Origin of the sequence: Sphingomonas sp. LM7 (assembly GCF_002002925.1) — a bacterium.
Taxonomy (GTDB): Bacteria; Pseudomonadota; Alphaproteobacteria; order Sphingomonadales; family Sphingomonadaceae; genus Sphingomonas.
This window is the reverse complement of record NZ_CP019511.1, coordinates 2,225,223-2,334,132: the sequence shown is the minus strand read 5'-3', so window position 1 is coordinate 2,334,132 and position 108,910 is coordinate 2,225,223. Positions and strand designations below refer to the sequence as shown.

Here is a 108,910-nt window from a genome sequence, read left to right as displayed (position 1 = left end):
GGCGACGCACGAGCTGGCGCTCACCGATTCCACGCTGCGAGTGGCGCGCTATCGCGGCTTCCTCGCGCAGTCGCTCGATCGCTTCGCCGAGGCGGCGGACATCTACGACTATATTCTCGCGCGTGCGCCGCAGGATTTCGAGAGCTGGAACAACCTCGGCAACGCCAGGTCGGGGCTGGGGGAATATGACGCCAGCATCGCCGCGCTGGAGCGTGCGGTGGCGCTCGATCCCGGCGCGGCGCCGACGCGAGTCAATCTTGCCGCCGCGCTTGGCGAAGCCGGCCGGCGTCCCGAAGCCGAAGCCGTGCTGCGTGCCGCAGCGACGGACTTTCCGGGCGACGCCCATGCCCTGCACGAACTCTATGTGCAGCTGAAGGGCGATGGCCGCCACGAGGAGGCGCTATCGGCGCTGCAGCAGGCGGCGGAGCGGGATCCCGCGCACGCGGGCGTCCAGCTCAAGCGCGCAGTCGAGCACGGGCTGGCGATGGAAACCGATGCGGCGGAGGCGGCCTATCGCCGCGTCCTCGCGCTCGATCCCACGACGAGCGACGCCTATCTCGGCCTCGCCATCCAATATGAGCACACCAATCGCGAAGAGGAGTTCGCGCCGCTGATCGCGCTGGGCGAAGCGAGCGGCGTCGATATCGGCACGCTCAGCTTCCTGCGCGCGTTCGAGCATCGCCGCGCCAAGCGCTTCGACGAAGGGCTGGAAGCCCTCGCGCTGGTGCCGCCCGGGATCGAGCCGGAGCGCACTGCGCATCTGCGAGCGACGCTGCTCGATCGGCTCGGCCGCTCGGATGAAGCATTCCACTGGTATGAAGAAACCGCGCGACTGCACGCCGCAGGCCCGCTGGACCCAATCGCGCGCGCTGCCGAACTGCGTACTGAACTCCGCGGCGAGCTTTCGCTGATGACGCACGAATGGGTAGCCGGCTGGAGCCGCGAGACGCCGCCGCCCGAGCATCCCGCGCCGGTGTTCCTGGTCGGCTTCCCGCGTTCGGGCACCACGTTGCTCGACACGATCCTGATGGGCCATCCCGGCACGATCGTGATGGAGGAGAAGCCGCCGCTTAACATGGTTGACGAAGCGATCGGCGGACTGGCCAGGCTCGCGACGATGAGCGCGGACGAGATCGCCGCGGCGCGCGCGCGCTATTTCGAGGCAGTCGCCAAGCTAGTGCCGCTCGAGCCCGGGCGCCTTCTCGTCGACAAGTCGCCGCTGTTCCTCAGCAAGGTGCCGCTGATCAAGCGGCTGTTCCCCGAAGCGCGCTTCATCCTCGCGCTGCGCCATCCGTGCGACGTGCTGCTCAGCTGCTTCATGAGCAACTTCAAGCTCAACCGCGCGATGTCGAACTTCTTGCGGATCGAGGACGCAGCCGAACTCTACGACCTCAGCTTCAGCCATTGGGAACGTGCCAACTCGTTGCTCTCGGTCGACAGCCACACGATCGTCTACGAACGCCTGATCGAGAATGTCGAGGCGGAGGTCCGGCCGCTATTCGATTGGCTGGGGCTGGAATGGCACGCCGAGGCGCTCGACCATACCCGCACGGCAAAGTCGCGCGGGCTGATCACCACCGCCAGCTATTCGCAGGTGGTCGAGCCGATCTACAAGCGCGCCGCCGGCCGCTGGCATCGCTATCGCGCACATCTGGAGCCGGTGCTGCCGGTGCTCGCCCCCTGGGCCAGGAAATTCGACTACGATCTCTAGGCACTGGACTCGCAACACGGTTCGGGTCCAAAATCACGCTTTATCACCGCCCCTGGGCGGGCCTCGTTTTCGGGAAGCATGTCATGGCCAGAACCGCCGCCGCCGCGATCGTCGGGGCATCGTTGCTTTCGCTCGTAGTCCCTGCGGCATTTGCCCAGGAGGGCACCAAGAAGGCGCGCGATCCCAATGAAGTCATTTGCAAGAAGGAGGACGTGCTCGGCAGCCGCCTCCAGACGCGCAAGGTCTGCATGACGCGCGCCGAATGGGCCGAACAGCGCCTGCTGGATCGCCACAATGTCGAGAAGTCGCAGACCAACACCTGCCAGCGCCAGGCCGGTTGCTGAAGCCGACGTGCCGGCGGCAACCCGCCGGCACGCCTATACGCGTCAGGCGATGCTCAGGCTGAGCGCGCCGTCGCCTTCATCGATGTGCACCGTCGATCCGTCCTTCACGTCGCCGCGCAGGATCATGTCGGCGAGGGGATCCTGCAGATAACGCTGCACCGCGCGCTTGAGCGGACGTGCACCATAGACCGGATCATAGCCCACCCGTCCAAGCCAGGCGCGCGCCGCGTCGGTAAGGTCGAGCTTGACCTTGCGATCGGCAAGCAGCTTGCCGACGCGGCTGACCTGGATGTCGACGATCGGCGCCATATGCTCGGCGGCGAGCCGGTGGAACAGGATGATCTCGTCGAGCCGGTTGAGGAATTCAGGCCGGAAATGCGCGCGCACGATTTCCATCACCTGCGGCTCGACATCCTCGACCTTCTGCCCATCGGCGAGGTTGGTGAGGAACTGCGAACCGAGGTTCGACGTCAGGATTACGATCGTGTTGGAAAAATCGACCGTGCGGCCTTGGCCGTCGGTCAGCCGCCCATCGTCAAGCACCTGGAGCAGCACGTTGAACACATCGGCATGCGCCTTCTCGACTTCGTCGAACAGTACCACCTGATAGGGCCGCCGGCGAACCGCCTCGGTTAGTACGCCGCCCTCCTCGTAACCAACATAGCCCGGAGGCGCACCGAGCAGCCGCGCGACCGAATGCTTCTCCATGAACTCGCTCATATCGATGCGGACCATTGCATTGCCGTCGTCGAACAGGAATTCGGCAAGCGCCTTGGTCAGCTCGGTCTTGCCGACGCCCGTCGGTCCCAGGAACAGGAACGAGCCGAGCGGCCGATTCGGATCCTGTAGCCCGGCGCGCGAACGCCGCACCGCAGTCGCCACGGCCTTGACCGCCTCGGCCTGGCCGATCACGCGCTTGCCCAGCTGCTCTTCCATGTGGAGCAGCTTCTCGCGCTCGCCTTCCAGCATCCGCTCCATCGGGATACCCGTCCAGCGTGCGACGACCGCGGCGATGTCGTCGGCAGTGACTTCCTTGCGGACCATCGCGTCCTTGGTCGCGATTTCGGAGTCGGCGATCTGCCGGGTGAGCTGGGGAATCACGCCATAGGAAAGCTCGCCGGCGCGCGCGAGATTACCGCTGCGCTGCGCTTGGTCGAGTTCGATCTTGGCCGCTTCCAGCTGCTCTCGCAGCTTGGCCTCGGACAGGTTCTTGTCCTTCTCGGCGAGCCAGCGCTGCGTCAGTTCGCCCGATTGCTGCTCGAGATTGGCGAGTTCGGCTTCCAGATTGGCAAGCCGGTCCTGCGATGCCGCGTCGGTTTCTTTCTTGAGCGATTCGCGCTCGATCTTGAGCTGGATGATCCGCCGGTCGAGATTCTCGATCTCCTCGGGCTTGCTCTCCACTTCCATGCGGATGCGCGACGCAGCCTCGTCCATCAGGTCGATTGCCTTGTCGGGCAGGAAGCGGTCTGTGATGTAGCGATTGGAAAGCGTCGCGGCACTGACCAGTGCGCCGTCGGTGATCCGCACGCCATGGTGCAGCTCGTATTTCTCCTTCAGCCCGCGCAGGATCGAAATCGTATCCTCGACTGTGGGCTCGCCGACGAACACCGGCTGGAAGCGCCGCTGCAGCGCGGCGTCCTTCTCGACATATTTGCGATACTCGTCGAGCGTCGTGGCACCGATGCAATGCAGCTCGCCGCGGGCGAGCGCGGGCTTGAGCAGATTGCCTGCGTCCATCGCGCCTTCGCTTTTCCCGGCGCCGATCAACTGGTGCATCTCGTCGATGAACAGGATGATGTCGCCTTCGCCAGCCTTCACTTCGTCGAGCACGCCCTTCAGCCGCTCCTCGAACTCGCCGCGATACTTCGCGCCAGCGATCAGCGACCCCATGTCCAGCGACATCAAGGTTCGGTCCTTCAGCCCGTCGGGCACGTCGCCATTGACGATGCGCAGCGCCAGCCCCTCGGCGATCGCAGTCTTGCCGACGCCGGGCTCGCCGATCAGCACCGGATTGTTCTTGGTGCGGCGCGCAAGGATCTGGATCGTACGGCGGATCTCCTCGTCGCGGCCGATCACCGGATCGAGCTTGCCGTCGCGCGCGGCCTGGGTCAGGTCGCGCGCGAACTTCTTGAGCGCGTCATACCGGTCCTCGGCGCCCGCCGTGTCGGCGGTCTTGCCCTTGCGCAGCGCGTTGATCGCGCCGTTCAGCCCCTCGGGCGTAACCCCGGCGGCGGCTAGCGCCTTGCCCGCGGCGGTGGTCGTCGCCAGCGTCAGCGCGAGCAGCATCCGCTCGACCGTAACGAAGCTGTCGCTCGCCTTTTGCGCGACCTGCTCGGCAGAATCGAGCACCCGCACCAGATCATTGTCGAGGCCGGGCGTCTGCTGCGCCCCGCCGCCCGACACCGCGGGAATCTTGGCGAGCGCCGCATCGGTCACGGTCAGCGCCTGCTTGGCATCGCCGCCGGCCGCGGCAATCAGCCCACTCGCCATCCCCTGCTCGTCTTCGAGCAGTGCCTTGAGCAGATGCTCGGGCGCGATCCGCTGATGGCTCATGCGGATCGCTACGGTCTGCGCCGACTGGAGAAAGCCCTTGGCGCGATCGGTGAATTTCTCGAGGTTCATGCTGGCCCCTGTTGGTTACGCAGGCGATGTAGTGTTGCCAATGTGCAACACAAGGGCCATCCTATCCGTATCGATCTTCAGGTGCATCTCCTCGTAAGGCCGAGCTTCGATGCGCCGTTATGCGTATGCACCCAGATCTAACGGCCTATTTGGAGATCATGTCCTCTCCTTCATCGGAATCGCTGTACACCTCGCCGTTGAGCAAGAAGAAGGTTGCGCTATCGAGCGCCTCTTCGGCTTTTTTGTCGAGGCCGTGCATCCTGGCAAAGAGCTGAACCGCAATCGTGCCGATATGCTCGTAATGCTGTTCACCATCCTCCAGCAAATTCACTGTAAGATCGACGGCAGTCTTCAGGTGCTCCGCCGCTTCCTTGATATTCTTCGGAGCCTTGAAGTCGATAAACTTGGTCAGTGCCCGGGCGGCTGTGAGTTTCCAGCCCGTTCCTTCGTCATCGACGTCCTCATGCAGATCCTTGCGCTTGGAAAGCTCGGAGAGCTCTTTCTTGGCCTTTTTCTCTTCGCTGCCTCCCGAGCCGCCGGTAGTCATGCCCTCCGACCGCAAATAGGCCGAACCGGCACGCTTGTTCCATACGCGCAGGTACATTTCGAGGATGTAGCTCAGCATTTCGTTGAGATCTTCGCCATCGGCACCGTTCGCCGCCGCTTCGGCATAGTTGCCGATCAGCGGGAAAATGCCTCCCAAGTCGATCTTGTGATATTTATTGTCCTCGCCGAGATATTTGGCACTGGTCTGGGAATCGAGATGCAGCAGCATTTCCGGAAGAGTTTTGGCGATTTCGAGATGAGTCTTGTTGACGCAGTGCGTCTCCAGAGCCAGTTCGACCAGCGCTTCGGCAACGGTATGATCGCCTTGGCCGCCTGACGCCACGGTCGGCACGCGTTCCGCGAACTGCACCTTGTCGACAACGCGTGACGCCATCTGCTTGCGGGTCGTCACCTTTATGAGAATGCACTGGGCGACATCGCCCGCCGCGACGCGTTGCGCCGGCGCTGACGCCACGGTTGGCGGCCGGGCGGCACGGCTGGCCATCATATCCGCCTCCCGCTCCAATGCCGGGTCGTCGTTGATCGCCGTGCCGTTAGTGGTCAGCGTCGGCCGCACCCGGCCTTGTTTCTGCTGAACCACATGCCACGCTTCGTGGGGCAGATGCCGGTCCTGACCCGGCGCGAGGTGAATGTCGGTGCCCTGCGCAAAGGCATGCGCCTGCATTTGCGCGGGCTTTGCCGAATTGCGATGCACGCGCACGTCGTCGAGCGCGATACCTGATATTGCCTCCATCCCGGTCTTCAGATCGGCGGGAAGCCCGTTGCCGGAAACGCGTTTGGCCTGCGCCGTCGCGGGCGTCGGCCGTGTGTTCAGCCGCGCCGCCATTGCACGAAGCTGGGCCACTGCGTCGCGCGCGTCGAGCGCATTCGGCGACCGGCCGGGCAAGGCCTCCGCCTTGGTGGCGTTCGATTGTCTCGGCGGCCGGTGCGTGCGCTCCGCCATTGCCTGCTCCTCGTTACGGGGCCCCGCACATCATGCCCGCTTTCGGCGCCGGTGCGGGATCAACCGCATCCGTTTCGGCACGGTCAGCCGATCGGCTTTGCCGGCCGCGGCGCCTTGGGCGCTTCCTTGGCGAAACGCTCGCCGAACATGTTGCCTTCATACCAGCGTGGAGGCCCGTCGGCATCCGCTACTTCGCGCGCGATCCAATAGTTCAGCCGCGCGAACTTGGCGCCGGCCTCCCAGTTGAATGGCAAGTCGATCTGGTCCGAAGGCTGGTGATAATGGTTCGCCAGGAAATCGCGGAACGCCGTCTCGCCGCCATTCTTGAAGCCGGTCATCAGGAAGATCGACGGCACGCCCGCCTTGACGAAGTTGAAATGGTCCGAACGGACGAAGAACTGCTCCTCGGGCATCGGATCGGGCGAGACGGTGACACCCATCCGTGCCCCGGCACGGGCGACGATCTCGCCCATCGTCGAATGCTCGCCGCCGAATGCGATGACGTCCTGGAAGTCGTAGAGCAGGATCGGCATGTCGAGATTGACGTCGGCGACTACGCGGCCGGTGCCCGTCACCGGATGCTGGGCGAGGTAACTCGATCCGAGCAGCCCGTCCTCTTCGGCGGTCAGCGCGACGAACAGGATCGAACGCCTGGGGCGGTTCAGCGATTTCGCAAAGGCGCGCGCCGCCTCGATCATCGTCGCCACGCCTGCGGCATTGTCCATCGCGCCGTTGTGGATCTTGTCGCCGGGCAGATGCGGGTCGCGGCCGACATGGTCGAGATGCGCACTCAGCACCACATATTGGTCGGTCAGCTTGGGGTCCGAGCCCGGCAGGATTCCAATGACGTTGGGGCTGCGATAGGCGTGTACCTTGCTGGTCCGAGCCAGCGTGACGCGGTGCTTGAGCGCGAAGCCCTTCGGCGCGCCGGCAGCCGCGAAAACCTGCGCCGAACTCGTGCGCGCGCCTTCGAACAATGCCGCGGCTGCGGCGGCGTTGAGATATGCCCCGATCTGAACGCCGGGATCCTGCCCGTCGGGATACCCCTCCTTGCTGAGCCACTTGTGCGCGTCCTGCAGCAGCGTGTCGGACGCATAACGCCACCGCCGCGCGTCGTCGGGTGGAACGACGTACAATATGCCGATGGCACCATGTTTCGCCGCGACCGTCCCCCGGCTCCGGTTAAGCGTTGCGGCCGCTTCTCCAGAGAGCCCCTTAGGCAGACCAACAAGCATCACCGCAAACTTGCCGCGCACATCGAGCCCGGCATAGTCGTCAAGCCCAAGCTCGGGCGCCTCGAGGCCGTAGCTGACGAACACCGCCTCGCCAGTCATCGTCTGCGTGGTGCTGCCGAAGCGCGGCGACGGGGCGATCAACACGTCGCCGCCATTGGTGAATTTGCGCGCGTCGATGCGAAGCGAAGCGGGGCGGCGGTCGTCCAGGCCATATTCGGCCAGCGATACTTGCTGATACCAGCCGCCCTCGTCGCCGCCGGGCTTGAGCCCCAGTGCTGCGAATTGCTCGGCGACATAGCGCGCCGCGGTCTCGTGGCCCGGCGTGCCGGCATCGCGGCCTTCGAGCTTGTCGTCGGCGAGGAAGGTCACATGCTTGCGGATCTCGGCGGCGCTGAACGCGGGCGCGTCGGGTGCAGTCTGCGCGGCGGCGGGCGCAAGAACGAGCAACAGCCCGGCGAGGAGCATCGGAACGCGCATGTGCGGGAGGTCTTTCGAGGAGCGTCGTCGACGCAGGCTAATCCAAAAGCGCACCGCTGAAAACGCCCACGGATTCGGTTGCAGCGGATACTTCCGTCGCTATGGTCGCGCCAGCATCGATCCTCTCCGGGGAAAATCACAACATGAAGTCGTTTCTGATGTCCTGCAGCGCAGCCACTATCGCACTCGCCGCTTCCATGCCCGCCGCCGCGCAGCAGGCCGCCAAGCCCGTGCCGGTCGCCGAATTGGTGAAGCGCGTCGATATTCCGTACGAGGAATTCACGCTCAAGAACGGCCTGCGCGTCATCGTCCATACCGATCGCAAGGCGCCGATCGTCGCGGTCTCGACCTGGTACGATGTCGGATCGAAGCACGAGCCCAAGGGCAAGACCGGCTTCGCGCATCTGTTCGAGCATCTGATGTTCAACGGATCGGAAAACGCCCCGGGCGATTTCTTCGAACCGCTCAAGCAGGTCGGCGCCACCGACTTCAACGGCACCACGAGCTTCGATCGCACCAATTATTTCGAGACCGTGCCGCGCCCGGCGCTCGATCGCGCACTGTTCCTCGAAAGCGACCGCATGGGCTATCTGCTCGGCGCGATCGACCAGGCGGTGCTCGACGAGCAGCGCGGCGTTGTCCAGAACGAGAAGCGCCAGGGCGACAACCAGCCTTATGGGCTGGTCTATTACAAGCTGCTCGAAGAGCTGCTCGCCGGAACCGCCTATGGTCATAACGTGATCGGTTCGATGGCCGACCTCGACGCTGCCAGCCTTGATGACGTAAAGAACTGGTTCCGCTCGCATTACGGCCCGAACAACGCGATCCTCGTCCTCGCCGGCGATGTCGACGCCAAGGAAGCGCGTCCGCTGGTTGAGAAGTATTTCGGCGCGATCGCCGCGGGTCCCAAGAGCGTGCTGCCGACGGTGACGGTGCCGACGCTGCCCCAGTCCAAGACCGTGGTGATGAAGGACCGCGTCGCCGCGACGATGATCATGCGCACCTGGGCGGTGCCCGGCCTCAACGATCCCGAATCGGTGGCGCTCGACGTGTTCGGCGACGTGCTCGGCGGCCTCGCCAGCTCGCGGCTCGACAATGCGCTGGTTCGTAAGGACAAGAGCGCGGTGCAGGTTTCGGCCGGCATCCAGTCGATGTCGCAGCTCGGCATCTTCCAGGTCCAGGCGATCGTGAAGCCCGGCGTCGATGCCAATCTGGTGGCGAAGCGCCTCGACGAGATCGTCGCCGACCTGATCAACAACGGCCCGACTGCGGACGAAGTCCAGCGCGTCGCCACCACGGCCGTGTCGGGCCGCATCTCGGGGCTCGAGTCCGTTGGCGGCTTCGGCGGCAAGGCCGTCGCGCTTGCCTCGGGCGCGCTCTATTCGAACGATCCCGGCTTCTACAAGAAGCAGCTCGAAGAGACCGCGAAGGTCACCCCGGCGCAGGTCCAGGCCGCCGGCAAGAAGTGGCTGACCCGTCCCTCGCTGACGATCATGGTCGAGCCGGGCCAGCGCGAAGCGTATCAGGAAGCGGCAACGGTTCCTGCCGCGACCAAGCCCGCCGAGGGCGCGGCCAAGGCCGAGCCGTCCAAGGGCACCCGCGGCGCACTCCCCGACGTCTCTCAGATCGGCGATCTCGATTTCCCGAACATCGAGCGCAGCAAGCTCTCGAACGGTGTCGAGATCGTCTATGCCAACCGCACCGCAGTTCCGGTCACGCAGGTAGTGATGAGCTTCGATGCGGGCGTCGTTGCCGATCCGGCGAACAAGCTGGGCACCCAGAACCTCGTCCTCTCGCTGCTCGATGAAGGCACCACGACCAAGGACTCGATCGCGATCGCCGAGGCGCGCGAGCGGCTGGGCGCTAGCATCAGCACGGGCAGCTCATCGGATCGTACCTATCTCGGCGTCACCGCGCCGAGCCCCAACCTCGGCGGTGCGCTCGATCTGTTCGCCGATGTTGTCCGCAACCCGGCCTTCGCACCCGACGAGATCGAGCGGCTGCGCTCGACTCAGCTCACCGGCATCGCCGCCGAGCTGACCAGCCCGCAGGGCCTCGCCAATCGCGCGCTGCCGCCGCTGATCTATGGCGCCGGCAACCCGTATGCCAAACTTGCCGCGGGCGGCGGCGATCCGGCTGCGGTAAAGTCGCTGACCCGCGAAGATCTGCTCGCTTTCTACCACGCGTGGATCCGTCCGGATAAGGCCAAGATCTTCGTGGTCAGCGATCGTCCGCTCGCCGAGGTCAAGGCCGCGCTCGAGGCGCGCTTCGCCAATTGGAAGGGCGTCGGCGCCGCAGGCACGAAGGCGTTTACCGTCGCGCCCGAACAGGTCGCGCCGAAGATCGTGCTGATCGACCGGCCCGACTCGCCCCAGTCGCTGATCCTCGCCGCGCAGATGACTTCGCTCGATCCGTCGAGTGAGTTGCTCACCACGGTGACCGCCAACCAGGTCCTCGGCGCGGGCTTCCTGTCGCGGATCAATATGGAGCTGCGGGAGAACAAGCATTGGTCGTACGGCGTGCGCGGCGGCTATGACTGGCTCGAAAAGGCGGTGCCATATGTGATCAGCGCTCCAGTCCAGGCCGATCGCACCGGCGATTCGATCAAGGCGCTCCAGCAGCAGGTCGGCGACTTCCTCACCACCAAGGGCGTCACCGACGCCGAATTGACCCGCGAGATCAACGGCACCACCCGCGAACTTGCCGGCCGATTCGAGACTTCGGGCGCAGTGCTCTCGGCGATGCAGCAGAACGATCTGCGCAAGCGTCCTGACAATTTCTACGACACCGTCACGCAAAAATATCGGACGATGACCGTCGCCCAGCTTGACGCTGCGGCACGCGTGGCTTTGGACCCGAAGAAGTTCGTGTGGGTGGTCGTGGGCGACGCCAAGACCGTCAAGCCACAGCTTGACAGCCTCGGCCTGCCTGTCGAGGTGGTCCCGGCAGCGGCGATAGCGGGTTCGCCCGCGCTCGCCGCATCGAAATAATCACGTCAGGAGAGAAGCAAATGGCGAATGTCGATGGCAGCTGGAACACGGTGACCAAGTCCCCGATGGGCGATCAGCAGGCAGTGCTGACCGTGCAGAGCGCGGGCGACAGCTTTACCGGCAATTTCTCGGGCGGGCTCGGCACCACCGACATCACCGACGGCAAGGTCGATGGCGACACGCTGAACTTCTCGCTCAACATCACCGTGCCGATGCCGATGACGCTGACCGTCGAGGCGACCGTGGACGGCGACAACCTCAATGGCACCGTCACCGCAGGCGCTTTCGGCAGCTTCCCGATCACGGGCACGCGCGGCTGAGATTTTGCTTCGGGTGAGAAAATGGGCTCGCTTCCCAAAGGAGCGGGCCTTTTTCTATTCTTCCCTCGCGAAGCGGGAGAGGGGGGATAGCAAAGCTGGTGGAGGGGGCCTCACCGCGAGCGACGTCCTTGGGGAGATGCTCCCTCCGTTGCCTCGGCGCCACCTCCCCCGCTTCGCGAGGGAGGAATTGGATCAGCGCTTAACCCGCGTCAAATGCCCCATCTTGCGTCCCGGGCGGGCAGCGCCCTTGCCGTAGAGGTGTAGATGTGTCCCTGGCTCGGCGAGTAATTCCGCCCAATTATCGGCGTCGCTGCCGATCAGATTGATCATTTCGACATGGCTACCGGTGAGCGCCGTGCTGCCCAGCGGCAGTCCGCAGATCGCGCGGATATGGTTCTCGAACTGCGAGGTCTCGGCGCCCTCAATCGTCCAATGCCCCGAATTATGCACCCGCGGCGCCATTTCGTTGAACACCGGGCCGTCCTCGGTCGCGAAGAATTCGAGCGTCAGCACCCCGACATGGCCCAGCGCCTCGGCGACCCGGCCGGCGAGCGTCGCCGCTTCGGCCCAATGCCGCGCGATCTCGGCCGGGGCGGGGAGCGTGGAGCGTGCGAGGATACCGTCCTTGTGCTCGTTCCACGGAGGCGGATAGCTGGTCAGCGCGCCGTCAACGCCGCGCACGGTGATGATCGAGAATTCGTGGCTGAAGGTCACGAAGCCTTCGAGGATCGCCGGCCGCTCGCCGATATCGGCCCATGCCGCCTCGGCTTCGGCGGCGTCGTGGATGCGGACCTGGCCCTTGCCGTCATAGCCCAGCCGCAGCGTCTTGAGGATCGCCGGCGCGCCGATCGTGTCGATCGCAGCCTTGAGTTCCTCGATCGTCGACACCGGCGCCCACGGCGCGGTCCGCCCGCCCAGCGCACCGACGAACGCCTTTTCGCGCGCACGGTCCTGTGCGATCGACAGGCTCTGCGGGCCGGGCCGCACCGGCACCTTGCCCGAGAGATATTCGACCGGGCCGATTGCGATATTCTCGAATTCGTAAGTCACCACGTCCGTCTGTCCGGCGACTTCGTCGAGGACGATGCGGCTGTGATAGTCGGCGCGAGTATAGCTCGACGCAGTCTGCGCGGCGACGCTTTCGGCATCGGGGGCGAGGACGTGGGTGCGGTAACCGAGCTGCGCTGCGGCGACTGCGAGCATCCGCCCGAGCTGGCCGCCGCCGAGGATGCCGATCACCGATCCGGGGGGCAAAGCGGTCATTCTGGGTCAGTCGCCACGCCGTCGGTCTGCGCCGCGCGCCACGCCTTGAGCCGCTCGGCGAGCGCCTCGTCCGAGGTCGCGAGGATTGCCGCGGCGAGCAGGCCGGCATTGATCGCGCCGGGCTTGCCGATCGCCAGCGTCCCGACCGGGATTCCGCCGGGCATCTGGACGATCGAATAGAGGCTGTCGATGCCCTTGAGCGCCTTGGATTCGACCGGCACGCCGAGCACCGGCAAATGCGTCATCGCCGCTGCCATGCCGGGAAGGTGCGCCGCGCCGCCCGCGCCGGCGATGAGGGTCTTGAGCCCGCGGTCGGCGGCGCCGGTGGCATAGTCGTAGAGCCGCTGCGGGGTGCGATGCGCCGAGACGACCTTAGTCTCGTGCGGCACGCCGAGTTCGTCGAGCACGCGCGCAGCATGGCGCATCGTCTCCCAATCGGAAGTGCTGCCCATGATGATGCCGACCAGAGGTGCCACGTCCTGCCCCGTCACGTGTGGAAGCGGGGTTCCTAGAGGGGAGGGGCGGGCAGGGCAACACACTTAAGCCCTCCCCTGAAGGGGAGGGCTTGGAAGCTCAGCGCTCGCTCAGGTAATACCGGTCCGTCGCCACCAGGTTGTCGTCGAGCTCATAGACGATCGGCTGGCCGGTCGGGATCTCCAGGCTGACGATCTCGTTGTCGGGGATCCCCGACAGATGCTTGACCAGCGCGCGCAGCGAATTGCCGTGCGCCGAGACGAGCACGCGCTTGCCGGCCTTGAGATCGGGCGCGATCTTCTTTTCCCAATAGGGCTGGACGCGCGCGATCGTGTCCTTGAGGCTTTCGGTCTGCGGGATCTTGATCCCGGCATAGCGGCGGTCCTTCGACAGGTCGAACTCGCTGTCCGCTTCGCCCAGCGGCGGCGAGATGTCGAAGGCGCGGCGCCAGATCTGGACCTGCTCGTCGCCGTGGATCTTGGCGGTCTCGGCCTTGTTGAGCCCGGTCAGTCCGCCATAATGGCGCTCGTTCAAGGCCCAGTCCTTCTCGACCGGGAGCCACAGCCGGCCCATTTCCTCGAGCGCGAGGTTGAGCGTCTTGATCGCGCGGGTCTGCAGGCTGGTATAGCATTGGTCAAAATCATGGCCCTTCTCGGCGAGCAGCCTGCCTGCGGCCTTGGCTTCCTCGATGCCCTGATCGGTCAGGTTGACGTCCCACCAGCCGGTGAAACGGTTCTCCAAATTCCAGGCGGACTGGCCGTGGCGGATGAGGACGAGCGTGGGCATGGGGCCTCCTTCGACTTGAACGTTCGCCGCGGCTGATAGAGAGATGCCGCAGCTTCGCAAAGGGAGATGCGCCATGGCGATCGTTCGGCAGGCTCTGGTCTATGACGGCCCCGGCGGTCCGTTCGAAGGCGTTGCGGCGTGGGACGACGCGATCCAGGGCAAGCGCCCGTGCGTGCTTGTGCTGCCCAATGTGCTTGGCCAGAAGGAAGCCGACAATCTGAAGGCCGAGGCGCTCGCCGAGCTCGGCTATGTCGCGCTTGCCGCCGATGTATTCGGGCAGGGCAGGCGAACGACGCTGCACGAGGACAATCGCAGCCGCTACATGGACGCACTCAACGCCGATCGCGCCTTGCTCCGCGATCGGCTCGCGGCATCGCTCGCCGCGCTGACCAACCTGCCGCAGGCCGATCCCGCCAGCGCCGCCGCCATCGGCTTCTGCTTCGGCGGCAAATGCGTGCTCGACATGGCCCGCGCCGGGCTCGGCATCCTAGGCGGCGTCAGCTTCCACGGCGTCTATGACCGGCCCGACTATCCGAGCGTAACGCCGATCGCGGCGAAATTGCTGGTCTGCCACGGCTGGGACGATCCGCTCTCGCCGCCCGACGCCACCGTCGCGCTGGCGAACGAACTGACGGCAGGCGGTGCCGACTGGCAGCTCCTCGCTTTTGGCCATGCCGGTCACGCCTTCACCGACACCGGCAGGGCCGGACCCGGCGACATCGCCTATGAACCCCGCGCCGATCGGCGCAGTCGGCGGGCAATGACCGACTTCCTCGAACGGCTGTTCGCCTGAATCCGTTTCTGGTGCGTTAGCGCACCGTAATGACTTTCTTCGAAAGCCTCGTCGCGCTTCTGCTGCTTGCGGTAATATTGCTGCAAGTCGCACGGCGAACTTCGATTCCCTATCCGGCGATGCTCGCCGCCGCGGGAGTGATCGTCGCGCTGGTGCCCGGAACGCCGGCGATCGGGCTCGACGGCCGCACCGCGCTCGCCTTGTTCATCGCCCCCGTGCTGCTCGATGCGGCATTCGATTTCCCGCTCGCCGCGGTGCGCAAATTGTGGCGGCCGCTGGTCGCGCTTGCGGTCGTCGCGGTGCTGCTGACCACCGCCGTCGTGGCGTGGATCGGCTGGGCGTTTGCCGGGCTGCCGATCGCCGCCGCGATCACCCTCGGCGCGATCGTCGCACCGCCCGATGCCGCTGCGGCGACCACGGTGCTGCGCTCGGCATCGCTGCCGCGCCGGACGGTCCAGGAACTCACCGGCGAAAGCCTGCTCAACGACGCCACCGCGCTGCTGCTGTTCGCCGCCGCAGTGGAGATCCAGAGCCATGGCGGGATCGACGGCGTCGTCGGGCTCGGGCTCGGCCTGGCCGTGCCCGGCGGCATCGCGCTCGGGCTTGCGCTTGGCTGGGCATTCCGTTTCATCCTCCCGTACACGCGCAACTCGTTCGGCGGCAATCTGCTCGAATTCGTCAACACTTTCCTCGCTTGGCTGCTCGCCGAGCGGCTGGGGCTCTCGGCAGTGCTCTGCGTCGTCGCGATGGCGATGTTCATCGCCAACAGCCCGCGCACGAAGATCGACGCGCGCAACCGGATCCAGTCGTTCGCGGTGTGGGGCGTCGCCGTGTTCGTGCTCAACGTCCTCGCCTTCCTGCTGATGGGCATGCAGGTGCGCGCGATCGTCGGCGCGATGAGCCCCGATCGGCTGCGGGAGGCGGCGGGCGTCGCCGCGATGGTCGTCGCAGGCGTGATCGTCACGCGGCTCGCCTGGGTGCTGGTCTATAACCGGCTGGCGGCGCGATTCCCCTGGCTGCGCGGCGATGCCGAGCCGGCGAGCTTCGCGCAGGGCGTGGTGGTCGGCTGGTGCGGCATGCGCGGTCTGGTCACGCTCGCCGCGTCGTTCGCGCTCCCATCCGATTTCCCCCAGCGCGACCTGATCGTGCTGTCCGCCTTCGCGGTGGTGCTGGCGACCGTGGTGGTACAGGGGCTCACGCTCACGCCGCTGATCCGCCTGCTCGGGCTGGGCGAGGACGACGGCCGGGACGAGCGCCGCCAGGCACAGCGCGCGCTGGCAGATGCGGCGCTATCCTCAGTTTCCGGGACGCCTGGAGCCGCCGCCGACGCAGTGCGCCTCCAGTTCGAGGGCGACCGCGCCGCGATCGATAGCGGCGAGGCCTATGCCGATTTCAAGGCGCGGCGGGAGCTGAAACTCTCGGCAATCGCGGCGCAGCGCGATCGGCTGCATGCGCTGCGCGACTCCGACGCGATCGGCGCCGAAGAATTCGAGCGGCTGCAGGAAGAGCTCGATTGGCGCGAGCTGGCCATTGGGCCCGCCGAGCAGCGGACGATGGAGGAGGGTTGAGACTGGAGCCTTAATAACCCGTCTCCCATCAAGGGGGAGGGCTTTATCAAATCACTGGCTAATCGGGTTCTGACCCCAGTCTACAGCACCCGCGACAGGAAACGGCAGAACGGGTCTTCCTTGTACGCCGCGAACGGCCCGCACTCGGTGAAGCCGAACTGGCGGTACAGCGCATGCGCCGCGTCGAACGACGGGCCGGAGCCGGTCTCCAGGCTGAGCCGCTTGTAGCCCCGTTCGCGCGCCACCCCGAGGATGTGCGAGACCAGTGCCGCGCCGGTGCCGCGGCGCAGATGCTCGGCGGCGGTGCGCATCGATTTGATCTCGCCATTGGCCGGATCGAGCTGCTTGAGCGCGCCGCAGCCGAGCAAATCCTCGCCGTCCCACGCGGTCCAGAAGGTCACCTCGGGCGCGCGCAGCCCCGACAGGTCGAGAAAGTGGCAGCTGTCCTTGGGCGAATTCGCGAGCATCCCCGCGAAATGCACGTTGAGCAGCGCAACGACCTGCGGTTCGTCGAGCCCGCCCTCGCGTATCGCCATCAGATTTCGTCGATCATGCCGGCAAGCGTATCGAGGCAGGCATGCGCAAGCACCTTGCAGCGCGCCGGCGACCAGGCGAATTCCGGATCGGCGTTCGCGTCATGGTCCTTGAACGGCATCTCCAGCGTCATCGAGACCGCGCCGAAGCGTTCGGCGACCTGATTGGTCGACATCGAGAGATTGGCCTTGCCGGGGGGCGACTTCTCATAGCCGAGGTCGAGCTGGAACTCGGGCGTCGTATCGGCGAGCCGGCGCGCGAAATCGTAGAATTTCTCGCCGAGTTCGTCGGTCCAGCCCGGGATGCCTTCGAAGCCCGCCAGGAAATTGGCGGGGATCGCCTCGTCGCCATGGACGTCCATCGCGAAATCGACGCCGGTCTCGTCCATCCGGTTGCGCACCGCGAGAACCTCGGGGCTCTTCTCGGGCGTCGGCGAATGCCATTCGCGATTGAGGTTGATGCCCGCGGCGTTGGTGCGCAGATGCCCGCGGCGCGAGCCGTCCGGGTTCATGTTCGGCACGATATGGAAGGTCGCCTTCTGCCGCAGCGCCTGCGCAGTGGCATCGCCGGGGTCGGTCAGCTTCTCCAGCGCGCCCTCGGCCCACCATTCGGCCATCGTCTCGCCGGGATGCTGGCGGGCATAGAGCCAGACCTGCTTGGGGCCCTCGCCGATGCTGAGGCAGTCGATCGGCTGGCCATCGAGGGTCACGCCGAGCGCGCGGTGGGTGACGCCCGGCTGCGCGGCGATCCGTGTCACGAGATCGTGGTGACGCTCCATCGAATAGGGAGCGAAATAGGCGAACCAGACAATGTCCGAATCGATCGCGCGAGTGAAGCGCAGCACGCCGTCGGCATAGTCCGCATCGGTCGTCCGCCAATTTTCGCGGTCGGTGCTCCAGCGCGCCTGGTAGCCCGGCCAGCCGAACGGATAGGCCGCGCCGCCCGCATTGAGGATGCGGAAGGTCAGCGTGCGGCCCTTCGCTCCGGCAAGCCGGAAATGGAACCATTGGTAGAAGTCGGACAAGTGATCGGTGACGATCTCGAGATCGATTCGATCGCCGTCGATCGCCACCACGCGGATATTGCCGCCGTCGAATGCGGCGTTGATCTGAATGCTCATTTGACCGTGGTAGTGATGCCTGACTCGCCTGGGAAGTCCTTGAACAACGCGCGGGCCAGCCGGGCGGCCTGATCGCGGGGATCGCTGCCGGGCTTGCCGCTTACCGATTCGGTGATCGCGCGGCCTTCCCAGACGGTGGTGTTGTCGCTGCGCCGGCGCAGCTGGACCCAGAGTTCGGTGCCCATCACTTCGCGCGTCTTGCCGCCGATCCCGAACGAAAGTCCGCCGCCCAGGCCAACGCCACTCCTGCGTCCACCGCTGACGCTGCCGCCGCCGAGACCGATCGAGACTGGGGGCGGCTCGCGATAGGCGCCGCGCGATGTGCGGGTAAACGAGACCGCGGCGATATAACCCGACGCCATGTCGCTGGTGGAGCGGACGAAGCCCAGCCGTGCGACCTCGGTGGCGACCGCATCGGCATAAAGCTGGAATTCGGGGCTGATCTGGGCTGCGCCGGTCATCGGTTCGATCGCAATGGTAGTGCGTTCGGACAGCGCGCCGATATGATAGCGCGTGACGTCGATCGGGGCATTGCGACTCGTAGTGGTGCACCCGCCCGCAAGCAGCGCCGCGCCGACCACTGCGATGCCGAGGAATTTGTTCACGGGCATTGGACCTCCTGTCCGTCGGGGAGAACGCCCCGCCGCACTTCAACCCTGCCCACCGGGAGTCGGTTCCGCAAGGTCGCTGGCAGCTTGACTTGGGCGTGCTCCCCCTCTAGGCGGGCGCCTCTTTTCCAGCATCAATATTCGAGAAGCGAATCGGTCATGAAGATCGTGAATTCATTGAAGTCGCTCAAGGGGCGTCACCGCGACAACCGCGTGATCCGTCGCCGTGGCCGCACCTATGTGATCAACAAGACGAATCGTCGGTTCAAGGCCCGCCAGGGCTAATTCCGGACGTGGGGACGCCGTCGGCCGTCATCTTCGATGTCGGCAGGGTCCTCTTCGAATGGGATCCGCGGTATCTTTACGAGCGCTTGATCGAAGACGATCAGGCGCTCGAAGCGTTTCTGGCGACCGTCGTCACCAAGGAATGGCATTTCCAGCATGACGCGGGGCGTCCGTTCGCGGAGACCTCGGCAGAGCTGAGTGCGCAGTTCCCCGAACATGCCGCGCTGATCGCCGCCTGGGGGCCGCGCTTCAACGAAACGGTGCCGCATGCCGTGCCCGGCATGCCGGAGATCGTCCGCGAGCTCGATGCCGCGGGCGTGCCCTTGTTCGCGATCACCAATTTCTCCGGCGAGTTCTGGCCCGCCTGGGTCCGGCAGCACCGCGAACTGTTCAGCCGCTTCCGCGACATCGTCGTTTCGGGCGACGAGAAGCTGGTGAAGCCCGATCCCGCAATCTACGCGCTGGCGCTCAAGCGCTTCGGCCTGCAGGGTCCCGACGCGGTGTTCGTCGATGACAGCCCCGCCAATGTCGCAGGCGCCAATGCTGCGGGCATCCACGGCGTGCTGTTCACCTCTGCCGAGGATTTCCGCGCCGAGCTGGTGCGGCTGGGATTGCTTGGCTGAGTCCTTCGATTGGTGTACACCGTGTACACGATCGGAGTCGAAGCTATGGAAATGTCGGTCCGCGAAGCCCGTGCCAATTTCGCCGCCGCGCTCGAAGCGGCGGAAAAAGGCGAGCGCGTCATCATCACCAAGAACGGCAAGCCTGTTGCCGAGCTTGGGCCACCTCAGCCGCCGAAAAAGGGTTTCGACTTCGAGCGCGCGGCGCGCGTGCGCAAGGAAATGGGGCTCGATAAAATGGACCTCGACGAGCTCTGGCCGCCCGAATTCGACGATCCGGCATTCAGCCGGAAGGTACTCGGGCTCGATGAAAACCCGGACATCGAACCGCGATGAGGCTGCTGCTCGACACGCACTTCTTCATCTGGATCACGAGCGCGCCGGAAATATTGAAACCGCGAGAGGCGGCAGTATTGGCGCAAGGGCGCGAACTGCTGGTGTCGAGCGTCTCGCTGCTTGAAATCCGCCTGAAATGGCGTTCGCTCGAGCTGCGGGGCAAGCCGCACAAGGCGCTAAGTCCATCGGCAGCGTTGACGATTCTCGAAGTCAACGGGCTGACGCTGGCGGAGCTGCGCGCGGCAGACATCGTCGCCGAATTGACGCCCGCATTGACGCACACCGATCCGTTCGATGAGCTTCTCCTGCTTCACGCCCAGCAACTGGGTGCCAAACTGCTGACACGCGTCGGCGCGCTACGCGACCATCCCTCTGCCTACAGTTTCGCCGAACCTCAGCCGCCCTCGGGTCCCTGATAATTCTTCAGCTCGTCGCCCAGGATAGTGACGACGTGGAGCACGTTGGTCGATCCCGGGGTTCCGAACGGCACGCCGGCGCAGACCACGATGCGGTCGCCTGCGCTAGCCAGCTCCTGGCGCATCGCCATGCGCTTGGCCTTGCCGACCATTTCCTCGAACGATTCGACGTCGCGAGTGTGGACTGCGTGGCTGCCCCACAACAGGCCGATCCGGCGTGCAGTCTCGATCTTGGGGGTCAGCACCATGATCGGCACGGTCGGCCGCTCGCGCGCGATGCGCCGGGCCGTCGAGCCCGAGCTGGTGAAGCACACGATCGCGGAGGCCGAGACCGTCCGCGCGATGTTTTTCGCGGCTTCGGCGAGCGCGTCGGCGGTGGTCGGATCGGGGCGGGTGACGGTGAAGTGGACGCGGTCGCCATGCGCGGGGTCGCGCTCGACGGCGTCGGCGATCGAATTCATCATCGCCACCGATTCGATCGGCCATTTGCCCGCGGCGCTCTCGGCCGAGAGCATGATCGCGTCAGCACCGTCATAGACCGCAGTCGCGACGTCGGAGACTTCGGCGCGCGTCGGCGACGGCGATTCGATCATCGATTCGAGCATCTGCGTCGCGACGATCACCGGGCGGCCCATCCGGCGGGCCGTTTCGACGATGCGCTTCTGCAGCGGCGGCACGCTCTGCGGCGGCAGCTCGACGCCCAGATCGCCGCGCGCGACCATCACGCCGTCGCACTGCTCGACGATCTCGTCGAGCCGGGCGATAGCGCTCGGCTTCTCGATCTTGGCGAGCAATGCCGCCTTGCCGCCGATCAGCCGGCGCGCCTCCATCAGATCCTCGGGCCGCTGGACGAACGACAGCGCGATCCAGTCGACATGCTGCTCGACCGCGAAGGCGAGGTCGCTGCGGTCCTTCTCGGTCAGCGCCGCCATCGGCAGCACCATGTCGGGAACGTTTAGGCCCTTCGAATTGGACAGCGTCCCGCCCACCTCGACGCGCGTCACCAGCCGGGTCGGCTCGACTGCGGTCACCCGCAGCACCATCTTGCCGTCGTCGAGCAGCAGCCGCGCATCGGGATGCGCCGCTTCGAATATCTCGCGGTGGGGCAGTTCGACGCGGGTCGCGTCGCCCGGCGTCGGATCGCGATCGAGGGTGAATTCGTCGCCCTTGGCGAGCACCACCTTGCCCTCGGCGAACTTGCCGACGCGCAGCTTGGGGCCCTGAAGATCGGCGAGGATCGTCGTCGGCCGGCCGAATTTCTTCTCGAGGCTGCGGATCGCCTGGATCACCGGCACCTTCGATGCCTGGTCGCCGTGGCTCATGTTTACGCGGAAGGCGTCGGCGCCCGCCTCGAACAATTGCTCGATCATCTCGACGGTATTGCTCGCAGGGCCCAGCGTCGCGAGGACGCGGACTTTACGGCTTCGGGGTCTTATGGCCTTTGTCATCGCTGTCTTCCTTGTGCGCGCCTGCCTCTAACCCTTAATCTGTATCGATCAACCATGGAGGTGAACGTGCCGACTCTCGAGACTCTGGATGACGCAACAGCGGCCAAGGCGTTCCGGCGGCTCGTCCGGCATCTGCGTCATCGCAGCGATGCGCAGAATATCGACCTGATGGGCCTTGCCGGCTTCTGCCGCAATTGCCTGGGCGACTGGATCGCCGGGGAGGGGCTCAGCAAGGACGAAGCGCGCGAGATCGTCTATGGCATGCCCTATGACGAGTGGAAGGCGCGCTACAATATCGAAGCGACGCCCGAGCAGATCGAGCGGATGCAGGAGAGCATGCAGCGCAACCAGGTTGAGGCGGCGCTGGACGATGCGCTCGACGACAGCTTTCCCGCGAGCGATCCGCCTGCCATGACGGACCCGTCTCGGTAAAAGGCAAAACAGGAGGGGGCTCCCATGATCGGCAAACTGATGCTCGGCGCGCTGGCGCTGACTGCAAGCATTCCCGCCCTGGCGCAGACCGCGCCCAGCATCCGCTACATCCAGGCCGGGCATCTGCTTGATCGCCCCGGCCAGGCGCCGCGCGGCGCCAGCACGATCATCGTTCGCGACGGCAAGGTCGCCGAAGTCCGCGACGGCTTTATCGCGCCCGAAGGCGGCGCCGAGCTGGTCGATCTGCGCGAGGCGTGGGTGCTGCCCGGGCTGATCGATATGCACGTCCACCTCTGGGGGATCGGCGGCGATCCGGTACGCGCGCGGATCGAGGCGGCCGATCGCGACGATGCCGACAACATGGTCACTGCGATCGGGAACATGCGCGCGACCCTCGACGCCGGCTTCACCACGGTGCGCGATCTCGGCGGCGACGCGCGGGGCATGCGCGCGCTGCGCCAGGCTGTCGCCGGCGGCACGATCCCGGGCCCGACGATCGTCAATGCCGGCAAGATGCTCACGGTGAGCGGCGGCCATGGCGACGCCACCAACGGCCGGCGCGAAGAGATCGCCGGAGTGCTTCGCGAGCATCAGCTCAATGTCTGCGACGGTCCAGTCGAATGCGCGCGCGGCGTCCGCCAGCAAGTCGCGCTCGGCGCCGAAGTGATCAAGTTCGCCGCGACCGGCGGGGTGCTTTCCAATGTCTCGGGCGGTCTCGGCCGCGCGATGACGCCCGAGGAGATGCGCGCGATCATCGATACCGCGCACGGGCTCGGCCGCAAGGTGGCGGCACACAGCCACGCTGCCGAGGGCACCAAGGCTGCGCTGGCCGCCGGCGTCGACACGATCGACCACGGCACCTTCCTCGATGACGAGGCGATCGCGCTGTTCAAGGCGAAGGGCGCCTGGCTGGTGCCGACGATGCTGGCGCCGCGCGCCGCGCTGGCCCAGGCGCGCGGAGGCATGTTGCCCGCCGCGACGATCCCCAAGGCCGAAGCCGCCGGCGCCGCCGCGCTGGAAAGCCATCGCCGTGCGATCAAGGCAGGCGTCAAGATCGCCTTCGGCACCGACACCGGCGTCTCGCGCCACGGCGACAATGCGCAGGAATTCGCGCTGCTCGTCGAAGCGGGGATGACCCCGGCCGGGGCGATTCGCGCCGCGACGCTCGACGCCGCCGACGCGCTGGGGCTGAAGGACCAGCTGGGCTCGCTCGAACCCGGCAAATGGGCGGACGTGATCGCAGTGACCGCCGATCCGCTCGCCGACGTCCGCCGGCTCGAGAAGGTCGATTTCGTGATGCGACGTGGGGTTGTCCACAAGCTTGGCGGCAAGCGCGCGGGATTCCCGGCGAACTGAGGTTGAGCGCGTCGCGGCGATCGCCTAGACGCCCGCCTTTCATCGAAATCCGGAGTGGGGAACCCCAATGAGCGATTCAGTTTCCGCCGAACAGCTGCGCCTCTTCATCGAGCGTATCGAGCGCCTCGAAGAGGAAAAGAAGGGCATCGCGGACGACATCAAGGACGTCTATGCCGAGTCCAAGTCGACCGGTTTCGACACTAAGACCATGCGCCATATCGTCCGCCTGCGGAAGATGGAGAAGCATCACCGCGACGAGGCCGATGCGCTGCTCGAAACCTATCGCCAGGCGCTCGGCCTGCACTGAGATCGCACGACGGCAACGCGGTTGAGAAGAGGGTGATAGGATGATCCTGACCGCTACCCACGGCATCGAGGGCCATCAGGTCACCCGCTATCACGGCATCGTCAGCGCCGAGGTGATCCTCGGCGCGAACGTCTTCCGCGATCTATTTGCCGGCATCCGCGATTTCGTCGGCGGTCGCTCGGGCGCCTATGAGAAGCCGCTCCGCCGCGCCCGCGAAATGGCGATGGAGGAGCTGGAGGCGGAGGCGCGCGACAAGGGCGCCAACGCCGTGATCGGCATCGACATCGATTACGAAGTGATCGGCGATTCGGGATCGATGCTGATGGTTTCGGTATCGGGCACCGCCGTCACCGTCAGCTAGGCCGGACCCCAGGATTGCGCGCGCCGCACAGGCTGGCCTAGAGACGCGCATCCGTTTTCAACGAGAGCGCAATGGCAGGCCATTCCAAATTCAAGAACATCATGCACCGCAAGGGCGCGCAGGATAAGAAGCGCTCGGGCATGTTCTCCAAGCTCAGCCGCGAAATCACCGTCGCGGCCAAGATGGGCTTGCCCGATCCCGACATGAACCCGCGACTGCGCGCCGCGGTCAACGCGGCCAAGGCGCAGTCGATGCCCAAGGACAATATCGCCCGGGCGATCGACAAGGCGAGCAAGGGCGAAGGCGAGAATTACGAGGAAATCCGCTACGAGGCGTTCGGCCCCGGCGGCGTCAGCCTCATCGTGGAGACGCTCACCGACAACCGCAACCGCACCGTCACCAACGTGCGCACTGCGATCAGCAAGAACGGCGGCAATCTCGGCGCGCCCGGATCGGTCAGCCACGCCTTCGACCGCATGGGCCTGATCAACTATCCGGTGAGCGCAGGCGACGCCGAGAAGGTGTTCGAAGCCGCGCTCGAAGCCGGTGCCGAGGACGTGACCAGCACCGAGGACGGCCACGAGATCTGGACCGCGCAGGGCGATCTCCACGAAGTCGCCAAGGCGCTCGAGCCGGTGCTCGGCGAGCCGGAAGGCGCCAAGCTCGCCTGGCGCCCGCAGACCATGGTCGCGGTGGAAGAAGGCGATGCGGGAACGCTGTTCAAGCTGATCGACGCGCTCGACGACGACGACGACGTCCAGACGGTGTGGGGGAACTACGAAGTCTCGGACGACGTGATGGAGAAACTGGGCTGAGCTATCACGCCTGCAAGGGGGATGCGGCTATGCATAGTATATGGGGATCGGTGTTCTTGCTAAGAGGGCGCTATGACGCGATGGGGCTGAAAGAGCAGGCCTCCGCTCTATTTCATCTTTCAATTGATGCGGCAATATTTCTACTGTTCGTTGCAATGATTTATGTCGGATTGACCGAGATCAGCGCATTCTATTTTTGGGTGCCGTTGCTCGGGTTTTTAACTTGGGTGCGCTTCAAGCAGGCCCGGAAACGTTGGTCCTTATAAGACGCTCAATGGCGCGGTTGCATAGATCATGATCATCCTCGGCCTCGATCCCGGCCTCGGCACCACCGGCTGGGGGATCATTCGTGCGGAAGGCAACCGGCTCAGCCATCTCGCCAACGGCAAGCTCAAGACCGACACCGCGGCGCCGCTCGCCCGCCGCCTCGCGCATCTCGATGCGATGCTCGCCGCGATCATCGCCGATCACGCCCCCCAAGCAGCGGCGTGCGAGGAAGTGTTCGTCAATTCCAACGCGCAGTCGACACTCAAGCTTGGCCAGGCTCGGGGCGTGGTGATCTGCGCGGTTGCGCGCGCGGGGCTAGACGTCGGCGAATACACGCCCAGCGTGGTCAAGAAATCGGTGGTCGGCACGGGTGCTGCCGAGAAGGCGCAGGTCCATGCAATGGTCGCGCGGCTGCTCCCCGGCGTGAAGATCGACGGCCCCGATGCCGGCGACGCGCTCGCCGTAGCGATCTGCCATGCGCACCATCTGGCCAGCGCGCGCCGCCTCCACGCCTGATTTCACTTTCCTACAGCAGCGCGTTCCGCTTATGTACCGGGCGATGAACTCGCGTGCACCTTCGCCCCGGACGGCCGCTCGTCGCTCGCTCTATCACGCGAAGAATGAGTCAATTTCGTCAACTTCGCTCGGTCAACAGAGGGTGGCGACATGATCGCGCATCTCAACGGCCGGCTCGCCGCGACCGGCGCGGATCACGCCGTGATCGATGTGAACGGCGTCGGCTATCTCGTCGGCGCCTCGGCCAAGACGCTCGAGAAGCTCGGCCTCGTCGGCGATGCGGTGACGGTCCACACCGAGATGCTCGTCGCCGAGGATTTCATCCGCCTGATGGGCTTCGCCACTGCCGACGAGCGCGACTGGTTCAAGCTGCTGACGCACGTTCAGGGCGTCGGCGCCAAGGTCGCGCTGGCGATCCTGTCGATCCTCACCCCCGACGAAGTGCGCACCGCAGTTGCAAGGGCCGACTCCGCGATGATCGCGCGCGCCAACGGAGTCGGGCCCAAGCTCGCCCAGCGCATCGTCAACGAGCTCAAGGACAAGGCCGGCGGCATCGCGCTTGGCGGCGCAATCGGCGCGCCGGTGCCGGCGGGAAGCGCTGCGTCGGATGCGGTGTCGGCGCTGCTCAACCTGGGCTTCAGGCCCGCCGAGGCGAGTAATGCAGTAAGTGCCGCCAATGACGAGCTCGGCGCCGGCGCGACGCTCGACGCGCTGGTGCGGCTGGCGCTGCGAAAGGCGGCGAAGTGAGATTTTTCTGGGTTCTCGTGCTGGCGCTGATCGGGACGACCACTAGCGTCCGCGCTTGCGCCGACGGTGCCGCGACGCGGTACTATTTCTTCGACGATCGACCCCCTGCGCGGGCAGGGCGGGACGTACTGCTCGTTCGAATTATCGCGATCGAAGGCAATGTCGTCCGGGCACGGCTGGATGAGCGTTTCGCGCATGCGCTGGGCGTAGCTGCCGTGATGATCGACCTGCCCGAATATCCGTGGGGCACGAATTGCATCGATTATGGCAGGCGGAGCGGCACTGCGTTCGTCATCGCCGATCGGGTGGTCCGGGCAGAGTCCGGCGAAGTGCGCGTCGTGGCAGCGGCGGTGCAAGGGCCCTTCAACACGCGTCCCCGGAGGAGCCGGGCGGAGCTTGACGACTTTATCGTGGACCCGGCCGTGAAAGAGGCGGCTGCTGCGGATAGCGGGCCCCGATGACTGACGCCGACCGCATCGTGGCGCCCATCCGCAAGCCCGAGGACATCGACGCCGCGCTGCGTCCCAAGCATCTCGACGAGTTCGTCGGGCAGAAGGGTGCGCGCGAGAACCTGCGCATCTTCATCCAGGCCGCCAAGCAGCGCGGCGAGGCGCTGGACCATGTCCTGTTCTTCGGCCCGCCCGGGCTCGGCAAGACCACGCTCGCGCAGATCGTCGCGCGCGAGATGGGTGTCGGCTTCCGCGCCACGTCGGGGCCGGTGATCGCCAAGTCGGGCGACCTCGCGGCGTTGCTCACCAATCTCGAGGACGGCGACGTGCTGTTCATCGACGAAATCCACCGGCTGAATCCCGCGGTCGAGGAAGTCCTCTACCCCGCGATGGAAGATCGCGCGCTCGATCTGATGATCGGCGAGGGGCCGTCGGCGCGTTCGGTGCGGATCGATTTGCCGCGCTTCACTTTGGTCGGCGCGACCACCCGGCAGGGCTTGCTCACTACGCCGCTGCGCGATCGCTTCGGCATACCGATCCGGCTGCAATTCTACACCGTCGAGGAGCTCGAACGCGTCGTCACTCGCGCCGCGACCCTGCTCGACCTCCACGTCGCCCCCGATGGTGCCCATGAGATCGCCAGGCGCGCGCGCGGCACGCCGCGCATCGCCGGGCGGCTGCTGCGACGGGTGCGCGATTTCGCCAATGTCGCCGGCGAGGAGACCGTGCACGCCAGGGTTGCCGATGCCGCGCTGACTCGGCTCGAAGTCGATTCGCTTGGGCTCGACAGCATGGACCGGCGCTATCTGATGATGATCGCCGACATCTACCGGGGCGGCCCGGTCGGCGTGGAGACGCTCGCCGCCGGGCTCAGCGAGCCGCGCGACACGATCGAGGAAGTGATCGAGCCCTATCTCATCCAGATCGGCATGATCGCGCGGACGGCGCGCGGTCGCTGCCTCAACGCGGCGGGCTGGAAGCATCTCGGGCTCAATCCGCCGCCCACCGCGCAGGAGGGGCTGTTCGACTGAGGCCAGGGGTTCCCCCGAGTCTTCGCCTTGGTTAAGGCGCGTTCATGCACGCGCTCTCCGCCATCGGCCGCTTCGAGGGTCTCGAGCACCATTTCGCGCTGCGGGTGTATTTCGAGGATACCGACCTCACCGGCGTGGTCTATCACGCCAATTACCTGCGCTACATGGAGCGCGCCCGTTCGGACATGCTGCTCGCCGCCGGCGTCGATCAGCGCACGACATTCGAAAGCGGCGAGGGCGCCTATGCCCTGCGCAGCATACGCCTCGATTACCGGTCGCCGGCGCGGCTCGGCGAGGAACTGATCGTGGCGAGCCGGCTTGTATCGATGCGGGCCGCCGCCGTTGTCATTCAGCAACGAGTCATGCGCGGCGAAACAATCGTGGCCGCAGGTGAAGTCGAGGCGGCGTTCGTCTCCCCGACCGGTCGGCCCCGGCGCCAGCCTGCAGCGTGGATTGCCGCGTTCGAACCGTTGTTGTGGAAGGGAAACTGAGCTCGACATGTTGTTTCTGAATACCGCCGCCGCGACCATGTCGCCCATCGCCCTGTTCCTCCAGGCGGACTGGGTGGTCCGTGGCGTGATGATCGGCCTGTTGCTCGCGAGTCTGTGGACCTGGGCGATCATCCTCAGTTTCGGCTTCCGGGTCAGCGCGGTGAACAAGGGCATCACCAGCTTCGAAACCGAATATCGCGAAGCCGACGATATCGACGAATTCCACCGCCGCTCGTCCAGCCGCGACCAGCCGATCGCGCGGATTTTCTCCGCCGCCGTCACCGAATGGCGCCGCTCGACCACCGGCAAGTCGATCGATCGCGAAGGCACGCGTGAGCGCCTTGCGACGGCGATGGGCGCGACCGTAGCGCAGGAAATCGATCGCCTCGCCGATCGGCTCAACTTCCTCGCCACCGTCGGTTCGGTCGCGCCGTTCGTCGGGCTGTTCGGCACGGTGTGGGGCATCATGCGCAGCTTCACCAGCATCGCCGCCGAGCAGAATTCGTCGCTCGCCGTGGTTGCCCCGGGCATCGCCGAGGCGCTGTTCGCCACTGCGATCGGCCTGTTCGCCGCGATCCCCGCGGTGATCGCCTACAATCGCTACAGCCACGCCATCAACCGCGTCGAACAGCGGCTCAACCGCTTCGCCGACGGCTTCCATGCGACGCTCAGCCGCCGCCTGGAGATGGAGGCCTAAGTGGCAATGCACCTTCCCTCCGGCAAAAGCCGCGGCCGCCGCGCGCCGATGGCCGAGATCAACGTGACGCCGCTGGTCGACGTCATGCTCGTGCTGCTGATCATCTTCATGGTCACTGCGCCGCTGCTGACCGCGGGCGTGCCGGTGAACCTGCCCGAGAGCCGCGCCAAGGCACTCGATCAGGAGCAGAAGCCCGTCCAGATCGCGATCGACGACAAGGGTCAGGTGTTCGTCGACGACGAGCCCGTGGACGACGCCGGCCTGCCGGGAATGCTCGAGCAAGTCGCGTCGCGGAAGGGCGCCGACGGCAAGCCACCGCAAATCTATCTGCGCGCCGATCAGGGGCTCGGTTACGGCAAGGTCATGCGCGTGATGGGCGAACTCAACCGCGTCGGGCTCAACAGCGTCTCGCTGCTGACCAACGCCACGAGCAAGTGATCCGATGGCGTTGACTCGCGGAGAAGCGGGAGGACTGGCGGTAGCCGCGGTGGGCCATGTGGCGTTGTTCGTGCTGCTGGCGGGCCGTTTTCTGCCTGCGCCGAATGCCGACACGCTCAAGCCGCAGCCGATCGCCGTGTCCTTCGCCGAGGACGTCGGACTGGAGAGCACTGCGCCGGTGCTCAGCAGCGAGGAGGAGGCGGCCAAGAAGTCGCCGGTCGAGGCGCCCGTCGAGCCCGACAGCGCACCGCCCGAGCCGGTGTCCGAACCCGAACCGGTCGCCAAGCCGCAGCCGGCGCCGCCTAAGCCTGCACCGGCCCCGGCAGCCAAGCCCAAGCCTGCGCCGCCCGCCAAGCCCGCACCCCCGAGCAAGCCTGCGCCGCCGGCAAAGGCAGCGGCTGCGCCAAGTTCGGCCAATCCGCGTCAACAGCCGCGCCGCGACGTGCGCCCTACCGGCAATCTCGATGGACTCGATCTCGGCCGGACCAACAACCGCAACAACGGCACTGCGACGACGCCGCCCGCTGCGGTTATGTCGACCCAGGCTGCGGCCAATATCGGTTCGGCGATCCAGCGCCAGGTCCAGCCTTGTGCCAATCGCCAGGTCAATCCGGGCCCCGGCGCCGACCAGATCCGTGTCACGGTCAATCTGCGCATCAACCGCGATGGTTCGCTCGCCGGTCCACCACGTATCGTTGGCCATACCGGGGTCGATGACGAGAACCGGCGCTATGTCGAGCGGGTCGATGACGCGGTGCGCGCGATCTTTGCCGCCTGTTCGCCACTGCGCGGGCTGCCGGCCGAGCTCTACGAAGTGCCTAATGGCTGGAAGAGCTTCACCCTTCGATATCGACTGACGAGCTGAGGAACGAGATGATGCGAACAATCACGATCGCGATGGCCGCACTGGCGGCCACCTCCGCCGGTGTTGCGCACGCGCAGGTGACGCCGCCGCCGATCAGCGCAAACCCGGTGCAGGACGACCAGTCGGGCGGCCTCGTCGTCGATGTCGAGGGCGGCATGTCTGCGCCGCTGCCGATCCTGATCCCGGCGATGCCGACCTCGGCGGTGACTTCGACTCCGGCCGGTCCGACCGACGAACTCGGGCGCAAGCTCGCCCAGATCGTCGATGACGATCTCCGCAACACCGGACTGTTCAAGACCGTCGGCCCCAATGCGGCGCGCGGCATCGCCTATTCGGAAGTCACCCAGCCGAATTACGCAGGCTGGAGCGGCGGGCAGGCGCTGGTCCAGGGCTATGTCCGCGCCAATGGCAATGGCACGCTGACGATCGGCTGCTATCTGTACGATCTCGCCGCGCAGACCGAACTGGTCCGCCAGGGCTTTGTCGTCTCGCCGGGCGATTGGCGCCGCGCCGCGCACAAATGCGCCGATTCGATCTACACTCGCCTCACCGGCGAAGGTCCGTATTTCGACAGCCAGGTCGTCTACGTCGCCGAGCAGGGCCCCAAGGGCAAGCGCCGCAAGCAGCTGGCGATCATGGACCAGGACGGCGCCAATCACCGCTTCCTGACCAACGGCCAGAACATCGTGCTCACTCCGCGCATGTCGCCGAAGCAGAACGCGATCGTCTATATGAGCTACGAGAACCGGCGGCCGTCGATCTGGATCTACGACATGTCGGCGCGTTCGAACCGGCGGCTGGTGGACAATGTCAGCCAGAATTTCGCGCCGCGCTTCTCGCCGGACGGGCGCTCGGTGCTCTTCTCGATGTCGGTTGCCGGCAATACCGACATTTATCGGATCGCCGCAAGCGGCGGCGCGCCGCAGCGGCTGACCAACGCGCCGGGCATCGACACCGGCGGCAGCTATTCGCCCGACGGCTCGAAGATCGTGTTCGAAAGCGATCGCGGCGGCACCCAGCAGCTGTACGTGATGAACGCCGACGGATCGAACCAGCGGCGCATCAGCTTCGGCGGCGGGCGCTATGCCACGCCGGTGTGGAGCCCGCGCGGCGACCTGATCGCATTTACGCGTCAGGGCGGCGGCGCCTTCCGGATCGGCGTGATGAATTCGAGCGGCGGCGGCGAGAAGCTGCTCAGCAATGCCTGGGGTGACGAAGGCCCGAGCTGGTCGCCCAACGGCCGCGTGCTGATGTTCTTCCGCGCCGCGCAGGGATCCGGGCGGCCCGATTTGTGGTCGGTTGATCTCACCGGCGTCAACGCGCGGAAAATCCCGACGCCGCTCGACGGCTCGGATCCGAGCTGGGGACCCATCCGGCCCTGAAACGTTACGGATGCGGAGAGTCCGCATCGGGTTGCACAAGATCATGACTAGAGGAGAATGACGATGGCCAAGATGACGACCAGCCTGGTCCTGGGCCTGGCGCTTGTCGCCACCGCGGGTTGCGCCAAGAAGCGCCCGCCCGAACTGCCGCCGACGCCGGCCGAGGCTCCGGTGGTCACGGACGGCGGTGAGAGCAGCGACACGCTCGCCGGCCGCCTGAACGAGCAGTTCAAGCGCGAGGTCACCAGCGACACCGTGAACTTCGCCCTCGACCAGTACGACATCGATTCGCAGGCGCGTTCGATCCTCGACAGTCAGGCAGCCTGGCTGTCGTCGCATCCCGAGGCGCGCGTCACGCTGGAAGGCCATGCCGACGAACGCGGCACCCGCGAATATAATCTCGGCCTGGGCGATCGCCGCGCCAATGCCGCGAAGAACTATCTCGCAGCGCGCGGCGTCTCGCCAACGCGGATCACCACGATCAGCTATGGCAAGGAACGCCCGCTGGCCCTGGGCTCCGACGAAGGCAGCTGGGCGCAGAACCGCCGCGCGGTTACCATCGTCATCAACTGACGCCTCCCTCCCTCGTTCGTGTTGCTCTTCGGAGGACTTCTTCGACACGTTCCGGGCTAACGGATGGGAGATCTTAATAACGAGACGCCGTCGGTCCCCAGTGGATCGGCGGCGTTTGCATGTTCGCCGATTGCGCTTGCGTCTCTGTTTTTTTCGATATAAATAAGATATCATAATTAAGGGAGGCAGAGATGACGGACATTCGGGGCGCGGCGCCCGCATTGCGGCAAAGCAGCGAGCGCGGCGCGCACACCATGAGCGGCTATGCGATGCTGCTCGTGCTGCTGCTGGCAATTGCCGGCGTCGGCGCGACGGTCAGCCAGATCGATCGCATCGCCGACGCGTACATCGTCGCGGGGCTTTTCGTGTCGAGCACGGTGTTCCTGTTCGGCATCTGCGGCTTCTATCTGCTCCAGCCCAACCAGGCGACGGTGATCACGCTGTTCGGCGACTATCGTGGCACCGATCGCACCACCGGCCTGCGCTGGACGTGGCCGTGGATGACCAAGAAGCGCGTCTCGGTGCGCTCGAACAACATCATTTCCGAGCGGATCAAAGTGAACGATCTGCGCGGCAACCCGATCGAGATGGCGGCGCAGGTGGTGTGGCGCGTGACCGACAGTGCGCAGGCGCTGTTCGACGTCGACGACTACAAGGCGTTCGTGAACGTCCAGATTGAGGCGGCAGTCCGCACGATCGGCTCGCGCTATCCCTATGACGATTTCGAGCACCAGGAAGTCACCCTGCGCGGCAATCACGAGCAAGTCGCCAGCGAATTGCGTGCCGAGCTGATCGCCCGGCTGATGGTCGCCGGGATTACCGTCGATGAATGCGGCTTCACCCATCTTGCCTATGCGCAGGAGATCGCCGGCGCGATGCTTCGGCGCCAGCAGGCACAGGCGGTGGTCGCGGCACGTACTACGCTGGTCGAAGGCGCGGTCGGCATGGTCGAGATGGCGCTGGCGCTGCTTTCGGAGAAGAACGTCGTCGAGCTCGACGACGAGCGCCGCGCGGCGATGGTCTCGAACCTGATGGTGGTGCTGTGCGGCGAGCGCGACACCCAGCCGATCGTCAATGCGGGCTCGCTGTACCAATAGGATAGGGGCGTGTCAGTCCCTCCCCAGAAGAAGGCGTTCCCGCTGCGCCTCGATCCCGCGCTGTACGCGGCGATCGAGCGCGCTGCGGCGAGCGACCTGAGAAGCGTCAATGCCGAAGTCGAGTGCCTGCTGCGTGAGGCGCTGGCGCGGCGCGGCGTGAAGCTTGCCGATCCGGTCCGTGCCAAGCGCGGCCGGCCACCCAAGGACAAGGGAGACGATTCATGATGTTTCTGGTGGGACGTGGCCGCTGCGGCGGCCGACGCAATCCGCGGCTTGCCGCGGCGCTGGGCATCTCATCGGCAACGATGATGGTCGCCGCGGCGCTGCTCGAACGCAATGACGGTGCGCACTGGCCGATTTCGGTCGCGGTGATCGTCTGTCTCGGCCTTACCGGGTTGGCGGTATTCCGCCTGTTTGCGATGAACCGCGACGACGGCAGGCGATGAAGCCGTCGCTGCACGGCGACCTACGGCAGCTTCGCGACAGATATCGCGTACGGCCCGGCTATTGGTTCGCCCAGAAACGCTATGGTTGGGGCGTAGTGCCGGCGACGTGGCAAGGCTGGGCGCTGACGAGCGCGACGCTGCTGCTGGCCGGCGGCATAGCGAAGCTCACCGATCGCAGCGCGTTGTACCAGTTGTTCTTCATCCCGCTTTTCGGCGGCGCGCTCTGGCTGTGCTGGCACAAGACAGAGGGCGATTGGCGCTGGCGGTGGGGCGACAAGGATTAGGCATCCGTCCGGGCCTTCTCTGTCACTCTTCGACGGGCTCAGGGCGAACGGATCGATTTACCCCAGCGCTTCGTCCAACAGCCGAGCAAGCCGGAGGCCGCCCTTCATCACCTGCTGCCGCGCCGGCTCGACCAGCTTCTCGATCGTCGCCTCGTCCAGCTTGGCGCGTTCGGGCACTGGCCCGCACGGATCGCCATAAGCGCTTCCATATGCGACATCGCGCGCGACTTGCCAGCTGTCGCGGCTCCAGTCCTCGACGCTGCCGCCGTTCACCGCCGCGCGTTCCTCGGCCGAATAAACTCGGATCAGCGAGGGCGGGGTGGAGATCGCCCGCTCGGCGAGCAGACCGTCCCAGATGCTGTGCAGGTTGAGCCGCTCGGTCGAATAGATGCCATAGGTCGATTTCGCTCGGTTGCCGCCCAGATCGGCGCGGTCGCCGGCATGGAGCGGCTGGTGCAGATCGCCGACGAAGTGGACGAGGAACGCCAGCGCCATCACGCGCTCGCGCACCGGCACCTTGCGGTCGTTGAGTAGCTTCGTTGCGCGCTCGATCTGCGCCGACACGCAATTGCCGTCGGGGCAATTGCCCTTCAGCGTGAAGTCCTTGCACACGTTCACGTTCTGGTAGTGCCAGTTATAGGCATAGCTGAAGCGTGGCCCGAGTTCCTTGATGCAATCGGGCCAGACGCTCGCTTCCTCGATCGTCCGCGCCGGGCAGGTCGGGGTCTCGAGCAGCGCCTGATGCTTGAGCAGCTTGCCGATTTCGGCGCGCACCGCGGGCGTGACGTTGCGATAGGCGATCGAGGCCACCGCCTCATGGCCATATTCCCAATAGGCCGCGGCAGGCGTGGCGGCGGCGCCGAAACCAAGGATTGCGGCGAGCAGGATCAGGAGTCGCTTCACTTGTCGTCACCATAAAATGCGACCAGCCGGTCGCCGTTGGAAGATGCCTTGCCGCGATACATGCCCGGCGTGTTGAAGCTCCAGTCCATTTCGCCGCTCGGGCCAGTCACGATCACGCCGCCGGTGCCGCCGAGCGCCTTGACCTCGGCCATTACAGTGTCGGCCGCTTGCTTCAGGCTTTCGCCCTTGAAGCGGACCCGCGCGCAGATCTCGTGCGTCACGCCTTCGCGAATGAAGAACTCGCCCGCCCCGGTCGCCGAGACTGCGCAGGCGCGATCGTCGGCATAAGTGCCCGCGCCGATGAGCGGCGTATCGCCGATCCGGCCCCAGCGCTTGCCGGTGAGCCCGCCGGTGGAGGTGGCGGCCGCGACATGGCCCTGCGCATCCATCGCGACTGCGCCGACGGTGCCGTATTTTAGATCGACGTCGAACCAGCCGAGTTTGTCATTGGCCTTCATCTTGTCGAGCTGTTTCCGCCGTTCGGGAGTCGCGAACCAGCTGTTCTCGACTTGCTCGAGACCCTGTTCGCGCGCGAACTGATCGGCCCCGGCGCCCGACAGCATTACGTGCGGGCTCTTTTCCATCACTGCGCGCGCCGCGGCGACGGGGTGGCGCGTGGTGGTCAGGCTGGCGACGGCGCCGGCGGCACGATTGCGTCCGTCCATGATTGCCGCGTCGAGCTCGTTCCTGGCGTCCCAGGTGAATACCGCGCCGCGCCCGGCATTGAAGTGCGGGTCGTCCTCCAGCACCTGCACTGCCGCCTGTACTGCGTCGAGCGAGGAGCCGCCGTCTGCGAGCACCTTCGATCCCGCGTCGAGGGCAGCGTTCAACCCTGCGGTCACCCCTGCTTCCTGCTCGGGAGTGACCTTGCCCTTTTCGATGATCCCGGCGCCGCCATGGATGACGAGCGTCCATTTGGGCTTGGGTTTAGATTGCGCCTGGGCAGCGAGCGGCATGAGAAGGGCTCCGAGCAAGAGAGGCAAGAGGCGCATCGCGGCACTCCCTAGAGGGTCGCGGCCTCCCTAGCAGAACGCCGCACCGGCGCCAGCGGGCGCAAACCGATCAGCGGGCGGATCGAATCGATTCGGCTCCCGATCGCATAGACAGCGAAGCACGCTGCCAGCGTGCCGCTAAGCAGCAAGGCGAATTCGGCAAATGGGTTTAGGCCGAGCGGCAGCGTGTACCAGGCGATCAGCACGATCGCGGGATGGTGGACGATGTAGAAGGGGAACACCGCCTCGGCGAGCGGCTTGCGCCACCTGTGGTCGCGGTTCCACCAGGTCTCGGCGACATGGAACAGCGCGACGATCATCGCCCAGGCCATCGCCGCGCGCGCGGCGCGATCGAGCGCCATCACGTCGTGCGGGGGGATCGCAGTGCCGGGATAGGCACGCTCGATCATCACGATCGTCACGCCCGCGATTGCTGCGACTGCCAGTGCCGGCTTCCAGGTTCGCGCAATCGCTCCCCATAGCCGCGGCGCTCCGGCGAGGGCGAAACCGAACAGGAAGATCGGGAGATACTGGCTATGCCCGCCCCAGTCGCTGACCAGTCCCTGACGCTCGGGCACGACGAACAGCAGTGCCAGCCGCAGCGTCACCAGCGCGGCGATCGGCGCCCAGAGTGGCCGCCCGCCATGCGTCAGCCACTCGGCAGCGCGATCCAGCCATGCGAACACCATTGCCCCGCGCCAGCCTATCGCTGCCGCGAGCAGCAGCGTGTAGGCGGCAAGATAGGCGACGAACCACAGATGCTCCCAACTAGGGAATTCGCGGCCGTAGAACGTGCCGGTGCGCCAGTAATCCACTGCCCAGAAATGAAGATAGCCGTGCGGATAGCCCGTCTCCATCACCCGCACCCACATCTCGAGCGGCACGATCGCCGCCATGCCGAAGGCGAGCGGAACCAGCAGCCGTGCGGCGCGCGAGCGGGCGAAGGGCAGGGCGCCGCCCGATCGATCGAACAATTTGCGCGAGGCATAGCCCGAGACCGCGAATAGCAGCGGTAGCCGCCACGGTGTCAGCAACGCCATCGGGGCGATCAGCGCCGGATAGACGCGCGGCGTGTGGATCACCCAGGCCCAGGGCGCGAACACCATCGCGACGTGATAGACGATCAGCAGCGCGAACGCGGCGATGCGCAGCCAGTCCATGCCGTAATGGCGCTGGCTCTGTGGGATGCCGGTGGTCGCGCGCGGCGCTGTCAAAGCCTTGTCCTTGGGCACTCGCGCCTTTCGCGGCGCGGCGCAGAGGTCTATATGCGGCTCACGTAAGCAAAGCGTTAGCAAGGAAGTCCATGTCCCTCCGCCCGTGGCGCGATATCGTGCGTCGACAGAGTCGCCAGATCATGGTGGGCAACGTCCCCGTCGGCGGCGACGCGCCGGTGACGGTGCAGACGATGACCAACACGCCGACCAGCGATCCGCGCGCGACGATCGACCAGATCCGCCGCTGCGAGGATGCCGGCGTCGACATCATTCGCGTGTCGTGCCCCGATGTGGAGAGCACCGCGGCATTGAAGCAGATCGTCCGCGCCAGCCGCGTGCCGATCGTCGCCGACATCCATTTCCACTATAAGCGCGCGCTAGAGGCCGCCGATGCCGGCGCCGCATGCCTGCGGATCAATCCGGGCAACATCGGCAGCGCCGATCGCGTCAACGAAGTGGTCAACGCTGCCAAGGCCAATGGCTGCGCGATCCGCATCGGCGTCAATGCCGGCAGCCTCGAAAAGGACCTGCTCGAAAAATATGGTGAGCCGTGCCCCGAGGCGCTGGTCGAATCCGCGCTTGACCATATCAAGCTGCTCCAGGACCGCGACTTCCACGAGTTCAAGGTGGCGGTGAAGGCCAGCGACCTGTTCCTTGCGGTCGCCGCCTATCAGCAACTCGCCGACCAGGTCGATTGCCCGCTGCACCTTGGCATCACCGAGGCGGGCGGGTTCGTCGGCGGCACGGTCAAGTCGGCGATCGGGATGGGCTCGCTGCTCTGGTACGGAATCGGCGACACGATCCGCGTCTCCTTGTCCGCCGAGCCGGAAGAAGAAGTCCGCGTCGGCTTCGAAATCCTCAAGGCGCTCGGCATTCGCAACCGCGGCGTCCGCGTGGTGAGTTGCCCCAGTTGCGCGCGGCAGGGCTTTGACGTGATCCGCACTGTCCAGGCGCTGGAAGAACGGCTCCAGCACATCCGCACGCCAATGTCGCTCTCGGTACTCGGCTGCGTGGTCAACGGCCCCGGCGAGGCCCGTGAGACCGATATCGGCATCACCGGCGGCGGTAACGGCAAGCACATGGTCTATCTGTCGGGCGTCACCGACCACCATGTCCAGGACGCCGACATGGTCTCGCACATCGTCAAGCTCGTCGAAGCCAAGGCCGCCGAGATCGAAGCCGCGGAGAGCGCGGCCGCGCAGGCTGCGGAGTGATCTGCGCGTTAGCCGGTCGGTAACCGCGCAGGCGTACACCGTTTGCCTATGCGGTTGGCATTTCTCTCGGTGGTGGCGGTGGGAATCGTCATCGGCCTGATGGCGCCGTCGAAGCGTGCATCCGCGCCGGTCGCCACTGCGGCCGAAGCGCAGCCCGCCGATGCCCCCAAGGAAACCGTGATCCAACCCGATCGCAACGGCCATTTCTTCGCCTTTGCCGAAGTGGATGGCGAGATGATCAAGTTCGTTGTCGATACCGGCGCGGACATGGTCGCGCTCACCGAGGAAGATGCCAGGCGCGCCCGGATCAAGTTCGATCCGGACGGGTTCGAAGTGATCGGCCGCGGCGCATCGGGCGACGTCTATGGCCAGCGCGTGGTCATCGACGATGTGGTCCTCGACGGGAAGCGCGTCCGCGACGTCCATGGCGCGGTGATCGAGGACCTCGACGTGTCGCTGCTCGGCCAGTCCTTCCTGCGCCATATGCGCTCGGTCCACATGACCGGCGGCGAGATGCGCCTCAAATAATCCGCGCGGCGTGACGGCTGCGCATGCCGCCGCTATGCGCGGGCGATGCGTACCGCCCAGACCTCCGCCTTTGCCGCCGCCTGCCTTGGCATCGCGCTCTATGCGGTGATGGACGCCGTGATGAAGGCGGTGTCGATCGAGATCGGCGCGTACAACACGCTGGTCTGGCGGCTCGGTGTCGCCGTGCTGCTGACCGGCGCGATCTATGCCTTCACCCGGCCCAGGCTGCCGGCGCGCAGCACGATGCAGGTGCATTTCGGCCGCTCGATCCTCGTCGCGGCGATGGCGATCTCGTTCTTCTGGGGGATCGTCCGGGTGCCGCTGGCCGAGGCGATCGCCCTGTCGTTCATTGCCCCGCTGATCGCGCTGGGGCTGGCCGCGCTGTTCCTCAAGGAGCAGATCGGCGCGCATTCGGTGTGGGGATCGATGCTCGGACTCGCCGGCGTCGCGGTGGTTGTCGCCGGGCGAGTCGGCGGCACGCACAGCCACGACACGCTGGTGGGGATGGGCGCGGTGCTGTTCTCCGCCGTGGTCTATGCGATGAACCTCGTCGTCGCGCGCCACCAGGCACAGCTCGCCAAGCCGCTGGAAATCGCCTTCTTCCAGAATTTGTTCGTGCTCGGGCTGCTCTCGCTGGCGGCGCCGTGGCTGCTGGCGCTGCCGGCGGCGCAGCATTGGCCGGGGATCGGCGCAGCGGCCTTGCTGGCGATCTGCTCGCTGCTGCTGCTGTCCTGGGCCTATGCCCGCGCAGAAGCGCAGGTGCTGGTCACCGTCGAATATACCGCGTTCATCTGGGCTTCGCTGATGGGCTGGTGGATGTTCGGCGAAAAGCTCACGCTCGCGACCATCGCGGGCACCGTCCTGATCGTCGCGGGATGCCTGCTCGCCGTGCGCAGGCAGGCCGGCCGCGGTGCCGCTCCCGAAGCAGAGGCTGCCCTGACATGACCGATATACGCCCAGCCACGCCCGCCGACGTGCCGCTGATCCTGCGGCTGGTCCGCGAGCTTGCCGAATTCGAGCGCGAGCCCGATGCCGTCGAGGCGACCGAAGAAATGCTGACCGCGGCCTTGTTCGGCGAACGTCGGGCGGCCGAGGCAGTGATCGCCGAAGTGGTCGGCGCGCCTGCGGGTTTCGCATTGTTCTTCCAGAATTTTTCGACCTGGACCGGCCGGCCGGGGATCTATCTAGAGGACCTGTACGTCACGCCATCCGCGCGCGGCGCGGGCGTCGGCACGGCGCTGCTGCGGCACCTGGCCGGGATCGCGCTGGATCGCGGCTGCGGCCGCTTCGAATGGGCGGTGCTCGACTGGAACGAGCCGGCGATCCAATTCTATCGCGCGATGGGCGCAGTCGGCATGGACGAATGGCGCGTCCAGCGGGTCGCGGGCGATGCACTTGTCGCGCTGGCGGGGAGATAAGCGAATGGCATGGGCGTATCTGATCCTGGGCGGCCTGTTCGAAGTCGGCTTCACGACCTGCCTTCGCTATGCCGATGGCTTTCGCAACGTGCCCTGGTCGCTGGGTTTCCTCGTCTCGGTGACGCTGTCGATGCTCCTGCTCGAAATCGCATCGCGCAGTATCCCGATGGGCACGGCCTATGCGGTGTGGACCGGCATCGGCGCACTCGGCACGGTGATCATCGGCATGCTCTGGTTCGGCGAGCCGTTCACGCTGCTGCGCTCGCTGCTGGTCCTCGGTGTGGTCGCCTGCATCGCCGGCCTCAAGCTGACGGCGCATTGATGGCGGTCGATGCGGGTCTCGTCGCCTGGGTTACCGAGGCACTGGAGACCGTCGGCAGCGTGACGATGCGCCGGATGATGGGCGGTGCGACGCTCTACATGGACGGCGCGGCGTTCGCGATCGTCACGTCGGACGGCGTGCTTCGGTTCAAGGCCGATGCCGAGAATGATGCGCTGTGGGATGCCGCGGGCTGCGAGCGCTTCAGCTACGAATTCGCCAATGGCCGGATCGGCACGATGAACTATCGCCGCGCGCCCGAGGATCTCTATGACGACGCCGACGCACTCCGCGAATGGGCGGCGCCCGCGATCGCGGCGGGCCAGCGCGCGCCGAAGAAAAAGCCGAAGAAGCGGTAGCTCCCCGGCTAGCCGCCCAGCACGTTGATTGTGAACGCGACGATGCCGAGGTTGAACACGAACGCGGCAAGGCAATGCAGCGTTACCACCTTGCGGATGCCGCGGTCGGTGACGGTGACATCGCTGGTCTGGAAGGTCATGCCCAGGCAGAAGGCGAAATAGACGAAGTCCCAATAATCCGGCTCGGGCGTTTCGGGGAATTCGAGCCCGCCCGCGTCGCTCCCATTGTCATCGCGATAGAAGAGATGAGCATAATGCAGCGCGTAGATCGTGTTGCTGAACACCCAGCAGAGCGCCAGCGTGCCTACGATCAGCCCGATCGAACCTGCGTCGGGCGACTGGCCCTGCATCAACTCGCTCGCCACCGCTACCAGGACGACAAGGCTCACCGCCAGGGTGATCAGTAGCAGCAGCAGCCGGTTGGCGTCGTTCCGCCTGGCCGAGCGGCGCATATCGTCCGAACGATGCCGCAGCAGTGGCAGGGCCGAGAGAAGGAACAGCGCGGCGCCGGTATCAAACCCGATCATCACGCCGGTGCGCAGGCCGGACATCGAGATTGCGGCCAGTGAAGCCGCGGCAGTGGCAGCGACGAACAACAGGAAGCGCGGTGGCGCGATCCGGTTGCCGATGCCGGGTTGGGTGGGGGTAGCCATCGGGCGAGCCTAGAGGCTGATCCGAGCGTGTGGAAGCAACCTGTACCCCGGCGAAGGCCGGGACCCAGTTGCAACGTTATTCGAGAGGGTGGTCTCCCCTCGCCGGGTTGGCTAAATCTGGCCCCGGCCTTCGCCGGGGTACAGATTCTGAGAAGAGAGGTTAGGCCGGTCAGCCCTGCGGCGTATCGACCCCGGTTGCGTCGACCGAAGCCTTCGCCGCCGCCTTGTCCGCGTCGTAGCGCTCGATCGCCTCCAGGGTGATCCGGCGCGCATCCTCGGCGCCGCCCCAGGTGCCGACGCGCACCCACTTCTTCTTCTCCAGGTCCTTATAGTGCGTGAAGAAGTGCTCGATCTGCTCCATCACGATGCTGGGCAGGTCGTCCTTTTCCTCGATGTCCGAGTAATAGGGAAAGGTCTTGTCGTCGGGAACGCATACCAGCTTCTCGTCGCCGCCGGCCTCGTCCTCGAGGTTGAGCACCGCGATCGGACGCGCGCGCACGACGCAGCCCGGGATGAACGGCGAGCGGGCGATGACCAGCGCGTCGAGCGGATCGCCGTCGGGCGAGAGCGTGTGCGGCACGAAGCCGTAATTCGCGGGATAGCGCATAGGCGTGTGCAGGATGCGATCGACGAACAGTGCGCCGCTGGCCTTGTCGAACTCATATTTGACCGGCTCGCCACCGGTCGGGACTTCGATGATCACATTGAGAGTGTGCGGCGGATTTTCGCCCACCGGAATCAAGTCGATACGCATTTCGGACCTTGCTTGGTTTGGCGCCCCGCCCCGTCTCAGCGGGGCTGGAGCAACTTGTCGAGGCCAGCCTCTCCCGTGGCTGTCTTTACGAGGTGCGGATAGCGAAGCCCGCCATGATAGTCGATGGCAACATCGCGGAAACGATCGCCGCTCTTCACCAGCAATTTGATCGGGTCCTTGCCGCCCTTTGCCTGCTTCACCGCGTCCTTCAATCGGTCGCCGGTATAGGCGCGGCCGTTCACGGCGACGATCTCGTCGCCCAAGTCGATGCCGGCGTCGAACGCCGGGCTGTCCCAGGCGACGGTAGTGATGCCCTTGGCGCCGAGAGTCAGGCCGAGCGAGTAAGCGAGATCGATGGTAGCCTTGGGCGTCGCCTTGTTGGGCTCCTCGGTGTAGACCAGCTTGTAGCCGTTGCGCTCGAACCCGCCGAGCGGCGCGCGCTCCGAGACCTTGTTGACGCGTTGGTCGAGCAAGCTGCGCCAGTCATAGGGCTGGATCGTATTGAGCGTGCGGACGACGTCGTCGAACGTATAGGTGACCTGGCCATAGTCGCCGTCGCGGCCGCCGAAGAACGCCTTGGCGAAATCGTCGATCGACTTGGTGCCTTTCGATTGCTCGCGCAGGATCGAGTCGACTTCCATCCAGATCAGCAGGCCTTCGTTATAATAATCTTCCGAGCGCTGCCAGCTCACCCAGCCCTTGGGCGCGCGCGCCGAAATCACCGGATCGTTGGTGGTGTCGCCCATCGGCCGCCAATCGCGCGCCTTGCGATTGTCGAGGCTCGCCATGATCGAGGCATAGGATTCGAGCGTGTTGTCCTTGGTCACCAGCCCCGAGCGCGCCTGGAAGACATAGCCCCAGAATTGCGTCTGGCCTTCGTAGACCCAGAGCAACGAACCGCGGGTGGGGGTGCGGTAGTCGGGTGCCCATTGATCGGCGCCCCGGCGGTACTTGCCGTCCCAGCTATGGGTGAACTCGTGCGGCAGCAAATTGCGGCCGGTGGGATTGTCGTCCCATTTGATGAAATAGCCCGGCTTCACGCCGTTCTCGGAGCTTCGGTGATGTTCGAGCCCGATTCCGCCCAACTCGTCGGTGATCGAGAGCAGGAAGCGATAGTGATCATATTGCTGCGACCCCATCGCCTTGACCGCCTGGTCGACGAGCCGCTTGTGCGCCTCGATCTGCTCGGGCTTGGCCTCGAGCTCCTCGGGGCTGTCGGCAAAGGCGTCGAGCGTCACCCGCGGGCTGAGCGGGAAGGCGCGGTAATAGCGGCCCGCCAGCACCGGCGAATCGACCAGCACTTCGTAATTGGTCTTCTCATAGCTGTAGGTCGAGCCGACTGCCTTGGACGGCAGACCCGACGCCGCCGACCAGCCCTCGGGATACTTGACCTTGGCCTGGACCGGAATGCGGCGGACATAATAGCCGGCCGGATAGAGGCTCATCGAATTGAACTGCAGGCTCATCAGGTTCGGCGTCATGACGATGCGGCCCTGATCGGACACCGTGGCCGAGGCGAACTGGAATTCGAGGTCGAGCTTCCTGGCGCCGGCAGGCACGTCGATGTGGAAGGCGAAGACGTCGATCACGTCGCGCTTCCACGGCAGGACCTTGCCGTTTGCGCGGATCTGCAGCCCGGTCAGCTTCTCGATTTCGCCGCGGGGGCCATGCTTGCCGGGCAGCCATTTCGGATAGAGCAGCACCATATGGCCACTCTTCGCGACGGGGATCGTCTGCTTGACGCGGAAGATGCCGCGCTGGGTGTCGGTCGCGTCGATATCGAGCAGCAAGGTGCCGGGATAGGCAATGTCGCGCGCCTCGGGGATGCTGTTCTCGATCGGCACCGGCTGCGGCGCGGAATTCTGCGCGGCGGCAGGCACGGTGGTGGCGAGAAGCAGAGCGGCAAACGACAGCGCACGAAACATGGGCGGCGACCTCTTGGGAGGAAGGGATGGCGGCTCTTAGGCCGTTGGAATGCGGGCGGTAAAGGGGGCGGGCGCCTATCCTTCACCGCTCCCTAACCATTGCGGGCTAGATGTTTCGGCCATGTATCACGACCCCGCATTGGCCCGGCGCGTCGAGGCCGACCCGCGACCCCGCTCGGCGGTAAGCGGCGGCGTTGGCCTTGCCGGGCTGGCCGGCATGACCGCCTGGGTGATCGTCGCGCATGTCTTCCGGATGGACGGGCCCTATTCGGCGCTGGTCAATGTCGCCGCCTGCGCGCTGCCGATGGTGATCTGGTCGCTCGTCATCGACAAGGTGCACCGCAATCCCTCGACCGGGATCGACTGGAGCCTCGAGCGCCCGTGGCGCGAGACGTTCGACGTCTCGGTGACCAAGCTCACCGGGCTTTGGCTGACCTGGGGCGGGATCGCCGCGATCTATGCGCTCAGCCGCGTGTGGGGCGAGACGCGCTATGCCAATTATCCGTTCGCGATGAACTGCTTCATCGCCGTGGCGCCGGCCTTGTTCGTGCTGTCGATCCCCTATGTGCTGTGGATCGACCGCAAGCTGATCGAACCGCGCGACGGCGCCTGGTCGCTCGGCGCCTGGGCAATGGGCGCGGAGGGCTGGGACCGCGAGGCGATCTTCAACCATCTGCGCAGCTGGGTGGTGAAGGCGTTCTTCCTCGCCTTCATGGTCGCGATCGTCCCGCCGGGCTTCGCCGAATTCGTCTCAATCGATCCGATGACGGTATTCCGCAATCCGGTGGCGCTGGCGATGTACTGCGTCACCTTCATGTTCGTGATCGACGTGGCGTTCGCCACCGCGGGCTATATCCTCACCTTCCGCCCGCTCGACGCGCATATCCGCAGCGCCAATCCCTATACTGCTGGCTGGACCGCGGCGCTGATCTGCTATCCGCCGTTCCTGCTGATGGGCGAGGGCGGGCCTCTCGACTACCATCAGGGGACCGCCGACTGGTCATACTGGCTGGGCAATTTCCCCTGGGTCCTGCCGGTGCTTGGCGCCGTGCTGGTCGGGCTGACTGCGATCTACGCATGGGCGACGATCGCGTTCGGGCTGCGCTTCTCGAACCTCACCCATCGCGGGGTGCTGACGCACGGGCCCTACGCGTGGTCGCGGCATCCGGCGTACCTCTCGAAGAACCTGTTCTGGTGGCTCTCGACCATGCCGTTCCTCGCCACCACCGGCTGGCACGACGCAATCCGCAACGCTGCGGTGATGGCGTGCGTCAGCGGCGTTTATTACTGGCGCGCGCGGACCGAAGAGCGGCACCTCGGCAGCGATCCGGCCTATCAGGAATATTCGGCCTGGATGGCGCGCAATGGGTTGATGCCGCGGCTATTCGCGCGACTACGCGGTCAGAATTTCGCTTCCTCGTAGACCCGCGAAATATCGCCGGCCCAATCGCCGTTGAAGCGGTCGAGCAGAACCTGCGCCGGAACCTTGCCGGTGCGGACGATCTCGCGCAGCGGATCGAGGAAGCCGCTCTCGTTGTCGCCCGAGGCATTGAAGCGCGCGCGCGCGTTGAGCCCCGACGCAGCGATATCGAGCACCTGGCCGGCGATGTCGCGGAGCTTGCCGCCGCCCGGGATCGGCGCGTCGAGTGCAAGCTTGGGCACCGCGCTGCGCAGCGCCTCGCGCTGCTCCATCGACCAGCCTTTGACCAGCTCCCACGCCGCATCGAGCGCGGCATCGTCGTAGAGCAATCCGACCCACAAGGCCGGCAGCGCGCAAATCCGCCCCCAGCGCCCGCCATCGGCGCCGCGCATTTCGAGGAACTGCTTCATCCGCACTTCGGGGAAGGCCGTCGACAGGTGATCGGCCCAGTCGTCGATCGTCGGCTTGTGGCCGGGATAGGCGGGCAGCTCACCCCTCAGGAAATCGCGGAAGCTCTGCCCGGCGGCGTCGATATACTTCCCGTCGCGGTAGACGAAGTACATCGGCACATCGAGCGCATAGTCGGTGTAGCGCTCATAGCCAAAGCCCTCCTCGAACACGAAGGGCAGCATGCCGGTGCGCGCCGGATCGGTGTCCGACCAGATATGGCTGCGGAAGCTGAGGAAGCCGTTGGGTTTGCCCTCGGTGAACGGCGAGTTGGCGAACAGCGCGGTCGCCAACGGCTGGAGCGCGAGCCCGACGCGAAACTTCTTCGCCATGTCGGCTTCGGACCCGTAGTCGAGATTGACCTGGATCGTGCAGGTGCGCAGCATCATGTCGAGGCCCAGGCTACCGACGCGCGGCATGTGGCGCAGCATGATATCGTAGCGGCCCTTGGGCATGATCGGCAGCTCGGCGCGTGTCTTGTCGTGCCACATGCCGAGACCCAGGAAGCCGATACCGAGCCGGTCGCCGACTTCCTTGACTTGGCTGAGATGGCGGCCGGTCTCGGCGCAGGTCTCGTGCAGATTCTCCAGCGGCGCGCCGGACAGCTCAAACTGGCCGGCGGGCTCGAGGCTGATAGCGCCGTCGGGGCCCGAAAGCGCGATGATGTTCTCACCCTCATAGACCGGCTTCCAGCCATAATGGGTGAGGCCGATCAGCAGCGCATGGATGCCGCCGGGCTCCTCATAGCTCGGCGCGCGATGATCGGGCGTCTTCCAGTAGACGAACTTCTCGTGCTCCGTGCCGATCCGCCAGCGATCGCGCGGCTTCTCGCCGCGCGCGAAATATTCCACCAGCTGGGCACGGTCCTCGATAACCGCTGCGTTGCTGTTCGAAACGGTCTTCGTGCTCATCCGCGCGCCTTTACGCGCGCCCGATGACGCGCGCCAGTGGCAATATCATACCGTTCGGTCACCAATCCCCGACCGCGCCCATCCAAAGACTTACCGCCGCCGCCGCCGCGGTTTCGGCGCGCAGGATGCGCGGGCCGAGCGCGATTCCGACGGCCCTGGGATGCGCACGGATCGCGTCACGTTCTTCGGAATCGAAGCCGCCTTCGGGGCCGATCAGGATCGCGCCTGGGCCGGGATGGGCGCGCATCACGTCGAGCGCGGGCAGGCCACCGGTCTCGTCGGCGAAGAACAGGGTTCGCTCGTTCGGCCAGTCGCGAAGCATCGCCGGGAGCTTGACCGGTTCGACCAGTTCGGGGAGCGCGGTGCGGCCGCATTGCTCGGCAGCTTCGATCATATGGCTGCGCAGCCGATCGAGGTTGAGCTTATCGACCACCGCCCGTCGGGTGAGCACCGGCGCCACCCGCGCGACGCCGAGCTCGCAGGCTTTCTCGACGACCCAGTCGATCCGGCCCTTCTTGATCGGTGCGGCGCAGAGCCAGAGGTCGGGCACCGGCTCGCGTTCGCGCAGCTTTTCGGTCACGTCGAGCACGAGGTCCCGCTTGCCAACCGCCTGCGCAACGCCGAGCCATTCGCCGGTCCTGTCGTCGAACAGCTTCACCGGATCGCCGGCCTTCATCCGCATCACCTGGACCAGATAATGCGCCGGCGGGCCATCGATGCGCAGCGGGCCGGGCGCGAGCTCGGTCTCGACGAACAGGCGCGGGGTGGATTGCGGCGGCCAGGCGGGGGTTGCGGGCATGGGCGTTCCCTAACCTGCCACCATCTCTTCGTCACCCCGCGTCCCTATAAGCTCCCTTTCCTGCAAGCAGGGAAGGGAGCTTTATGGCGCCTCCGGAATGTCCTGCCGTGCACCCTTGCTGCCGTCGCGCGGAGGACGCCCGCCCAAGCCGCGCAGCTTCGGCAGTTCGCTTCTCTCGATCCTGCCGTCATGGTTGGCATCCAGCATCGCGAAGCGCGCCGAGGCCGCCTTGGCGAACTCGTCCGGATCGACGCCGCGATTGAGGTTGCGGTCGGCCACCGTCACCGGCTCGGGATAGTCGAGATAGCCGAAACGTGCCGCGCCTTGCTTGCTGCCCGCACCGCGATCGCCGCCGCCGCGCGGCCCGTCCATGCCGCCTGGGCCTTCGCCGCCGCCCGGCCCGCCGGGGCCACCACGCCGTCCGCCACCAGGACCGCCAGGGCCACGACCTGAACCGCGTCCGCCCGGACCCGCGCCGCCGCCCATGCCGCCGGTGCGGATCTCGGGCGCGAGCACGGTCTCGTAGCGCTCGATATCGTCGGGATCGATCTCGCCGTCCTTGCGCATGTCGAGGACCGCGAAAAAGCGCGTAGCGTCGGCGAGCATCTCATCCTCGCTGAGCGCGCCGTCCTTGTCGGTATCGGCGCCGTCGAACCAGACGTCGTGCGGGGCGAGACCGTCGGATGCGCCGCGATACGGCTCACCCATCGGGCTGATGAACAATGGGCCGCGCCGCGGCGGAGAATCCGGACGCCAATCGCCGGGAGGCGGACTTTCGGGCGGCGCATCCTGCGCCAAGGCGCCGCCGGTGCTCGCCAGCAAGATCAGACTTCCCAACATCAATGCACGCATGCGCCGCCTCCCGCGATTGAACCTGCGGGGAGCACTGCACGTGCTTTGTCGCGGCAATATGCCGGATTGTTGCAATCGCCGGCTTGATCTTTGCGCGTCCGGCGCGAAGGACAGCGCATGGCCGCCGCACCGGAAATCGTCCCCGACACCGAGCATCGCGGTCTGGTCGGGCTGTTGCCCGCCGCCGTGCGTCCGTTCGCGCTGCTTGCGCGGTTCGATCGGCCGATCGGCTGGTGGTTGCTGTTCTGGCCCGGCGCCTGGGCGATCGCATTGTCGGGCAACGCATTGGCGCGCTGGGATCTGATACTGTGGTTCCTGCTCGGCAGCATCGCGATGCGCGGGGCGGGGTGTGTCTACAACGATATCGTGGATCGCGATCTCGACCGGCAGGTCGCACGTACCGCCAGCCGCCCGCTGGCTAGCGGCGCGGTGTCGCTCAAGGCGGCCTGGGCGTGGTTGCTTGCTCTATGTGCGATCGGGCTGATCGTGCTGGTTCAGCTGACTCCGCTTGCCGCGGGCGTCGCAGTCGGCAGCCTCGCGCTGGTCGCCGCCTATCCCTTCATGAAACGTATCACCTGGTGGCCACAGGCGTGGCTGGGGTTCGTCTTCTCTTGGGCGGCGTTGGTCGGCTGGGCCGAGTCGCCCGATTGGGGCTGGCTGCCGGGGCTGCTGCTTTATGCCGGCTGCATTGTCTGGGTGATCGGCTACGACACGATCTATGCGCTGCAGGATGTCGAGGACGACGCGCTGGTCGGAGTGCGGTCCTCGGCGCGGCGGCTGGGAAGCCATGTCCGCGGCGGTGTCGCGGGCTTTTACGCGGTCGCGCTGGCATTGTGGGGCACGGCGTTCTGGCAGCTCCGGCCCGATCCGCTTGCGCTCCTCGCGCTATTGCCGATGGCGCTGCATCTCGGCTGGCAGGTGGCGACTCTGATCGCGGCCGATGGCGCTAATGCGCTTCACCGCTTTCGTTCGAACCGCAATGCCGGGCTGTTGATGTTCGCCGCCTGCTTCGTGGTGGGGCAGACACTTTGACGTGGGGCAGGCGGCTCCCTAAGTCGCTGCGATGCTGACTGAGTCCCAAGCCTGCGAACGCGTCCATGACATCGTCGATCGCGCGCGCGCGACCGGTGCCGATGCGTCGGACGCGGTGTTCGCCGCGGATCGCTCGCTGTCGGTCTCGGTGCGGATGGGCGCGCTGGAGGATGTCGAGCGGTCCGAAAGCGAGGAACTGGGCCTGCGCGTCTTTGTCGGGCGCCGTTCGGCAAGCGTATCGACTTCGGACTTGAGCAGCGACTCGCTAGATGCGCTGGTCGAACGCGCGATCGCGATGGCCCGCGAGGCGCCTGAGGACAAATGGGCCGGGCTCGCCCCGCAGGAGCGATTGATGCACGGCCACCCGCCATTGCTCGACCTGGACGACGGCGCGAACGACGATCCGCAGATGCTCAAGGCGCGGGCGCTCGCCGCCGAGGATGCCGCGCGCGCAGTGGAAGGCGTGACCAACAGCGAAGGCGGCAGCGCGGGGGCCAGCCGATCGGTGATGGCGATCGCCACCAGCCATGGCTTCACCGGTGCCTATGCCCAGACCAGCCACGGCGTGTCGGCCAGCGTGCTTGCTGGCAGCGGCGGCGCGATGGAACGCGACCATGCCCATCACAGCGCCCGTCACGCTTCCACGCTCGAATCACCTCAGGCGATCGGGCGGCTGGCGGGCGAACGCGCGGTGGCACGGCTCAATCCTGGCAAGGTACCTAGTGGCGCAATGCCGGTGGTGTTCGATCGCCGCGTCTCCGCCGGGCTGGTCGGGCATCTGCTCGGCGCGATCGGCGGGGCTTCGATCACGCGCAAGACCAGCTTTCTGCTCGATTGTCTGGGCAAGCAGGTGTTTGCGAAGGGCGTGACGATCTGCGACGATCCGCATCGTCCGCGCGGCCTGCGCTCGCGGCCGTTCGACGGGGAAGGGCTGCCGGTGCTGCCGCTGAAGTTGGTCGATGAAGGTATGCTGGAGACCTGGCTGCTCGACAGCGCCTCGGCGCGCCAGCTCGGGCTTGAGCCCACCGGCCATGCCGCGCGTGGCATCGCCGGGGCTCCGGGTGTTGCACCGAGCAATCTCTATATGCAGCCGGGCAACATTCCGCCCGAGACGTTGGTCGGCGAGATCGACCGCGGCATATTGGTGACCGAACTGATCGGGCAGGGCGTCAACGGCGTCACCGGCGACTACAGCCGCGGCGCCGCGGGTTTCCTGATCGAGAAGGGCGAGATTACCCGTGCCGTCTCCGAAATCACCATTGCGAGCAATCTCAAGGACATGTTCCTCGCGCTGACCCCGGCAAACGACCTCGAGTTCCGCTACGGGATCAACGCGCCGACCTTGCGCATCGACGGGATGACCATCGCCGGTGCGTGACCTGGCCGCCGAAGTTGCGAACATCGCCGCCGATGCCGGGCGGTTCGCGATACGGCTGTGGGACACCGATTTCCGGCGCTGGGAGAAATCGCCGGGCAACCCGGTCTGTGCAGTCGATCTCGAAGTCGACGGCATGCTGCGCTACCGGCTTGGCGAATTGCTTCCCGATGCCGGCTGGCTCTCCGAAGAGACGATCGACAATGCCGCGCGGCTCGATGCCGAGCGGATCTGGGTGGTCGATCCGATCGACGGCACCCGCGATTATCTCCGCGGACGGCCCGGCTGGGCCGTATCGGTGGCTTTGGTCGAGCGCGGTAGGCCGGTGATCGGAGTGCTCGATGCCCCGGCGCGCAGCGAGGTGTGGACGGCAGAGGCCGGCAAGGGCGCCTTCCGCAACGGCGAACGCCTGCGCGTCGCGGAGCGTGGTGAACTCGCCGGCGCACGCGTCCCCGCCGATCAATTGTCCAGGGTCGATCGCGACTTGGCGATGGTCGCCAAGCCCAATTCGATCGCGCTGCGCATCGCGATGGTCGCGGCGGGCGAGGCGGACCTGCTCGCGACGATCCGCTGGGGCAATGAATGGGACATCGCCGCCGCGGTGCTGCTCGCGCAGGAAGCCGGGGCGAGTGTGAGCGACGCCTTTGGCCGCCCGCTCGACTTCAATACCCCCGACGCGCAGGCATTCGGCGTGCTCGCCACGGCGCCGGGCATCCACGCCGCCGCCGTCGAGCGGCTTGCCGAGCGCGCCAGGGAAGCGATCGGCAAACCCTAGATCCGTCTCTGGTTGGCCTTCAGTTGACGAGGCAATCGGCTCGGAGCATCCTGCTAGAGCGACAGGCGGGGACTTGCGGGATGAAGGACGCAATCGAGATCATCAAGGCGATCCCGCCGCTCATTTGGCCGATTATACTTTGCATCGTTCTTTGGCGGTTGTTTCCGACGATCAAGTTGATTGCGTCGTCGCGTGCTTTTTCGGTGAAGATCGCCGGGATGGAAGTAAGCGTTCAGGATGCGACCGAACAATTGCGGCTGCAGATCGAGGATTTGCAGAAGCAAGTGATTTCCCTCCGCTCGGGCGCAGCGCTAGATACGGTGACGTCGGTCGAGACTCCGTCGAGCGCACCGGCGGCGCAATCGGCAAAGGGCCCTGCAATCCTGTGGGTCGATGACAAGCCTTCAGGCAATGCGTTCGAGATCGCCCAGCTCAAGAATCGTGGCGTGGAAGTGGCGCTGGCCCTGTCCACCGCCGACGCATTGGCCTGTCTCGCCAAACGGGACTTCGCCGCCGTCGTTTCCGACATGGGCCGGCGCGAGGAGGGGGCGTATAGGGGGAATGCCGGGATCGAGTTGCTGCACGCATTGAAGGAGCGCGACCCCGACATCGCCTTTCTCGTCTATACCGGCGCCCGGAGACTCGATCAGGCCAAGGCCGTGGTCATCGGAGCCGGGGGCGATGGCGCCACGGCTTCGCCTGTCGAGCTGCTCGAATGGGTTGCGCGCAAGACAGGCGTCAATTGACCGGCCTGACCCTCGCTCAGCGCGTTGCCACGGCGATGAGCGCGGTCGATGGCACCGGCAGCACGTCCCTGCCGTCGGCGCGCCGATAGACTTCGTCGATCACCGCTTTCTGGTCGTCGGGACCGAGCGTCGCCCAATCCTCGCTCAGCCCGAACTGGGTTTCGGGATCGAGATTGGTCATCCGCAGCAGATAGTCGCTTGTCATCGTCTCGATCACCGGCGCGTCGAAGCCCGCGGCGATCATCTCTGCGGACAGCTTCTCGGGATCGCCGAGAACGGTCACGCCCTCGGGCAGGCCGGTGCGCCACTCGCGTTTCGGGAACAGCGCGCGGACGACCTGGCCGAGCAGCAGGTGCGTCGCGGCGCCCTCGCTCTGCCATGTCGCGACAACGCCGTGCCCGCCGGATTTCGTCACCCGCGCCATCTCGGCGAGGCCCTTGCGCCAGTCGGGGAACATCATCACCCCGAACACCGAGAACACGGCGTCGAACGCTGCATCCGGCAAGTCGAGTGCCTGCCCGTCCATCGTGCGCCCTTCGAGATTGGGCAGGCCGTGCGCCGTCACCCGCGCCACCATTCCGCAAGAGAAGTCCGTCGCCAGTACCTGTGCGCCCGCCCGTGCCGCCGCCAACGCGAGCGCGCCGGTGCCCGTCGCCACGTCGAGCAGCCGGGTCTGCGGAGTCACCGGCACGCGCGCCAGCGCCGCCTCGGCAAAGGGCGCTGTGAACGGATGCGCGGTTTCCTCATAATGCTTCGCCATCTCGTTCCAGCGATCGGGGTCGTTCATTCGGCGCATTCCAACACTCCTGCGAATCATGTAACATCAAATGTATCATGAAGTGTCTCGCTTGCCAAATGCAGTGCGGGGATCGAGGGTTAAACGATGCGACGCGACAGCCGCCTTTCCCGGATGCTCCATGTGCTTTTGCATATGGCGCGGCATGACGGACCGATGACGTCGGACGCGATCGCGACGATGCTGCGGACCAATCCGGTGGTGGTGCGCCGGACGATGGCGGGCCTGCGCGACGCGGGCTATGTCCGCTCGGAAAAAGGACATGGCGGCGGCTGGGCACTCGCCTGCGACCTCGACGCGATCTCTCTGCTCGACGTGCACCGCGCGGTCGGCGGGCCGCAAATCTTCGCGATCGGCAACGAGGCCGGGCCGACGCATTGCCTGGTCGAGAAGCTGGTCAACGAATCGCTCGCCGACGCGCTGAGCGAGGCCGAGAACCTGCTGATCGCGCGGTTCGGTTCGGTCAGCCTCGGCCAGCTCGCGCGCGATTTTGACGCGCGTTACTGCGGCCCGCTGACTTCGTCGCCCTGATATTTGATCTGCAGGTAGCGCCCGCGCGTCGCCAGCAAGTCGAGGTCGCCCTGCGCGAGCTGGGCCGACATCTCGGCGATTTCGTCGTCGATCACCTGCAGGCCCTGCGCCAGCTGCTGGTCGGGGGTCAGCCCATTGCGCTCGACTCGGCGCAGCGGCTCGGGGACGCGGGCATAGCCCTTGATCAGCTCGGGCAGTTGCTCGCCCACCAGCTTGCGCACTTCGCCTGCTGCCGGCGATTTTTCATCAAGCAACGCCAGCTGCGGCGCGAGGAACTCCAGCTTCACCCCGATCGAATCGACCAGCCCGTGCACAGGCGCGGGCAAGGCGGGCCGCTGGGTGTCGAGCCAATGCTCGGTGGTGCGCGGCAAGGCCTTGAGCGGGATCTGGCTCAGTTGTTCTACTTCGGGCGCGCCGCCGCCCGCGGGCAACGCGGCGAACACGATCGTCGCCACGACCAGCAGCAGCGCGACCAGCATCGCGCCCATGATCCCCAGGGGTGCCACGGCGATCGCGAACACGATCGCGCCGACGATGATCGCAGCGTCGGCGATGGCGATCCGCGTGACGCGGCGGACGATCTCTGCCTCGCGGCGCCGGCGCAGGCGCTTGTCGGCGGCATTCGCGGGCGCACGGGCCCGCGAGCGCTCGATCAGCTCGTCGGCACGTGCGCGCAGGCGATCGACATCGGTCACGGGCTTACATCGCCTCCAGCTTGAAGGTGTCGGCCGATCCGCCGCCCTGGTTCTGCGCAGCGCCCTCGGCCCGGGCGATATAGCCCTTCGACTTCTCGACTTCGTTCGACAGCGTGTTGACCGTGGTCTTCATGCTGTCGAGCGCCTTGAGCTTGAACGTATCGATAGCGTCCATCGTGTCATAGATGTTCTGGAAGGCGCGCTGGAGCGTCTCGACCGGGATCGTCGCATTGGCGGCCTGTTCGTGGATCGACGCGGTGTTGCTCTTGAGCAGCGCGCCGGTCGAATCGATCAGCCCTGCGGTCGTCGTATTGATCGCAGTGATCTGGTCGAGCACCAGCTTCTGGTTGGTCAGCGCCTGCGCGACGGTGACCGCGGTGCGCAGTGCCGAGACGGTGGTGGTGCTGGCGCGATCGACGCCCTTCACCAGCTCGACATTGTTCTTCTTGACCAGATCGAGCGCCAGATAGCCCTGCACCGTCACCGCCATCTGGGTGAGCAAATCCTGCGTGCGCTGGCGGACGTAGAAGAGCGCGGTCTCGCGCAGCGCCTTCGCCTTGGCGGGGTCGCTGTGATCTAGCTCGTTGGCCTTGTCCTCGATCTTGGCGTCCATCGCCTTGGACAGATAGATCATCTGCTCGAGCCGGCCCATCGCGTTCCACAGGTTTGCACGCTCGGTGTCGATCGCTGCATTGTCCATCAGCAGCTCGTCCTTGCCGCTGGACAGGCTCTTGAGGATGCCCTGGATGTGGCTCTGCGAGGACTGGTACTTGCGGAAATACTGCTTGAGCGGCGATCCGCCGAACAGCTTCGACAGGAAGCCGTCATTGCCTCCGATCAGCTTGCCGTTGCGGCCCGGATCTAGCTCTTCGACGGTCTTGCGCAGCTGGAGCAGGTCGGCGCCGACGCCGGTGTCATTGCCCATCGCGCGCACCGGGCGATCGAGGAAGCGATTGGACTGGCCCGCCGCATCGCGGATTTCCTTCTGCCCCATCGCCGCAATCGCATCGACGCGCTTGCCGAATTCCGGCGAGTTGACGTCCTGCGCGACGAGATCGTCGATAAAGCCCTCGACGCGCTTCTCGAGCTCGTTCTTCTTGGTGTCTTCCACCGGCACGAGGCCCGCTGCCTTTTCGGGTGCGATCACCGCCACCGGATCGGGCGGCGTGAGAACCAGTTCCTTCTCGGCCACTGCAGTCTCGGTCGCCATGCGCATATCTCCAAAGCTGTGGCGACTACCCATACGGGCATCGCCGCAGCGATCCAAGTGTGTCAGTTAAATAGTACACGCCCCGGCCTTCGCCAAGGTCAGCCGCGCGCCGCCTTAAGCGCATTTCCCCACCAGGCGATCTCGTCGAATCCGTGGCCGAGCCACTTCAGGTCCTTGTCGTCGCCGGTGAACACCCCGTCCTTCACCTTCCCCCACACGCCCATGATGTGGACCGAACCTTCGAGCGCGGCCATCTGCAGCTCGCGCGAAATGCAGGTTAGCAGCTCGATCGAGCGCGCGGCGCCGTTGCCGCCATAGCCGACATACGTCACCGGCTTGCGGTTCCACTCGCCATAGACGAAGTCGAGTGCGTTCTTGAGCACGGCGGGCGGGCCGTGATTATATTCGGGGCAGATCAGGATATAGCCGTCGGCGCTCCCGATCTTCTCGGCCCAGCGACGCTGGAGCGGATCGGTGTAGTTCCCCTTAGCGGGCGGATCGCGGAAGGAATAAAAGGGCAGGTCCCAATCCTTGAGGTCGATCAGCTCGCAGGCGAGTTCTTCGCGCCCCGCTGCCTGCTCGATCACCCATTTGCCGACCGGCAATGCCATGCGTCCTTCGCGAACGCTTCCCAGGATGACGAGGATGTTGAGTGGTTCGGCCATGTGTTTATCCCTAGCGGTGCTTGCCCTTCCCGCAACGCACAAATTGCGCTAAGGGCCCCGGCGCACCGCACTTCAGCGGCATCCAGGACATACGCATGAACCTCCGCAACGTGGCGATCATCGCCCACGTCGATCATGGCAAGACCACGCTCGTCGATCAGCTCTTCCGCCAGTCCGGCACGTTCCGCGACAACCAGCGCATCGAAGAGCGCGCGATGGACTCGAACGACCTCGAAAAGGAGCGCGGGATCACGATTCTCGCCAAGGCCACTTCGGTCGAGTGGGAAGGCACGCGGATCAACATCGTCGATACGCCCGGCCACGCCGATTTCGGCGGCGAGGTGGAGCGCATCCTGTCGATGGTCGATGGCGTGATCCTGCTGGTCGATGCGTCGGAAGGTGCGATGCCGCAGACCAAGTTCGTGACCGGCAAGGCATTGAAGCTCGGCCTGCGTCCGATCGTCGTCGTCAACAAGATCGATCGCCCGGACGAGCGCATCCAGGAAGTGCTCGACGAAGTGTTCGACCTGTTCGTCAGCTTGGAAGCTACCGACGAGCAGCTCGATTTCCCCGTGCTCTACGCGTCGGGCCGCAACGGCTATGCCAATGCGTCGCCGGATCTGCGCGAAGGCACGTTGAAGCCGCTGTTCCAGAAGATCGTCGATCACGTTCCGGCCCCCTCGGCCGATCCGGACGGTCCGTTCAAGTTCCTGGTCACGCTGCTCGATCGTGACAACTTCCTCGGCCGCATCCTCACCGGCCTGGTCTTTTCGGGCTCGGTCAAGACCAACCAGGCGATCCATGCGCTCGATAACGACGGCAAGATCGTCGAGACCGGCCGCGCATCGAAGATCATGACCTTCCGCGGGCTCGAGCGCGTGCCCACCGACGAAGCCAATGCCGGCGACATCATCAGCCTCGCCGGCCTGACCGTCGCGACGGTGTCGAACACGATCTGCGACCCGACCGTTACCGAGCCGCTGCATGCCCAGGCAATCGATCCGCCGACGCTATCGATGCGCTTCGCCGTCAACGATTCGCCGATGGCGGGCCGCGAGGGTACCAAGGTGACGTCGCGCATGATCCGCGACCGCCTGTTCCGCGAAGCCGAATCGAACGTCGCGATCAAGGTGACCGAAGCCGCCGACCGCGATTCGTACGAAGTCGCCGGCCGCGGCGAGCTCCAGCTCGGCGTGCTGATCGAGACGATGCGCCGCGAGGGCTTCGAGCTCGGCATCAGCCGCCCGCGCGTGCTGTTCGGTGAGGATGAGAGCGGCCAGAAGACCGAGCCGTACGAAACCGTCATCATCGACGTGGACGACGAATATTCGGGCACGGTCGTCGAGAAGATGGCGATCCGCAAGGCCGAGCTTACCGACATGCGCCCCTCGGGCGGCGGCAAGACCCGCATCACCTTCTCGGCGCCTTCGCGCGGGATGATCGGCTATCATGGCGAGTTCCTGTCGGACACGCGCGGCACGGGCATCATGAACCGGTTGTTCGAGAAGTACGGCCCTCACAAGGGCAAGATCGAAGGCCGCAAGAACGGCGTGCTTATCTCGAACGGCTCGGGCGAAGCCAACAGCTACGCGCTGGGTCCGCTCGAAGAGCGCGGCATCCTGTTCGTCGGCCATGGCGAGGCGCTCTATGAGGGCATGATCGTCGGCGAGAACGCCAAGCCGGACGACCTTGAAGTCAATCCGATGAAGGCCAAGCAGCTGACCAACTTCCGCGCTTCGGGCGGCAAGGACGATGCGATCCGCCTCACTCCGCCGAAGAAAGCGACGCTCGAGCAGGCCATCGCGTATATCGACGATGACGAGATGGTCGAAGTCACGCCCAAGTCGATCCGCCTGCGCAAGCGCTATCTCGATCCGCACGAGCGGAAGAAGGCTTCGCGCGCCAAGATGGTCGCGTAACAGCTGAAAATATAAAAGGCGCCGGGGGAAACTCCGGCGCCTTTTATATTGGTTCCAGTGCTGCGCTATTCTTTGCGCGCGCCTGCCTCAGGTTAATTGCGGAGGCGTTAACCCCATTTCAACGCGCGCCGCGCCACAAACGGGCTTCCTCGCCGCAACGAGCAGGCTTTCCCATGCTGCATGCACCGGTTATCCCATCCTATGATTTCATGCCGCCGCTGTTCATCAAGGAGCAGTCGGAAATCGAAGTGAAGGTCGGCGAGACGCCGTTCTTCTACAATGACAACGGCACGCCCACCTATCGCGCCAGCTTGCCCGACGGGGTAACGCCGCTCACGCCCGCGCGCACCGGTCCGGAAGTCGCAATCGGCGCCGAGCACCGCGTCACCGGCACGATCGGCGTCAAGCAGACTCCGCCATATGGCAACGAGACCCAATTGGGCTTCGAGGGCGATGCGATCCGCTACGAACCGATGTGGGCGACGCGCGACACCGCCGCCGCGTTCGGCATCACGCTGGTCGAGCCGGGGCAGGGCATCGAAGTCAGCAGCCCGGGCGGCCTGCTCCATCAGGTCGAGTATGAATATGGCGTGTTCGCCGGGCATTGGTCGCCCTATCAGGACACCAACGCGAACGGCCCGACGCTGCTGAGCGTGGTGTGCACCGACCTCGAGCATCATGATTTCCCGCACGTCTTTGCCTCGACTGATCCCAATTTCCCGCTGGTGATCTCGGTTGCGCGCTATTGGCATGGCGAGGGGCGGATCCGCCTCGCCGATCTGTGGGTGCCGCGGGGCTCGGCGCTCTATATTCCGCCCAAGCCGCTTCTGCTCGGCAGCCAGTGCATCGACTTGCACAACAACCGCAATTCGGCGCGCGCCTGCTGGGGCGACATCCACCAGAGTTCGGTGCTGACTCACACGCTGCTGCAAACCTCGGGTACGTTCACCTATTGGTATTGGAATGCAGTGGATACCGTGCACACCCATCTGCCCGAGGTGCACCTCCCATGACCATGCCGCTGCACGACAAGTATTTCGATCAGTTCCGGGCGCTCCCGGCAGGCGGCGACGATCCCACGCTCTACAAGACGCTGCTCGAATCGACGATGGCGATCCCGTGGAAGATCGACTGGGCGACGATGCGCTTCGCCTATATCGGCCCGCAGATCGAGCCGCTGCTCGGATGGAGCGCCGAAAGCTGGGTTTCGGTCGAGGACTGGTCCTCGCGGATCCATCCCGACGATCGCGACAATGTCGTCAAATTCTGCGTGTCGCAGTCGGTCGCGGGGGTCGATCACGAGGCCGATTATCGCGCGCTGACCAAGGACAAGGGCTATGTCTGGATCCGCGACGTCGTCCATGTCGTGCGCAACGAAGCGGGCGAAGTCGAAAGCCTGATCGGCTTCATGTTCGACATCAGCGAGCGCAAGCGGATCGAGCATGAGCTGTTCAAGATGCAGAAGAAGCTGGAGGCGCTGTCGTTCGAGGACGGCCTGACCGGCAGCGCGAACCGGCGCCTGTTCGACGAGCGCCTCGGCGCCGAGTGGCGGAGCGCCTGTTCGGTGCAGCAGCCGCTTTCGCTGGTGCTGCTCGATATCGACCATTTCAAGCTGTACAACGACCTCTACGGCCATGTTCAGGGTGACGAATGCCTCGTCAAGGTCGCCGCTGCGCTGAAGGCCGGTGGACGCCAGCGCGACATCGTCGCGCGCTATGGCGGCGAGGAATTCGCACTGCTGTTGCCCGAAACCGACGAGGCCGAGGCCCTGCAGATCGCCGAGAAATGCCGGCAGGCGGTCGAGGCGCTCCAGGTCCGGCACGGCAATTCGGACTGCAGCGCGGTGGTTACCGTTAGCGTGGGCGTGGGCACCGTCATTCCCCCCACCGACGGCGAGGCGCGGCACTTCTGCGACGCAGTCGACAAGCTGCTCTACACCGCCAAGCAGACCGGCCGTAACCGCGTGGTATCGACCTTCTCCGCCTGACCGCGCCGGGCCTCAGCTGGCTGCGCTGGAAGAGCGCTCGATCCCGAGCAGCAATTCCTTCGCTGCCAGCCCGCCGGCGAAGCCGGTCAGCGCGCCGGTGGTGCCGATCACCCGGTGGCAGGGCGCGATGATCGAAATCGGATTGCGTCCGTTCGCCGCGCCCACCGCGCGCGCGGCGCTAGGCCGGCCGATCTGCCGTGCGATCGCGCCATAGCTGCGCGTCTCGCCGAACGGGATCGTCAGCAGCGCCGCCCACACGCTCTTCTGGAAATCGGTGCCGTGGAAATCGAGCGGCACGTCGAAGCGTGTCCGCTCGCCGGCGAAATAATCGCCCAGCTGGCGCTCCGCCTCGGTGAGCACCGGATGGTCCGGCGCTTCTTCCAGATCGCCAATCCGCACGCGGCCGGGGCGGTCCTTCTCCCACAGGACTGCCCGCAGCCCCGCATCGCTCGCCACCAGCGTCAGCGTGCCCACCGGCGAGGGCATCGTCTTGAACTTGTCGGTCATGGAATGTCCTTTCGTCGAAGGACCGTGCCGCGGGCGCGGCGCGAACGCTTCCCGCGGCTTGCGCTCAACCTGCCGCCATCTCCAGCAGCACCGCCCATTCCCCGGCGCGCACCGGCGTCACCGACAGGCGCGACTGGCGCAACACCTCGATCTGGGCGAGCCGCGGCTCCGCCTTGATGTCGGCGAGCGTCACCGGCCTGGCGAGCTTCTCGACCGGCTTCACTGCGACGCTGGCCCATTTGCCGTCGTCGCCGTCGGGTTGCCAGGCACGAGTGATTTCCATGATCCCCACCGCGGCCTTTTCGGTGTTCGAGTGGTAGAAGATCGCCTGATCGCCGGGCTGCATCTCCTTGAGGAAATTGCGCGCGGTATAGTTGCGCACGCCATTCCATTCGATGCCGCCGTCGCGGATCAGATCGTCCCACGAATAGGCGTCGGGTTCGGAGCGGAGGAGCCAGTAAGCCATCGCCGCCGATTACCCGCCTAAACCGCGGCTGAACACCCGATTCCGAACCCATTCAGCCGCCGCGCGTTAATTCTCCAGGTTCAGCGCCGCGACTCCACCCGGACTGCCGGCGCGCGTGAAGAGAGGAGCATATCATGGCCAATTTCGTCACCAGGGTCGTGCTCGGCACGGTTCTCGGCGCGAGCCTGCTGACCGCGGTCGCCCCGACTGCCGAGGCGCAGCGCTACGGCTATCGCGACCGCCATCATTATCGCGACCGGGATAACACCGGCACTGCCATCGTCGCAGGCATTGCCGGCCTGGCGATCGGCGCGGCGCTCGCGAGCGGCAACGACCGGCGCTACGATTACGACCGCCGCTATTACCGCGAGCGCGGCTATTATCCGACCGACGGCTATTATTATCGCGACTATCAGCGGCGCTATCGGGGCGACTGGAACCGGTGCAGCGTACGCCGGGTCTATGATCCCTATCTCGATCGCCCGGTGCGCGTGCGCTACTGCCGCTAGCCGATGAGACGAACGCGCGGCGCGGGCCCGGGCCCGCGCCGCTCTTCGCATGTGCGGTATAAGCGCTACACTGCGCGCCATGGGACATGATTCGCCAGCGCAACGACCCGATCCTTCGGACCCCTATCTGCGCGAGGCGCAAACCTTTCCATTGCTGTCGGCCGAGATGCTCGCCCGAGTCGCGGCGTTCGGCGGCGAGGAAATGTTCGCCCATGGCGCGCTGCTGTTCCGGCGGGGTGACCGAAGTGTAGATTTCTTCGTCTGCCTGGAAGGGGGAATCGAGATCCTCGATGCCGATGTACGCGGGCGGGAAACCGCCGTGCACGTCCATGTCCCGCGCCAGTTCAGCGGCGAGCTCGACTTGTTCAACGATCGTACCATCCTGGTCACTGCCCGCGCGCGCGGCGAGACGCGAGTGCTGCGCGTCGGCCGCGCCGAGTTCCGGCGGATGATGGCGGCCGAGCCCGATATCGGCGAGATCATCATGCGCGCCTTCATCCTGCGCCGGGTGGGCATGCTGCTCCACGGCACTGCGGGCGTCGCGCTGGTCGGGCCCGGCCACGCATCGGACACGGCGCGGATCGAGACCTTCCTGTCGCGCAATGCCCTGCCGCACCGGCGGATCGATACCGAGACCGACGCCGATGCCGCGGGCTTCCTCGAATGTTTCGCGCTTACCGATGCCGATCTGCCGGTGGTGGTCGCCGAGGGGCGGGCGTTGCGCAACCCGAGCAACGCCCAACTCGCCGATGCGCTCGGCCTCGCCTCGGCAGTCGATCCCGACCATGTCCATGACGTCGCCGTGGTCGGTGCCGGGCCCGCCGGGCTGGCCTCGGCGGTGTACGCGGCGTCCGAGGGGCTCGACACCATCGTGATCGAATCGATCGCACCGGGCGGCCAGGCGGGGACCAGCTCGAAGATCGAGAACTATCTCGGCTTCCCGACCGGCATCTCGGGCCAGGCGCTCGCCGGCCGCGCACAGGTCCAGGCGCAGAAGTTCGGCGCGCGACTGCTCGTCTCGCGCAGTGCCAGCGGCATCGATTGTGATAACCGGCCCTATACGATCCAGCTCGACGACGGCGCGACGCTCAAGGCGCATTCGGTCGTCGTCGCCACCGGCGCGCGCTACCGCAAGCTCGATCTGCCGCGCTATGCCGAGCTCGAGGGGAACGGCATCTATTATGCCGCCACCGCGATGGAGGCGGGCCTGTGCGCAAATCAGACCGCGGTGGTGATCGGCGGCGGCAATTCGGCGGGGCAGGCGGCGATCTACCTGTCGCGCACCGCCGGGCACGTCCATATGCTGGTGCGCGGGCCCGGGCTCGCCGCGACGATGTCGCGCTACCTGATCGAGCGGATCGAGGCTGCGGACAAGATCACGCTCCATCCGTTCAGCGAAGTGACCGGACTGGAGGGCGACAAGCATCTCAATGCGCTGAGCTGGGCCGATCGGCGCAGCGGCGAAAGCCAGCGGCACGCGGTGGGCGCGCTGTTCGTGATGATCGGCGCACAGCCCAATACCGATTGGCTCGACGGATGCATCGATCTCGACGCGGCGGGTTTCGTCACCACCGGATCGGGCGAAACCTTTTTCTGCTCCTCGACGCCCGGCATCTTCGCGGTGGGCGATGTGCGCTCGGGATCGGTCAAGCGGGTGGCGTCCGGAGTGGGGGAGGGATCGGTCGTCGTCTCGGCGATCCACCGTTATCTTGAAAGCCGCGAGCAATAGCGGCAAAGGCGGATCATGAGTGATACGCCTCCCGATCGCCTGTCGGTCAATCCGAAGAGCCCCTTTTTCCAGCGCGAGCTGCTCGAGCGGGGCATCGGCATCCGCTTCAAGGGCGTCGAACGCCGCGACGTCGAGGAATATTGCATTTCCGAAGGCTGGATTCGCGCCGCGCTCGGCAAGAAGATGGACCGCAAGGGCCAGCCGCTGACGATCAAGCTTACCGGCCCGGTCGAGGCCTGGTTCGAGCGCTCGGCCGAAGAGGAAGCGCCGGCGGACGACGCCGAGGGCTGAGGCTTCTCTTCTCCCCTTCCTGAAAGGAAGGGGATCAAGGGGTGGTTGCGACGGCGAGGCTCGATGCCTCGGCCGTCGCTTTTTGTTGCGCGTTTCAGAGTCATTTGGCGCGCTGGCACGCGCATCCACCCGCAGCTCCTCCCTGCAAGCGGGGAGAGGTGCTTACAGCTTATCCCAGTGCCGCGACGATCGCCTGGCCGACCCGCGCGTGGAGGGGGCGGCGCTGTTCGAACGCCAGCGTACCGCCGGTGATATAGCTCGCCACGACCAGCGGCGCGCGGCCGGCTGGCCAGACCACGCCGACCAGATTGTCTGTGCCATATCCGCCCGATCCGGTCTTGTCGGCCACGACCCAGCCGGCCGGCAGCCCCGCGCGCAGGCTTTTGCCGCTGGTACGGGTATCCTTCATCCACGCCGTCAGCTGCGCGCGGCTTGCCGGCGCGAGCGCCTTGCCCAGCACCAGCCGACGCGCAAGATCGGCCATCGCCTGCGGCTGGGTGGTATCGCGAACGTCGCCCCGCTTGGCCTCGCTCATCTCGGTTTCCCAGCGGTCGAGCCGGGTCGCCGGATCACCAAAAGCGCGCAGCCGGCGCGTGAAGCCCGCAGGGCCGCCGATCGTGCGGAGCAGCAGATTCGCGGCGCTGTTGTCGCTCACGATGATCGTCTCGCGGCATAGCTCACCGACGCTGGCGCTGCCGCCGACCCGCGATTGGCAAAAGGGCGAGTTGGCGACAATGTCGCCCGCCAGCACCGGGATGCGGCGGTCGAGCCGTTCGCGCCCGGCTTCGACTTGCTTGAGGATCGCCGCGGCCAGCGCGAACTTGAACGTGCTGCACATCGGGAAACGCTCGTCGGCGCGCCAGCCAAAGCGTTCGCCGCTTGCGGTGTCGATCACCGCCAGCCCGAGCCGGCCGCCGCTCGCTTGTTCGACGGCCTGGACTGCTTCACGGAAAGCCGGTCCGAAGCGCCCTGGCGCCGCCCTGCCCGGGGTCGCTGCCATCGAGGTGGCCGCAACCGCGCAACCGCTGGCCCAAAGAAATTTGCGTCTGTCCATATGTCATCTCCCTTGGGCAACTTGATGCCGCCGGGGCGGGGCGGGGCGCAAAGGATCAAATCTCGGCGGAGCCATGAATTGGATTCATGCCCGGGCCGGTCTCGGTGACGAAGCTTTCAGCAATATGCCGGGGCTGCTAGCCATCTGCAGGCATGATCCTGTTGCTCGCCCTCACGCTGGCTGCGCAAGACACGCCGGCCGAAGGCGCCGGCGAGGAAATCGTGGTCGTGGGCGAGCGCCAGACCTGCCGGACGTTCCTGCGCGGCAAGGCTTTGTCCGACCGCGAACTGGATCGCCATGCAAAGGATTGGCGCGCCGGAATCCCCGTCCGCATCCGGGCACCCTCGCAGTCGGACTATCCCTGCCTCGCCAAGATCGCGTTCAAGCTGAACGACAAGGGTGTGCGCCTGATCGAGTTCGTCGATCCCTAGGTCGAGGACTCCTCTGTTCCAGCTTAGGTTTTCAACCCGGGCTGATCGGTAAGCTTCCGCAGATCACCCTTCGAAAGCAGCCCGCGCGGCATCCTCGAATGCCCTGAGCGCCAGCATATGCGGGAACGGGCCGTGGCTGATCCGGGCGATGCCGGCTCGGGCGACCGCGCTCGCGTCGGGCGCGCCGGGGAAGGCCATGAAGTTCACCGGCAGCGGCGACGCGGCACAGACTTTGGCAAGCAGGTCTAGGTCGGCGAGGCCCGGGACGAAGAAGCCGCTGGCGCCCGCTTCGGCGTAGGCGTGCGCGCGTTCGATCGCGGCATCGGCCTTGGCCTGATCGTGCGTGTCCGGCCTGGCCTGCAGGAAGATGTCGGTGCGGGCGTTGAGGAAGAAGTCCGCGCCTGCGCCGCGGCGCGCGGCGGCGACTCGCTTCGCCTGCACGGCAATCGCGTGCGTGCCTTCGCCGCCGATGACCTGATCCTCGAAATTGCAGCCGATCGCGCCGGTTGCGGCGAGCGCGGCCATGTTGGCGGCGAGTGCCTCTTCTTCAACGGCATAGCCGCCCTCAAAGTCGATCGACACGGGCAGATCGACCGCGGCGGCGATCCGCTCCGCATTGGCCAGTGCAAGTTCGATGGGAAGGGCTTCGGCGTCGCTCAGGCCGTGCGCGGTGGCGACCGAGGCGCTGCCGGTCGCGATCGCCTTCGCTCCGGAGCGCTCGGCCACCTTGGCCGAGCCGGCATCCCAGACGTTGAACAGGATGAGCGGCTTGCCGGGGACGTGCAGCGCCGCGAACGTCTCGAACTTCGACATTCCGGAAACTCCCATTGCGTTCCCGTAATGTTCTAACGCACTTGGCTGCGCGGCGCAATCCGTTGCTTGCGGTCAACCAGTCGAACCCGTCACCCCGACACAAGGCCGGGGTGATGGAGGCCGGACTGCGGCTGCCCTAGTGGACGAAGCGCGCCACCACGTCGCGGTACGAGCGGCTGACCTTCACCGAGGCGCCCGAATCGAGCACCAGGAAGCATTCGCCGTTGGTGTGCGGCTTGACCTGGCGGACGAGGTCGAGATTGACGATCGTCGAGCGGTGGACGCGCTGGAAGCGGCGCGGATCGAGGCGCTTTTCGAGGTCCTTCATCGTCTCGCGCAGGATCAGCGTGTTGTCGCCGGTATAGATGCACATATAGTCGCCGGCCGCGTCGATCCGCTCGATCGTGTCGACATCGACGCGGAAGATCTGGCCGCGATCCTTGATGTTGATGAGCTTCTCGAAGCGGTTCGACGCCATCTCGCCGCTGTCCGATGCGGCCATTTCGTCCACTGCATCGGGCGCGACTTCGGCGAGCACTTCCTTGAGCCGGTCGACTTCCTCGACGCCGCGCTTCTCGGCGAGGCGCTGGCGCACGCGGTCCAGCGTGTCGGCGAGCCGCGACGGCTCCACCGGCTTCATAAGATAATCCATCGCCTGCGCTTCGAAGGCGCGGATGGCGTGGTCGGAATAGGCGGTCACGAACACGAACAGCGGCGGTTCGACTTCCATCAGCCCCTGGACGACCGAGAAGCCGTCGAAACCGGGCATCTGGATGTCGAGGAAGACGAGGTCGGGTTTGTGGGTCTTGATCGCGCGGATGGCCTCGCGGCCGTTGGAGCATTTGTCGATGATTTCGACATCCTCGTGCTCCTCCAGCCGGAGCTCGAGCCCTTGGATCGCCAGGGGTTCGTCGTCAACGAGGATGGTACGGATGGTCATGCGGCCTCTCGGTTGGGTTCCTCGAGCTGGAACGGGATTTCAATCTCAACGCTGAAACCTTCCCCGGGTTTCGTTCTAGTTTCGAAACGATGGTCCGGCCCAAAGGCCTGTGCCAGCCGCTCCTTGATGTTGGCGAGCCCCACGCCGGTTGAGAGAGTCGGACGGGGCTTGCTTTCGATCAATCCTGGGCCGGTGTCGGATACGGCGATCTGCACTCGTTCTCCGGTGAGCCGAGCCGTGACGGTGATATCGGCGCCCTCTTCCTGCGGCGTGACGGCATATTTGATCGCATTCTCGACCAGGGGCTGGAGGAGCAGCGACGGCAGCCGCGCATTGGCGACGCGCGGATCGATGTCGAAATGCGGGCGCATCCGCTCGTCGAAGCGCATCTTCTCGATTTCGAGATAGAGTTTCAGCGTCTCGACTTCCTGGGCGAGGGTGACGTGCGCCGTGGGTTCGTTGGCCAGCGTGTAGCGCAGGAAGGACGACAGGCGGCTGAGCATCACATTGGCGCGCTCGGTCTGCTTGAGCAGCACCAGCGTCGAGATCGAATTGAGCGTGTTGAACAGGAAATGCGGGTTCAGCTGGTAGCGCAGCATCGCCAGCTGCGCGCTCGACGCCTGGTTCTCGAGCAGCTGCATCTGGTCGATCTGTTCCTCGACAATCAGATAAAAGTTGATTCCGAAGTACAGCGCCGACCACCCAGCGAGGACGGTAAAGTTGATAAACACCGTACCAACAATCAACGCAAACGTAACGCCGGTGTCGCCCTCGCGGATGAACGAGAAGGTGAAGGCGTCGATGACGGCATAGATCACGGTAGCCAGCGCGAGTGTGGTGAGCGTCAGCAAGATGCCGGTAATCCGCGGCAGCCGGCGATAGACGCCGTACAGCGTCGAGAGCAGCAGGGTGAGGCAATAGCCCACGATCGCCTCGATGATCGCGGCGATGATCCGCTCCACCGCGAAACCGTTGGAGATCGAGACGACGCTGCGCAGGAGCAGATAGCCGCTCCATCCCGCCGCCTGGAGCATCCAGAAGGCGCGACCCTTGTCCTCGAAAAAGGGACGCGAGACGATGCCGGGCGGGCGCGCCGGGCGATTGATCAGCCGCTGTGCGGTTTCCACTGTCTTGGCCACGGGGGCCTTTAACACCGCGGAGGAGCGGGGGCAAAGAGGGGTACGCCGCCGACAGACTTCCCCGATGAAGCCAGGGAGGATTTAATCGCTAGCAGCCTGCGCCGGCCGCCTTCTTCAACATCCCGCCCAGCCCCCTGGGCTTGCACTTCTTGGGCTGTTCCTGTGGCGTTTCGCCGGCTTCGTCCTCGCCGCTGCGGCCGCTCAGCATGTCGGCCATGCTCGGCATGCCGGGCATGAAGGGCGCCATCGAACGATAACGGACCTTGGCGGTCCATTTGGGCTTCCAGGCGATCCTGGGATCCTTGGGCCGCTCCGGGAAGGCGAAGTTCGCCTCGGGGCCATAGGCATAGAGGAAGCCCATCATCATGTCGCCGGCCGCCTTCCTGACTTCGGCCGGGACGGTGCAGCTCGTCTGCGCGGGCGGCATGACGATGTTCTGGCCGATCAGCCTGGCGACGGTTGCGGGCGCGAGCCAGCTCCACAATCCGCCGCCGAATTCCCTCGTGGCGGACGAGCTCCACCATACCATGTCGCTGCCGTCCTCGCCCATGTTCTTCCCGCCCATCACCCAGGCGTGATAGCCCGTGGCGTTGCCGAGGCCTTGCCAGCTGAGCCCGGTCGATCCGTCGGCGTTGTCGTTCGAACGGACGCGCAGCGCGGCCATGAAACCCTGGTCGAGGGCGAAGGCGATTTCGGGGCTGTAGGTGCCGACGATGCGATGCGGGCCGATCAGCGAGGACTTTGCGCTGATGTTCTTGCTCTTCAGGCTGTTGGGCCATTGGCCGTAGCTGCGGCCGTTGGCGAGCGTCGGGCCAGGATCGGCGGGGACCTTCGATGAGAACAAGCCCGGCGGGATCTGGCCCTTGGCGACCTTGGCGAAGTCGATCACCACCGGCTGGCCTGGGCCCGCCTTGGCGCCGCAGCCCCAATAGAGCAGCAGCCGGCCCTTGGGGCGCTTGAAGTCGGCGGGGAGATCGTCGGTGCCGCGCGGCGGCGTCTCGAGCGGGACCGAGGGCCCGAGCTTCGCGCCCGCGGGCATGAAGTGATCGGCCTTGGGCGCACCGGTCGGCGCCAGCCACGAGCCGAGCCGCAGCGTGAGCTCGCGGCTCTCGCCCTGGCCCATCATCCCGGCGATCGTGCCGGCATCCATTACATAGCGCGCCTCGGGCGTGGTGTCGCCGCTCTGCGCGGTCACTGCGCTGGCTATCACCAGCGGGCCGAGCATCGCCCCCGCGGCGAGCAGCCGCGCCTTCACCTTGTCCATTGCAACTCTCCCCTGGACGGCCCGTCCGAAGCGCTGGCTACTGGGTTCGCATTCGCGCTATTTACGCAAAACACCGATCCGTGCGCGTTGGCATGTCCGCTTATGGGACATTGGCGCGTTTCGGTCCGGTGCGACCCGGGGGCTTCTGGAGCGTTATGGCACCGTTATGATCCAGCTCCGCTTGAGGATCAAGCTATGAGAATCCTGCCCTGCCTTGCTGTACTTTCAACCCTGGCCCTTCCGGCCGCTGCCGAGGCGCGCGACCGCGAGTGGCGGTCGATCCGTGTCGATGCCGCCGCGCTCGATCTCTCGACGCCAGCGGGGATGGACGAGCTCTCCCGGAGGATCGGCCGCGCAGTCAATCGCATCTGCGATAACGATCGTCCGTGCCGCGACGAAGCCTGGGCGAGCACCGAGGATCAGGTCGCCTGGGCGATTGATCGCGATGTGTGGATTCGGCGCATGGCCGAGGAGCGAGTGGCGCAGCTGGAGGCGTGTCGCTGGCAGGACTGCGACGCGCCGCAACCAGCCTATTATCCGGCGCCGCCACCTCCGCCGCCCGCGAGCGGAGTAACGGTAGTGATTGTCCACAGCACCGCGCCTCCGTTGGTATACCAGTACTGACTCACCCCCCGGGTTCCTTCGTCGAAGGGCCTTCTTTCGGGAGCCCGAAGAGGGGGGCTTCGACAAGCTCGGCCCGAACCGAAAGGGGAACCGTCTCGCAAACGAAAACGGGCCAGGAGTCACCTCCCGGCCCGCTTACATTCGCAATACAGCGCTTACTTCGCCGCGATCTTCTCGGCCTTCTTGCCGCCCTTTTTGGGCTTGGGCGCGGCTGGGATGGTCTCGAAGACCAGCGCATTGTCCTTGAGCTTTACATTGACCTCGCCGCCATGGACGAGCTTGCCGAACAGCAATTCCTCGGCGAGCGGCTGCTTGATCTTCTCTTGGATCAGGCGGCCCATCGGCCGCGCGCCATAGAGCTTGTCGTAGCCGCGCGCCGTGAGCCAAATCTTCGATTCCTCGTCGAGCTGGATGTGGACGCCGCGATCGGCCAGCTGCAGTTCGAGCTGGAGGATGAACTTGTCCACCACCCGCGCGACCACTTCGGTCGGCAGATAATCGAACGGCACGATCGCATCGAGGCGGTTGCGGAATTCCGGCGTGAAGAGCTTCTTCACTGCCTCTTCCTGAATGTCCTCGCGGCCGCCCATGTCGCCGAACCCGACGCTTTCCTTGGCCATGTCCGATGCGCCGGCATTGGTGGTCATGATCAGGATCGTGTTCCTGAAATCGACCGTCTTGCCGTGGTGATCGGTGAGCTTGCCGTTGTCCATCACCTGCAAAAGGATGTTGAACAGGTCCGGATGCGCCTTTTCGATCTCGTCGAGCAGCAGCACCGAATGCGGCTGCTGGTCGACTGCGTCGGTCAGCAGCCCGCCCTGGTCATAGCCGACATAGCCTGGAGGTGCGCCGATCAGACGGCTGACCGAATGGCGTTCCATGTACTCCGACATGTCGAAGCGCTGGAGCGGGATGCCGAGGATCTCGGCAAGCTGGCGCGCGACTTCGGTCTTGCCGACGCCGGTGGGGCCGGAGAACAGATAGTTGCCGATCGGCTTGTCGGGATCGCGCAGACCGGCGCGCGACAGCTTGATCGCGGAGCTGAGCACTTCGATCGCCTTGTCCTGACCGAACACGACGCGCTTCAAGTCGAGCTCGAGATTGGCAAGCACGCGGGTGTCGTCGGACGAAACGGACTTGGCCGGGATGCGCGCCATCGTCGCGATGACCTGCTCGATCTCGCGGGTGGTGATCACCTTCTTGCGCTTGCTCGGCGGCACCAGCATCTGCATCGCGCCGACTTCGTCGATCACGTCGATCGCCTTGTCGGGCAGCTTGCGGTCGTTGATGTAGCGCGCGCTGAGCTCGACCGCCGACTTGATCGCGTCGGGGGTGTACTTGACGTGGTGGTGCCCTTCGAAGGCGCTGCGCAGGCCCGCGATGATCTTGATCGTATCCTCGATCGTCGGCTCGTTGACGTCGATCTTCTGGAAGCGCCGGAGCAGCGCCCGGTCCTTCTCGAAGTGGTTGCGGAATTCCTTGTAGGTGGTCGAGCCGATGCAGCGGATCGAGCCGCCGGACAAAGCCGGCTTGAGCAGGTTCGACGCGTCCATCGCGCCGCCGCTGGTCGCGCCTGCGCCGATCACGGTGTGGATCTCGTCGATGAACAGCACGGCGTGGGGCAACTTCTCGAGCTCGTTGACGACTTGCTTGAGCCGCTCCTCGAAATCGCCGCGATAGCGGGTGCCGGCGAGCAGCGCGCCCATGTCGAGCGAATAGATCACCGCTTCCTTGAGCACCTCGGGGACCTGGCCCTCGACGATCTTGCGGGCCAGCCCCTCGGCAATCGCGGTCTTGCCGACGCCGGGATCGCCCACATAGAGTGGATTGTTCTTGCTGCGGCGGCACAGGATCTGGATCGTGCGATCGACCTCGGGGCCGCGGCCGATCAGCGGATCGACCTTGCCGGCCTTGGCCTTCTCATTGAGATCGACGGTGAACTGCTTGAGCGCGCTCTCGCCCTTGCCGGACTTGGCTTCGGACGATTTGGTCGACTTTTCTTCCTCGGCGCCCTTGGGCGTGGTGGTCTCGCCCGGAGTCGAGCCCTTGCCGACGCCGTGGCTGATGAAGCTCACGGCATCGAGGCGGCTCATGTCCTGCTGCTGCAGGAAATAGACAGCATAGCTCTCGCGCTCGCTGAACAAGGCGACGAGCACGTTGGCGCCGGTTACTTCGTCGCGGCCTGAGGACTGGACGTGTAGAATTGCGCGCTGGACGACGCGCTGGAAACCGCTGGTCGGCGAGGGATCGGTCGAGTTTTCGACCTTCAACGCTTCGAGTTCGGTGTCGAGATAGTGCGCGACGGTGCTGCGCAGGTCGCCGATCTCGACGCCGCACGCACTCATCACCTTGGAGGCGTGTTCGTCATCGACGAGCGCGAGCAGCAGATGCTCGAGCGTCGCATATTCGTGGCGGCGGGAGGACGCGGCCTCCAGAGCCTTGTGAAGGGTCGATTCGAGGGCGGAGGCGAAACTAGGCATTCGGATACAACTCCAGTGGGCCCGAAAGGATACACGGCCCGTTTCCGACAATGTCGGTATCGGCAGGCCCCGCATCAAGCGCAGCGACCCGGCACCGGAGTTGTGGGGCGTCTCGGCCCACTCCGGTGCACGTAACGCTCATCTCTTAAATAGAGCGTCCGCGCTTGCGCGGTGGTTGATGGCGTATTGAATTTTACTTTTGCACCGCGCGATTTCGCTTTCCAGCAGCGCGATGCGTTCGTTCAGCTCGTCCACCGAAAGCGGATCGAGGTCCTGCCTGGCCAGCTGGCCGGCGAGGTCGTCCTTGCGACGCGGCAGGTTTTCATCTGCGTCCATGCCTAGAACGTTGACCCTGGCAGGGGCGATGTCAATAAGACGCCGGGTTTCTACCAAGGGCAGCGACAAAACCGATGACCGTCCCCGAAACGATGCTGGCAATCGATCCAGAACAGCCGGGCGGTCCCGAGGTTCTCGTGCCTGTCACGCGGCCCGTGCCGGTGCCCGGAGAAGGCGAGGTGCTGATCCGCGTCGCCGCCGCCGGGGTGAACCGGCCCGAGATCATGCAGCGCATGGGGCTGTACCCCGCACCGCCCGGCGCGCCTTCGATCCTAGGCCTCGAAGCCGCGGGCGAGATCGTCGCGGTCGGCGCCGATGTCGGGCCCGAGATGATTGGCCAGAACGTATGCGCGCTGGTCGCGGGCGGCGGTTATGCCGAATATGTCGTCGCGCCGCTCGGTCAGTGCCTGCCGGTGCCACCGGCGCTGTCGATGATCGAGGCGGCGGCGATGCCCGAGACGCTGTTCACCGTGTGGACCAATGTGTTCGAGCGCGCCTATGCCGCCGACGGCGACTGGATCCTGGTCCATGGCGGCACCAGCGGCATCGGCACGATGACGATCGCGCTGGCGCGGCTGTTTCACCTGACTGTGCTGGTCACCGCAGGATCGGACGCCAAATGCGAGGCGGCGCGCAAGCTCGGCGCGGCCGACGCGATCAACTACAAGACCGAGGATTTCGTCGCGCGGGTAAAGGACATCACCGGCGGCCGCGGCGTCGATGTCGTGCTCGACATGATCGGCGGCGATTATGTGCCGCGCAACCTCCAGTGCCTGGCGGACGATGGCCGCCACGTCTCGATCGCGGTCCAGCGCGGCGCGGACGCGACGATTCCGCTGTGGCAGGTGATGCGCAAGCGGCTGGTGCTTACCGGATCGACGCTGCGTCCGCGCTCGACCGAATTCAAGACGCTGGTCGCCGACGAGATCGCGCGCACGGTCTGGCCGCATGTCGAGCAGGGCAGGCTCAAGCCGGTGATCGATTCGACCTTCCCGCTCGCCCAGGCCGCCGAGGCGCACCGCCGGATGGAATCGGGCGATCACATCGGCAAGATCGTGCTGACGCTGGAATGAAGGCCCTTCTCCTCTCCCTGTGGGAGAGGTGGCGCAGCTTGCTGCCTAGCGAAGCTAGGTGAGGGTTTCCCGCTGTCGAGATGGCGATCCCCTCATCCATCTCCGACTAGGCCCCGAGGAAACGGGACCAAGTCTGCGCAACCAGTGCGAGGTCGATCATGCCCCGCATGATAGAGGACCGCGCGGGGCGCGATCCTACCTCGCGCTCCCGACGAGAGGGAAGTTTAGCCCACCTTGCGCAGCGGCGACCTTTGCCCCGCGGCGAGGCGTTCGGCGGCGGGCAGGAATTCGGTTTCTTCCCAGCTCCGCCGCGCGGCGACCATGCGCATCTGCGCGCGCACTGCGAGGCGGTATTCGCGGGGGTCGGCGGTGATCTCTTCCATCGTCCATTGCCCCAGATGCGCGCTGCCGGACTGGCGCATCGACAGCAGGTCGCTGGTGTAACGCCGGGCGAGCGCGCGGTCATAGGGGTCGGTGCTCGCACTGAGCGGCATCAGCGCCAGCCGTGCCTCATTGCCGAGGTGCCGGGCGATCGCCTGCGCCATGGCGTGTCGCGCCGCGACCAGCTCCTGCATCCGCGGCGGATCGAAAGCCGCAGCCTCGATCAGCTTTTCGCCGAGCCTGAAAATTTCGCGATGGTCTTCGTAGAGATCTTGCAGGGTCATGGGGGCTCCTGCTGAGTCTTATAGCAGGACGCCGATCCCGTCTGGCCTAGCGGCAAGACTTTGTTAAGTTGCCGGCGAATCCGGGGGGAGGAATATGCTGCGTAACCTGTTGGGTGGATTGCTGATCGCCGTGCTGGCGGTGACGTTGCTAATGACCAAGCGCGACTGGTTCCTGAGCGACCAGCACTGGGCGGTTACCGATGTCGCGGCGATTCCACCGGGATCGGGCGAGCTGCGCGACAATCTCGATCGGATCGTCAGCATGTATGGCGTCCATGTCCCGCAACGCCCGAACAAGGCGGAGCAATTCTACCAGACGCTCTCCGCCGCCGGTCAGGCGCCGCGGGCGCGGGTGAAGGACAATTACCAGCCGCCGCGCCTGGGCCATGCAGTGCGCCAGTGGAGCTTCCTCGGCATGCCGTTCGGCTGGCATTCCAGCCTGGGCCTGGTCCTCTATTCGCGCGATCGCTGGGAGCTGGTCGCGGCGCCGCTGGGCGAGGAAGGGCAGGCGATGCTGAAGCGCGAAGTCGGCCGCGACCTGGGCAAGGGCTTCTTCTTCCCCTTCTGGGCCCACACATGGGGCTGGTTGTATCTGGCCGGAGTCGCGCTCTGGGGCTGGCTGTATCATCGCTCGGTGGTGCGCGGGCGCGAAGAACTCGGAATCATCTGAACGGCTCCGAGCCAAAGATAAGCCGGCCTTATCGTCGGCGCGCGGCTATTTGTTTGACGCGTGGCCCCCCGACCGCGGAAAGCGCTGCACCAATAAGGGGAAGCATCCATGCCATTCGTGCTGCACGAATTCGCGCTGTCGGGAAATTGCTACAAGATCCGCCTCACCGCGGCGCATGTCGGGCTGCCGCTCGAACGGCGGCAGTATGACATCCTCAAGGGCGAGACCCGCACCGCGCAATTCCTGAGCGAAGTCAACGCCAATGGCCGCATCCCGGTGCTCCAGGTCGGTGACGACGACTTCCTGCCCGAAAGCAACGCTGCCGCCTTCTACATCGCCGACGGCAGCGACCTGATCCCGGCCGACCGCTTCGAGCGCGCCGACTTGCTGCGCTGGTTGTTCTGGGAGCAATATAATCACGAGCCCAATATCGCGACGGTGCGGTTCTGGCGCACGCTGGTGGGCGAGGACGATCTCTCCGACCTCCAGCGTGCGCTGCTTCCCGGCAAGGTCGCGGCGGGCGAGGCGGCGCTGGCGCTGATGGACGAACATCTCGGGCGCAGCGCCTATCTCGTGCTCGACCGGCTGACCCTCGCCGACATCGTGTTATACGCGTACACCCATGTCGCCGAAGAGGGCGGTTTCGATCTCCAGCCCTATCCCAATGTCCGCGCCTGGCTGTCGCGGGTCGCGAGCCATCCGGCGCATATCGCGATCACCGACTAGGTTACGGGGAAGTGATCCGGTTGCGGATATTCACGGGCCACCAGACATCGGCCACTCTGTGGGATTCCGTCCATCGCTACAGAGCGAGTGAGGACCTTTGCACATTGGTGCGGCGTCCATGACCGAACGCACTTCACTCACTCTTTTGCACGTCGCCGCCGGAGAAACTTCAAGCACAATCTGCGGGACGGGGCTGAGGGCGCTTGCTTGATCCATATAGGCTCGCAATTTCTCGTTCGAGATTGCGACACTATTCCAGAGCACCGTCCCGTCTGAGGTCAGGACGACTGACAGTACGGGCCTCAGATGGCCGACGCCATCCTTCTCCGTTCCCCAGTTCGACAGCGGCGTAGCGCAAGCGGCGCCGTAGGTTTTCGGTGCTTGATCGCAACCGAGAAGTGCCGTCGCTCCGGCAAGTGCGAACACGAGAGACCAACGGATCATGGTTGCACAATGGTGCGGTGACGAAGTTCCAGCAATGTCGCTATCCACCGGACTTCCGCAGCGGACAGCCAAAATATGCGCCCGCGGACTTTCACGCGATAGGCTCCCACCGCCGTCACCCCGGCACAGGCGGGGGTGACGTCGAAGGTGGATTCCGGCGACGCACGACTCGCGGATCCCCACGCAATTATCGCCCGGACGATTCCGATTGTAACAATCCCCCGGCATAGGCTCCCCAGGACAAGCTCCCGCGGGGGAACGATCATGGCGACGATCACCAGGCTTCCGTTCGACGCAGCGCACTTCGGCGATTTCCATGCGCACCAACCGGCGATTCCCGAGCGGGTCGTCGCCGGGCGCCGGCAATATCGCACGGTGTGGATTTCGGACGTCCATCTCGGCACGCGCGGCTGCAACGCCGAGATGCTGATAGACTTTCTCGACCATATCGACAGCGAGACGATGTACCTCGTCGGCGACATGATCGACGGCTGGGCGATGAAGAAGCGGCTCTATTGGCCCGCGGCGCATAACGACATCGTCTGGCGCATCCTCAAGCGCGCCAAGCGCGGCACCCGAATCGTCTACATCCCCGGCAATCACGACGAGATGTTCCGCCAGTTCGCGGGGCTCAATTTCGGCGGCGTCGAGATCCGGCGGCAGGCGATCCACGAGACCGCGGATGGCCGGCGCCTGCTGGTGCTCCACGGCGACGAGTTCGACGCGATCACCATGTCGCACCGCTGGCTCGCGCATCTGGGCGACGCGGCGTACGAGGCGCTGATGGCGCTCAACCGCTGGATGAATGCCGGCCGCCGCGTGTTCGGCCTGCCTTATTGGTCGCTGAGCAAATACGCCAAGCAGAAGGTCAAGAACGCGGTCTCGTTCATCTCCAAGTTCGAGGAGATCGTCGCGCACGAAGCCGCGCATCGCGGAATCGACGGCGTGATCGCCGGGCATATCCACAAGGCGGAGATGCGTAGCATCCAGGGCGTGGAATATTATAACGACGGCGATTGGGTGGAGGGTTGCACCGCGCTCGTCGAGCAGTACGACGGTACAATGGAAATTCTCCATTGGGCCGATGAGATGGCGGCGCGCGATGCGCCCGAGTCCGAGGCCAGACTAGAGGCTGCGTGACGAAGCCGGCGAGGGCCGAGGACGTGCGCATCGCAATCGTGACCGATGCCTGGGAACCCCAGGTCAACGGCGTCGTCCGCACGCTCCAGTCGGTTCGCGCCGTGCTGGAGGGGCAGGGCCACCAAGTCGAGGTAATCTCGCCAGACCGCTTCTATTCGCTGCCATGCCCGACCTATCCCGAGATTCGCCTCGCACTCGCCAGCACCGGCAGCGTCGGCGCGATGCTCGAGGAATTCCGCCCCAACGCGATCCACCTCGCCACTGAGGGGCCGCTGTGCGTTGCCGCGCGGCGCTGGTGCCTGCGCCACGACATGCCGTTCACCACGGCGTACCACACCCAGTTCCCGGACTATGTCTCGGCGCGCTCGGGCGTGCCCGCCGAGTGGATCTGGCGCTATATCCGCTGGTTCCATGCCCCCAGCCAGGCGATCCTCGCCTCGACGCCGTCGATCCGCGAGTCGCTGGTCGCGCACGGGCTCACTCATGTGAAGCATTGGGGCAGGGGGGTCGATCTCGCCGCGTTCCATCCCGGCATCGCGCCGCATCCGGCGATGACGGGTCTCGAAGGCCCGGTGCAGCTTTATGTCGGCCGCGTCGCCGTCGAGAAGAATATCGAGGCGTTCCTCAAGACCACGCACCCGGGCACGAAGGTGGTGGTGGGCGATGGCCCGGCCCGCATCGCGCTCGAGGCGCGCTTCCCCCAGGCCCGGTTTCTCGGCCCGATGTTCGGGGCCGACCTCGCCGCTGCCTATGCCGCGGCCGACGTGTTCGTCTTCCCGAGCCGGACCGACACGTTCGGACTGGTGATGATCGAGGCGCTGGCCTGCGGCGTGCCGGTCGCGGGCTATCCGGTCACCGGCCCGATCGACATCCTCACCCCGGAGACCGGCGCGACGGACACCGATCTCACCGCGGCGATCGCCGCCGCGCTGACCAGGGACCGCGCCGCCTGCGCCGCCTATGGCCGCAGCTTCACCTGGGAAGCGAGCGCGCACCAGTTCCTCAATGCGCTCTATGCGATGGACGATCAGGACGTGGCGGCATAATATCGCCGCGACGTGCGTGCTCGAAAGGGGACCGGCGATGAAACGTGCAGGTCGCGTGTTTCTTCTTGTGGCATCGGTGCTCGCTGCGCAGGCGGCCGCGGCCCAGACGCCGGCCGATGCGACGGGCGGCGAATCGCAGGACCGGCAGGGCAAGGTCACGCGCATCGCGCCCGAGATGTTCGCCTTCAATGCGATGCTCGAATTCCAGCTCAAGAAGAAGCACACCCGCACCTGCGACGAGACGGGCTGCTTCTACATCGTCAACGACACGTCGGACTATGACGCGGTGGCCCTCCACCTCGACACCGGCACGCCCAGCCCGCGCGATGCTCCGGTCTGGGGTCCGAACCTGCTCATTGGCAAGCTCAAGCCGCACACCGCGCGCTGGACCTACAAGGCGGGCGACGAAACGATGTGCGCGCTTGGCACCAGGGTCGTGCTGCGCCATCGCCGGACCGCCGAAGAGGTGGTGACCAACGGCGAAGTGAGTCTCCGCAAGAGCCCGCGGCTCGATTCGGCGCTGCGGATCAACGTCGATACGCCCAGGGTGACGCTCGAAGAGCCGGTGACGCACTGACCAACGGTCGCGCCTTGCTCTTCGCGCCACATCGCACTAAGTCATTCAGGTGACGTGGCCGCCCGTGATGGGCGGCCCTTTCTATTTCTGGAGACGAAAAGTGGCCCAGCCGCTCATGCCGCATGCGACCGCTTCCTGGCTGGTCGACAATACGTCGCTCTCGTTCGAGCAGATCGCCGAATTCTGCGGCCTCCACATCCTCGAGATCCAGGCGATCGCCGACGATACCGCCGCGACCAAGCTCACCGGCCGTGATCCCGTCCGCGCGCACGAGCTGACGATGGAAGAGATCGAGAAGGGCCAGGCCAATTCCGATTACAGCCTCAAGATGCTCAAGGGCCCTGAGCAGGTCCGCCGCACCAAGGGCCCGCGCTACACCCCGGTGTCGAAGCGCCAGGACAAGCCCGACGGCATCGCCTGGATCCTGCGCCACCATCCTGAAATCTCGGACGGCGCGATCGGCAAGCTGATCGGCACCACCCGCACCACGATCGCCGCGATCCGTGACCGCAGCCATTGGAACATCGCCAACATCACGCCCAAGGACCCGGTCACGCTGGGCCTCGCCTCGCAGCGTGAGCTCGACGCGCTCGTCGCCAAGGCCGCCAAGGCCGCCGGCATCGAGGCGCCGACCGACACGCGCCTGGAAGGCGACCGCGAGGCGCTGCTCGAGCAGCTCCGCGCCGAGCGCACTGCCGCCGCGCATGCCGCCGAGGCAGGCGAAGCGGGCACCGAAGCCGGCCCGGTCGAGCACACCGCCGAGACGCTGTTCCGCCAGTAACCAGTGCCGCCTGCGCATGACGCGGGCGTGCCGGACGTGTAGCCTCCGCGCAAACGACTCGGATCGATGCCGGGGCGGATTGGGCAGGAGGATATATGTGTGACGATCTGACCGAAGCGGACAATGCGCGCTTGCTGGGCGAGGGCCTGTCGCGCCGCGCCTTCGGCACCGCGGCGGCCGCCATCGGTGTCGGCATATTGCTGCCCAGCCCGGCCAATGCCCTCGCGGTCAAGGGCCGCGACGTCACGATCCGGACTCCCGACGGCACGATCGACGCCTATTTCGTCGCACCGGCCACCGGCAGGCATCCCGCGGTGCTTGTCTGGCCCGACATTTACGGGCTCCGTCCCGCGTTCCGGCAGATGGCCGACCGCCTCGCCGAATCTGGCTATGCCGTGCTAACGGTGAACCCGTTCTATCGCTCCGCCACGGCGCCTGTGCTGGCGGCGAGCGGAGACCGCAGCGCGATTCGCGGCAAGGCGGGCGAGTATCGCAAATTGCTGACACCCGAAGCGACGATCGCCGACGCGACGGCACTGGTGGCGTTTCTCGACAAGCAGCGCGAAGTGAACTCCAAGCGCGGCATCGGCACAACGGGCTATTGCATGGGCGGTCCACTGGTGGTGCGCACCGCCGCGGCGGTACCGGGGCGCGTTCGCGCCGGCGGCAGCTTCCATGGCGGCGGCCTCGCCACCGACAATGCCGACAGCCCGCATCTGCTCATTCCCAAGACCAGGGCAGGCTTCCTGATCGCAATCGCCGACAATGACGACGCGCGCGCGCCGGGCGACAAGGACACGCTTCGCGCTGCCTTCGCCGCTGCCAAGCGGCCGGCCGAGATTGAAGTCTACAAGGGCGCGATGCACGGCTGGTGCCCGCCCGACAGCGAAGCCTATAACCAGGTCCAGGCCGAGCGCGCCTGGGCACGGTTGCTCGACTTGTTCAGCACCACGCTCTGATCCGCGAAGGAACCGCCATGGCCGACGATCTGGTCTTCTACACCAATCCCCAGTCGCGCGGGCGCATCGCCCGTTGGATGCTGGAGGAAACCGGCGCCGACTATCGCACCGAAGTCATCGACTATGCCAGCCGCATGAAGAGCCCGGACTATCTCGCGATCAATCCGATGGGGAAGGTTCCTGCGATCGTCCATCATGGCAAGGCGGTGACCGAAGGCGCGGCGATCTGCGCCTATCTCGCCGAGGCATTTCCCGAAGCCGGCCTCGCGCCGCGCCCCGGGGAACGTGCGGATTATTATCGATGGCTGTTCTTCGCTGCGGGCCCGGTCGAGCATGCCGTGACCAACAATGTCGCCAAGTTCGATCCTTCGCCCGAACAGTCGCGGATGTTCGGCTATGGCAGCTATGCCGCCACTGTCGACGTGCTCGAAGCGGCGGTATCGGCGCATCCCTATATCGCCGGCGACCGATTTACGGCGGCGGACGTCTATGTCGGCTCGGCGGTGGGCTGGGGGATATTGTTCGGCTCGCTGCCCAAGCGCGACGCCTTCACGGACTATTTCGAGCGGCTGAGCGGTCGCGAGGCCTATAAGCGCGCGGCGGAAATGGATGACGCGCTGGTGCCAGCGCCGGCATCGGTTGAGGCATGAACTGAGCGCCGGCTAACGACCGGTGCAGTTTTGGTTCGGGTCGATGCACTCATCGTTCGCCCTGAGCTTGTCGAAGGGCAATCATCCGCGAGCGCTGCGCGCGTGGATAAGGGGGCTTCGACAGGCTCAGTCCGAACGAAAAGGGGGGCTTCAACTCGGCAAATTCGCTCTGGTTGAACGCCTGCCCTCGCAGGAGCGCGACCTCGACTGTCTACCCGTCAATTGCCGGCTGGCGCGGATCAGTGTTTGCGGCGCCTGCGGTTCGTCGCCTTCGTCATCGGATCGGGCTTGGTCGGCGGTTTCCAGCCGGGCGGCGGCGTGACGCGCTGCTGGCTGGTGCCGAGCCCCATCGCGCCCGGCTGCTGACGGGTCAGTCCCGACGTGTCCGCATCGCTTGCCTCATCGCGCGTCGCCCCGCCGCGCATCAGATTGATCCGGTCGCGAAGCCTGCGCGCCTCCTCGAACTCCATCGCCTCGGCCGCGGCTTCCATCTGCCGGTGCAGGTCGTCGATCGTCTCGGGCATGCGCCTGAAACGCGAGCGCATCGGCAAGGCTCCGTGATCCGCCCAGTTTGAAAGGCACTAACCCGTCCCTTTCAGGGAGGGGAACTGAATGGCAGCAATCCACCCAATCCCGGTCGTCCGGCGCTTGCAATATAGGATTTGCTTGCATGCGGCGTGCCCTCACAGGAGGTTCTTTGCCATCACAGGCAACCTCGCGAAAAATTCGCGATAGTGTGACTTTGGTGTGACCTTCGGACGTTCCGTACCCGGGACGCCGGTTCATCGTCGGCCGCGACGCGAAGCAGGAAAGGGCAGCCCAATCGCGGACATTCTCCGCGGCCCAAACCTACAGGCCGCGCCCGTGACCCATCCGCGCCGGCAGTTGCGCCATTACCGCATCGCGATCCGCATCATCGGTGGTGCCCCACCGGGCGATTTCTGCGAGCGTGCGGCCGCAGCCGACGCACCAGCCGGTGGCGTCGTCGATCCGGCAGATATTGGTGCAGGGCGATCGGACCGGTGTCGGTCGAGCACCCGCCGCGGCGCTCACGCGCCCAGCGTGTACTTCAGGAAGTCGGGCACCGGGCCATTCCAGCCGTCGTCGGGGCCGTCCGTCGCGTTGGGGTCGCGCCGCGGTTCGCGGCTCGGGCGTTCGTCGCGTCCCCGGCCACGGCCACCGCGTTCCTCGCGTTCGCGGCGCGGTGCCGGCTCGCGCCGTGCTTCGGGCTCGCGGACCGGGCGGGCTTCGCGCACTGCCTCCACGGCCTCGGCTTCCGGCTCGGGCTTGCGGCGCGTCTCGCCTTCGGCCTTGCGTCCGCGTCCACGGCGCGGAGCCGCTTCGCGCTTCTCCGCCGGCGCTTCCTCGCGCGCGGCTTCGCCATTGGCAGGCTTGAGGCGCTCGATCTTCATGCCGGTGAGCTTTTCGATCTCGGCGATATTCTCCGAATCCTCGGGCGTCACCAGCGTATAGGCGATGCCGGTCGCGCCCGCCCGGCCGGTGCGGCCGATGCGGTGGACATAATCGTCGGGATGCCAGGGCGCGTCGAAATTATAGACGTGGCTGACACCCTTGATGTCGAGCCCGCGGGCGGCGACGTCGGAGGCGACGAGGATGTTGACCGTGCCGGCCTTGAACCGGTCGAGCTCGGCGATGCGCTGCGATTGCTCCATGTCGCCATGGATCTCGGTCGAGCGGAAACCGCTCTTCTGCAGGCTCTTGTTGAGGTCGCGGACCGTGGTCTTGCGGTTGCAGAAGATGATCGCAGTGGTGACCTCTTCGCCGCGGAGCAGGTCGCGCAGCACGCTGCGCTTGTCCGATGCGGCGACGGGGACCACCCATTGCTTGATGTTGACGTTCGCGGTCGCCGGGCGTGCGACTTCGACGCGCTTGGGATCGGTAAGGAACTTGTCGGCCAGCTTCTTGATCACCGGCGGCATCGTTGCCGAGAACAGCAAAGTCTGGCGCGTCTTGGGCAGCTTGGTGCAGATTTCCTCGATATCGGGGATGAACCCCATGTCGAGCATCCGGTCGGCCTCGTCAATGACGAGCAGGCTACAGCCGGTGAGCAGGATCTTGCCGCGGCCGAACAGGTCCATCAGCCGGCCCGGCGTGGCGATGAGGACGTCGACGCCCTTCTCCAGCGCCTTGACCTGGTCGCCCATCTGCACGCCGCCGATGAGCAGCGCCATCGAGAGCTTGTGGTTGGTGCCGTATTTCTCGAAATTCTCGGCGACCTGGGCGGCAAGCTCGCGCGTCGGCTCGAGGATCAGGCTGCGCGGCATCAGCGCGCGGGTGCGCCCTTCGCCGAGGATGTCGATCATCGGCAGCACGAAGGCGGCGGTCTTGCCCGTCCCCGTCTGTGCGATGCCGATAAGGTCCTTGCCCATCAGGACCGACGGGATCGCCTGGCGCTGGATCGGAGTCGGATCGGTGTAGCCCGCGTCTGTCACCGCGCGCAGAAGGTCGTCAGACAGGCCGAGATCGGCAAAGCTCATGTAATTTTCCGGAAAAGGGCGTGGTTACCCACGCCGCCAAAGCCTTCACGCGCTTGCGGATTTGGCCGAAGATGTCAAGCCGCGAGAGGTGGTCAGCGTGCCGGGACCAGCGCGGCGAAGGACTGGACGGCGCACTGACGGCCCGAGCGCGAACGGATCGAATCGCGCTTGGCGCACATCTTCTTGTCCTTGTTCGCCTTGACGTAGAAGCCGCCATAGAAGCCGAGCGCGGGGCAATCATTGCCGAGCTTGGCGCGGAGCAGCGACCCGTTCTTGAGCATCAGATCGACGCTGTCGAAGCGATTGACCGAGAATCCGGCCAGATCCTCCATCTTCACGCAATCGTCTGCCTTTTTCTCGATCATCGCCACCGGACGCGGCGCGCGCATGTACACCGTCGTGCGAGTGACGGTGAGGCGGGGGACATGGATGGTGAGGCGCTGCTGCTGGAGCATGGTCGCAGCCATATCCCAGTCGGCCGGCTCCGGCGGCGAGGCCGGGGCAGCGAACAACAGCAGGAGACCGGAGGCGGCAATCAGCGGATTCAACATGTCTGGGCCGGCTTCTACGACAAAGTTTTGAACGGTGGATGAACTATCTCGCGATGTGCTAACCGGACGCCGCCATGACACCCGCCCAACGCCAGCTTGTCGAAACGATCCTCCAGCGCTTCGGCACCAAGGCCGCGACGACCGACGCGGAGACGATAGCGCCGTGGCTGAGCGACTGGCGCGGCCGTTATCACGGGCAGGCGCCGGCGCTGCTTTCGCCGGGATCGACCGAGGAAGTCGCCGCAATCATCGGCCTTGCCGCGCAGGCCGGCGTCGCAGTCGTGCCTCAGGGCGGCAACACCGGCATGGTCGGCGGTGCGACGCCATCGCCCGATGGTTCGGCATTGCTACTGTCGCTGCGCCGCATGAACCGCATCCGGGCATTGTCGCCCGTCAGCAACCTTGCCGTCGCGGAGGCCGGGGTGATCCTGGCCGACCTGCGCGGAGCGGCGGAAGCGCTGGGGCGCCGCTTTCCGCTCGACCTTGGCGCGCGGGGCAGCGCGACGATCGGCGGGCTGGTGTCAACCAACGCCGGCGGCACCCAGGTGCTGCGCTTCGGGACGATGCGCAGCCTGGTCGCGGGCGTCGAGGCCGTGCTTCCCGATGGCTCGATCCATAACGGCATCGCCGCGCTCAAGAAGGACAATCGCGGCTACGATCTCAACCAGTTGCTGATCGGCGCCGAGGGTACGCTCGGCATCGTCACTGCAGCGACGCTGCGGCTGGTGCCCGGGGTGGCGGCGCGGGCAGTGGCATGGGTCGGCATCTCGGGCCCCGGCAAGGCGCTCGAGCTGCTGCGCGCGCTGGAAGCCGGCACCGACGCGGTGGAGAGCTTCGAGATAGTGCCGGAGAACACGCTGGCGCTGGTGCTGCGGCATGTGCCGGGAACGCGCCGTCCGCTTGCCGGGGCGCATGCCTGGCACGTCCTGATCGAGACGGTGACGACCGACCCCGCGGCGGAACCGCCCGCGGAAACGCTCGAACGGCTGCTCGCACCGGCGCTCGATGCGGGGCTGGCCGAGGATGTAGTGATCGCCGCCAGCGAAGCGCAGGCAGAGGATTTCTGGCGCATCCGGCATTCGATCTCGGAGGCCGAGCGCGCCGCCGGACCGGCGTTGCAGCACGACATCTCCGTGCCGGTCGACGATATGCCGCGCTTCATGATCGAAGGCGGGGCGGAAGCCGAGGCGCGGTTTCCCGGAACCGAAGCCATTGCCTTCGGCCATCTCGGCGACGGCAACGTCCATTTCCACGTCCGCGCGCCTGCCGGGGTCGATGCCCAGACCTGGTATGCCGAGGAAGGCCCGGGAATTTCGCGCCATGTCCACGATATGGTCGTGGCTGCAGGCGGATCGATCTCCGCAGAACACGGCATCGGTCAGCTGAAACGCGACGAGCTCGCACGGCTGAGCGCATCGTCCCGGATGACCGTACTGCGCGCGATCAAGTCCGCGCTCGATCCCCAGGGCATTCTCAATCCCGGGAAATTGGTGACGCTTGCGCCGGAGCCTTCGAGACCATAGACCTTCGCGCGAATTTCAAGAATTCAGCATTATTTTCAGGAGAGTTTCGGATGGCCAGTGCGCCACAACAGTCGCTTCCGTTGTTCTACAACCAGCTCGAGCCGCTTTCGAGCCAGGCACATGCCGATTTCCGCATTCGCGTCCGCGACAAGGCACCGTTCCTGGCCAAGCAGCACGCGGTGCCGGTTACCGTCGAGGAATTCCCGCTCGTGCAGCGCTATCTGCCGATCGTCTTCTCGGTAGGCGAGGATCCCGTTCCGCTTGCGCTGATGGGCCTGAATGAAGGCGTGAATACCTTTTTCGACGACGAAGGCACGCTGCTCGAGCCGAACTTCTACGTCCCGGCCTATATCCGCCGCTATCCGTATCTGCTGGCGCGCCTCCGCCCCGAGAGCGACGAGCTGTCGCTCTGCTTCGACCCGTCGTCGGACACGATCGGCGCGTTCGAGGAAGGCGATAAGCTGTTCGAGAATGGCGAGCCGACCGAGACCACCAAGAACATCCTCCAGTTCAACGAGCAGTTCGAACAGGCCGGTGCGCGCACTGCGATGTTCATGAAGGACCTCAAGGAACTCAACATCCTGATCGACGGTGAAGTCACCATCCAGCAGGAAGGCAATGAGCAGCCCTTCATCTATCGCGGCTTCATGATGATCGACGAGAACAAGCTCAACGAGCTGCGCGGCGATCAGCTTCGCAAGATCGTCCAGAACGGCATGCTGCCGCTCATCTACGCGCATCTCTTCTCGCTCGCGCTGATGCGCGATATCTTCGGCCGTCAGGTTCGCCTGGGCAAGATGCCCCAGCCGCAGCTGGTCAGCCCGGTCTAAGCGCTACGTGCGGCGGCCGCTTCGCGCGGCCGCCGCATCTTTCAATCGGGATTGCCGCTCGGCTTCGCGCGGCCCGCATCCGCGGCCGGATCGAAGTCCTTCGCCCAGCGCGCCTCGTCGTCCCCGCTATCCAGCGTATCCTTGGGCTGCGTGGCGTCCCGCGGCTGCTGATGCTCGGTGGACAGATTGCGCGGGCTGGTGCCGTCCGGTGCCTCGGCCATGTTCGTCTCCTTCGCAGGGAAGAACGGCAGGAAGCACGCGCGGTTCAGCGCGTGATTATTCGGGCTTCTTTGGAGGTGATGGCTTTCTGGGCGCGGCGCGGCGCGTCGCCCGGGGCTTGGCGGTGCTGCTCTCGGTCTTGCGGGTGCGACGGGCAGGCGGTGTTGCGGCGGTCTCGGCGGCTGCGGGAGCCGCCGCTGCAGCAGGGGCCTTTCGGGTGCGCGAGGCCGCAGCGGAGGAGGCGGGGCCCGACGTTGCCGGCTTGCGCGTGCGGCGGGTGACCGGCTTCGCGGCAGTGCCGGCATCGGGCTTGGCGCTGGCTCCAACCGCGGGTTTGGGGGTGCGCTTGGCCACTGGCTTGGCAATCGCGGCCGCCGCGTCGGCAGCGGCTCCCTTCACGCTCTCCACCACGTCCTCGGCTGCCTTTGCGGCGCCTTCCTCGATCTTGGCCTCGGGCTTGAGCCTGGATGCGATCGCAACCAGACCAGCGGCGAGGATATCGGCGACGAGCGGGTGCTTGGCGAGGTCGGCAAGCTTGCCCCGCACGGCCTTGGGTAGCTTGACGCCGGCGATGCTCTTCGGGAGGAGCGCGCCCTTGCCCGCTACGGCCTTGTCAGCCTTTTTCTTCTTGCCGGCCATTTCAAAGTCCTCCGAATTTCGTGACGCTAGTGTCACGGATCATCGCCGGGCGGTCAACGCACGATCGTCGCCGCGTGTCCGTGACAGGATCAATGCTGCGTGTTCTCATTGTCTTCATGCTCGAAAATGATGTCGAGACCTTCGCTTGCGTCCTCGTCGCCGGTGCCGCTGACGTTGCCGCCCGCACTCTCCGCGGTAGTCTGGCCAAGCTGGTCGGTGAGGGCATCGGTATCCCGGCCGAGGTTCGAGGCTTTGGGATCCGGGTTCTCGTCAGCCATGTCTTGTCTCGCTCCTGACGCCCCGGTCCGTCAACGGCGTGCCTGGCCAGTCGTTCCGTCTGCGCCACGGACTCAGGGGGCGGCAGTCGCGTAGCCGGCCACGAGCCGGGCGAGAAAGCCGTGCAGCCGCTCGCTATTGGCTGCCCAGGTAAAGGGCTCGACCGTGGCACGAACCGCGGCCGGGGGCAGCGGGTTGGCGATCAGCGTGTCGAGGGCTGCGGCGAATGCCTCGGCGGTGCGCGCGGCAATGCGTCCGCCGGTGTCGCTGCGCACCACCTGCCGTGCGCCGCCGACATCGGGAATGACGACGGGCGTGCCGCTGGCGAGCGCCTCTAGCCAGGCGTTGGCAAGACCTTCGCGTTCCGAGGCGAGCGCCATGGCATCGGCCGCGATGAGCAGCCGGGGAAGGTCCGCGTGCGGAACCGAGCCCAGCAGCCGGACGCGATCGCCGAGACCGAGCCTGGCGATCTGCGCGGCAAGCTGGGGGCGATGGGGGCCTTCGCCTGCGATCCAGAGTTGGACGCCAGGAAGGCGTGCGATGGCGTCGATAACGATCTGATGGCCCTTGAGCGGGATCAGCGCGCCTATCGAGAGCACCAGCGGCCCGGTCACCCCGAGCACCGCCTTGGCATCGGCGCGGTCGCCCAGCGCGAAGCTAGCGAAATCGACGCCGGTGACGAGACATTCGGTCCGCTCGCCGGGCAGGCCGAGCGCCGTCATGTCGTCGCGCATCGCTTCGGATACGGAAAGCAGCCCGTCGGCGGCGTGGGCGGCGGCGCGGATCTGTGCGCCGATCACTGGTTTGCGGGCCCAATTGTGGATGTCCGATCCGCGGGCCTTGATCGAGACGGGGACGCCGAAGCGGCGGCCAAGCTCGACTGCGGCGACTCCATCGGGGAAGAAAAACTCGGCGTCTATTACGTCGAAGCCGAAGTCGTGGCGGATTTCGCGGAGCAGCGGGACTACGGCTTCCGCCAGTGCCCGGGCGTGGAAGCGGCCGCCGGTTCCGGGATAGTTGCGGAAGCGAGGCCGGTGCACTTGAAGGCCTTTCCAGTCCTCACGCAGCGGAAGCGCGGCGAGCGGTCGATAGCGGGGCAGGCGGTCGAGCGGGGCAGGGGGGATGCCGAGCGGGGCGACGACACGCACCTCGACACCCGGGCGTTCGGCCAGCGACAGCGTCTGGCGCTCGACGAAGATGCCGAAATTGGGACGCGTGGCGTCGGGGAAGAGCGTCGAGAGGACGAGCACGCGGAGCATGCTGGCACCTATAGGGGGCCAAGGTTAATGCTCCGCGTGCGTCGCGTCAGGGCTTAGCGGCAGCGGCGGCGATTGTTGCTGCTGCTACGGTCGATCTCGCGACCGGCGAGTGCGCCAGCTGCGGCACCGAGCAGGGTGCCCGCCGAGCGATCACCGCTGGTATCGACCGTGCGGCCAACCAGGGCGCCGGCGACGCCACCAACTACCAGACCGGTGGTGCCATCCGACTTGCGGCAATAGCGGCGGCCGTCGCGGCCCTTCCACTCGCGATAGGCGCGGCGGCGCTGGGTGTCGGCTTTGTATTCGTACGACTTGGCTTCGGCCTTGGCGGCCGGAAGGGCAACGGCGGTGGGGATTGCCACCGCGATCGCGCTGAGCGCGAAAATGAACTTACGCATGTTTGACTCCCATAGATCGATTCTAGTTGCAGAAACCGGTAGCGAAACGTCCCGCAGCGCCGCGGGGTTTCATGAACCTAAAACTACGTTCCGCTCAGCTGAGGTTGGAATTCGCCATATGAACGCTCCACGAACGATCATCGACACGCTCGGCATGTCGCCGCATCCCGAGGGCGGCTGGTATCGCGAGACGTGGCGCGCCGAGGCGGCGGACGGCGCGCGCGCCGGCGGCACTGCGATTCATTTCCTGCTGGAGGACGGCCAGCGCTCGCATTGGCACCGCGTTGACGGCGCCGAGTTGTGGCTGTGGCATGCGGGATCGCCGCTCGACTTGCTGGTCGAGCAGGACGACGGCGCGATCGCGACGATCCGGCTTGGCGGCGACGTGACCCGGGGCTATGCGCCCCAATGGCTGGTGCCGGCGAATCGCTGGCAATCCACCGAGGCAAGCTCCGGCTGGGCGCTGGCGAGCTGCGTGGTCGTCCCTGGCTTCGAATTTTCCGGCTTTGAGCTTGCCCCACCCGGATGGACGCCGGAACCGCCCCGGAGCTGATCTGTCCCCGTTATTCACGTTATCCACAGGGACGGGGCAGCATTTCATGCTTTGCGCGACTCGGGATCGATGACAGCATCTGTCTTGTAAGGAAGACGGTTCGACAGCGGGAAACCAAAGTAGGATCAACCACTTACGCGGCTCGAACGAGTGCAGGTGCCTTCGGGAAACCACCTTGGACGGGACGGGGAGACGAGAGCGACGGTGGTTGCGGAAACAAGGCGATGCGCAAGCGTCGCGGCGATTTCGAGAGACGCCGAAGCTGGGCGGAACCGATGCCGGAATCAGTGCGCAAGCGCCGGTCGAGACGAAGGAACGGCCTGATGGACGAGACCGAAGCCGATGGGCCTGCGCAAGCGGCAGATCGACCGACGGATCGGCCCGAAGAGAGAAGCCCAGGGCGATGGCCAACGCGCAAGCGGAAAGCCGGAGCCGATGGATCGCTCGGGAAATCGTCGCCAGCAAGGCTCCATGGTTTCGCCTTCGGGTGAAATCATGAAGCGGGCCACCGATGGCCGGGAAAAATGCCTGTTTCTCCGGGAACAGGCGGATCGACCGGCCCCGGTGACCGACGCAAAGCTCGCATGCCCTTGCCGGCGCGAGTGGAGCATGCCGCCGAAACCAGGCCCCGCGGTCCTTCGGGATCAGAGGCCGAAGTCCGGTGACATGGGGACTGGCAGCAATGCCGGTCCCCTTTTGCGTTCGGCGCGCCGCGGCCGATGCCGCATCATTTCCCATATTTGCTCAAAAGGCGGATCGCCTCAGCGGGATCGCCGGTGGACAGCGGGGCCTTCGGGTGCAGGCCGCACGGGTTTGCCCGCGAACCCGGTTCGAAAATGCTCTATCAGGCACCCAAATCGAAAGGGTTCGGGATGAGCGGGATATTCGAGCGGTTCGCACAGGCAGTTGCGGGATGGGCGGGCAGGCCGGCTGCGTTCGTGATCGCTTTCCTGGTGGTCATCGGCTGGGGGATTAGCGGGCCGATCTTCGCCTGGTCGGACACGTGGCAGCTGGTGATCAACACCGGCACGACGATCGTCACCTTCCTGATGGTGTTCCTGATCCAGAATGCGCAGAATCGCGACGGCGCGGCGATCCAGGCCAAGCTCGACGAACTGATCCGCGCGCTCGACAGCGGACGCAACGAGTTCATCGGGATCGAGCATCTCGGCGAGAAGGAGTTGATCGCGATCCGCGACAAGCTCGAGAAGGAATGTGGCCGCGAGATGCCCCAGCGGCACGAAGGCATCGGACGCCTGCTCCGCCGGCGCTGACTCGCGCGCCATAGCCGCAGGGCATTGGGGACGATCCGCACGCTCCTTGCCCGGTCACGCCCCGACGCGGCAAGGTCGCGGCATCCGGACGGGGAGGAAAGCGTGGGTTTCGAACAGCCTGTACCGCATGGCGGCGAGGCCGACGACTATGTCGCCCGGTTCCGGCGCGACGGCTATGCCGTGCTGCGCGGCTTCTTCGGCGTGCAGGAAGTTGCCGAGATCGGCGCCGCGATCGACCAGATTCATGCCGAGGGCGTCGCGCACGGACGCAGTTTCCGCCACGGCAATCTCTTCTACAACATTGCTCCCCAGCAAGGTGCCGAGCCGCTGGTGCGGATGGTGCAATGGCCGTCCTATCACCAGAAAGTGCTCGACCGCGTCCGGCTCGACCCGCGCTTCGCGGCGATGCTCGCCCCGCTGATCGGCGGCGACGTCAAGCAGATCATCAACCAGCTCCACTGGAAGGCGCCGGGCGGGATGGGCGACTTCGCCTGGCACCAGGATTCGCGCTTCCGCAAGCCCGACGCCTGCTACCGCAATCTCGGCACTTCCTATGTCCAGACCGGCCTGGCGATCGATCCGCACAATCCGCAATCGGGCGGCATGCGCTTCCTTCCGCGCAGCCACCTCGACGGCGATCTCGACCTGGACATCTCGACGGAAGTGCTGGGCACTGCGATGGCGGACGACGTGCTGGCGGGGGCGGGGCTTTCTGCTGCCGACATCGTCGATCTCGATCTCGCGCCGGGCGATCTAGCGCTCTGGAACCCGTATCTGGTCCACGGATCGGGCACCAACCGCGCCACCCACCAGCGCCGGCTCTACATCAACGGCTATGTCGCAGCCGAGGATTGCGACCGCGGCGAATGGGCGTTCCGCGGCGGCAAGCCGGTGCCTCTCGGCGACGCGCCCGCGCTCGTTCATTACGAGGCGCTTCGCGAGCGCGGCGAGCCACATTACGTCTGAGCACGCCAGCGCACGGCGGGAGGCGCCCGGCTAGAAAAGGTGGGTGCCGGGCAAGGCGCGATCAGGCCATGTGCGCCAGCGCGGCCTCGCCATATCGATTGTCCGCGATCCAGTGCGCAAATTGCTCCGCGTCCATGGCGCGCGCGAACAGAAACCCTTGCGCTTCTTCGCAGCCGATCTGCGACAGCAATGTGGCGACTTCCGCCGTCTCGACGCCCTCGGCCACAACCCGATAGCCGAGCTTGTGCGCCAGCCCGATCATCGTCTCGACGAGCACGAAATCCGGTCCATCCGCGTCCGCCAGGCCGCGAACGAAAGCCTGGTCGATCTTGACGACCTGGGCCGGAAGACGCTGCAAATAGGCGAGGCTGCTGTGCCCGGTCCCGAAATCGTCGATCGCCAGGCCTATTCCTGCCGTCGCCAGTTCGTGCAGCATCGCCAGTGCGCGTTCGGGCTGTTCCATGACTGCGCTCTCGGTCAACTCGATTTCCAGCTGATCGGGGCGAAGACTGCGCTTGAGCAACCCTAGCTGGAGGCGCTGGATGAGATCGGTTTCCGCCAAATTGGCAGCCGAGATGTTGACCGAAAGTCCGATAAGAATCCCGGCCGCACGCCAGCAGACCAACTGATCCAGCGCGGCGTCCAGTACCCATTGCGTGGTCAGCCGGGCGAGGGAGGTCTGCTCTATGATCGGAATGAACTCGGCCGGCGATATCTCTCCAAGGGCGGGGTGCCGCCACCGCAGCAATGCCTCCGCGCCGACGCAGGCCCCGCTCGAAAGGTCGATGCGCGGTTGGTAATGGAGCTGCAGTTGGTCGTCCGCCTCCAGCGCCGCGCCGAAATCGCGCAACAGGCGATATTGGCGCCGATGCGCCGCGTCGTTCGAAGCGGAAAACAGCGCGATGGAGCCGTCGGCCTTTCGTGCATCCTGGGCCGCACTGGCCGCACCACGCAGGACATCTTCTCCGGGCTCTTCGCCGACGGTGAATGGCCGGACGCCGATTGCGACGCTCGTGACGAAGCGCACCGATGACGACGCGCGGACATGCGCGAAGGAGGATTCCAGAAGCGCCATATAGGCCGTTTCATCGACGTCGGGCGGGGACAGGAATGCGAATTGCACCGCGCCGACATGATAGACTGTGCGGGCCGCACCCAACGCAGTCCGCACCGCCAGCGATGCTTCACGGATCAGGTCATCGACGCGCGCGCCGCCCAGCACCCGCGTGATCCTGCTGACCTGATCATCGCGTGCGAGATCGATGACGACCGCAAAGCGCCGCTGGCCAGGATGGTCCCGCGCAAGATCGATGAGGTCGTCGCGGAACTGGTTTCGCGTCGGCAGCCCGCTTACCGGATCGATCCGTCCGAAGGCATGCTGCAATTCGATCTGCGACATGACCATCGCGGCAAGGTCGACGAGCGCCGCGCGCTCCGACTCGGTCGCCTGTCGCGGCTCCGTGCCGAGAACGCAGAGCGCGCCGAGCCCATAGCCATCACGGGTGATCAGGGGGGCGCCAGCGTAGAACCGCGTTCCCGCGCGGCCCAGCGCGCTATCGGCGTAGTAGGGGTCGGTCTGGAAATCTTCGATGACCAACAGGCCGGTGGTCTCCGCGACCTCCGAACACGGCGCCCTGTCTCTCGGGATGCTCCAATGCTCGACGCCGATCCTGGACTTGAACCATTGCCGATCGCGATCGGTCAGCGACACCGCGGCGATGGGCAGCCCGAAAATCTGGCTGGCCATCCGCGTGATCCGGTCGAAGCTTTCGCTCGGCGAAGTATCGAGCAGCTTGAGCTGGTACAAGGCGTCGAGCCGAGCCTCTTCCTGATAGTCGCGCACGCCACATCCTTTCGGAGGAGAGTGTAACGCGGGAGCGTTAAAGGATTATCCTATCCTATATCATTGAATTGGGACGCTGTTTCCGCGGCTCGCGTGCGTCGGATCGACCGCCGGAATTGGGCAGGGTGTGCTGTTCAGACTAACGTGAGGGGTTCGATATCGTCGTTCGCGCTCAATCGAGCCGCTGCAGCTCGATGTTGCGGAACTCGATCGGATGGCCCTCGCTCTGCAGCGCTATATAGCCCCCGTGCAGTTGCAGCTTGCCGCCGGCCGCGGCGATCAGTGGCTGGGCATCCTTGTCCTCGGGGTCGAGCTGGGCCGCGGCATAGTGCAGTACCGGCTTGCCGTTGATGAAATGGGTGATTTGGCCATCGGGCAGCACTTCCAGCCCTGCCTGGGTCCACTGGCCGACCGGCAGCAGTGGCGAGGTGGAGAGGATACAGTGGCGCGGGTCGCGCTTGCCGTCGATCACTACGCTGGTGCCGGGCGTGCAGAGATTGCCGCTTGGTTCCTCCGTTGGTCGCGGAATGCCCAGCAGCTGGAATTCGAGGCTCACCGGGAAATCCTGATCGCGGCGCATCGTCGCGGGCGCCTGCGCATGGAACATCAGCCCCGAATTGCTGGTCTGCCAGGTCTTGATGCCCGGCAAGGGATCGCCGAACAGCCGATAGTCGAAGCGGATGCGATAAGCCTTGAGCGGCGTCTTCCAGAAGAGGTGGCCGAATTCGCCCTCGAACTTCGCGTAGTTGGCGTGCGAGACGCGGATCGCGCCGTCCTGCACGACGAACATGTGCCGCGGGTCCTCCCCGATGGCGCGGCCGGTGATCTTGGGTGTCCAGCCGGCGAGCGTCTTGCCGTCGAAGATGCGCTGCCACTGCGCTTCGGGGGCCGGCGCGGCGCCGAGCAGCGCCAGCATCGGGAGGAGGAGGAGGTGCTTCATCGTAGCGAGCTTGCCTGTCGCAGGCGACCTCCGCAACCGTCGCCTTCGATGGCCGGCGTTACTTCGAGGCCGTAGTCCGGCTGGAGAGGAAGCGGGCGGTTTCCAGCGGGGCGGCGAACGAGGTGCCGGTTCCGGTGACCGGGCGGCCGTCGATCGCGGCGGTGGGGACCTTCACGCCGAGTGCCCAGGCATAGTTATAGCCTTCGGGCTTGGCATCGGGGCGGTTGGTGCCGCTCCACGGCTGGCCCTCGGCGTCGATCGCGCCGACCAGTACGGCATTGGGATAGGCGGCGCGCGCGGGACCGAGGTTGCCGGGATGGTCGTAGCCATTGTTGCCGGCGGCGAGGACGACGCGGATGCCCTTGGCGGCGGCTTCGGCGATCGCGGCGGTGATCGAGGGATCCTTGTCGAGCGCGAGCGAGATGTTGATCGCGTCGACGCCCAGTTCGGTGGCGCGGCGGATCGCGCTGGCGACCGGAGCGGCCGAGGGCTGGCACGGCGGGTTGGCGCCGGCGGGGCAGCCGGCGGGATCGTCGATGCGCAGTGAGATGATGTCGACCTGGCCGTGCGCGGCGCGGGCAAGGATCGTGGCGACCATCGTGCCGTGATCGTAGCGCGGCTGGAATTCGGCGCGGACCGGGTCCGACGCCATATCATATTCGGCGGAGACCAGCGATGCGAGCTCGGCGGTCTTCGCCACGCCGCTGTCGATGATCGCGACACGCGGCCGCTGCACCGACACGGCGATCGGCGGCACCACCAATGGCGCAGGGACGGGCGCAGCTGCTTCGAGCAGCGCGACGAACGAGAGCAAAAGCGAGTTCACGAAACCCCGACCCCCCGGCCAAAGCGATGTACTATATCCTGCCTATCCTACGCAGCTTTGCGGCGGGATTGCGGTAATGTGCGGGGGGTATGCTTAATAGTTTGTGCAGAAGTCTGCGGGGGCCGCCATACGGTCGGTTATCGGTCGGACTTGCGCCTGCGCGGGATCGGTGATTTGCCGCCGGACGTGACGAGCGCTTTTCCTTTTCGCAAATGGCGATAGTCTTCGAACCCATGAACCTGCGGCATATCGAGATCTTCCACGCCGTCTATGTGAACGGATCGGTCAGCGGGGCCGCGCGGGCGCTCAATGTGTCGCAGCCCTCGGTGTCGAAGATGCTGCGCCATGCCGAATCACTCCTCGGCTTCCAGCTGTTCCAGCGGACCAACGGCCGGCTGGTGCCGACCGAGGACGCACACACGCTGTTCACCGAAGTCTCCGAGATCCAGGACCGGGTCTATGCACTGCGCGAGGCGGGCAAGAACCTGCGGCGCGGCTCAGGCGGCATGCTGCGGGTCTCGGCGCTGCCAAGCCTCGCGCTGCAGGCGCTGCCGACCGCGGTGGCGAAGTTCCTAAAGACGCACGACAATGTGAAGTTCGACTTGCAGACCGTCCATCACGACGATCTGCTGCGCAAGCTGTTCGAGCGCGAGACCGACATCGCCATCGCCTATGAAGTCCCGCCCGCGGCACCGATAGACCACAAGCCGCTTGGCGAGGGCGAGCTGGTGGTATTTTATCGCGAGCAGGACATGCCCGACGCGCCACCGCGCTGCGACATGACTTGCCTGAAGGGGCATCGCTTCATCAGTCTCGCAACCAGCGGGCCGATGGGCCAGCTCTTCACCCAGGAAGTGCAGCGGCAGGGCATCGTCCTCGACGACGTTATCCTCGCGCGGACCTTCTACATCGCCGCGGCGCTGGTGCAGCAGGGGGTGGGGATGACGGTGGTCGATAGCTTCACCGCGCAGGCGTCGCTGGCGCCGGGGCTGGCGATGCGGCCGCTCAAGCCGCCGATCACCTTCGGGGTGCATGCGATGTACCTGCACAACCGGCCGCTGACCGCGCTGGCGACGGATTTCCTCAAGACGCTGCGCAGTGTGATCGACGTCGCCTGACGGTCCCCATCCGCCGTCCTGAGTAGCTCTCGATACACTCATTCCGGGACTTTCGGTCCCTACTCAGCACATACCGGTGAGGCTAGGCATAGCCAGCCATAACAAGGGGCTATGCCGCGCGCTCCAGACGTTATGCGCAGACTTTTGGACGCGCACATTACGGATGGCCGGTGATGATCCCTGCTCCCTATTTGCTCTATCTCGGGCACAGCAACGATGCGATCGGCATCAAGACCTCGCGCGGGCTGGCCGCCTTTCGCCCCCAGGATTGCGTGGGCGAATTCCGCTATGATGATTGCCCGCTGACGCTGGGCATGCCGCGCATGTCGATCGCCGAGGGCGCGGCGGCGGGCGCGAAGACGTTGGTGCTCGGCATCGCCAATTCGGGCGGCACGCTGGGCCGCGATCTGGTCGATGATGCGCTGGCGGCGCTCGAAGCGGGGATGAACGTCGCCTCGGGACTACACCAGAGACTGCGCGACGAGCCGCGGCTGGCGGCGCTGGCCGAGGCGAAGGGCCTCAAGCTGTTCGACGTGCGCGATCCGCCCGCGGAGCTCAAGGTCGGCAACGGCTACAAGCGCGCCGGACACCGGCTGCTGACCGTGGGCACCGATTGCTCGGTCGGCAAGATGTATACCACGCTTGCGCTCGTCCAGGGCATGCAGGCCCGCGGGCTGACAGCCGATTTCCGCGCGACCGGGCAGACCGGCATCCTGATCGCAGGCGGCGGCGTGCCGATCGACGCAGTGGTCGCCGACTTCATCTCGGGCGGGATCGAGCAGCTCGCCCCGGCGCGCGACGATGATGGCTGGGACCTGATCGAAGGCCAGGGCTCGCTGTTCCACCCGAGCTTTGCGGGCGTTTCCACCGGGCTGCTCCACGGCGCGCAGGCCGAAGCGCTGGTGATGTGCCACGATCCCAACCGACTCCATATGCGCGGCATTCCCGGCCGTGCGCTGCCCGACCTGGCCGAGTGCATCGAGATGAATCTGCTGGTCGCCCGGCTGACCAGCCCCGATGTCCGCGCCGTCGGCATCTGCCTCAACACCTCGGCAATGGACCCGGCCGAGGCGCGCGCGCTGTGCGCGCGTACCGAGGACCGCCATGGTCTTCCTTGCACCGATCCGATCGCCTTCGGTGTGGATGCGATTTTGGATGAACTCCTATGTCCCGCATCCTCCGCGCGCAGCACGATAGCTTCCCGCTAAGCCAGCCCTTCCGGATCTCCCGCGGCGTCAAGACGCAGGCGGAAGTGGTCACGGTCGAGCTGGAGCAGGGCGGGGTGGTCGGGCGTGGCGAAGGCGTGCCCTATGCCCGATATGACGAGAGCATCGAAAGCGCGCTCGCCGCGATCGACGATGCGCGCGACGCAGTCCAGGGCGGCACCGACCGCGCGCAGTTGCTCGGCCTGCTGCCGCCGGGCGCGGCGCGCAATGCGATCGATTGCGCCTTATGGGATCTCGAAGCGCGGCTGGGCGGGCGCAGTGTCGCCGACAAGATCGGCGCGCCCGAGCCGGAGCGGCTGGTCAGCGCGCTCACCGTGGGGATCGACACGCCGATGGCGATGGCGGTCACGGCGAGCAGGATCGCCAATGCGCCGCTGATCAAGGTCAAGGTCGATGCGACAATCCCCGACGCGCAGATTCGCGCGGTGCGCAACGCGGCGCCGAATGCGAAGCTGATCGTCGACCCCAACGAGAGCTGGGACCAGCAACTGGTGCGCGCGATGCAGCGCGTGCTGGTGGACCTGAAGGTCGATCTGCTAGAACAGCCGGTGTCGGCCGAGGCCGACGAATGGCTCGAGGATTTCACGCCCGAAGTGCCGATCTGCGCCGATGAATCGGTGCATGTTGCCGAGGATCTCGACGTGATCGCGCGGCGCTATCAGGTGGTGAACGTCAAGCTCGACAAGTCGGGCGGCCTCACCGAGGCGCTGGCGCTGGCGCATGCGGCGCGGGCGCGGGGGCTGGGGCTGATGACCGGGTGCATGGTAAGCTCTTCGCTGTCGATAGCGCCCGCGCTGCACATTGCCCGGATGAGCGACTTCGTCGATCTTGACGGTCCGATCTGGCTCAGGGAGGATCGCCCGGGTGGGGTGCGCGACGACGCGGGCTGTCTCTGGCCGCCGCAAACCGGGTTTTGGGGAACGCTATGAAGGTCGCGCTGCTGCTCGGGATCGCGACCTTGTCGCTGGGAGCGGCATCGCCCGCCCCGCAAAAGGTGGACCTGCTGATCCGCGGCGGCACGATCTACACCGGCTCGGCGGAACCGTTCGTCGGCGATGTTGCGATCACCGGCGACAAGATCGTGTCGGTCAGCCGCCATGCCGATGTGACCGCGGCGCGGGTGATCGACGCCAAGGGCATGATCGTCGCGCCGGGCTTCATCGACCCGCACACCCATATGGGCAAGGAGCTGACATCGGACGATGCGGCGGAGCGGCTGGTGCCCGCGTTCCTGATGCAGGGCGTGACCACGGCGTTCATCGGCAATGACGGCGGCGGCAGTCCCGATGTGGCGAAGGTGCTGGGCAGCGCCTTCGCTCGCCCGGTCGGGATCAACTACGCTGCCTATGTCGGCTTCGGCGCGGTGCGCGAGAAGGTGGTCGGTGAGGCCGATCGTGCCCCGACCGCAGAAGAGATGGAAGACATGCAGGCCCTCGTGGCCGATGCAATGTGTCACGGCGCGCTCGGGCTTTCTACCGGGCTATTCTACGCGCCGCAGAGCTTTGCCAAAACCGACGAAGTCGTGGCGTTGGCGCGTGAGGCGGGCAAGCGCGGCGGCGTCTATGACAGCCATATCCGCGATGAATCCAGCTACACCGTCGGGCTCGCTGCGGCGATCGACGAGGCGATCGCCATCGGCAAGGGCGGCGGGCTGCCCACGCATATCAGCCATATCAAGGCGCTCGGCGTCGATGTGCAGGGCCAGGCCCCGGCTATAATCGCCAAGGTCGAGGCGGCGCAGCGCGCGGGGCAGAAGGTGACCGCGGATCAATATCCCTGGTCGGCGAGCGGGACGAGCCTGGTCGCGTCACTGATGCCGCTCTGGGCGCAGGACGGCGGGCGGCCCGCGTTGCTCAAGCGCTTCGATGATGCAGCGCTCGTCACGAAGTTGCGCGCCGGCATCACCGAGAATCTCCGGAAACGCGGTGGCGCGGACAAGCTGCTGATCGTCGAGGGGAACTACGCCAATCGTACGCTGGCGGACGTCGCCAAGGCGCTGAAGCAGGATCCGGTGACCGCGGCGATCAGCGTGATCCGCATCGCCGACCCAGGTGTGGTCTCGTTCAACCAGAGCGAGGCCGACATTGCCAAGTTCATGGCGATGCCGTGGGTAATGACCAGTTCCGACGCATCGGGCGGGCATCCGCGCGTCTATGGCAGCTTCGCGCGCAAATACGCCAAATACACCAGGGCCGAGCGGGTCATCACGCTGCGCCAGTTCATCGAGCGGAGCTCGTCGCTGACGGCGGATACGTTCGGACTGAACGGGCGGGGGCATCTGCGTGCCGGGGCTTTCGCGGACGTGGTGGTGTTCGATCCGAAGACCTACGCCGCGCGGGCGACGTACGAGCGGGCGACGCTAACGGCGCAGGGCGTGCGCAGCGTGGTGGTCAATGGTGTAGTCGCGCTCGACAAGGGCGTGATGACCGGCAATGCCGCGGGTCGCGCGCTGGCGCATGCGCCGACGGCAGGGACCTGCAAGTGAAGGCCGTCCTCGCGTTTCTCCCCTCCCTGGAAGGGAGGGGATCAAGGGGTAGGGCCAGCGTCGGGCGGGGCTCGATGCCCTGCGCGGCGCTTTTGCCCTTGGCAGCTACTCTCTTTGAGCGCGCAGACGCGCGCACCCACCCCCAGCCCCTCCCTTTCAGGGAAGGGAGTGAGAGATGCTGAGCGCCTGGTTCGGCATTGCGCTGTGGAAGCGCGTGCTCGGCGCGCTGGCGCTGGGATTGGTTTTCGCGTTGGCGTGGCCGCAGGGCGCACCGTACGTCCAGTTCCTGGGCGATCTGTTTGTTCGCGCGATCCGGATGCTGGTCGCACCGATCGTGCTGGTGACGATCGCGGCGGGAATTACTGCACTGGCCGATCCCAAGCGGCTCGGCGGCTTGGGAGGGCGCACGGTCGGGCTGTTCGCGTTGACCACGGCGATCGCGGTTTCGGTGGGAATGCTGGTTGCCACGCTGGTCCAGCCGGGTGTCGGCGCGGCGCTGGGCACGGCGGCGCCGCATGCGCTGGGCGAGCCGGTGACGCCCTACCAGCAGCTGATCGGGATCGTACCACTCAACATCTTCGAGGCGCTGGCCAAGGGTGACATGCTCGCGTTGATCTTCGTGGCGATCCTGGTGGGAGTCGGCACGGTAGTGGCGGGTGAACCGGGCAAGCCGTTCGCCGCGCTGCTGCAATCGACCTCCGCGGTGCTGCTCAAGGTGGTCGGGATCGTGATGGAGGCGACGCCGTTCGGGGTGTTCGCGCTGATTGCCAACGCGGTGGCGGCGAACGGCGCGGCGGTGTTCGTCCATGTCGGCTGGCTGGCGCTCGCGGTCGTGCTGGGCTCGCTGATCCAGATCGTCTTGGTGCACAGCCTGATTCTCAGGCTGCTGGCGAAACTGCCGGTGGTGCCGTTCTTCCGCGGGATCGTCGATGCGCTGGTGGTGGCGTTCTCGACGGCGTCGAGCTCGGCGACGCTGCCGGTGGCGATGCGAGTGGCGGAGAAGAATCTGGGTGTCGGGCGGCCGGTGTTCTCGACGGTGCTCCCGCTGGGGGCGAGCATCGGCAAGGACGGCACGGCGATGTATGTCGGGCTGCTCAGCATGTTCGCGTTGCAAGCGTTCGGGACGCCGCTTAGCCCGCAAGTCTATGGCATGGTGCTGCTGACCGGTGCGCTCGCCGCGTTCGGAACCGCGCCGGTGCCGTCGGCGTCGCTGTTCATGCTTGCGGCCGTGTTGTCCGCGGTGGGCGTGGCGCCCGAGCAGACGGCGTTGGTGGTCGGCTTCGTGCTGCCGTTCGATCGGCTGCTCGACATGACCCGGACTGTGCCGAGTGCGAGCGCCAACCTCGTGGTGGCGACGACGGTGGCGCGGTGGGAAGGCGAGCTGGACGAGGACGTGTATCGCGCCAAGACTGACGCCTAGGCGGGCTTCTGGCACCAGAACTGGATCATCCCAGCGAACAGGAAAGGGTGCTCCGCTTCCACTGCCTCCCACAAGGCGAGGTCGAGCGGACTGGCACTCGGACCATGCGCCTGATGAAAACGGGCGATCGCATCGGGCGAAGCGTCAAATCCGACGAGCCTAAGACCGGCGCGTACGACCAGCGCTGAGACCTCGGGGAAGCGGTAGTGGCGTTCATGGACATGGAAGGCGAGGTCCCGGCATCCGCTGAGACTGTAGAAGTCGTCGCTCTGGCGTAGGACGGCGAGAGGATGGTCGTCGGGCAACGACAGGATGTACGCGCGGAAGGCGCGGATGCCATCGGCGTCCGGCTGCCAGCCGCGTTCTGCGATCAGCGCATGGGCGGCGCGGACAGGGGCGCGGGCGCGGTGGCTATAGAGCGCGAGGCGCAGCACGCCACCGGGGCGGAGGACGCGGGCGATGCTGGCGAGACCGGCGTCCGGATCTGCCATATGATGGAGGACGCCGGTGCTGTTGGCGACATCGAAGGTGGCGCCGAGCCGGTCGAGCGCGAGGATGTCGCCGTGGTGGAACGCGATGTTGACTGCGCCGAGCTCGTCGGCCTGACGCCGGGCGAACGCCAGGCTGGGGCGACTGAGGTCAATCGCAGTGACCGAAAGGCTCGGATCCATCCGCGCGATGTCGATCGCTTCGTAACCGGTGCCGCAGCCGGCGATCAGAACCGTAAGTGGGGCTTGGGGCAGTGCGGCCCTGTCGATGCCGGGCAGGGTTTCGAGCAGCTGACGGAAATCGGTGCGGCGCGAGGCGGGGGCTGCCTGCCAGCGCGGATAGGGATGTTCTTCATATTGACGCTGGACGTCGGCGGAGAGGCCCTTTGACTCGGCGAAGCTGGGGGTGCTGATTGCGTCTTCGACGGCGAGATCGTCATAGGCGTGGGCGAGATGCTGCCAGAGTTCGCCCTCGGGGAACTCGGCCGGCGGGCCGGCCAGCGCCGCGGCCAGACCCTGCGGCGCTGTCTCAGGCTCGGGCCATGCATATTGGTTGGCGAAGGCCTGGACCGCGAGCGAGGGGAGTAGCGGGGTCTCGGTTTCGCCCGAGCGGAGCAGCGCGTCGCGCATCGCGATGAGACGGGCTTCCATCGCGGGGTGGGTGTTGAGGCAGCGAGTGAGGAAGGCGGTCCACAGCGGGCTCGCTTCTGAATTCTTAAGCAGCAGCAGTTCGGCGGTGATGCGGGCGAGCGGCTGGGGATCGAGCTGGTCGTCGTTCAGGCAGGCGAGCAGATCGGCTTCCAGCCGCGCATCGACAGCGGCCGGGCGGATCGTCGCGAGGAGCTCGGCGAGCGGGCGGCGGATCGTATGGCGGGCGGCGGCATTGCCTTCGGCGCGCGCCAGTGCGGCGCGGAGCGACTCCAGCGCAGTGGCGATATCGCCCTGGTGCGCGGCGAGGCGGCTTAGCGCGAGATAGCCGGGCAGGAAGTCAGGATGCTCGGCGAGCGTGCGGGCGAAGGTAGCGCGCGCCTCGGCCAGTCGTCCGTTGCGGGCCAGTTGCTGGGCGAGGAGGAAGGGCTCGGGGGCGGCGCGCATTGCCCGTATCTAGGCATGGAGGACGGGCGCTGAACAGCCCACGCGAGCGATGCCCGGCGGTTATGCCCTGTTTCGCGCTGGGCGGTTGTTCGCGCGCAGTTTCGCACTACGCTTCGCGCATGAGATTTCTGCTGCTGCTCCCGTTCGTCCTTGTCGCCGGTCCCGCCTTTGCGCAGAACCTGGAGCGACGCGTCGAAGCCCAATATGCCGAGGCGGCGACGGGCACGCGTTTCGGGTTGGTCGTGCTCGACGCGGACGGCAAGGAGATCGTCACCGTCAATCCCGACGGGCGCTTCATTCCGGCATCGAATACCAAGATATTTACTACGGCGGCGGCCTATGCCTCGCTCGCTGGGCTCGATCAGCCGGACGATGCAGGCGGCGCGGCGGTTCGGATCGAGGGCGGCGACGTGATCCTGGAGGGGCATGGCGATGCGCGGCTGTCGAGCGCAGCGGATTGCATCATCGATTGCCTCGCGGTGCTCGCCGACGCGGTGGCGAAGAAGACGAAGCGGGTGCGCGGCGTGATCGGCGACGACACGGCGTTTCCGGACCAGCGCTGGAGTCCCGGGATGAGCTGGAACAACATCCCTAGCCGTTATGGCACGGGGATCTCAGCTCTGACGCTCGATGACAATGAACTGGTGATCAACGTGGTCCCGGACAAGCTCGGCGCGCCGGCCAAGGTAACGCTGCCTTTGCCATACTATACCGTCGACAGTCGCGTGATGACGGTCGCGGGTGCCGAGCGAAAGATCAGCTACGACCGCGATCCTAACAGGAAGGCGCTGCGCGTGACGGGCACGATCGGCGTGGACGCCAAGCCCGAGCCGCTGCGTGTCGGGATCGATGATCCGGCGCACTATGCGGCGTGGCGATTCAAGGCATTGCTCGAGGCGCGCGGTGTCAAGGTGACGGGTGCGGTCTCGGCACGGCATCGTACGCTGCTGCCTGGCGATGATCCGGAGGCGCGCAACGGCGCCCCCGCGGCGCGTCCGCCAGAGCAGGCGGCGCTGGCCAAGCTGGTGCCACCACCGCTCGCCGAGGATGTCGTGCGGATCAACAAGGAGAGCCAGAACCTCCATGCCGAGCTGCTGATGCGCCGTGTCGGGGTGCGCCGCGGCACCGGCTCGATCGCCGATGGCGTTGCCGAGGTTGGGGCGATGCTCGAGGCGGCGGGCGTGCCGCGCACGGCTTGGGATTTGTCCGACGGATCGGGCATGTCGAGCTACAACCGCGCCGCGCCGCGCGGGACCGCGAAGATGCTGCGCTGGATCGCCGGTCAGCCTTGGGGTGCGGCATGGCGCGCGTCGCTGCCGATCGGGGGCGTCGACGGGACGCTGGCGAAGCGCTTCAAGGGAACGCTCCTGGAAGGCAAGGTCTTCGCTAAGACGGGAACGCTCAACGCGACCAATGCGCTGTCGGGCTATCTGATCGCGAAAAGCGGCAAAACGCTGACCTTCTCTACTTTCGCCAACGACGTACCGGCGGATGCCAGCGCGACGAAGTATCTCGATGCGGCGCTGGTGGTGGTGGCGGAGGCGAATTAGGTGTCGAAATCAATCATCCCCCGTCAAGCGCAGCCTGACGGCGGGAGCGGAATCACAAGGCGTTGTGGTTCCTCCCCCTCCGTGGCCTAAGACGCTATTCAACCTCGGGGGGGAGGATTGTGATCACGGCACGATCGTGGTGAACAGATAGACCCCGAAGATCACCAAGTGAACGACGCCCTGGAGGATCGTAGTGCGGCCGGTGCCAAGCGACAGCGTCGCGACGAGCAGCGTCAGGAACAGCAAGACGATGCTCTTGGCGTCGAGGCCGAGTGCGATCGGCAGGTCTGCGAGAAGCGCCAGCGCAGCGACTGCGGGGATGGTCAACCCGATCGTCGCGAGTGCCGAGCCGAGGCCGAGGTTGAGGCTGGTCTGGAGCCGATTGGCGAGCGCTGCCCGAACCGCGGCAACGCTCTCGGGAAGCAGCACGAGCGCGGCGATGATGACGCCGACCACCGAACGCGGGGCACCGAGCGCGGCAACTACGGCTTCGATGGTCGGCGCCAGTCCCTTGGCCAGCAGCACCACTGCACCGAGGCAGGCGATCAACAGCGCCGCTGATATCCAGGTCTGCCGCAGCGTCGGCGGAGCGGCATGGATATCCTCGTTCGACGCCAATTCCTTGGGCGGCAGGAAATAGTCGCGGTGGCGAACTGTCTGGACCGAAACGAAGGTGGCGTAGAGCAGGAACGAAACCACGGCGACGAAGGCGAGCTGCGATGACGCATAGACCGGGCCGGGGCCGCTGACGGTGTAGTTGGGCAGGACGAGAGTCAGCACTGTGAGCGCGCATAGCGTGGCGAGCGAGGCGCTGACCCCGGTTTGCTGGAAGATCTGCTCGCGGTGGCGCAGGCCGCCGATCAGGATGCAGATGCCAACCAGTCCGTTGAGGATGATCATCACCGCGGCGAATACAGTGTCGCGCGCAAGCGTGGCGGCGCCCTCGCCCGCGGCGGACATCAGGGTGACGATAAGCCCCAGCTCGATGATAGTGACTGCGATGGCCAGGACGAAGGTGCCGAAGGGTTCGCCGACGCGGTGGGCGATCAGTTCGGCGTGATGCACCGAGGCGAGCACCGCAAGGATCAGCGCGACGCCGATGATCGTCGGCGGCAGCGCCATGACGAAATTGATCGCGATGAGTGCCCAGCCGAACGCAGGGGCGATCCAGGTCCAGTGCCGGAGGAGTTTTTGCATGCGCTTGGTTTAGGGCGATGGTGCGGATGGGGATAGCGCAAATCCTTGCTCGCGTGGCCGAAGAAAGGGCGCGCAGGAGTTTGGTCGCAGGCGGTTGGCTCGCCGCTAGGGCCTCTCCGTCGCCTCCGGCGACACCTCCCACGGTTCCATGGGAAAGATCACGATGCTGCTTGCCACGCGGCGATCACGGCATCGCCGGTTTCGGGGCGGAGCTGGAAGATGCCGCTGTCCTTGTGCCGGGTCGGGTGGACGCGGTTGGTGAGCAAGGTCCAAGCGAAGCCGCGTTCGAAATCGACCCACAGTCCGGTGCCGGTGAAGCCGGTATGGCCGATCGTTTCGTCCGAGCAATGCTGGCCGCCCGACCAGCCGGCGAACTTCCGCTCCCAGCCGCAGGTGCGGTGCTCGTATTGCGGGGAGCGGATCGCTTCGAGCATCGCTGGGGAAGCGCCGCTGCCGTCGAGCAGGCCTTGCGCGAAGTCGAGCACGCCGGCGATGGTGCCGAACAGCCCTGCATGGCCGGTCTGTCCGCCCATCGCGAAGCAGTTCTCGTCATGCACCTCGCCCTTGAGCACGCGATCTCGCCACATGCAGTGCTCTGTGGCGACGGCGGCGCCGGGGGGTGGGCCGAAGCACAGGCCGTCGCCCAAGTCCCATGCACCGAGCGGCTGGCCGGTGATCCGCTCGATCGCGATGCCCAGCAGAATGAAGTTGATGTCCGAATAGACAGGCGGCCCGTGGCGCCATTCGCGCTGAAGGACGAAGGCACGTAGGCGCTGGGGATCGTTGTCGTAGGTGTAGATTGGCTCGACCGCGGGAAGGTGGGTTTTGTGGGATAGGCAATCGCGGAACGTGAGTTTTCGCTCGGATGCTCCGGCAATATCATATTGGCGCAGGTCGGGGATAGCGGTGGCCAGGGGGGCGTCGAGATCGAGCCGGCCCTGATCGGCTAAGCGCAGGATCATCGTGGTGGTAGCGATCACCTTGGAGACCGAGGCTAGGTCGAACCAGTGTTCTTCGGTCAGCAGTTCGGGTTTGGGGACGAGTGCGGCGTGGCCGGCGACACGGACCCAGCGGCGACCGTCGGTGGTGACGATGCCCAGTGTGGCACCAGGGATGCGGCCGTCGGCGACAGCGGCAGCGGCGGGCGTGAAAGCGGCGTCGATCATGCAGGCTCGCGATCGTCGAGGCGGGGCGTGGCGTTGGCCAGTACCGGCAGGAACAGCAAGGCGGCCAAGCTGATCACGCCCGATGCGAGGAAGAAGACGTCGAAGCCGTCGTACCCGGCGTTGTCGAGCCAGGTCACCGCGGTGCCGCCGGCGCCCGAGAGCAGCCGCGCGAGCAGGAAGGCGAAGCCCGACAGGAAGGCATATTGCGCGCCGGGATAACGCGGGTTCACCAGCATCGAAAGATAGACGACGAACACTGCCCCGGCCATGCCGTTGCCGAACTGGTCGGCGGCGGTGGCGAGATAGAGCGTGTTCTGGTCGATCGGCTGGTGTGCCAGCCAGACGAAGCCGAAATTGCCGAGTGCCGCGAAGAGCGCGCCGATGCTGAGCGTCACCTCCCAGCGCCATTTGGTCACCATCCAGCCGCCGAGCCCGACCCCGACGATGCTCGATCCCAGCGCGACCAGCCCGTCGGCCCAGCCGATCTGAGTCTTGGTATAGCCGAGCGCGAGGATCATCGGTTTGGACAAATTGAGCGCGAGCACGTCGCCCATCCGATAGACCGAGACGAAGGCGAGCACGGCGATTGCCAGGAAGCCGTAGCGCCAGAAGAAATCGGCATAGGGACCGACAGCAGTGGACGCGCGGATCGGCGAATCGGGCGCGGCGTCGCGGATCCAGGGAAGGGCGGCGGCGAGCAGCAGGAAGGGCAGCATCGCGATGCCGAGCACCCAGGGCAGGACATTGGTGCCGGCACTGATGCCAATGCCCGTGGCGGCGGCAAGGATCACCCAGCCGACCGT

The 108,910-nt window shown here is 65.9% G+C and carries 118 protein-coding genes (2 of these 118 only partly in view); 69 read left to right on the top strand and 49 right to left on the bottom strand.

The window, feature by feature from the left end; all coding sequences use genetic code 11:
* Both BXU08_RS10565 and BXU08_RS10560 read left to right on the top strand, forming a co-directional pair.
* Nucleotides 1–1,711 carry the 3' portion of a tetratricopeptide repeat-containing sulfotransferase family protein gene (locus tag BXU08_RS10565; RefSeq protein WP_077510023.1) on the top strand. Its footprint begins 302 nt before the window's first position, so the window shows 1,711 of its 2,013 coding nt (coding positions 303–2,013); its start codon lies beyond the left edge, outside the window; its stop codon occupies nt 1,709–1,711.
* A gap of 83 nt (nt 1,712–1,794) precedes the next feature.
* On the top strand, nt 1,795–2,055 hold the full coding sequence (locus tag BXU08_RS10560; RefSeq protein ID WP_077510022.1) for a hypothetical protein: 261 nt from the start codon (nt 1,795–1,797) through the stop codon (nt 2,053–2,055).
* A gap of 42 nt (nt 2,056–2,097) precedes the next feature.
* On the opposite strand, the gene clpB is transcribed toward BXU08_RS10560, so the two are convergent.
* The 3 genes from clpB to BXU08_RS10545 form a co-directional block, all read right to left on the bottom strand.
* Nucleotides 2,098–4,677, bottom strand: coding sequence for an ATP-dependent chaperone ClpB (clpB, locus tag BXU08_RS10555; RefSeq protein WP_077510021.1), 2,580 nt, complete (start codon nt 4,675–4,677; stop codon nt 2,098–2,100).
* A 145-nt stretch (nt 4,678–4,822) separates the two neighbouring features.
* Nucleotides 4,823–6,187, bottom strand: coding sequence for a DUF4157 domain-containing protein (locus tag BXU08_RS10550; protein WP_077510020.1), 1,365 nt, complete (start codon nt 6,185–6,187; stop codon nt 4,823–4,825).
* Nucleotides 6,188–6,270: 83 nt separating this feature from the next.
* Nucleotides 6,271–7,899, bottom strand: coding sequence for a M20/M25/M40 family metallo-hydrolase (locus tag BXU08_RS10545; protein WP_077510019.1), 1,629 nt, complete (start codon nt 7,897–7,899; stop codon nt 6,271–6,273).
* A 143-nt stretch (nt 7,900–8,042) separates the two neighbouring features.
* Here BXU08_RS10545 and BXU08_RS10540 point away from each other — a divergent pair, with 143 nt between their 5' ends.
* Both BXU08_RS10540 and BXU08_RS10535 read left to right on the top strand, forming a co-directional pair.
* Nucleotides 8,043–10,889, top strand: coding sequence for a pitrilysin family protein (locus tag BXU08_RS10540; protein ID WP_077512271.1), 2,847 nt, complete (start codon nt 8,043–8,045; stop codon nt 10,887–10,889).
* 20 nt (nt 10,890–10,909) lie between these two features.
* Nucleotides 10,910–11,209, top strand: a complete 300-nt coding sequence (locus tag BXU08_RS10535) for a hypothetical protein (protein WP_077510018.1) — start codon at nt 10,910–10,912, stop codon at nt 11,207–11,209.
* A 192-nt stretch (nt 11,210–11,401) separates the two neighbouring features.
* Here the strand turns inward: BXU08_RS10535 and BXU08_RS10530 are convergent, their stop codons facing one another.
* The 3 genes from BXU08_RS10530 to gpmA all read right to left on the bottom strand — a co-directional run bounded on the left by BXU08_RS10530 (nt 11,402) and on the right by gpmA (nt 13,732).
* The gene (locus BXU08_RS10530) at nt 11,402–12,472 is read right to left on the bottom strand and encodes a 5-(carboxyamino)imidazole ribonucleotide synthase (RefSeq protein ID WP_077510017.1); all 1,071 of its coding nucleotides are present in this window, start codon (nt 12,470–12,472) and stop codon (nt 11,402–11,404) included.
* Complete coding sequence (gene purE, locus BXU08_RS10525; protein WP_077512268.1) at nt 12,469–12,924, bottom strand: 5-(carboxyamino)imidazole ribonucleotide mutase; 456 nt, start codon at nt 12,922–12,924, stop codon at nt 12,469–12,471. Before purE ends, BXU08_RS10530 begins: the two co-directional genes overlap by 4 nt.
* A 121-nt stretch (nt 12,925–13,045) precedes the next feature.
* Nucleotides 13,046–13,732, bottom strand: a complete 687-nt coding sequence (gene gpmA / locus BXU08_RS10520) for a 2,3-diphosphoglycerate-dependent phosphoglycerate mutase (RefSeq protein WP_077510016.1) — start codon at nt 13,730–13,732, stop codon at nt 13,046–13,048.
* Nucleotides 13,733–13,805: 73 nt separating this feature from the next.
* Here gpmA and BXU08_RS10515 point away from each other — a divergent pair, with 73 nt between their 5' ends.
* Together BXU08_RS10515 and BXU08_RS10510 are read left to right on the top strand one after the other, a co-directional pair.
* Nucleotides 13,806–14,525, top strand: coding sequence for a dienelactone hydrolase family protein (locus BXU08_RS10515; RefSeq protein WP_077510015.1), 720 nt, complete (start codon nt 13,806–13,808; stop codon nt 14,523–14,525).
* 29 nt (nt 14,526–14,554) lie between these two features.
* The gene (locus BXU08_RS10510; RefSeq protein ID WP_077510014.1) at nt 14,555–16,093 is read left to right on the top strand and encodes a sodium:proton antiporter; all 1,539 of its coding nucleotides are present in this window, start codon (nt 14,555–14,557) and stop codon (nt 16,091–16,093) included.
* A gap of 80 nt (nt 16,094–16,173) precedes the next feature.
* Here the strand turns inward: BXU08_RS10510 and BXU08_RS10505 are convergent, their stop codons facing one another.
* The 3 genes from BXU08_RS10505 to BXU08_RS10495 are packed head-to-tail and all read right to left on the bottom strand — an operon-like array spanning nt 16,174 to nt 18,358.
* Nucleotides 16,174–16,629, bottom strand: coding sequence for a GNAT family N-acetyltransferase (locus BXU08_RS10505; protein WP_077510013.1), 456 nt, complete (start codon nt 16,627–16,629; stop codon nt 16,174–16,176).
* Complete coding sequence (locus BXU08_RS10500; protein ID WP_077510012.1) at nt 16,629–17,747, bottom strand: M14-type cytosolic carboxypeptidase; 1,119 nt, start codon at nt 17,745–17,747, stop codon at nt 16,629–16,631. Before BXU08_RS10500 ends, BXU08_RS10505 begins: the two co-directional genes overlap by 1 nt.
* Complete coding sequence (locus BXU08_RS10495) at nt 17,744–18,358, bottom strand: DUF4136 domain-containing protein (protein ID WP_077510011.1); 615 nt, start codon at nt 18,356–18,358, stop codon at nt 17,744–17,746. The genes BXU08_RS10500 and BXU08_RS10495 overlap by 4 nt, the downstream gene beginning before the upstream one ends.
* A 156-nt stretch (nt 18,359–18,514) precedes the next feature.
* Between BXU08_RS10495 and ykgO the strand changes: the two genes are divergently transcribed.
* Genes ykgO through BXU08_RS10475 form a run of 4 tightly spaced genes read left to right on the top strand, consistent with a single transcriptional unit; the run spans nt 18,515 to nt 20,012 of the window.
* Entirely contained in the window at nt 18,515–18,640 is a 126-nt protein-coding gene (ykgO, locus tag BXU08_RS10490; RefSeq protein ID WP_029724010.1) for a type B 50S ribosomal protein L36, read from the top strand.
* Between the two features lie 8 nt (nt 18,641–18,648).
* Nucleotides 18,649–19,263 carry an HAD family phosphatase gene (locus BXU08_RS10485; RefSeq protein WP_077510010.1) on the top strand — a complete coding sequence of 205 codons (615 nt, stop codon included), beginning with the start codon at nt 18,649–18,651 and terminating at the stop codon, nt 19,261–19,263.
* 21 nt (nt 19,264–19,284) lie between these two features.
* Nucleotides 19,285–19,596 carry a type II toxin-antitoxin system Phd/YefM family antitoxin gene (locus BXU08_RS10480; RefSeq protein WP_216352866.1) on the top strand — a complete coding sequence of 104 codons (312 nt, stop codon included), beginning with the start codon at nt 19,285–19,287 and terminating at the stop codon, nt 19,594–19,596.
* Nucleotides 19,593–20,012 (top strand): type II toxin-antitoxin system VapC family toxin, encoded by a 420-nt coding sequence (locus BXU08_RS10475; RefSeq protein WP_077510008.1) that lies wholly within the window; start codon nt 19,593–19,595, stop codon nt 20,010–20,012. The genes BXU08_RS10480 and BXU08_RS10475 overlap by 4 nt, the downstream gene beginning before the upstream one ends.
* Here the strand turns inward: BXU08_RS10475 and pyk are convergent.
* On the bottom strand, nt 19,991–21,460 hold the full coding sequence (pyk, locus tag BXU08_RS10470; protein WP_077510007.1) for a pyruvate kinase: 1,470 nt from the start codon (nt 21,458–21,460) through the stop codon (nt 19,991–19,993). The two genes, BXU08_RS10475 and pyk, sit on opposite strands and share 22 nt — an antisense overlap.
* Before the next feature lie 66 nt (nt 21,461–21,526).
* Between pyk and BXU08_RS10465 the strand changes: the two genes are divergently transcribed.
* From BXU08_RS10465 to BXU08_RS10370, 19 genes are all read left to right on the top strand, one after another.
* Nucleotides 21,527–21,892 carry a DUF1244 domain-containing protein gene (locus tag BXU08_RS10465; RefSeq protein ID WP_150125500.1) on the top strand — a complete coding sequence of 122 codons (366 nt, stop codon included), beginning with the start codon at nt 21,527–21,529 and terminating at the stop codon, nt 21,890–21,892.
* A 24-nt stretch (nt 21,893–21,916) separates the two neighbouring features.
* On the top strand, nt 21,917–23,248 hold the full coding sequence (locus BXU08_RS10460; protein WP_290439624.1) for an amidohydrolase family protein: 1,332 nt from the start codon (nt 21,917–21,919) through the stop codon (nt 23,246–23,248).
* A 67-nt stretch (nt 23,249–23,315) separates the two neighbouring features.
* On the top strand, nt 23,316–23,555 hold the full coding sequence (locus BXU08_RS10455) for a DUF2312 domain-containing protein (RefSeq protein ID WP_077510005.1): 240 nt from the start codon (nt 23,316–23,318) through the stop codon (nt 23,553–23,555).
* A gap of 40 nt (nt 23,556–23,595) precedes the next feature.
* On the top strand, nt 23,596–23,916 hold the full coding sequence (locus BXU08_RS10450) for a heavy metal-binding domain-containing protein (protein WP_077510004.1): 321 nt from the start codon (nt 23,596–23,598) through the stop codon (nt 23,914–23,916).
* 71 nt (nt 23,917–23,987) lie between these two features.
* A complete protein-coding gene (locus tag BXU08_RS10445; protein WP_077510003.1) occupies nt 23,988–24,731 on the top strand; it encodes a YebC/PmpR family DNA-binding transcriptional regulator in 744 nt (247 codons plus the stop codon).
* A gap of 294 nt (nt 24,732–25,025) precedes the next feature.
* On the top strand, nt 25,026–25,514 hold the full coding sequence (gene ruvC / locus BXU08_RS10435; protein ID WP_077510001.1) for a crossover junction endodeoxyribonuclease RuvC: 489 nt from the start codon (nt 25,026–25,028) through the stop codon (nt 25,512–25,514).
* Nucleotides 25,515–25,664: 150 nt separating this feature from the next.
* On the top strand, nt 25,665–26,261 hold the full coding sequence (gene ruvA, locus BXU08_RS10430; protein ID WP_077510000.1) for a Holliday junction branch migration protein RuvA: 597 nt from the start codon (nt 25,665–25,667) through the stop codon (nt 26,259–26,261).
* 17 nt (nt 26,262–26,278) lie between these two features.
* Nucleotides 26,279–26,722, top strand: a complete 444-nt coding sequence (locus BXU08_RS10425; protein WP_077509999.1) for a hypothetical protein — start codon at nt 26,279–26,281, stop codon at nt 26,720–26,722.
* Entirely contained in the window at nt 26,719–27,741 is a 1,023-nt protein-coding gene (gene ruvB, locus BXU08_RS10420) for a Holliday junction branch migration DNA helicase RuvB (protein ID WP_077509998.1), read from the top strand. The genes BXU08_RS10425 and ruvB overlap by 4 nt, the downstream gene beginning before the upstream one ends.
* A gap of 44 nt (nt 27,742–27,785) precedes the next feature.
* On the top strand, nt 27,786–28,232 hold the full coding sequence (locus BXU08_RS10415; protein WP_077509997.1) for a YbgC/FadM family acyl-CoA thioesterase: 447 nt from the start codon (nt 27,786–27,788) through the stop codon (nt 28,230–28,232).
* A 7-nt stretch (nt 28,233–28,239) separates the two neighbouring features.
* Nucleotides 28,240–28,929, top strand: a complete 690-nt coding sequence (gene tolQ / locus BXU08_RS10410; RefSeq protein ID WP_077509996.1) for a protein TolQ — start codon at nt 28,240–28,242, stop codon at nt 28,927–28,929.
* Nucleotides 28,930–29,367, top strand: a complete 438-nt coding sequence (gene tolR, locus BXU08_RS10405) for a protein TolR (protein WP_077509995.1) — start codon at nt 28,930–28,932, stop codon at nt 29,365–29,367. It begins immediately after the preceding gene.
* A gap of 4 nt (nt 29,368–29,371) precedes the next feature.
* On the top strand, nt 29,372–30,232 hold the full coding sequence (locus BXU08_RS10400) for a cell envelope biogenesis protein TolA (RefSeq protein ID WP_253190337.1): 861 nt from the start codon (nt 29,372–29,374) through the stop codon (nt 30,230–30,232).
* A gap of 8 nt (nt 30,233–30,240) precedes the next feature.
* A complete protein-coding gene (gene tolB / locus BXU08_RS10395; RefSeq protein WP_376787756.1) occupies nt 30,241–31,614 on the top strand; it encodes a Tol-Pal system beta propeller repeat protein TolB in 1,374 nt (457 codons plus the stop codon).
* A 63-nt stretch (nt 31,615–31,677) separates the two neighbouring features.
* Entirely contained in the window at nt 31,678–32,187 is a 510-nt protein-coding gene (gene pal / locus BXU08_RS10390) for a peptidoglycan-associated lipoprotein Pal (protein ID WP_077512261.1), read from the top strand.
* A gap of 191 nt (nt 32,188–32,378) precedes the next feature.
* Entirely contained in the window at nt 32,379–33,284 is a 906-nt protein-coding gene (locus BXU08_RS10385; protein ID WP_077509994.1) for an SPFH domain-containing protein, read from the top strand.
* Nucleotides 33,285–33,293: 9 nt separating this feature from the next.
* Nucleotides 33,294–33,509 (top strand): hypothetical protein, encoded by a 216-nt coding sequence (locus BXU08_RS10380; RefSeq protein ID WP_077509993.1) that lies wholly within the window; start codon nt 33,294–33,296, stop codon nt 33,507–33,509.
* The gene (locus BXU08_RS10375) at nt 33,506–33,730 is read left to right on the top strand and encodes a hypothetical protein (RefSeq protein ID WP_150125499.1); all 225 of its coding nucleotides are present in this window, start codon (nt 33,506–33,508) and stop codon (nt 33,728–33,730) included. The genes BXU08_RS10380 and BXU08_RS10375 overlap by 4 nt, the downstream gene beginning before the upstream one ends.
* Entirely contained in the window at nt 33,727–34,014 is a 288-nt protein-coding gene (locus BXU08_RS10370; RefSeq protein WP_077509991.1) for a hypothetical protein, read from the top strand. Before BXU08_RS10375 ends, BXU08_RS10370 begins: the two co-directional genes overlap by 4 nt.
* Before the next feature lie 57 nt (nt 34,015–34,071).
* Here the strand turns inward: BXU08_RS10370 and BXU08_RS10365 are convergent, their stop codons facing one another.
* The 3 genes from BXU08_RS10365 to BXU08_RS10355 are packed head-to-tail and all read right to left on the bottom strand — an operon-like array spanning nt 34,072 to nt 37,123.
* Nucleotides 34,072–34,917: a S1/P1 nuclease gene (locus tag BXU08_RS10365; RefSeq protein WP_077509990.1), complete on the bottom strand. Its 846-nt coding sequence runs from the start codon at nt 34,915–34,917 to the stop codon at nt 34,072–34,074.
* Nucleotides 34,914–35,873, bottom strand: a complete 960-nt coding sequence (locus tag BXU08_RS10360; protein WP_253190336.1) for an isoaspartyl peptidase/L-asparaginase family protein — start codon at nt 35,871–35,873, stop codon at nt 34,914–34,916. Before BXU08_RS10360 ends, BXU08_RS10365 begins: the two co-directional genes overlap by 4 nt.
* A 47-nt stretch (nt 35,874–35,920) precedes the next feature.
* Nucleotides 35,921–37,123, bottom strand: coding sequence for an acyltransferase (locus BXU08_RS10355; RefSeq protein ID WP_150125498.1), 1,203 nt, complete (start codon nt 37,121–37,123; stop codon nt 35,921–35,923).
* Nucleotides 37,124–37,212: 89 nt separating this feature from the next.
* On the opposite strand from BXU08_RS10355, the gene ispG reads away from it, so the two are divergent.
* From ispG to BXU08_RS10325, 6 genes are read left to right on the top strand one after another with little or no spacing between them, the layout of a single operon-like run.
* On the top strand, nt 37,213–38,337 hold the full coding sequence (ispG, locus tag BXU08_RS10350; RefSeq protein WP_077509987.1) for a flavodoxin-dependent (E)-4-hydroxy-3-methylbut-2-enyl-diphosphate synthase: 1,125 nt from the start codon (nt 37,213–37,215) through the stop codon (nt 38,335–38,337).
* A gap of 48 nt (nt 38,338–38,385) precedes the next feature.
* On the top strand, nt 38,386–38,865 hold the full coding sequence (locus BXU08_RS10345; protein ID WP_077509986.1) for a TIGR02281 family clan AA aspartic protease: 480 nt from the start codon (nt 38,386–38,388) through the stop codon (nt 38,863–38,865).
* 45 nt (nt 38,866–38,910) lie between these two features.
* Nucleotides 38,911–39,810 carry a DMT family transporter gene (locus BXU08_RS10340; protein WP_077509985.1) on the top strand — a complete coding sequence of 300 codons (900 nt, stop codon included), beginning with the start codon at nt 38,911–38,913 and terminating at the stop codon, nt 39,808–39,810.
* Entirely contained in the window at nt 39,807–40,283 is a 477-nt protein-coding gene (locus BXU08_RS10335; protein ID WP_077509984.1) for a GNAT family N-acetyltransferase, read from the top strand. Before BXU08_RS10340 ends, BXU08_RS10335 begins: the two co-directional genes overlap by 4 nt.
* 4 nt (nt 40,284–40,287) lie before the next feature.
* Nucleotides 40,288–40,605 (top strand): multidrug efflux SMR transporter, encoded by a 318-nt coding sequence (locus BXU08_RS10330; protein ID WP_077509983.1) that lies wholly within the window; start codon nt 40,288–40,290, stop codon nt 40,603–40,605.
* Nucleotides 40,605–40,961: a TfoX/Sxy family protein gene (locus BXU08_RS10325; protein WP_077509982.1), complete on the top strand. Its 357-nt coding sequence runs from the start codon at nt 40,605–40,607 to the stop codon at nt 40,959–40,961. The genes BXU08_RS10330 and BXU08_RS10325 overlap by 1 nt, the downstream gene beginning before the upstream one ends.
* 8 nt (nt 40,962–40,969) lie before the next feature.
* Here BXU08_RS10325 and BXU08_RS10320 read toward each other — a convergent pair whose 3' ends face one another.
* The 3 genes from BXU08_RS10320 to BXU08_RS10310 all read right to left on the bottom strand — a co-directional run bounded on the left by BXU08_RS10320 (nt 40,970) and on the right by BXU08_RS10310 (nt 44,293).
* Nucleotides 40,970–41,614 (bottom strand): DUF1345 domain-containing protein, encoded by a 645-nt coding sequence (locus tag BXU08_RS10320; protein WP_171982494.1) that lies wholly within the window; start codon nt 41,612–41,614, stop codon nt 40,970–40,972.
* A gap of 169 nt (nt 41,615–41,783) precedes the next feature.
* Nucleotides 41,784–42,368 carry an inorganic diphosphatase gene (gene ppa / locus BXU08_RS10315; protein WP_077509981.1) on the bottom strand — a complete coding sequence of 195 codons (585 nt, stop codon included), beginning with the start codon at nt 42,366–42,368 and terminating at the stop codon, nt 41,784–41,786.
* Nucleotides 42,369–42,403: 35 nt separating this feature from the next.
* Nucleotides 42,404–44,293 (bottom strand): M61 family metallopeptidase, encoded by a 1,890-nt coding sequence (locus tag BXU08_RS10310; RefSeq protein ID WP_077509980.1) that lies wholly within the window; start codon nt 44,291–44,293, stop codon nt 42,404–42,406.
* 121 nt (nt 44,294–44,414) lie between these two features.
* Here BXU08_RS10310 and BXU08_RS10305 point away from each other — a divergent pair, with 121 nt between their 5' ends.
* Entirely contained in the window at nt 44,415–45,716 is a 1,302-nt protein-coding gene (locus BXU08_RS10305) for an isoprenylcysteine carboxylmethyltransferase family protein (RefSeq protein WP_171982493.1), read from the top strand.
* Here BXU08_RS10305 and BXU08_RS10300 read toward each other — a convergent pair.
* From BXU08_RS10300 to BXU08_RS10290, 3 genes are all read right to left on the bottom strand, one after another.
* Nucleotides 45,695–47,071, bottom strand: coding sequence for a glutamate--cysteine ligase (locus BXU08_RS10300; protein ID WP_077509979.1), 1,377 nt, complete (start codon nt 47,069–47,071; stop codon nt 45,695–45,697). The genes BXU08_RS10305 and BXU08_RS10300 overlap by 22 nt on opposite strands.
* Nucleotides 47,072–47,129: 58 nt before the next feature.
* Nucleotides 47,130–47,870 (bottom strand): 16S rRNA (uracil(1498)-N(3))-methyltransferase, encoded by a 741-nt coding sequence (locus tag BXU08_RS10295; protein ID WP_077509978.1) that lies wholly within the window; start codon nt 47,868–47,870, stop codon nt 47,130–47,132.
* Nucleotides 47,871–47,951: 81 nt separating this feature from the next.
* Nucleotides 47,952–48,722 (bottom strand): hypothetical protein, encoded by a 771-nt coding sequence (locus tag BXU08_RS10290; RefSeq protein WP_077509977.1) that lies wholly within the window; start codon nt 48,720–48,722, stop codon nt 47,952–47,954.
* Between the two features lie 117 nt (nt 48,723–48,839).
* On the opposite strand from BXU08_RS10290, the gene ubiA reads away from it, so the two are divergent.
* The 4 genes from ubiA to BXU08_RS10270 all read left to right on the top strand — a co-directional run bounded on the left by ubiA (nt 48,840) and on the right by BXU08_RS10270 (nt 52,650).
* Nucleotides 48,840–49,754 carry a 4-hydroxybenzoate octaprenyltransferase gene (gene ubiA / locus BXU08_RS10285; protein ID WP_077509976.1) on the top strand — a complete coding sequence of 305 codons (915 nt, stop codon included), beginning with the start codon at nt 48,840–48,842 and terminating at the stop codon, nt 49,752–49,754.
* Between the two features lie 31 nt (nt 49,755–49,785).
* A complete protein-coding gene (locus BXU08_RS10280) occupies nt 49,786–51,132 on the top strand; it encodes a TldD/PmbA family protein (protein ID WP_077509975.1) in 1,347 nt (448 codons plus the stop codon).
* A complete protein-coding gene (locus BXU08_RS10275) occupies nt 51,125–51,904 on the top strand; it encodes a 3'(2'),5'-bisphosphate nucleotidase CysQ (protein WP_077509974.1) in 780 nt (259 codons plus the stop codon). The genes BXU08_RS10280 and BXU08_RS10275 overlap by 8 nt, the downstream gene beginning before the upstream one ends.
* Before the next feature lie 80 nt (nt 51,905–51,984).
* On the top strand, nt 51,985–52,650 hold the full coding sequence (locus BXU08_RS10270; protein ID WP_077509973.1) for a response regulator: 666 nt from the start codon (nt 51,985–51,987) through the stop codon (nt 52,648–52,650).
* A 16-nt stretch (nt 52,651–52,666) separates the two neighbouring features.
* On the opposite strand, the gene BXU08_RS10265 is transcribed toward BXU08_RS10270, so the two are convergent.
* The gene (locus BXU08_RS10265) at nt 52,667–53,437 is read right to left on the bottom strand and encodes a class I SAM-dependent methyltransferase (protein WP_253190335.1); all 771 of its coding nucleotides are present in this window, start codon (nt 53,435–53,437) and stop codon (nt 52,667–52,669) included.
* Nucleotides 53,438–53,533: 96 nt separating this feature from the next.
* On the opposite strand from BXU08_RS10265, the gene BXU08_RS10260 reads away from it, so the two are divergent.
* A complete protein-coding gene (locus BXU08_RS10260; protein ID WP_077509971.1) occupies nt 53,534–53,977 on the top strand; it encodes an Rrf2 family transcriptional regulator in 444 nt (147 codons plus the stop codon).
* Here the strand turns inward: BXU08_RS10260 and BXU08_RS10255 are convergent.
* The 3 genes from BXU08_RS10255 to BXU08_RS10245 all read right to left on the bottom strand — a co-directional run bounded on the left by BXU08_RS10255 (nt 53,947) and on the right by BXU08_RS10245 (nt 56,547).
* Nucleotides 53,947–54,672, bottom strand: coding sequence for a hypothetical protein (locus tag BXU08_RS10255; protein ID WP_077509970.1), 726 nt, complete (start codon nt 54,670–54,672; stop codon nt 53,947–53,949). The genes BXU08_RS10260 and BXU08_RS10255 overlap by 31 nt on opposite strands.
* Before the next feature lie 4 nt (nt 54,673–54,676).
* On the bottom strand, nt 54,677–55,882 hold the full coding sequence (locus BXU08_RS10250; RefSeq protein WP_077512255.1) for a toxic anion resistance protein: 1,206 nt from the start codon (nt 55,880–55,882) through the stop codon (nt 54,677–54,679).
* Nucleotides 55,883–55,980: 98 nt separating this feature from the next.
* Nucleotides 55,981–56,547, bottom strand: a complete 567-nt coding sequence (locus tag BXU08_RS10245; protein WP_077509969.1) for an NADPH-dependent FMN reductase — start codon at nt 56,545–56,547, stop codon at nt 55,981–55,983.
* 95 nt (nt 56,548–56,642) lie between these two features.
* On the opposite strand from BXU08_RS10245, the gene typA reads away from it, so the two are divergent.
* The 3 genes from typA to BXU08_RS10230 all read left to right on the top strand — a co-directional run bounded on the left by typA (nt 56,643) and on the right by BXU08_RS10230 (nt 60,453).
* Nucleotides 56,643–58,466, top strand: coding sequence for a translational GTPase TypA (typA, locus tag BXU08_RS10240; protein WP_077509968.1), 1,824 nt, complete (start codon nt 56,643–56,645; stop codon nt 58,464–58,466).
* Nucleotides 58,467–58,639: 173 nt separating this feature from the next.
* Nucleotides 58,640–59,479: a hypothetical protein gene (locus tag BXU08_RS10235; RefSeq protein ID WP_077509967.1), complete on the top strand. Its 840-nt coding sequence runs from the start codon at nt 58,640–58,642 to the stop codon at nt 59,477–59,479.
* Nucleotides 59,476–60,453, top strand: coding sequence for a sensor domain-containing diguanylate cyclase (locus BXU08_RS10230; protein WP_077509966.1), 978 nt, complete (start codon nt 59,476–59,478; stop codon nt 60,451–60,453). Before BXU08_RS10235 ends, BXU08_RS10230 begins: the two co-directional genes overlap by 4 nt.
* Before the next feature lie 12 nt (nt 60,454–60,465).
* Here BXU08_RS10230 and BXU08_RS10225 read toward each other — a convergent pair whose 3' ends face one another.
* Nucleotides 60,466–60,960, bottom strand: a complete 495-nt coding sequence (locus BXU08_RS10225; protein WP_077509965.1) for a methylated-DNA--[protein]-cysteine S-methyltransferase — start codon at nt 60,958–60,960, stop codon at nt 60,466–60,468.
* A gap of 64 nt (nt 60,961–61,024) precedes the next feature.
* The gene (locus BXU08_RS10220) at nt 61,025–61,426 is read right to left on the bottom strand and encodes an EVE domain-containing protein (RefSeq protein WP_077509964.1); all 402 of its coding nucleotides are present in this window, start codon (nt 61,424–61,426) and stop codon (nt 61,025–61,027) included.
* Between the two features lie 134 nt (nt 61,427–61,560).
* Between BXU08_RS10220 and BXU08_RS10215 the strand changes: the two genes are divergently transcribed.
* From BXU08_RS10215 to BXU08_RS10205, 3 genes are all read left to right on the top strand, one after another.
* Complete coding sequence (locus tag BXU08_RS10215; protein ID WP_077509963.1) at nt 61,561–61,935, top strand: hypothetical protein; 375 nt, start codon at nt 61,561–61,563, stop codon at nt 61,933–61,935.
* 79 nt (nt 61,936–62,014) lie between these two features.
* Nucleotides 62,015–63,664 (top strand): cyclic nucleotide-binding domain-containing thioredoxin-disulfide reductase, encoded by a 1,650-nt coding sequence (locus tag BXU08_RS10210; RefSeq protein ID WP_077509962.1) that lies wholly within the window; start codon nt 62,015–62,017, stop codon nt 63,662–63,664.
* 15 nt (nt 63,665–63,679) lie between these two features.
* On the top strand, nt 63,680–63,955 hold the full coding sequence (locus tag BXU08_RS10205) for a DUF3297 family protein (RefSeq protein WP_077509961.1): 276 nt from the start codon (nt 63,680–63,682) through the stop codon (nt 63,953–63,955).
* Between the two features lie 169 nt (nt 63,956–64,124).
* Here BXU08_RS10205 and bla read toward each other — a convergent pair whose 3' ends face one another.
* Nucleotides 64,125–64,955: a class A beta-lactamase gene (gene bla, locus BXU08_RS10200; RefSeq protein WP_171982492.1), complete on the bottom strand. Its 831-nt coding sequence runs from the start codon at nt 64,953–64,955 to the stop codon at nt 64,125–64,127.
* Nucleotides 64,956–65,161: 206 nt separating this feature from the next.
* Here bla and BXU08_RS10195 point away from each other — a divergent pair, with 206 nt between their 5' ends.
* Nucleotides 65,162–65,440, top strand: coding sequence for a hypothetical protein (locus tag BXU08_RS10195; RefSeq protein ID WP_077509959.1), 279 nt, complete (start codon nt 65,162–65,164; stop codon nt 65,438–65,440).
* A 63-nt stretch (nt 65,441–65,503) separates the two neighbouring features.
* Here BXU08_RS10195 and BXU08_RS10190 read toward each other — a convergent pair whose 3' ends face one another.
* The 4 genes from BXU08_RS10190 to BXU08_RS10175 form a co-directional block, all read right to left on the bottom strand.
* Nucleotides 65,504–66,253 carry an isocitrate lyase/phosphoenolpyruvate mutase family protein gene (locus tag BXU08_RS10190; protein WP_216352865.1) on the bottom strand — a complete coding sequence of 250 codons (750 nt, stop codon included), beginning with the start codon at nt 66,251–66,253 and terminating at the stop codon, nt 65,504–65,506.
* A gap of 136 nt (nt 66,254–66,389) precedes the next feature.
* Entirely contained in the window at nt 66,390–67,193 is an 804-nt protein-coding gene (locus BXU08_RS10185) for a LytTR family DNA-binding domain-containing protein (protein ID WP_077509957.1), read from the bottom strand.
* Nucleotides 67,190–68,227: a sensor histidine kinase gene (locus BXU08_RS10180; protein WP_077512253.1), complete on the bottom strand. Its 1,038-nt coding sequence runs from the start codon at nt 68,225–68,227 to the stop codon at nt 67,190–67,192. Before BXU08_RS10180 ends, BXU08_RS10185 begins: the two co-directional genes overlap by 4 nt.
* A 193-nt stretch (nt 68,228–68,420) precedes the next feature.
* On the bottom strand, nt 68,421–69,596 hold the full coding sequence (locus tag BXU08_RS10175) for a hypothetical protein (protein WP_253190334.1): 1,176 nt from the start codon (nt 69,594–69,596) through the stop codon (nt 68,421–68,423).
* A 195-nt stretch (nt 69,597–69,791) separates the two neighbouring features.
* Between BXU08_RS10175 and BXU08_RS10170 the strand changes: the two genes are divergently transcribed.
* The gene (locus BXU08_RS10170; protein ID WP_171982491.1) at nt 69,792–70,220 is read left to right on the top strand and encodes a UrcA family protein; all 429 of its coding nucleotides are present in this window, start codon (nt 69,792–69,794) and stop codon (nt 70,218–70,220) included.
* A gap of 155 nt (nt 70,221–70,375) precedes the next feature.
* Here the strand turns inward: BXU08_RS10170 and clpA are convergent, their stop codons facing one another.
* Together clpA and BXU08_RS10160 are read right to left on the bottom strand one after the other, a co-directional pair.
* Nucleotides 70,376–72,700, bottom strand: coding sequence for an ATP-dependent Clp protease ATP-binding subunit ClpA (gene clpA, locus BXU08_RS10165; protein WP_077509955.1), 2,325 nt, complete (start codon nt 72,698–72,700; stop codon nt 70,376–70,378).
* Nucleotides 72,701–72,838: 138 nt separating this feature from the next.
* On the bottom strand, nt 72,839–73,036 hold the full coding sequence (locus BXU08_RS10160) for a DUF1192 domain-containing protein (protein WP_077512249.1): 198 nt from the start codon (nt 73,034–73,036) through the stop codon (nt 72,839–72,841).
* A gap of 74 nt (nt 73,037–73,110) precedes the next feature.
* Here BXU08_RS10160 and BXU08_RS10155 point away from each other — a divergent pair, with 74 nt between their 5' ends.
* Nucleotides 73,111–74,109, top strand: a complete 999-nt coding sequence (locus BXU08_RS10155) for an NAD(P)H-quinone oxidoreductase (protein ID WP_253190333.1) — start codon at nt 73,111–73,113, stop codon at nt 74,107–74,109.
* Nucleotides 74,110–74,333: 224 nt separating this feature from the next.
* Here the strand turns inward: BXU08_RS10155 and BXU08_RS10150 are convergent, their stop codons facing one another.
* Nucleotides 74,334–74,774: a hypothetical protein gene (locus BXU08_RS10150; RefSeq protein WP_077509954.1), complete on the bottom strand. Its 441-nt coding sequence runs from the start codon at nt 74,772–74,774 to the stop codon at nt 74,334–74,336.
* A 94-nt stretch (nt 74,775–74,868) separates the two neighbouring features.
* Here BXU08_RS10150 and BXU08_RS10145 point away from each other — a divergent pair, with 94 nt between their 5' ends.
* The 8 genes from BXU08_RS10145 (at nt 74,869) to BXU08_RS10110 (ending at nt 81,767) form a co-directional block, all read left to right on the top strand.
* A complete protein-coding gene (locus tag BXU08_RS10145) occupies nt 74,869–75,444 on the top strand; it encodes a hypothetical protein (protein ID WP_077509953.1) in 576 nt (191 codons plus the stop codon).
* A 108-nt stretch (nt 75,445–75,552) separates the two neighbouring features.
* A complete protein-coding gene (locus tag BXU08_RS10140; protein WP_077509952.1) occupies nt 75,553–76,170 on the top strand; it encodes a glutathione S-transferase family protein in 618 nt (205 codons plus the stop codon).
* Nucleotides 76,171–76,878: 708 nt separating this feature from the next.
* Complete coding sequence (locus BXU08_RS10135; RefSeq protein WP_077509951.1) at nt 76,879–77,754, top strand: UDP-2,3-diacylglucosamine diphosphatase; 876 nt, start codon at nt 76,879–76,881, stop codon at nt 77,752–77,754.
* A gap of 23 nt (nt 77,755–77,777) precedes the next feature.
* The gene (locus tag BXU08_RS10130) at nt 77,778–78,800 is read left to right on the top strand and encodes a glycosyltransferase family 1 protein (RefSeq protein WP_077512245.1); all 1,023 of its coding nucleotides are present in this window, start codon (nt 77,778–77,780) and stop codon (nt 78,798–78,800) included.
* Nucleotides 78,801–78,837: 37 nt separating this feature from the next.
* Complete coding sequence (locus tag BXU08_RS10125; protein WP_077509950.1) at nt 78,838–79,377, top strand: hypothetical protein; 540 nt, start codon at nt 78,838–78,840, stop codon at nt 79,375–79,377.
* A gap of 100 nt (nt 79,378–79,477) precedes the next feature.
* The gene (locus tag BXU08_RS10120) at nt 79,478–80,158 is read left to right on the top strand and encodes a DUF1013 domain-containing protein (protein WP_077509949.1); all 681 of its coding nucleotides are present in this window, start codon (nt 79,478–79,480) and stop codon (nt 80,156–80,158) included.
* 95 nt (nt 80,159–80,253) lie between these two features.
* On the top strand, nt 80,254–81,117 hold the full coding sequence (locus BXU08_RS10115) for a dienelactone hydrolase family protein (protein WP_077509948.1): 864 nt from the start codon (nt 80,254–80,256) through the stop codon (nt 81,115–81,117).
* Nucleotides 81,118–81,134: 17 nt separating this feature from the next.
* On the top strand, nt 81,135–81,767 hold the full coding sequence (locus tag BXU08_RS10110; RefSeq protein WP_077509947.1) for a glutathione S-transferase family protein: 633 nt from the start codon (nt 81,135–81,137) through the stop codon (nt 81,765–81,767).
* A 239-nt stretch (nt 81,768–82,006) separates the two neighbouring features.
* On the opposite strand, the gene BXU08_RS10105 is transcribed toward BXU08_RS10110, so the two are convergent.
* From BXU08_RS10105 to BXU08_RS10090, 4 genes are all read right to left on the bottom strand, one after another.
* Nucleotides 82,007–82,312: a UvrB/UvrC motif-containing protein gene (locus tag BXU08_RS10105; RefSeq protein WP_376787755.1), complete on the bottom strand. Its 306-nt coding sequence runs from the start codon at nt 82,310–82,312 to the stop codon at nt 82,007–82,009.
* Nucleotides 82,313–82,616: 304 nt separating this feature from the next.
* On the bottom strand, nt 82,617–82,820 hold the full coding sequence (locus BXU08_RS10100; RefSeq protein ID WP_077509946.1) for a DUF1289 domain-containing protein: 204 nt from the start codon (nt 82,818–82,820) through the stop codon (nt 82,617–82,619).
* Nucleotides 82,817–84,265 carry a DEAD/DEAH box helicase gene (locus BXU08_RS10095; protein ID WP_077509945.1) on the bottom strand — a complete coding sequence of 483 codons (1,449 nt, stop codon included), beginning with the start codon at nt 84,263–84,265 and terminating at the stop codon, nt 82,817–82,819. Before BXU08_RS10095 ends, BXU08_RS10100 begins: the two co-directional genes overlap by 4 nt.
* A 92-nt stretch (nt 84,266–84,357) precedes the next feature.
* On the bottom strand, nt 84,358–84,816 hold the full coding sequence (locus tag BXU08_RS10090) for a hypothetical protein (RefSeq protein ID WP_077509944.1): 459 nt from the start codon (nt 84,814–84,816) through the stop codon (nt 84,358–84,360).
* A gap of 74 nt (nt 84,817–84,890) precedes the next feature.
* Between BXU08_RS10090 and BXU08_RS10085 the strand changes: the two genes are divergently transcribed.
* A complete protein-coding gene (locus BXU08_RS10085) occupies nt 84,891–86,339 on the top strand; it encodes an FAD-binding oxidoreductase (protein WP_077509943.1) in 1,449 nt (482 codons plus the stop codon).
* Nucleotides 86,340–86,389: 50 nt separating this feature from the next.
* A complete protein-coding gene (locus BXU08_RS10080) occupies nt 86,390–87,169 on the top strand; it encodes a SapC family protein (protein WP_077509942.1) in 780 nt (259 codons plus the stop codon).
* A gap of 41 nt (nt 87,170–87,210) precedes the next feature.
* Here the strand turns inward: BXU08_RS10080 and BXU08_RS19580 are convergent, their stop codons facing one another.
* From BXU08_RS19580 to BXU08_RS10060, 5 genes are all read right to left on the bottom strand, one after another.
* Nucleotides 87,211–87,390 carry a hypothetical protein gene (locus BXU08_RS19580; protein ID WP_150125494.1) on the bottom strand — a complete coding sequence of 60 codons (180 nt, stop codon included), beginning with the start codon at nt 87,388–87,390 and terminating at the stop codon, nt 87,211–87,213.
* A 55-nt stretch (nt 87,391–87,445) separates the two neighbouring features.
* The gene (locus BXU08_RS19575; protein WP_150125493.1) at nt 87,446–88,027 is read right to left on the bottom strand and encodes a hypothetical protein; all 582 of its coding nucleotides are present in this window, start codon (nt 88,025–88,027) and stop codon (nt 87,446–87,448) included.
* A gap of 89 nt (nt 88,028–88,116) precedes the next feature.
* Nucleotides 88,117–88,305 carry a hypothetical protein gene (locus BXU08_RS10070; RefSeq protein WP_077509940.1) on the bottom strand — a complete coding sequence of 63 codons (189 nt, stop codon included), beginning with the start codon at nt 88,303–88,305 and terminating at the stop codon, nt 88,117–88,119.
* A 72-nt stretch (nt 88,306–88,377) separates the two neighbouring features.
* A complete protein-coding gene (locus tag BXU08_RS10065; protein ID WP_077509939.1) occupies nt 88,378–89,562 on the bottom strand; it encodes a glycosyltransferase in 1,185 nt (394 codons plus the stop codon).
* Nucleotides 89,563–89,615: 53 nt separating this feature from the next.
* On the bottom strand, nt 89,616–89,960 hold the full coding sequence (locus BXU08_RS10060) for a glycine zipper 2TM domain-containing protein (protein WP_077509938.1): 345 nt from the start codon (nt 89,958–89,960) through the stop codon (nt 89,616–89,618).
* A gap of 118 nt (nt 89,961–90,078) precedes the next feature.
* Between BXU08_RS10060 and BXU08_RS10055 the strand changes: the two genes are divergently transcribed.
* The 3 genes from BXU08_RS10055 to BXU08_RS10045 all read left to right on the top strand — a co-directional run bounded on the left by BXU08_RS10055 (nt 90,079) and on the right by BXU08_RS10045 (nt 92,753).
* Complete coding sequence (locus BXU08_RS10055; RefSeq protein WP_077509937.1) at nt 90,079–90,513, top strand: cupin domain-containing protein; 435 nt, start codon at nt 90,079–90,081, stop codon at nt 90,511–90,513.
* Between the two features lie 872 nt (nt 90,514–91,385).
* Entirely contained in the window at nt 91,386–91,787 is a 402-nt protein-coding gene (locus BXU08_RS10050) for a low affinity iron permease family protein (protein ID WP_077512241.1), read from the top strand.
* Nucleotides 91,788–91,889: 102 nt separating this feature from the next.
* Nucleotides 91,890–92,753, top strand: a complete 864-nt coding sequence (locus tag BXU08_RS10045; protein WP_171982490.1) for a phytanoyl-CoA dioxygenase family protein — start codon at nt 91,890–91,892, stop codon at nt 92,751–92,753.
* Nucleotides 92,754–92,814: 61 nt separating this feature from the next.
* Here BXU08_RS10045 and BXU08_RS10040 read toward each other — a convergent pair whose 3' ends face one another.
* From BXU08_RS10040 to BXU08_RS10030, 3 genes are all read right to left on the bottom strand, one after another.
* On the bottom strand, nt 92,815–94,596 hold the full coding sequence (locus BXU08_RS10040; protein WP_077509935.1) for a bifunctional diguanylate cyclase/phosphodiesterase: 1,782 nt from the start codon (nt 94,594–94,596) through the stop codon (nt 92,815–92,817).
* A 172-nt stretch (nt 94,597–94,768) separates the two neighbouring features.
* A complete protein-coding gene (locus BXU08_RS10035; protein WP_077509934.1) occupies nt 94,769–95,536 on the bottom strand; it encodes a DUF1080 domain-containing protein in 768 nt (255 codons plus the stop codon).
* Between the two features lie 58 nt (nt 95,537–95,594).
* Nucleotides 95,595–96,362: a S8/S53 family peptidase gene (locus BXU08_RS10030; protein ID WP_077509933.1), complete on the bottom strand. Its 768-nt coding sequence runs from the start codon at nt 96,360–96,362 to the stop codon at nt 95,595–95,597.
* A gap of 233 nt (nt 96,363–96,595) precedes the next feature.
* Here BXU08_RS10030 and BXU08_RS10025 point away from each other — a divergent pair, with 233 nt between their 5' ends.
* From BXU08_RS10025 to BXU08_RS10005, 5 genes are all read left to right on the top strand, one after another.
* Nucleotides 96,596–97,480 carry a LysR family transcriptional regulator gene (locus tag BXU08_RS10025; RefSeq protein ID WP_077512239.1) on the top strand — a complete coding sequence of 295 codons (885 nt, stop codon included), beginning with the start codon at nt 96,596–96,598 and terminating at the stop codon, nt 97,478–97,480.
* Nucleotides 97,481–97,653: 173 nt separating this feature from the next.
* Nucleotides 97,654–98,688, top strand: a complete 1,035-nt coding sequence (gene dgcN / locus BXU08_RS10020; protein ID WP_171982489.1) for an N-acetyltransferase DgcN — start codon at nt 97,654–97,656, stop codon at nt 98,686–98,688.
* The gene (gene dgcA, locus BXU08_RS10015; RefSeq protein ID WP_077509931.1) at nt 98,646–99,635 is read left to right on the top strand and encodes an N-acetyl-D-Glu racemase DgcA; all 990 of its coding nucleotides are present in this window, start codon (nt 98,646–98,648) and stop codon (nt 99,633–99,635) included. The genes dgcN and dgcA overlap by 43 nt, the downstream gene beginning before the upstream one ends.
* Nucleotides 99,632–101,191 carry an amidohydrolase family protein gene (locus BXU08_RS10010; RefSeq protein ID WP_077509930.1) on the top strand — a complete coding sequence of 520 codons (1,560 nt, stop codon included), beginning with the start codon at nt 99,632–99,634 and terminating at the stop codon, nt 101,189–101,191. Before dgcA ends, BXU08_RS10010 begins: the two co-directional genes overlap by 4 nt.
* A 175-nt stretch (nt 101,192–101,366) precedes the next feature.
* Nucleotides 101,367–102,611 carry a dicarboxylate/amino acid:cation symporter gene (locus BXU08_RS10005; RefSeq protein ID WP_077509929.1) on the top strand — a complete coding sequence of 415 codons (1,245 nt, stop codon included), beginning with the start codon at nt 101,367–101,369 and terminating at the stop codon, nt 102,609–102,611.
* Here BXU08_RS10005 and BXU08_RS10000 read toward each other — a convergent pair.
* The gene (locus BXU08_RS10000; RefSeq protein WP_077509928.1) at nt 102,608–104,194 is read right to left on the bottom strand and encodes a bifunctional 2-polyprenyl-6-hydroxyphenol methylase/3-demethylubiquinol 3-O-methyltransferase UbiG; all 1,587 of its coding nucleotides are present in this window, start codon (nt 104,192–104,194) and stop codon (nt 102,608–102,610) included. The two genes, BXU08_RS10005 and BXU08_RS10000, sit on opposite strands and share 4 nt — an antisense overlap.
* 119 nt (nt 104,195–104,313) lie before the next feature.
* Between BXU08_RS10000 and dacB the strand changes: the two genes are divergently transcribed.
* Complete coding sequence (dacB, locus tag BXU08_RS09995; RefSeq protein WP_077509927.1) at nt 104,314–105,744, top strand: D-alanyl-D-alanine carboxypeptidase/D-alanyl-D-alanine-endopeptidase; 1,431 nt, start codon at nt 104,314–104,316, stop codon at nt 105,742–105,744.
* A gap of 123 nt (nt 105,745–105,867) precedes the next feature.
* Here the strand turns inward: dacB and BXU08_RS09990 are convergent, their stop codons facing one another.
* From BXU08_RS09990 to BXU08_RS09980, 3 genes are all read right to left on the bottom strand, one after another.
* Complete coding sequence (locus tag BXU08_RS09990) at nt 105,868–106,941, bottom strand: calcium:proton antiporter (RefSeq protein WP_216352864.1); 1,074 nt, start codon at nt 106,939–106,941, stop codon at nt 105,868–105,870.
* Nucleotides 106,942–107,099: 158 nt separating this feature from the next.
* Nucleotides 107,100–108,107 (bottom strand): serine hydrolase, encoded by a 1,008-nt coding sequence (locus BXU08_RS09985; RefSeq protein ID WP_077509926.1) that lies wholly within the window; start codon nt 108,105–108,107, stop codon nt 107,100–107,102.
* A protein-coding gene (locus BXU08_RS09980) for a permease (RefSeq protein ID WP_253190331.1) crosses the window boundary here: on the bottom strand, nt 108,104–108,910 show its 3' portion. It continues 750 nt past the right edge of the window; only the last 807 of its 1,557 coding nucleotides appear in the window; its start codon lies off the right edge, out of view; the stop codon is at nt 108,104–108,106. Before BXU08_RS09980 ends, BXU08_RS09985 begins: the two co-directional genes overlap by 4 nt.

Excerpts from the sequence above, each read along its gene's own strand:
- BXU08_RS10560 (WP_077510022.1), top strand. The coding sequence starts at position 1,795 with ATGGCCAGAACCGCCGCCGCCGCGATCGTCGGGGCATCGTTGCTTTCG.
- clpB (WP_077510021.1), bottom strand. The coding sequence starts at position 4,677 with ATGAACCTCGAGAAATTCACCGATCGCGCCAAGGGCTTTCTCCAGTCG.
- BXU08_RS10550 (WP_077510020.1), bottom strand. The coding sequence starts at position 6,187 with ATGGCGGAGCGCACGCACCGGCCGCCGAGACAATCGAACGCCACCAAG.
- BXU08_RS10545 (WP_077510019.1), bottom strand. The coding sequence starts at position 7,899 with ATGCGCGTTCCGATGCTCCTCGCCGGGCTGTTGCTCGTTCTTGCGCCC.
- BXU08_RS10540 (WP_077512271.1), top strand. The coding sequence starts at position 8,043 with ATGAAGTCGTTTCTGATGTCCTGCAGCGCAGCCACTATCGCACTCGCC.
- BXU08_RS10535 (WP_077510018.1), top strand. The coding sequence starts at position 10,910 with ATGGCGAATGTCGATGGCAGCTGGAACACGGTGACCAAGTCCCCGATG.
- BXU08_RS10530 (WP_077510017.1), bottom strand. The coding sequence starts at position 12,472 with ATGACCGCTTTGCCCCCCGGATCGGTGATCGGCATCCTCGGCGGCGGC.
- purE (WP_077512268.1), bottom strand. The coding sequence starts at position 12,924 with ATGGGCAGCACTTCCGATTGGGAGACGATGCGCCATGCTGCGCGCGTG.
- gpmA (WP_077510016.1), bottom strand. The coding sequence starts at position 13,732 with ATGCCCACGCTCGTCCTCATCCGCCACGGCCAGTCCGCCTGGAATTTG.
- BXU08_RS10515 (WP_077510015.1), top strand. The coding sequence starts at position 13,806 with ATGGCGATCGTTCGGCAGGCTCTGGTCTATGACGGCCCCGGCGGTCCG.
- BXU08_RS10510 (WP_077510014.1), top strand. The coding sequence starts at position 14,555 with ATGACTTTCTTCGAAAGCCTCGTCGCGCTTCTGCTGCTTGCGGTAATA.
- BXU08_RS10505 (WP_077510013.1), bottom strand. The coding sequence starts at position 16,629 with ATGGCGATACGCGAGGGCGGGCTCGACGAACCGCAGGTCGTTGCGCTG.
- BXU08_RS10500 (WP_077510012.1), bottom strand. The coding sequence starts at position 17,747 with ATGAGCATTCAGATCAACGCCGCATTCGACGGCGGCAATATCCGCGTG.
- BXU08_RS10495 (WP_077510011.1), bottom strand. The coding sequence starts at position 18,358 with ATGCCCGTGAACAAATTCCTCGGCATCGCAGTGGTCGGCGCGGCGCTG.
- ykgO (WP_029724010.1), top strand. The coding sequence starts at position 18,515 with ATGAAGATCGTGAATTCATTGAAGTCGCTCAAGGGGCGTCACCGCGAC.
- BXU08_RS10475 (WP_077510008.1), top strand. The coding sequence starts at position 19,593 with ATGAGGCTGCTGCTCGACACGCACTTCTTCATCTGGATCACGAGCGCG.
- pyk (WP_077510007.1), bottom strand. The coding sequence starts at position 21,460 with ATGACAAAGGCCATAAGACCCCGAAGCCGTAAAGTCCGCGTCCTCGCG.
- BXU08_RS10460 (WP_290439624.1), top strand. The coding sequence starts at position 21,917 with ATGATCGGCAAACTGATGCTCGGCGCGCTGGCGCTGACTGCAAGCATT.
- BXU08_RS10455 (WP_077510005.1), top strand. The coding sequence starts at position 23,316 with ATGAGCGATTCAGTTTCCGCCGAACAGCTGCGCCTCTTCATCGAGCGT.
- BXU08_RS10450 (WP_077510004.1), top strand. The coding sequence starts at position 23,596 with ATGATCCTGACCGCTACCCACGGCATCGAGGGCCATCAGGTCACCCGC.
- BXU08_RS10445 (WP_077510003.1), top strand. The coding sequence starts at position 23,988 with ATGGCAGGCCATTCCAAATTCAAGAACATCATGCACCGCAAGGGCGCG.
- ruvC (WP_077510001.1), top strand. The coding sequence starts at position 25,026 with ATGATCATCCTCGGCCTCGATCCCGGCCTCGGCACCACCGGCTGGGGG.
- ruvA (WP_077510000.1), top strand. The coding sequence starts at position 25,665 with ATGATCGCGCATCTCAACGGCCGGCTCGCCGCGACCGGCGCGGATCAC.
- ruvB (WP_077509998.1), top strand. The coding sequence starts at position 26,719 with ATGACTGACGCCGACCGCATCGTGGCGCCCATCCGCAAGCCCGAGGAC.
- BXU08_RS10415 (WP_077509997.1), top strand. The coding sequence starts at position 27,786 with ATGCACGCGCTCTCCGCCATCGGCCGCTTCGAGGGTCTCGAGCACCAT.
- tolQ (WP_077509996.1), top strand. The coding sequence starts at position 28,240 with ATGTTGTTTCTGAATACCGCCGCCGCGACCATGTCGCCCATCGCCCTG.
- BXU08_RS10400 (WP_253190337.1), top strand. The coding sequence starts at position 29,372 with ATGGCGTTGACTCGCGGAGAAGCGGGAGGACTGGCGGTAGCCGCGGTG.
- tolB (WP_376787756.1), top strand. The coding sequence starts at position 30,241 with ATGATGCGAACAATCACGATCGCGATGGCCGCACTGGCGGCCACCTCC.
- pal (WP_077512261.1), top strand. The coding sequence starts at position 31,678 with ATGGCCAAGATGACGACCAGCCTGGTCCTGGGCCTGGCGCTTGTCGCC.
- BXU08_RS10385 (WP_077509994.1), top strand. The coding sequence starts at position 32,379 with ATGACGGACATTCGGGGCGCGGCGCCCGCATTGCGGCAAAGCAGCGAG.
- BXU08_RS10375 (WP_150125499.1), top strand. The coding sequence starts at position 33,506 with ATGATGTTTCTGGTGGGACGTGGCCGCTGCGGCGGCCGACGCAATCCG.
- BXU08_RS10370 (WP_077509991.1), top strand. The coding sequence starts at position 33,727 with ATGAAGCCGTCGCTGCACGGCGACCTACGGCAGCTTCGCGACAGATAT.
- BXU08_RS10360 (WP_253190336.1), bottom strand. The coding sequence starts at position 35,873 with ATGCCGCTCGCTGCCCAGGCGCAATCTAAACCCAAGCCCAAATGGACG.
- ispG (WP_077509987.1), top strand. The coding sequence starts at position 37,213 with ATGTCCCTCCGCCCGTGGCGCGATATCGTGCGTCGACAGAGTCGCCAG.
- BXU08_RS10345 (WP_077509986.1), top strand. The coding sequence starts at position 38,386 with ATGCGGTTGGCATTTCTCTCGGTGGTGGCGGTGGGAATCGTCATCGGC.
- BXU08_RS10340 (WP_077509985.1), top strand. The coding sequence starts at position 38,911 with ATGCGTACCGCCCAGACCTCCGCCTTTGCCGCCGCCTGCCTTGGCATC.
- BXU08_RS10335 (WP_077509984.1), top strand. The coding sequence starts at position 39,807 with ATGACCGATATACGCCCAGCCACGCCCGCCGACGTGCCGCTGATCCTG.
- BXU08_RS10330 (WP_077509983.1), top strand. The coding sequence starts at position 40,288 with ATGGCATGGGCGTATCTGATCCTGGGCGGCCTGTTCGAAGTCGGCTTC.
- BXU08_RS10325 (WP_077509982.1), top strand. The coding sequence starts at position 40,605 with ATGGCGGTCGATGCGGGTCTCGTCGCCTGGGTTACCGAGGCACTGGAG.
- BXU08_RS10320 (WP_171982494.1), bottom strand. The coding sequence starts at position 41,614 with ATGGCTACCCCCACCCAACCCGGCATCGGCAACCGGATCGCGCCACCG.
- ppa (WP_077509981.1), bottom strand. The coding sequence starts at position 42,368 with ATGCGTATCGACTTGATTCCGGTGGGCGAAAATCCGCCGCACACTCTC.
- BXU08_RS10310 (WP_077509980.1), bottom strand. The coding sequence starts at position 44,293 with ATGTTTCGTGCGCTGTCGTTTGCCGCTCTGCTTCTCGCCACCACCGTG.
- BXU08_RS10305 (WP_171982493.1), top strand. The coding sequence starts at position 44,415 with ATGTATCACGACCCCGCATTGGCCCGGCGCGTCGAGGCCGACCCGCGA.
- BXU08_RS10300 (WP_077509979.1), bottom strand. The coding sequence starts at position 47,071 with ATGAGCACGAAGACCGTTTCGAACAGCAACGCAGCGGTTATCGAGGAC.
- BXU08_RS10295 (WP_077509978.1), bottom strand. The coding sequence starts at position 47,870 with ATGCCCGCAACCCCCGCCTGGCCGCCGCAATCCACCCCGCGCCTGTTC.
- BXU08_RS10290 (WP_077509977.1), bottom strand. The coding sequence starts at position 48,722 with ATGCGTGCATTGATGTTGGGAAGTCTGATCTTGCTGGCGAGCACCGGC.
- ubiA (WP_077509976.1), top strand. The coding sequence starts at position 48,840 with ATGGCCGCCGCACCGGAAATCGTCCCCGACACCGAGCATCGCGGTCTG.
- BXU08_RS10280 (WP_077509975.1), top strand. The coding sequence starts at position 49,786 with ATGCTGACTGAGTCCCAAGCCTGCGAACGCGTCCATGACATCGTCGAT.
- BXU08_RS10270 (WP_077509973.1), top strand. The coding sequence starts at position 51,985 with ATGAAGGACGCAATCGAGATCATCAAGGCGATCCCGCCGCTCATTTGG.
- BXU08_RS10265 (WP_253190335.1), bottom strand. The coding sequence starts at position 53,437 with ATGAACGACCCCGATCGCTGGAACGAGATGGCGAAGCATTATGAGGAA.
- BXU08_RS10260 (WP_077509971.1), top strand. The coding sequence starts at position 53,534 with ATGCGACGCGACAGCCGCCTTTCCCGGATGCTCCATGTGCTTTTGCAT.
- BXU08_RS10250 (WP_077512255.1), bottom strand. The coding sequence starts at position 55,882 with ATGGCGACCGAGACTGCAGTGGCCGAGAAGGAACTGGTTCTCACGCCG.
- BXU08_RS10245 (WP_077509969.1), bottom strand. The coding sequence starts at position 56,547 with ATGGCCGAACCACTCAACATCCTCGTCATCCTGGGAAGCGTTCGCGAA.
- typA (WP_077509968.1), top strand. The coding sequence starts at position 56,643 with ATGAACCTCCGCAACGTGGCGATCATCGCCCACGTCGATCATGGCAAG.
- BXU08_RS10235 (WP_077509967.1), top strand. The coding sequence starts at position 58,640 with ATGCTGCATGCACCGGTTATCCCATCCTATGATTTCATGCCGCCGCTG.
- BXU08_RS10230 (WP_077509966.1), top strand. The coding sequence starts at position 59,476 with ATGACCATGCCGCTGCACGACAAGTATTTCGATCAGTTCCGGGCGCTC.
- BXU08_RS10225 (WP_077509965.1), bottom strand. The coding sequence starts at position 60,960 with ATGACCGACAAGTTCAAGACGATGCCCTCGCCGGTGGGCACGCTGACG.
- BXU08_RS10220 (WP_077509964.1), bottom strand. The coding sequence starts at position 61,426 with ATGGCTTACTGGCTCCTCCGCTCCGAACCCGACGCCTATTCGTGGGAC.
- BXU08_RS10215 (WP_077509963.1), top strand. The coding sequence starts at position 61,561 with ATGGCCAATTTCGTCACCAGGGTCGTGCTCGGCACGGTTCTCGGCGCG.
- BXU08_RS10210 (WP_077509962.1), top strand. The coding sequence starts at position 62,015 with ATGGGACATGATTCGCCAGCGCAACGACCCGATCCTTCGGACCCCTAT.
- BXU08_RS10205 (WP_077509961.1), top strand. The coding sequence starts at position 63,680 with ATGAGTGATACGCCTCCCGATCGCCTGTCGGTCAATCCGAAGAGCCCC.
- bla (WP_171982492.1), bottom strand. The coding sequence starts at position 64,955 with ATGGCAGCGACCCCGGGCAGGGCGGCGCCAGGGCGCTTCGGACCGGCT.
- BXU08_RS10195 (WP_077509959.1), top strand. The coding sequence starts at position 65,162 with ATGATCCTGTTGCTCGCCCTCACGCTGGCTGCGCAAGACACGCCGGCC.
- BXU08_RS10190 (WP_216352865.1), bottom strand. The coding sequence starts at position 66,253 with ATGTCGAAGTTCGAGACGTTCGCGGCGCTGCACGTCCCCGGCAAGCCG.
- BXU08_RS10185 (WP_077509957.1), bottom strand. The coding sequence starts at position 67,193 with ATGACCATCCGTACCATCCTCGTTGACGACGAACCCCTGGCGATCCAA.
- BXU08_RS10180 (WP_077512253.1), bottom strand. The coding sequence starts at position 68,227 with ATGCTCCAGGCGGCGGGATGGAGCGGCTATCTGCTCCTGCGCAGCGTC.
- BXU08_RS10175 (WP_253190334.1), bottom strand. The coding sequence starts at position 69,596 with ATGGACAAGGTGAAGGCGCGGCTGCTCGCCGCGGGGGCGATGCTCGGC.
- BXU08_RS10170 (WP_171982491.1), top strand. The coding sequence starts at position 69,792 with ATGAGAATCCTGCCCTGCCTTGCTGTACTTTCAACCCTGGCCCTTCCG.
- clpA (WP_077509955.1), bottom strand. The coding sequence starts at position 72,700 with ATGCCTAGTTTCGCCTCCGCCCTCGAATCGACCCTTCACAAGGCTCTG.
- BXU08_RS10160 (WP_077512249.1), bottom strand. The coding sequence starts at position 73,036 with ATGGACGCAGATGAAAACCTGCCGCGTCGCAAGGACGACCTCGCCGGC.
- BXU08_RS10155 (WP_253190333.1), top strand. The coding sequence starts at position 73,111 with ATGACCGTCCCCGAAACGATGCTGGCAATCGATCCAGAACAGCCGGGC.
- BXU08_RS10150 (WP_077509954.1), bottom strand. The coding sequence starts at position 74,774 with ATGACCCTGCAAGATCTCTACGAAGACCATCGCGAAATTTTCAGGCTC.
- BXU08_RS10145 (WP_077509953.1), top strand. The coding sequence starts at position 74,869 with ATGCTGCGTAACCTGTTGGGTGGATTGCTGATCGCCGTGCTGGCGGTG.
- BXU08_RS10140 (WP_077509952.1), top strand. The coding sequence starts at position 75,553 with ATGCCATTCGTGCTGCACGAATTCGCGCTGTCGGGAAATTGCTACAAG.
- BXU08_RS10135 (WP_077509951.1), top strand. The coding sequence starts at position 76,879 with ATGGCGACGATCACCAGGCTTCCGTTCGACGCAGCGCACTTCGGCGAT.
- BXU08_RS10125 (WP_077509950.1), top strand. The coding sequence starts at position 78,838 with ATGAAACGTGCAGGTCGCGTGTTTCTTCTTGTGGCATCGGTGCTCGCT.
- BXU08_RS10115 (WP_077509948.1), top strand. The coding sequence starts at position 80,254 with ATGTGTGACGATCTGACCGAAGCGGACAATGCGCGCTTGCTGGGCGAG.
- BXU08_RS10110 (WP_077509947.1), top strand. The coding sequence starts at position 81,135 with ATGGCCGACGATCTGGTCTTCTACACCAATCCCCAGTCGCGCGGGCGC.
- BXU08_RS10105 (WP_376787755.1), bottom strand. The coding sequence starts at position 82,312 with ATGCGCTCGCGTTTCAGGCGCATGCCCGAGACGATCGACGACCTGCAC.
- BXU08_RS10095 (WP_077509945.1), bottom strand. The coding sequence starts at position 84,265 with ATGAGCTTTGCCGATCTCGGCCTGTCTGACGACCTTCTGCGCGCGGTG.
- BXU08_RS10090 (WP_077509944.1), bottom strand. The coding sequence starts at position 84,816 with ATGTTGAATCCGCTGATTGCCGCCTCCGGTCTCCTGCTGTTGTTCGCT.
- BXU08_RS10085 (WP_077509943.1), top strand. The coding sequence starts at position 84,891 with ATGACACCCGCCCAACGCCAGCTTGTCGAAACGATCCTCCAGCGCTTC.
- BXU08_RS10080 (WP_077509942.1), top strand. The coding sequence starts at position 86,390 with ATGGCCAGTGCGCCACAACAGTCGCTTCCGTTGTTCTACAACCAGCTC.
- BXU08_RS19580 (WP_150125494.1), bottom strand. The coding sequence starts at position 87,390 with ATGGCCGAGGCACCGGACGGCACCAGCCCGCGCAATCTGTCCACCGAG.
- BXU08_RS19575 (WP_150125493.1), bottom strand. The coding sequence starts at position 88,027 with ATGGCCGGCAAGAAGAAAAAGGCTGACAAGGCCGTAGCGGGCAAGGGC.
- BXU08_RS10070 (WP_077509940.1), bottom strand. The coding sequence starts at position 88,305 with ATGGCTGACGAGAACCCGGATCCCAAAGCCTCGAACCTCGGCCGGGAT.
- BXU08_RS10065 (WP_077509939.1), bottom strand. The coding sequence starts at position 89,562 with ATGCTCCGCGTGCTCGTCCTCTCGACGCTCTTCCCCGACGCCACGCGT.
- BXU08_RS10060 (WP_077509938.1), bottom strand. The coding sequence starts at position 89,960 with ATGCGTAAGTTCATTTTCGCGCTCAGCGCGATCGCGGTGGCAATCCCC.
- BXU08_RS10055 (WP_077509937.1), top strand. The coding sequence starts at position 90,079 with ATGAACGCTCCACGAACGATCATCGACACGCTCGGCATGTCGCCGCAT.
- BXU08_RS10050 (WP_077512241.1), top strand. The coding sequence starts at position 91,386 with ATGAGCGGGATATTCGAGCGGTTCGCACAGGCAGTTGCGGGATGGGCG.
- BXU08_RS10035 (WP_077509934.1), bottom strand. The coding sequence starts at position 95,536 with ATGAAGCACCTCCTCCTCCTCCCGATGCTGGCGCTGCTCGGCGCCGCG.
- BXU08_RS10025 (WP_077512239.1), top strand. The coding sequence starts at position 96,596 with ATGAACCTGCGGCATATCGAGATCTTCCACGCCGTCTATGTGAACGGA.
- dgcN (WP_171982489.1), top strand. The coding sequence starts at position 97,654 with ATGATCCCTGCTCCCTATTTGCTCTATCTCGGGCACAGCAACGATGCG.
- dgcA (WP_077509931.1), top strand. The coding sequence starts at position 98,646 with ATGTCCCGCATCCTCCGCGCGCAGCACGATAGCTTCCCGCTAAGCCAG.
- BXU08_RS10010 (WP_077509930.1), top strand. The coding sequence starts at position 99,632 with ATGAAGGTCGCGCTGCTGCTCGGGATCGCGACCTTGTCGCTGGGAGCG.
- BXU08_RS10005 (WP_077509929.1), top strand. The coding sequence starts at position 101,367 with ATGCTGAGCGCCTGGTTCGGCATTGCGCTGTGGAAGCGCGTGCTCGGC.
- BXU08_RS10000 (WP_077509928.1), bottom strand. The coding sequence starts at position 104,194 with ATGCGCGCCGCCCCCGAGCCCTTCCTCCTCGCCCAGCAACTGGCCCGC.
- dacB (WP_077509927.1), top strand. The coding sequence starts at position 104,314 with ATGAGATTTCTGCTGCTGCTCCCGTTCGTCCTTGTCGCCGGTCCCGCC.
- BXU08_RS09990 (WP_216352864.1), bottom strand. The coding sequence starts at position 106,941 with ATGCAAAAACTCCTCCGGCACTGGACCTGGATCGCCCCTGCGTTCGGC.
- BXU08_RS09985 (WP_077509926.1), bottom strand. The coding sequence starts at position 108,107 with ATGATCGACGCCGCTTTCACGCCCGCCGCTGCCGCTGTCGCCGACGGC.